Below are 99,567 nucleotides of genomic sequence, written 5' to 3'. Positions count from 1 at the left end.
GTTTGTTGTGGAGTACACCGAACCATCTACGGGGCAGAGCAAGGAGTTCAAGGCCCACTTTACCTTGAAGCGTTAGAATTTTCAAACGAAATAAATACTAAACAAAAAATCCAGAACTATTCAGTTCTGGATTTTTTGTGTTTAGAAATAGGAGTCTCAATTTTACTTTTGAAACATGCTATCCATAATAGTTTTAAGACCTTTAAAAGCAAAGTAAATTGCCAAACCACATACAAAAAGTGCAGCCAATAAAATGGGGATGTATAAAGGTTTTTCGGTATTGCTAAAGGCGATATATAACAAGGTAGGCCCCGCGAACATACAAACAAGGGATAGAGCCATTGTTTTAATGCCTTTTAAGAGAATCGTTTTATTGGTGCGTTTAGTTTCAGTTTCCATGGTTGTAATTTTCTATCGCGGTACGGACATTTTTATATTTGTTCAATAATTCCTGGGCTTTGTCTTCAGGAATTTGGAGTTCTTCCATTAGCATTCTGGTTCCTCTATTGACTAACTTATCGTTACTCAATTGCATGTCGACCATTTTATTTCCCTTTACACGACCTAATTGAATCATAGTACTCGTGGTAATCATATTAAGAATCAATTTTTGTGCAGTGCCTGCTTTCATTCTTGAACTACCCGTTACAAATTCGGGGCCTACAATAACTTCAATAGGAAATTGGGCAGTTTTGGATAGGGGACTTTGATGGTTACAAGTAATGCAGCCTGTAATGATATTATGTTGATTGCATTGCTCCAATCCCGAAATGACATAAGGTGTGGTTCCGGATGCAGCAATACCAACGACCACGTCTTTTGAAGAAATATCATATTGGGATAAATCTTCCCAAGCCTGGGTTGTAGAATCTTCGGCAAATTCAACAGCTTTTCTGATGGCGGAATCACCTCCGGCAATAAGTCCGATGACCAAATCATGTGGGACTCCAAAAGTAGGAGGGCATTCCGAAGCATCTAAAATTCCTAGTCTGCCACTAGTTCCAGCTCCAATATAGAAAAGGCGGCCTCCTTCTTTAAGTTTGGCAACAATTTGTGAGACCAAAGCCTCAATTTGTGGTAAGGCTTCTTCAACTGCTAAAGGAACGGTTTTGTCTTCGGCATTGATGTTAACCAATAGGTCCGAAAGACTCATGGCCTCTAGGTTGTTATAATTTGAATCTTGTTCTGTTGTCTTGATAAATTCCATGGTTCAAAAATACGTAATTTTAATTGCGTTAGTGATGGCAGCGGCATCCTTTTGCAAAGACTTTTGCAAAAGATATAGTGGACAGCACGCCCTTTTTGTTAAAAAAGGGAACGCCCAAATAGAAAAGAAAGGGCATAAAAAAAGGCCTCTATTAAGAAGCCTTTTTTGTGTGTATGATAACAATTACAATGAATTGATAATATTGTTGAAGGTTTCGCTAGGACGCATCACCTTGCTTGCCAATTCGAAACTTGGTTCGTAATAACCTCCAATTGATACTGCATGCCCTTGAACTTCGTTAAGCTCGGAAACAATATTCGTTTCGTTGTCTGTTAAGGCTTGCGCTATAGGTGCGAATACTGCTTGCAAATCGGCATCCGTAGTTTGAGCTGCCAAAGCTTGTGCCCAGTACATTGCCAAGTAAAAATGGCTTCCTCTATTGTCAAGTTCGTTAACTTTTCTAGAAGGTCCTTTTTTGTTCTCTAATAACTTTTCAGTAGCGTTATCCAAAGTGTCCGCCAAAACTTGCGCTTTAGGATGGTTTTGGGTTACGGCCATATGCTCAAAAGAAACTGCCAAGGCCAAGAATTCTCCAAGAGAATCCCAGCGCAAGTGGTTTTCTTCCAATAACTGCTCTACGTGCTTAGGTGCCGATCCACCAGCTCCAGTTTCGAACAATCCACCGCCATTCATCAATGGTACGATAGATAACATTTTGGCACTGGTCCCCAATTCCAAAATAGGGAAAAGGTCTGTTAGGTAATCACGCAAAACGTTTCCTGAAACCGAAATGGTGTCTTCACCATTTTTCATGCGCTCCAACGTAAATTTAGTTGCTTCGATAGGAGAAAGGATTCTTAAATCCAATCCTTCGGTATCGTGGTTTGGCAAGTAAGCATTTACCTTTTTGATCAATTCGGCATCGTGTGCTCTGTTTTCATCCAACCAGAATACGGCAGGTGTTTGGGATGCTCTAGCTCTCGTCACGGCCAATTTTACCCAGTCTTGGATAGGCGCGTCCTTAACTTGACACATTCTCCAGATATCTCCAGCTTCAACGTTGTGTTGAATTAAGGTATTTCCTTCGGCATCAATAACACTTACAGTTCCGTTTGCAGTGATTTCGAATGTTTTGTCGTGAGATCCATATTCTTCTGCTTTTTGAGCCATTAAACCTACGTTAGGAACAGTTCCCATAGTAGTTGGATCGAAAGCTCCGTGCTCTTTACAGAAATCGATAGTTGCTGTGTAGACACCTGCATAACTGCTGTCTGGAATTACTGCTTTGGTATCCTGTTGCTCACCTTTAGCATTCCACATTTGTCCAGAAGTACGGATCATGGCAGGCATAGAGGCATCGATGATGATGTCACTTGGTACGTGAAGGTTGGTAATACCTTTATCACTATTTACCATAGCCAAATCAGCACTGTTTGAAATTACAGCATTGATATCGGCTTCAATTTCCTTTTGCTTGTCTTCAGGAAGTTCTTCCAATTTAGCCAATAGGTTTCCAAGTCCGTTGTTGGCATCAACTCCAATAGATTTAAATGTTTCAGCATGTTTGCTGAATACTTCCTTGAAGTATACTTTTACAGCATGACCAAAGATGATAGGGTCTGACACCTTCATCATGGTTGCTTTCATATGTAAAGAGAAAAGAATGTTTTGATCTTTGGCATCTGCAATTTGAGCTTCCAAAAACTCCAAAAGGGCTTTTTTACTCATTACAGAAGCGTCGATGATTTCACCTTCCAAAATAGGGAAACTTTCTTTTAAAATGGTTTCATTCCCATTAGCATCTGTATGAACGATTTTTACAGAAGTAGCATGATCTAAGGTTACCGATTTTTCATTATGTGCAAAATCACCATGGTCCATAGTTGCTACATGCGACTTAGAGTCTGCCGACCAAGCACCCATAGAGTGCGGGTTCTTTTTAGCGTAGTTTTTAACTGCTTTTGGTGCGCGTCTATCAGAGTTTCCTTCACGCAATACCGGGTTTACAGCACTTCCTTTGATCTTATCATATTTAGATTTGATCATTTTTTCTTCATCAGATTTTGGTTCGTCTGGATAACTTGGAATGTTGAATCCTTGACTTTGCAATTCTGAAATGGCTCCTTTCAACTGTGGAATGGAAGCACTGATGTTTGGAAGTTTAATGATATTGGTTTCAGGTAACTTTACAAGCTCTCCTAATTTTGCCAAAGCATCTTCAACTTTTTGGTCTTCGGTCAAAGCTTCTGGAAAAGTAGCTAAAATTCTGCCGGCCAATGAGATGTCCTTGGTTTCTATAGTAATTCCTGACGATTTTGTAAACGCCTTAACTATTGGTAAAAATGACTGTGTAGCTAATGCAGGAGCTTCGTCAGTTTTTGTATAAAATATTGTAGGATTGTTTGACATTTAAGGTTTGTAATTTAATTAATAAAAACGCGCTTTTTTCAAAGCCTTGCAAATATACAAAAATCAACAAGTTATTTACGGTAGACTGACAATAGGTTGACAATTTGAAAATATTGTCGAATTTTCTTGGCTTAAAAGGAATTTTTATTGAGAAATTGTAGTAAAAATCTATTGGGTTTTGGAAGCCTTTTCTAGTCTATATTAATTCGTAAATGGGAAAGCAATCCTAACACCTGATCTTTTGAAAATTTCGCACCTTTTAGTTGATTGTGTTCTGGATTGAAAGTGTAATTGAAGGAGGTTCTAAAATCGGTGTCTTTTAAGTTGGTTTGGTCAAACTGAGTGTTTTTGAGATCGCAATTATGAAACACTGCTTTGGAAAGATCGGTTTGAGTGAAATCGCAATTTTGAAGGTTGCAATCGGTAAAGTGAATACCTCTTAAATTCAAATTATAAAAGGATGCAAAGTTTAATTGACAGTTGTTGAGTTTAAAACTTAGCAAAAATGGATCACACTTATGAAATTGGGCACCGGTGAGCTTGCATTCTCTAAAGGTAATTTCCTTTAAAGAGGCATGGGCCATATTGACATTGCTTAAATTACAGTTGATAAACTCACATTCCATGAAGGAACTATTGGAAATATCGCCTTCAGCAAAATTGCAATTGTCAAAAATACAACAATCGTATTCTCCCTTTTGAAGGGGAGTGTTCACGAAATCTTCGCTTTTGAATATTTGGTCAACTATGCTTAGGCTCATAAAAGTTCTTTATTGCGAAAGTAGGTAAAGTTAAGGGATAATCCTTTAATCTGTTTTATTTGACGTTTATCAGATATATTGAAAAGGGCTCTTTAAGATTTGATACATTTAATTTTCATTTTAAAATTGTTTTATATTGTTGATTTTCAATGTCTAAAATAGTTTCTTGTATGAAGCGCCTTTCAGTTTCCATTGTGTTGGTAATCCTTATGTTGTCGACGTTTTTATATGTCCACCAACCTAATAGACATATTATGAACGATAATGCGACAGTGAGAATTATTGAGACCGAAAATGGCTTTGAAATTCGTAGAAATAATAAGCCATTTTATATAAAAGGTGCGGGAGGGGAGCCTTATTTAAAAGAACTTTCGGATGCAGGGGGCAATACTTTACGATTGTATGATACCACAAATACCACAGCAATATTAAATGAGGCTTTAAAATACGACATTGCTATTATTTTGGATATCCCTTTACCAGATTATAATCGATATGGATGGGCGTATGAAGATGACTCTAATATTGAATTGATGAAGACTAGGATTAGGGACTATGTTTTGGAGCATAAGGACCATCCTGCGTTGTTGATGTGGAATTTGGGAAATGAGCTCATGTTCCCATTTAATTTTGGAAATAATGATTTTATAGATGCATTCAATGCCATGGTGGATCAAATCCATAAGATTGATCCCAATCACCCAGTAGGAACTACAGTAGCTGGAGCTTCAAGAAGACAAGTGTTGTCAATTCATTTTAACACTTCTCTTGACATTGTTAGCTATAACATGTTTGGGAATTTACAGGATTTACATCGAAATCAAACACAGCTCAATCTAGTGACTAATCCTTTGCCTTATTACATAAGTGAGTGGGGGATACATGGGCCTTGGGAGTACAAAAAAAATTCTCTTTGGAATAAAATATACGAACCAACTAGCGTGGAAAAGGCTAAACTTTATAAGGAACAATACCTTTCCTATATCGATGCAGATAGCAAAGGGATAGGAAGTATTGCCTTTTATTGGGGAGACAAACATGAGGGGACTCCAACATGGTTTAACATTTTTGATGAGGAAGGATGTAAATCTAATGTGTATTATGCTTTAAAAGAGGTTTGGAGCGGTGTAAAACCATTCGAAGATGCACCACATATTTCTCAAATCCTTTTAAACCAAAAAGTGGATTCTGATTTACAGCTCTATAGTCCTAATGATATATTAGAGGCTGTTTTATTGTTTGAAGACACCACCTCAAAATATACCTTTAAATGGGAAGTTCTAAAGGAAGGTATAGGTTTTGGAACTTCGTCTAAACAAGAGATCAATGTATTGGACAAGGACAATATTTCAATAAGCAAAATGTCTCGCGTTCAGTTTCAAGCCCCAAAGGAAGAAGGTGCATACAGGCTTATGGCTTATGTATACGATGATCATCAAAACTTTGCAACGGCCAATATTCCATTTTTTGTCTTAAAGAAGGATTGATATGCAAATTCAGGCTCCAAATAAAAAAGAAAAACGTAACCTCAGAATTTTGATTGTTCTAGGTTGCATTAGTATACTTAATTTTTTGTATTGGTTTTTCAAACCAGATTTGGTTGAAAGCAGATTATTATTTGTTTTGCTTACCTGTGTCATAATATTTGATGTTTTTAGGATCATTTACATCTGGTACCATTATTGGGATTTGTCTATCCCGGATAAACCAAAATTGAAGAAAGCTTTTAGTATTGATGTTTTTACCACCTATTGCCAAGGAGAGCCCATTGAAATGGTTGAGAAAACATTATTGGCCATTTCTGATATGGAGGTACCCCACAAAACCTATCTATGCGACGAGGAAGGCAATGCACGGTTAAAAGAGTTTTGCGAAATCCGTGGCATCATTCATGTAACAAGGGATAATAGAATAGATGCAAAAGCGGGAAATATCAATAATGCCTTAAAACAGGCTACTGGAGATATTTGCATCATTTTGGACCCAGACCATGTTCCTGAGCCCAATTTCATTTTAGAGGTAATCCCTTATTTTGAAAATGATGAGATTGGCTTTGTGCAAACTGTTCAAGGTTATTACAACCAAGATGAGTCCTTAGTAGCAAAGGGAGCCGCAGAACAAACCTATCTTTTTTATGGGCCGTTGATGATGACCATGAACTCTTACGGAACCGTGAATGCCATTGGAGCCAATTGTGCGTTTAGAAGAAAGGCATTGGATTCTATAGGAGGACATGCTTCTGGACTTTCTGAAGATATGCATACCAGTATGCAGCTTTATGCTAAAGGATGGAAGTCGGTTTACTTGCCTAAAATGTTAACCAAAGGATTAGTACCAAGTAGTCTTGGAGCTTATTATAAGCAACAGTTAAAATGGGCAAGAGGTACCTTCGAATTGTTGGTGAGTACATACCCTAGACTATTTTCAAAATTTACTTGGCGTCAAAAGCTACACTTTGGCATTTTGCCGCTTCATTATTTAACAGGGTTTATTTATCTGTTTTGTATGCTCATCCCGATTTTGTCACTGTTTCTTAGTACATCACCTTGGAAAGGAAACATTTATAATTTTGGTTTCATTACGTTTCCTGTTTTATCCTGCCTCGTGGGCATTAGAATGTATGTGCAGAAATGGCTTGTCAAACCTAAAGAAAGAGGTGTACACTTTACGGCAGGATTGTTGATGCATTCTGCCTGGTGGATCTATATTTTAGGAACAATTTATACCCTTATCAGAAAAAAGGTCCCTTACATCGCAACTCCTAAGACAAATACTGAAAACACAAAATTCACTCTTGTTTTACCAAATCTTATTTTGGGTGCAATGTCAATTATTGCGATTGTGTATGGACTCAAAAGAGATTTTACGCCTTTCTCAATTTTTATGTCCTTTTATGCTCTTTTCAATGCATTCGACATGTTTTATACCTTAGCCTTTGCCTATGGAGGGGAGGCAAAGAGTAAAGCTCAAAAGGAGGAAAGTTTTATTTCTAAATTTAATTCTTACGCTTTCAATATTTGGCAGAAAGTGGCTGTTCCGGCAGTATGTTTTTTGGTTTTGGCTAGCGGATTTTTGCTCTTTCAAAGTGAACGTATAAAAATAAGAGGTTTTGCTACCGAAATAAAAGCTGATAAAGAGCCTTATAAAATGTTGGGGGCTTTTGTGCCTGGTAAAGATGATGGTATGACTTCATTGAAGGAAGCTGACAAGTTTTCAAGAGAATTAGGAACTTCTCTGGACATTGCCTCTTTTTATCTAGCTTGGAACAAAGAAGAAAATGATATTCCACTTTCTTATTTAGATTCTATTTATGCCAATAATGCCATCCCAATGATTACTTGGGAACCTTGGATTCATACGTTTGAAAGTGATTCAATTCAGGAGAAAAATGTATTTCAATTAATTAATAAAGGAGTGTTCGATTCCTATATTTCTGAATTCGCGGTAAAATTACGAGAGCTTAAAAATCCTGTCTTTTTAAGGTTCGCCCATGAGTTTGACAATCCTTTTTATCCATGGTATAGTAATGAGGAGAATGCGAGCAAGGAGTTTAAGGAAGCTTGGAGATATGTGTACGTAAAGTTTATGGAGGTGTATGCCGATAATGTAATTTGGGTGTGGAATCCTTGGAAAGCAGAAAACATCGAGGACTTTTATCCTGGCGATCATTATGTGGATTGGGTAGGTGTGAATGTTCTAAGTTATGACATAGATTCCATTCCTGAAGAAATGAAAACGTTCAAATTAATGTATGATCCGTTTCACATCATGTTAGAATACGTTTGTGACAAACCAGTGATGATTTCGGAATTTGGTTCCTTGGGAAATGAACAGAACAAGCGAAAATGGATTAACGACGCTTTTAAGGTTTTATATGGAGAGTTTCCTGAAGTCCAATCTATAGTGTTTTTCAATTCAAACCGAGATAATAATCATCCTGATGGTTATGAGGCTAACGAAACCTTTGATTGGAGCATTCAAGGAAATAGGGTTGCCTATCATTATTTCAAGCCATGGGATACTAATAATAAGAATAAGGAGGTTGAGCAGAAAAATAAAAGGGCTTTAGAGACTTCACTTAAAATGAATGACAACCTAGATTTTTTGCTTCACAAATTTCAAGGAGTGAACATGAAAAAAGGGCAAAACTGGAAAACAGATTACCATGTTTTAACACGGGAAAGGTTAGGGCAAGATTTTGCTGAAATGAAGGACTTGGGTATTAATACCATCAAGTTTATGGAAAACGATACTTATGATTACAATTTGCTAAGTATTTCCAATGAATATGGACTGAAGGTAGTTTATAGTTTTTTTGTTCCCGAAACAATAGATTTCCTAAAAGATTCAATTTCACCAATTACTTTAAAAAATCATATCATTGAGAAAATTCAAGAGCGAAAGAATGAAAACCATATTGTTTCTTGGGCCATTGAAAATGATATTCTGAAGCACCAAAAAAGAGTTTATGGTGTGGAGGAACAATTTTTTCAAGGGAAGGCTTATTTAAAATGGTTGGATGATTTGATTTTGGAGATAAATACTATAGATCCAAACAGACCAGTTTCCTTGACTACTACTGTTAATCGCGACGGACTTGTAAGTCTTCAAAAAATACAGGAGAAACTTAAAAGAGACTTCGTAATTGGTTTACATGTTGTAAATAAAGACTATTATGCCCCGATGGCAAATTATTTGAATAGTAAATCTCTAGATTTTTTGATATCTGATATTGAGGTTAAAAATTTAATAAAACTAAAGCCTAAGGAAACGACATTTTGTTTGTCTGAATGGCAAGACCGTTTTGAAGTGAACAGACTTACTTTTGATGGTTTGGTAGATAGGGAAGGACGATTTAAGAAGGAATATTATGATTATGTTAGTTATACCAACTTGAATGCAAATGTTCAAAACTCTCCAACTGTTAAAGTTTTAAAGCCCTATAAACATTTAACTCCGGGCTACGCTTTCACCTATAGTGCTATGGAGTATGATGATAGCATAGGATGGCATATCCCAACAGAGAGTGAAAATATATCAGGTTACGAATGGTCTTTGGTGAAAACAAATTCTAAAGGCGATTTTTTAACCATTAACAGAGTAGGGAACTCTCAGAAAGTAGATATATACATACCTAAAGATTACAATGATTACAGGATTTTGCTTACTGTAAAGAGAGGAGAAATCATGTATAACTATTTAACTAGGTTGGATTACCAAAATGAATAAAAACAAAAGCCATATCATTGTAGATAAACTACCTTGACATGGCTTTCTGAAACAGTTACTTCGTGACCTAATTAACTTACCGTCAAATCAGCCGAGTAGAACTCATGCTCCATCGTCCTTTTCAATTCAAGTTTCACTGTTTCAATGAAACACTTACTAACTTTCAAAATGTATTGCCGTGTTAATAAATGTTTCAATTGTTTTTCTTGATGTATAATATATAAACAATTATACATTGTTTCCTACCTAAACAATCACTTTCGCTTATGCTTCCTTTGGGAACTTTCAATTTTACTAGTTATTGACTGTTTGCACATTCAATACTTTTTAAAATATCATGGTTTGTAAAAACCTCGAAAAACAATTTATAAAGAACGTTGTCTTTATACGTTTAATATAAATCCAAATTATAAACCATTTGAAACCAACATGATGTTGTTATTAGAACGTTATGCTAAATTACGACAAAAAAGCCTGATTTAAAAGAGATTATGTGCTTAATTATTAACTTTTTATGAACTTGACTTGTAAACATTAGTTCATAAAAAAAGCCTTGAAAAATTCAAGGCTTTGTATTGTAAGGAAATTAGAAGATTATTTTCTAACCTCTTTAATTCTAGCTTTTTTACCTGTAAGACCTCTAAAGTAGAAGATTCTTGCACGTCTAACTTTACCTCTTTTGTTAACTTCAATTTTTTGAAGTGCAGGCAAGTTGATTGGGAAAATACGCTCTACACCAACTGTTCCAGACATTTTTCTGATAGTGAAAGTCTCAGAGCTTCCAGAACCTTTGCGTTGCAATACAACACCTTTAAAGAACTGTGTTCTTACTTTTTCACCTTCTCTAATTTCGTAGTAAACAGTAATAGTGTCACCAGCTCCAAACTCTGGGAAATCTTTTTTTGCTACAAATTCGTCTTGTACAAATTTTACTAAAGAATTCATTTCTTTTAAATTTAAATGGTTAAATCCAAACTAACATTCACGGATATCGCCAGAGGTTAACCTGAAATTGGCTGCAAAAATAGTGAATAATTAATTATTTACAACGAAAAGAAACCTTTTTTTACATGAAAACTAGTCGTCTAGCAAATCTGGGCGACGTTCCTTGGTTCTAAGATACGCTTGCTCTTCACGCCATTTTTCGATTTCAGGGAAATTACCACTGAACAATATTTCGGGAACATCCATGCCTTGGTAACTTCTAGGCCTTGTATAGATAGGTGGGGCCAACAGATTATCCTGGAAAGAATCGGTTAGGGCAGAGGTCTCGTTTCCAAGCACGCCAGGAATCAACCGAATCACCGCATCGCAAAGCACGGCAGCTCCCAATTCGCCTCCAGAAAGCACATAATCCCCAATAGAAATTTCCTTGGTGATGAATTTATCACGAACCCGTTGGTCTACTCCTTTATAATGTCCACATAAAATGATGATGTTCTCCTTTAGGGACAATTGGTTGGCAATGCCTTGTTTTAGGCGTTCACCATCTGGCGTCATATAGATAATCTCGTCGTAGTCGCGTTCCGCTTGTAGTTTGGTAATGCACTTATCGATTGGTTCAATCAGCATTACCATGCCAGCGCCGCCACCAAATTGGTAATCATCTACTGTTTTGTAATTATCGGTGGTGTAATCTCTCAAATTATGAAAATGTACTTCAACCAAATTGGCTTCAATAGCACGTTTTAGGATGGAAGCTTCAAATGGACTTTTGAGCAATTCTGGTAATACAGTGATGATATCTATACGCATGATCAAAATTATGAACTGCAAAGATGTGAAAAAGTACGCATTTGGTCATAAGGCTTTGCACTTTTTTAGCATATACCCATTGTGTAGAAAAAGAAAAGCCTCAGCAAAAGAATGCAGAGGCTTTGAATATTGTAAGAGGCAGCAGTAATTAGCCGTTCTTTTGTTTGTTGATTTCGTCCTGTAATTGACGTCTTACTTTTTGCTCACGCTCTAAGGCATTACGTCGGTGTTCTTCAAATTCTTCTTCAGTTTCCGCCAATGCTTGTTTAGCCTGCTTGGTCACTGTATTACTATTGTTGAATTTATAAATGAAGAACAACAAGAAGGCCAAAAGACCTCCAATAATGCTCCATAAAAGCGTACTGTAATTTCCTTTACTCATTTGGATTCCAAACAGTGACATACTGTCTTTTTCAAGATTGGTAGCATCCAAAGTTTCTTGAGTGTTGTTTAAATTGCTTTTTAAGCTAGCTATTTCTACAGCTTGTGAATCTACTACAACTTGAGTGTCTGCCAATTCTTTATGTACAGCTTTCAAAGAATCCAAGGTGTGTGACTTTAATGTGTACAACCACGCTCTTTTAATAACCTTGTAATCTTGATAATTGTTTGATTTTTGAATAACATATTCAAATTGGTTGTCAATAGAACCAGAGTTTAATGAAAGTTGGTCGTCTTCGTCGGTAGATTCTTGGGCTTGGGTGGTAGAAAAACTTAAAAGGAAAATTGAGGAAAATAATACAGTTTTTAAAATATTCATTTCAGCTAGATTAAATTACTTATAGTTAATCGGGGGGCAATATAATAATTTCTATTGATGTAAAGGCCTATTTTATGCCAATAGCCCCAGTTTTGGTGGAGCTATTGGTATATACGAAGGAAATAAGGTTTTAGATGTTTAGAGAACTCAATTCTGTGATGTCCTGAATGTCATTAGGGTTTAAACTGAATTGATACAAGCCATTTTCTCCTATTAAAATTAAAAGGTCTTGGTGAATAATCACATCAAAACCATTTCGGTTGATGGAATTTACCAAGGTTGAACTCGCAGGGTCAGACATATCAAAAATCTTAACTTCATCATCACATACAAATAAATAATCACCATAAAGCCCCAAACCGATTGGTTGGGTTAAATTTCTAGAAGAAATGAGCACAGGATTCACAATATCTGTTACGTCATATGTTTCCAATACATTAATTGTATTACCACAGCCAATGTCGGCATGAAGTGTTACAAAAGCGTAGGTGTCATTGGCCACAACGGGATCGCATGACGTAAAATGCTGCACATCGGAAAGGTATTCTGGAAGTTCAGGATTTTGCACACTATAAATGTACATCCCATTTCTTGAACCTATATATAAATATTCCTTGTAGGCAAATAAGGTTTCAATATTGAACCCTATTGGCACCGAATTCACTTCAACGGGATTGGAAAGATCGGCAATATTAAAAACATGTAAACCGTAAAGGTCTACCGAGTAAAGGTAATCGCCCTTTACAATAAATCTGGCTAGGGAACCACCTTGTCCTGATTCTACATATCCAGAATCCTGAGAGGAAACAATGCTGTCGCTATTACAAGCAGTTAGTAATAGGCAAGCAACCAAAAGTGAGATATATGTTTTCATGTTAGTCTTCGTTTAAAACCCAGTTTATAATAATTTCATCTTCTTCTAAATTGTAATATTCAAAACCATCAGGGGAGAACAATTGGGGAAACGTGTTGGAAATACGTTTTGTAATTGTTACTGTTGAAGTTTCTAAATTGGGTTGTATGGCAATAAGGTCCGTTGCATTATTCACGTACAAAATGTCGCCTTTTATGGCGAGGTCTGAAGAGCCTAAAACTTTAATAAACCCAAGGTTAATTGGGTTTTCAGGGTTAGAATTGTCAAATACATGAAAGCCTTCGTTCTTTTCGTTAATAAATAGGAAGTTGTCCTTGAGGTAAATTTTGCCGGAATTGACAATGCTTTTGGGAGACTCAAAGATAGTCGAGGCTTCAAATTCACTTCGCTCCATGATTATGGGGGTGTAATAGGAGGAGGGCCAAGGTTCGGAAATAATTTCTTCTTCGGAATCTTTAGGAGGCCAGCATCCCAACATTGATACGGCTAATAAAGAAATTAAGAGTAAATTTTTTGTTTTCATATTTTTAATGGATTGGTTGTTTTGTAAATAGATGCGTTTTAAGTTAAAAGGTTGCTTTATCTTTACAGAAAAATATTAACTATTGTAAAATTTTCTCGTTTTTGCTTTCATTTCCAAAAAAAATCATTGATGACAAAGTATAACATAACATTATCATACTTATTAAGCGCTGTTGCACTTTTTTTGATTCTATATTTCTATCTGAATATAGAACTACTGACTTCAATTTACACTGCAGTGTTTGTGTTTGTGGTCCCTAGATTATTTCGTGTATTGGTCGACAAAAGAGAGACGAAGAAATCAATTTAATTTTCCTCTTTAAGCAAAAAGAGTAAATTCAAAATAAAAAGAGCGGATTCAATTTGAATCCGCTCTTTCAGTTTTTAGTTGAAAATCTACTAATAGTAAGTGTAGCGTCTTACTTTAGCTATGTATTTAGCCAATCTGATAACTTGGTGGCTATAGCCATATTCGTTATCATACCAAATGTATAAAACCACGTTCTTGCCATCTGGTCTTACAATGGTAGCTTTACTGTCATATATAGAAGGTGCAGAGCTTCCAATGATATCGCTTGAAACCAATTCGTCACTCATTTCATATTTTATTTGCTCTACTAATTCCCCTTCCAAAGCATATTTTTTCATAATGGTATTCATGCTTTCTACAGAGGTCTCTTTTTCTAAATTTAAATTTAAAATTGCCAAAGACCCGTTTGGAACAGGTACACGAATGGCATTAGAAGTCAATTTGCCTTCTAGAGCAGGTAATGCTTTTGCAACGGCACTTCCAGCACCAGTTTCGGTAATTACCATGTTCAATCCTGCAGCACGTCCACGACGGTATTTTTTGTGGAAGTTGTCCACTAGATTTTGGTCATTGGTATAGGCATGGATGGTTTCCAAATGTCCGCTTACAACGCCATAAGTATCTTCTACAGCCTTTAAAACAGGTGTGATGGCATTGGTTGTACAAGAAGCAGCTGAGAAAATTTTTATTTTGTCAGGGTTGTTATCCAAATGGTTTACTCCGTATACAATGTTTGGGATCCCCTTACCAGGCGCAGTCAACAATACCTTATCGGCTCCTTTCGATTTTAAAAGTCTGCTCAACGCTTCTTTGTCCCTAAAAGCACCTGTGTTGTCTATAACCAAAGCATTTTTTATACCATATGCAGTGTAATCAATCTCCTCTGGACTATTTGCCGAAATGATGCTTACGGTTGTTCCGTTGATAATTAGGGCATTGTTTTTTGGATCGGTTGAAACGGTGCCTGAGAAATCCCCATGTACAGAATCGTTGCGTAACAGAGAGGCTCTTTTTTCCAATACAGTTTCGTCAACGGCACCACGAGTTACAATAGCTCTTAAGCGCAATTGGCTTCCCTTTCCTGTTTTAGACATCAATTCTCTGGCAACCAAACGTCCAATTCTTCCAAATCCATAAAGCACGACGTCTTTCGGTTTGATGGATTCGTTGTTGTAGGCATCTTTCAATTTATTGGCTACAAAATCTGCAGCGCTATACTTTTGGTCTTCTATATGAAATTCATAGGTTAGCTTTCCAATGTCTAATTTGGCTGGTGGCAAGTCTAAGTTTTTAATGGCTTGGGCAATTTCTACCGAATCAAAAATTGAAATTGGCTTTTGAACAAACTCTCCGGCGTATTCGTGTAAGTTCAAGATTTCACTTACGTTTTTGTCGATAAGTTGGTTTCTGAATAAAACAAGTTCTATAGATTTATCGTACCAAAGGTCACTGACAATTTTAATAAATTCTACAGTGGCGCGACGTCTGTCTGCCTGAAAAGCTAATTCCTTTTCATAAGTACCGTTAAGACTCATTTTTTAATGTTTAGTGTGTTGTTAAAATTAAATTTTTGTCAAAAGTACATTATTTCAAACGTTTTCGTAACCATTTTTAACAAATAAAAATCCCCTTACACTACCCAAAATAGCGTAAGGGGATTGACATGTTTTTAAGGAATTTAACTTATCTCCAATAAAAATTTTCTTTTTGACCATTTTTGTTGATAATCTCGAACTTCAATGGTTCTCCGTTTGTGTTTTCGGTAATAATTTTTTTAGCTTCATCAACGTCACGAACTTTAACATCGTTTATAGCTGTGATGATATTACCTTCTTCAATGCCGTTCTTTTTCCAATATCTAGCATAAGTGTTGTCCAAAGCCGCTATTTTAATACCATTATTGGTACGGTATTTTTGCAAATCGGAAGCTTTAGCATTTTTCACTTGTCCAACAATAGGAAGCGTTAAAGTAGAATTCTTCATCAAGGTTACAGGAAGTACCTTTATATCTCCATTTCTTAGTAATGTCACATTGACTACGTCATCCGGACGTTTTGTAGTAAGATAACCTTTCAGGTCGGCAAACTTCGAAATTTTAATGTGATCCAATTTTGTAATGACATCTCCTTCTTTAATACCTGCCAAATCTGCTCCGGTGTCTTCTTCAATGCCGTTTACATAAAATCCTTCCGAAGTTTCCACACCAAAATGTTCAGCTGATTCACTGTTAAGGGAAATTCCTGTAACACCCAAAATACCAGTTTGCACATCGCCAAATTCCATAATGTCTTCTACTACTTTTCTGGCAATATTACTTGGCACTGCAAAGGAATATCCTATATATGAGCCTGTTTGGGAAGAAATAGCGGTGTTGATTCCTATAAGATCTCCATTGGCATTTACCAAGGCACCACCAGAGTTTCCTGGGTTCACGGCTGCATCTGTTTGAATAAAGGACTGTGTGTTGCTGCCAGACAAATCCCTGGCCTTGGCACTAATGATACCTGCAGTTACGGTTGAGGTTAGATTGAATGGATTCCCTACAGCCAATACCCATTCACCAATTTTTGCTTGGTCCGAATCACCAAAGGAAATGTATGGCAAATCTTCATCCGCATCAATTTTTAACAGGGCGATATCGGTTTTTTCATCCGTACCAATAAGTTGGGCATCGTAAATTTTGTTGTCATTCAGTGTAATTGAAATTTCTCTGGCACCATTAATCACATGGTTATTGGTAATGATATAGCCATCCGGAGATATAATGACGCCGCTTCCGGTTCCAACCTGGGCTCTTTGGGATTGCCTTCCAAAGAAGAAATCTTCAAAACTGTTTTGTCCTGTAATGATGGCCGTGTTCTTAACGTGCACTACAGAGTGGACCGTTTTTTCCGCAGCCGAAACAAAATTGGGTGCATTCACGGCATTGGCAATATTGGAAACGTTCTGGACGGTTGGAAAATATGTAGATTCGCTAACCGTCGTAGGGGATTGGAAAGCAGTATTTTGATCGAAATACATTTTATAGGCAGACAGTGTAATGACTCCACCTAATACGGAAACTAAAACTAAAGACAGTAATTTTTTCATAGTTTATTAGGATTTTATGGTTTATATATTGAATAATTTAACGTTTAAAATTACTTTTTTATTGAATGGGTAATTTCTATTTAACGCTTTTTAACGTTGGTTTTAACGCCTATTTAACAACGGGATTTACCGTCGATTATTCCTATATTTGTCCCCAATATGAAACTTACTTTTTACAAATATCAAGGAACAGGGAACGATTTTGTGATGATTGATAATCGTCAACAAACTTTCGACAAAAATGATACCAAACAAGTAGCTTTTTTGTGCGACAGACGTTTTGGCATTGGAGCCGATGGTTTAATCTTGTTGGAAAACCACCCAGAATATGACTTCAAAATGGTGTATTACAACGCCGATGGAAATGAAAGCTCTATGTGCGGTAATGGAGGTAGATGCTTGGTGGCATTTGCAAAACATTTGGGAGTAATTGAAGACAAGGCTACGTTTGAGGCTGTGGACGGACTTCACCATGCCACGGTAGACAACAATATTGTACACCTACAGATGCAAGATGTGGATTTGGTTGAACAACACGAATCGCATGTGTTTTTAAATACGGGATCTCCTCACCATGTGGAATTCAATAGTAATTTGGATAGCATGGATGTTAAAACCGAAGGCGCTAAAATCCGTTATAGTGAATTGTATGGAAAAGCAGGAAGTAATATCAATTTTGTAAGTAAAATTGAAGACGGCTTTTTCGCTGTGAGAACTTATGAAAGAGGTGTGGAAGATGAAACCTTATCTTGTGGAACAGGCGTTACTGCTGTAGCTATTGCTATGCACAAAACCGGGCAAACCGATAAGGAAACAATTGCTTTGCAAGTTCAAGGAGGACAATTAAAGGTGTCTTTTGAAGTTGCAAATGGCCATTACAAAAATGTTTGGCTTATTGGGCCTGTAACATTTGTATTTAAAGGTGAAATTGAATGCTAACACTCAAAGGGGAACATATCTATTTAAGGGCGTTGGAGCCAGAAGACTTGGAATTTGTCCATGCCATTGAAAATGATGAGTCCGTTTGGGAAATTAGCAACACCATAACCCCATATTCCAGATATGCCATCAAGCTGTATCTAGAAAATGCCCACAGAGACATTTTTGAAGTTAAACAGTTGCGGTTGGCCATTTGTAACAATAGTGATACAGTGATTGGCTTGATTGACCTTTTTGATTTCGATTTCAAAAACAGAAAAGCCGGTATCGGAATTTTGATAAAAGATAAGGTGAATCGTGGTATGGGGCATGGTAATGACGCTCTAAAGCTGCTCATAGGGTATTGCGATAAGTATTTAAATCTACATCAACTGTATTGCAATATTTCTGAAGAAAATGAAGCCAGTATCAAATTGTTTGAGGGCAACGGCTTTCAAAAAGTAGGGCTGAAGAAGGATTGGAACTTTGTAGATGGTTCCTTCAAAAACGAATATTTATTTCAACGTATATCTAGTTAAATGTACTTTAAAAAAATACTGTTGGCTATTGCCCTTTTAGGTTTGGCTATTGCTGCTTTTATTGCATATTATATTTATGGAGCCATGTTTAAGCCAAATACAAGCTTTAATAATGAGCAGGCTTATGTGTATATTCCGTCGGGAGCTACCTACCAGGATGTTAGGGACCAATTGGAACCTTTGTTGTTGGATATCGATAAATTTGATGCCCTTGCCAATAGAAAGCAATACTCAACCAATATCAAAGCAGGAAAGTATGTCATTAAAAAAGGCATGAGCAATAATGACATTATTAATTCCATAAGAAGCAATAATATTCCTATCAAACTGTCTTTTAACAATCAGGAAAGTTTAGCAAAATTAGCGGGAAGGATTGCCGTTCAGATAGAAGCCGATAGTTTGTCATTGTTGAACGAAATGACTTCCAAGGCATTTTTGGATGCCAATGGATTTTCTGAGAAAACAGCTCTGGGAATGTATATTCCTAACAGTTACCAATTCTTTTGGAATACCTCTTCTGAGCAATTCTGCGAGCGTATGGCAACCGAATACAGTAGGTTTTGGAATGACAGTAGAAAGGCTAAAGCCAAAGAAATTGGTTTGAGCCAAAATGAAGTTATGACTTTGGCTTCCATTGTGCATGAAGAATCCAAACAAGCAAGTGAGCAACCTAGGATTGCAGGGGTGTATATGAACAGAATCAAGATTGGTATGCCTTTACAGGCCGATCCAACCTTGAAATATGCGGCCTACCAATTACCAGAATATCAGGGTACGGTTATTAAACGTGTTTTGAATGTCCATAAGGAAATTGAATCGCCATACAACACCTATAAATATGCTGGCTTGCCTCCTGGGCTTATATCCATGCCGGATATTTCGGCCATAGATGCGGTTTTGAACTATGAGAAACATAATTACTTGTATTTTGCTGCCGATGCCAAGCGTTTGGGATTCCATAAATTTGCCAAAACTTTGACGCAGCATAACATTAATGCTAGGGAATACCAAAGTTATTTGTCTTCTCAAGGAATAAGACGATAGGGGTGAAGCGTGGCTTCAGTCAAATAATATTGTTTTGTTTTGCGGTTTCTGCTGGCTATGCCCAAACAGGAATAAATAAGTTTCTTAAGCCAAGTGACACTCTCAATATAAAAAGGAGAAATGCTGTGGTTATTTCCGAAGCATCACTGGCAACCATGGCCTTGATTGGTTTGGATCAACTTTGGTACGCCGATTATCCTCGTTCAAAATTCCATACCCTAAATGACAACCAAGAATGGTTGCAAATGGATAAGCTGGGACATGTTTACACCTCTTACCAAATGGGGAGATTGGGAGCAAACACATTGCAATGGAGTGGGGTAAGCGAAAGAGACCAATTGTTGTACGGCGGTACTTTAGGCTTTGCCTTTTTAACGGCAGTGGAGGTTTTTGATGGGTTTTCAGAGGAATGGGGTTTTTCTTGGGGAGATGTTATTGCCAATGCTTCGGGCACGGGATTGTATATTGGTCAAGAGTTGCTTTGGAAAGAACAGCGAATGACTTTAAAATATTCGTTTCATCAAACCCATTATGCACAGCTGCGGCCCGATACCCTTGGAGATGGATTTTTGGAAGAAATCCTAAAAGATTACAATGGGCAAACTTATTGGTTAAGTATTAACCTGCATTCCTTTTTTAAGGAAAGTAAAATTCCCAAGTGGTTGAACATGGCTTTTGGCTATGGAGCCGAGGGAATGCTTTTTGGAATGGAAAATGAAAATATTGAGGAAATTATTGAAAAAAATAGGCGCCGACAATATTTTTTTAGCCTCGATGTAGATTTAACCAAAATTAACACAAACTCCCATTTTTTAAGAACTGTTTTTGAAGTTTTTAACCTTATTAAGATACCTTTTCCTACAGTGGAGTTCACCGATAAAAATTGCATAAAGTTCCACGGAATCTATTTTTGAAGTACTTAAGCGATTAATTTTCAGGGTTTAAAAAAAAGTTATACCTTTGCCCGCTGAAATTTAAAGCCCGTTTTTGGGGAGATAACGGCTTTATAAATTAGCTATTATGATAAAAAAGAAAACTAATTTTTTCGTAATCCCTCTTACAATTTGTGCGCTGATTTATTTGGCGCTTTCTTCTAACCAAGAAGCCGTTGATATGGGTGACTATTCAACAGAAGGGTTAGAACTTGATTTTACAGTTTCAGAAGATATGGCTTTTTTGGCTAATGAAACTGAAGAGCCCACAACTCCTTTCTCCGAGGAGGTCTATTTCCCAAATATAGGAAAAACCTATATAGGATTCAAGGAAGCGATTGCTTTTAAGGAATCCAGAGGAAATTATTTTACGGTGAATACGTTAGGCTATCTTGGAAAGTACCAATTTGGTGCAGAAACCTTGAAATTAATAGGAATTTATAATCCTAACCAGTTTTTGTACAATCCGGAACTTCAAGAAAAAGCCTTTTTGGCCAATGCAGAACGCAATAAGTGGATTTTGCGTAAAGATATCAAGCGTTTTGTAGGAACTACCATTAACGGTATAAGCGTTACGGAATCCGGTATTTTGGCTGCAGCCCACTTGGCGGGACCCGGAAGCGTAAAGAAATTCCTAAGAAGTTCGGGCGTTGACAATTTCAAGGATGCCTATGGAACATCTGTAAAGTACTATATGAAACGATTTTCAGGGTACGATACTTCCCATATTGTTCCAAATAAGACAGCAAAAGCTATTTTATAGTTGTATTGATTATTCCTTATGTATGATGAAGATTGACGGACGTTTATGTAAGTCAATCTTTGTCATTTTCCATTGCTTGGCCGTTAAGGTTTTAATGTATTCGGTAGGCAATGTAATGTCGCAAGCCACACAAATTTTGGTTTGAGGCTGTAAAACTTGACATAAATCTTCTAAAAGCTTATTGTTCCTGTAAGGGGTTTCAATAAAAATCTGACTTTGATTTTCTTCTTGAGAACGTCTCTCCAATTTTTTTAATGTGTTTTTGCGTTCCTGTTTGTCGATAGGTAAATAACCGTTGAAAGCAAAACTCTGCCCATTCATTCCAGAGCTCATCATTGCTAGAATTATGGAAGATGGTCCTACTAGAGGTACAACCTGAATGTTGTTTTGATGAGCCAACTTCACAATTTCAGCACCAGGATCTGCAACTCCAGGACAGCCAGCTTCGGAAAGAAGTCCCATGTCGATGCCTTCTTTACATGGATCCAAAAAGGTTGTCATCTCCATACTCTCCGTGTATTTGTTAAGTACTTGTAGATGCAATTTTGGTTGTGATTTTTGAGGACAGACATGTTTTATAAAGTGCCTTGCCGATTTTTCGTTTTCTACAATAAAAGAATCTATATGTTCTATGACACTTTTTACCGAAATAGGAAGTACTTCCAATGAGGGATTGTCTCCTAAAAGAGTTGGGATGAGGTATAATTTACCGGTGGTCTTTTCCATTCTTAATCAACGATTAGTTTTTTTATAACCCTTGAGCCATTTATTTTTTTGAGTTCCATAAGGTAGACCCCTGCTGAAAAGTTTTCAGAAGAGATGGTAATTATGGAGCTCTCAAAATTAGTGATAGATTTTAAGAATTTCCCTTGAATATCGTAAAGATTTAATTGGTTTATGGAAGTGTTGTTGTTGAGGTCAACAGTTATAGTTTGATTTCGGGAACTTGTATATATTTTTATTTCTGCCATGTGTTCATCTTCGATTCCTAAACTGTTCCCGGTGATTTTGTAGATAGCTCCTGAGGTTAAACCTGCAATATATAATTCACCACTCACATCTTCTCCAAAACAGCTCCATTCATTGTTTAAATAAGGAGGGGTGAAAGTCATGGTCCAATCACTGCCATTGGCTTGAAGGGTGCCAATTTCATTGCTGCAAAAGTCAGCGAAAAAATAGAGACCATTGAAGCCGGCTTGTTCCGAACCTCGATATCTATAGCCCCCTGTAATAGAGCATTTCGTGGGGCCTCCATTGCCACTGTGACTATAAACATCAACGGGAAAAGTTAGAGTGCTGTCGTCTGGACAATTTGTTGAATTGTATGCTATATTTCCTTCATAGCATCGCCACCCGTAGTTTAATCCGTTTAGGGAAGTTGAAGGAGTAACCATATTGATTTCTTCATATAAATTTTGACCAACATCGGCAATCCATAAATCATTGGTGTCACGATCAAAGGAAAATTTCCAAGGGTTTCTCAGTCCGTAGGCCCATATTTCATCTAGAGCATTGGGATTGGATACAAAAGGATTATCACTAGGAATCCCATAGTTGTTTCCGGCAGAAGGATTATCCACATCAATTCTCAACAATTTTCCTAAAAGAGAGGTAAGGTCTTGAGCTCTATTTTGTGGATCACCGGAGCTTCCGCCATCACCTGTACCAATGTATAAATAGCCATCTGGACCAAAGGCAAGATCTCCGCCGTTATGGTTGTTGTAGGGTTGGGTGATGGTTAATAAAATCAATTCAGAGTTGGGATCGGCTGTGTTGGTATCGGTTCTTTCAAATCTGGAAATGACTGTATTTTGGCTATTGTTGATATAGTTTACATAAAAATAGCCATTGGTTTCATAGTTGGGGTGGAAGGCCAAGCCCAACAAACCTTGTTCGCTAGCACCGTCATATACAATGGAAGTAATGTCCAAAAAAGGAGCTGCGTTTAAAGTTCCTTCAGAACTTATAATTTGAATGGTGCCGGCTTGTTCTGCAACAAACAGTCTTTCATCACCAGCATGTTTAATGTTCACCGGATCTACCAACCCAGTAGAAAAAGATGTAATTTCAATGTCTTGGGAAAAGCTAATCTGAACAAAAAGGACTAATAGAAGGGTGAAGGGAAGTTTCATTTTGATGTATTAGAATGCTTAGATACAACAAAATACAAAAATGAGATTGAATAATTTGATAGTTAGGAATTAAGTTGGTCTGCAATTTCTTGACAAACGGTATCCAAAAGGGCAAAAACATGTTCAAAATCACTCATGTCGCCATAATAAGGATCGGGAACATTTTTGCTTGAAATATTGGTGTCTGCATCCAAAATCTTTCGGACTTTGGCAATATCATCCTCGGTACGCGCCAATCTAACAATATCATTATAATTGTCTTGGTCCATGGCATAAATGATATCAAAAGCATCAAAATCATTTTTGCTAAACTGCCGCCCGGCTTGATGGGAAATATCAATGCCGTGTAATCTAGCAACAGCTATAGACCTTATGTCTGGCTGTTGGCCAATATGATAATTGGAAGTGCCTGCAGAATCCACATAGAATAAATCGTCAGGAAGTTTGGATTCCAAAATTCCATGCGCCAATGGTGACCTGCAGATATTTCCGAGACACACCATTAAAATTCTAGTGATAGCCATTTGTTAAACGGAGAATTTTTTAGAAAGATCGTCTACGTATTTTCTAAATTGCTTGTCTGTAGCAGTCAAGTTATCAACTGTTTTGCATGCATGTAATACCGTAGCGTGATCGCGTTTTCCAATTTGAGATCCAATACTTGCCAAAGAGGCTTTGGTATACTTTTTAGCAAAGAACATAGCCAATTGTCTAGCTTGCACAATGTGTCTTTTTCTAGTTTTAGACTGCAAGGTGCTTACATCCATTTGGAAATAATCCGAAACGACTTTTTGGATATAATCGATAGAAACTTCGCGTTTGGTATTCTTTACAAATTTCTCAACAATATCTTTTGCAAGGTTAAGGGTGACTTCCTTTTTGTTGAAAGAAGACTGGGCGATCAAAGAGATGATAGCGCCTTCCAATTCCCTTACATTGGTTTTGATATGCTTGGCAATGTATTCAATAATATCGTCTGAGATTTCTACACCGTCACGGTACAATTTGTTTCTTAAGATAGAAACTCGGGTTTCAAAATCTGGGGTTTGCAATTCTGCAGAAAGTCCCCATTTAAAACGGGACAACAAGCGTTGCTCAATGTCTTGCATGTCTACAGGAGCCTTATCACTGGTAAGGATTACCTGTTTGCCGTTTTGGTGCAAGTGGTTGAAAATGTGGAAAAACACGTCCTGCGTTCCTGATTTTCCAGACAAAAACTGAACATCATCAATAATAAGAACGTCAATGATTTGGTAGAAATGAATGAAGTCATTTCTGTTGTTCTTTTTAACGGAATCAATGTACTGCTGAGTGAATTTTTCAGCGGAAATATATAGAACAGTTTTCTCTGGATACTTGTCTTTAATATCAATACCAATGGCGTGTGCCAAGTGGGTTTTTCCTAAACCAACACCACCAAAAATCAAAAGTGGATTAAAAGAAGTTCCTCCGGGTTTGCTAGCTACAGCCAAACCTGCATTTCTTGCCAATCGGTTAGAGTCTCCCTCCAAAAAGTTCTCAAAATTGTAATTAGGATTCAGTTGAGATTCAATCTTGATATTTCTGATACCAGGAATTACAAATGGATTTTTAAGTTCTGGATTTTTGTTGTTGAATGGAATGTCAACATCTTGGGATTTTACCGCAGTACGGTTGGAACTCGGTATTTTTTCAGTGAACGGCTGCTTGTTGCCATAGGTGTTTTCCATCTTGATAACATATACCAATTTGGCACTGTCACCAAGCTCTTTGGTAAGGGCAACTTTAAGGATTTTTACGTAGTGCTCCTCAAGCCATTCGTAGAAAAATTTACTGGGAACTTGAATGCTTAACGCTTTGTCTGAAAGTTTGACTGCTTGTATGGGTTCAAACCAAGTTTTATAAGCTTGGGGTTGTATGTTATCCTTAATAAAAGACAGGCAATTATTCCAAACTGATTGCGCAGTTACATCCATTCTCTAAGATTATTTGTTGTTTAGTTAGTTTAGTTTTAGTAAAAAAAAGAGAAAATAGAGTTTCTCTTGGATCAAATTTTTACATGACAAATATGTGAACAAAATTCTTAAAAAAAAAACTGAATAGGGGTTGAATTTTTAGAATTTTTTTACCATGTTTAAATTTCCTTGAAAGTACGAAAAAAAAATTAGAAAAGAATGGGTAACGCTTTAAAATCAGATGAAATACAATTTAGAATCCGATATGGAGAAACAGATCAAATGGGCGTTGTATACCACGGAAACTACGCGCAGTACTTCGAAATGGGACGAACCGAATGGTTACGAAAATTTGGGGTAAGTTATCGGCAAATGGAGGAGGAAGGAATCATGCTTCCGGTGGTGTCTTTGAGTGTAAATTTCAAGAAGTCAGCTCGTTATGATGATCAGGTTCGTGTGGTGACAACCTTGGCAAAAATTCCTTCGGCTTCAATTGAGTTTGATTATGAAATTTTTAATGCGGAAAATGAATTGTTAACAACTGGGAAAACTGTTTTGGCATTTATCGATATGGAACGTAATCGGCCAACCAGATGTCCAAAATATATTTTAGACCAACTGCAAAATTAATCGTTTAAATTTTTGATGTCGATTTCATATAAAGCATCGAAAATTTGGAAAATTTCATCGGCATTTTTTAGGCGAACAGAAATGGTGATGTCACAGTCCATTTCCAACTTCTGATTGACGATTTTTAGGTCCTTTTCTTTGATGATTCGCATGACTTTGTTCATGTTCACATAATCGAAATGGATCAGAAATTCCGCGTTGATGGTTTTGGTGACTATTTTGGAAACCTCAAGTGCCATTTGGGCGGCAGTTTTGTAGGCATTTATCAACCCGCCAACACCAAGTTTGATGCCTCCGAAATAGCGAACCACAACTACTAATATGTTGGTCACTTCAAAAGATTGGATCTGTCCGTAAATTGGCATCCCAGCAGTATTGCTTGGTTCTCCGTCATCATTGGCTCTAAAAATGATATTGGGTTCTTTTGTGCCTATTTGGTAGGCGTAGCACCAATGACGTGCCGAGTGGTGCTGTTTTTTGAGGGTTTCAATATGGGTTTTTGCCTCTTCTTCAGATTTAATGGGGATGGCATAGCCGAAAAACTTACTGTTTTTATCCTTAAACAAGACTTCTTCAGATGCTTTGGTAATGGTTTTGTAAGTGTCTTTAGTCATCAGTGTGTTGGATAGGGAATGTGTGTGTAGTTTTAGAATAAGTGTTTGTATGTGGAAAACAAAGTGCAAACATCTTCGGTTTTGGGATCGATATTCCATACGTGGATCCCTAATGATTTTGCGGCATCTGTGTTTTCTTTTAAATCATCGACAAAAAGACATTCCTCCGGTTTTAGATTGTTTTCCCTCAGCACAAATTCGTAGATTTCTGTGTCAGGTTTTCTTAGTTGAATTTCATGGGATAGGTAGAATTTGTCAAATTGCTTTTTGAAATCTTCAAACACAGAAATGTTTTCTTTTACCCAATCAATATGAAGTTCGTTGGTGTTGCTTAAAAGAATAAGTTGGTAATTGCCATCTTTTGCCAACTGTTTCAAAAAATCCAGTTTATGCTCTGGAAAGTCTTTTAAAATGTAATTCCAGGCATCTTTTAAAGTCTCCTCGGAGATGTTCTTGAAATTTTGGAAGTAAAAATCCTTGAATTCTTCTGTGGAAATAAGTCCCTGTTCGTAAAGACAGTTCACCGATAGCATTTCTTCTGGAAATTCCTGAAGGTTCAAAGTGGCTTTGGTAGTCTCTATGGCGCCTTCCTTATCTAGGTTGATAAAAACGTCTCCAAAGTCGAATATAATGGTTTTAATCATTGCGGTATATTTTTAAACTGTCTTGTAAAATGTGTTGTTGTGAAACTAACGTTCCATGAATTTTTGGAGCTTCAATGCCCTTTTCAAAAAGAACATTGCCGGTAAACACCCTTGCTTCATCCCAAAGGCCTTCATTTATAAAAGTATGTAGTGTTTGCGCACCTCCTTCAATAATTACAGATTGAATGTCTTGTTTATGGAGAAGCTCACAAATTTGTTTGGCAATATGTGTTTTGTCTTCCCAAGCTATAAATTCTGTCTGAGTAAATTCAGAATTTAAAACGTTTGTATTTTCTGAAGATGAAATTACAATGGTTTGGGATTCATTATTGAAAACTCCAAGGTTTTTTGGGAGTTTACCTGTTCTGTCGAGTACAATTCTTATTGGGTTTTGGCCTTTCCAATCTCTAACCGTCAATTTAGGGTTGTCCTTAATAACGGTGTTAGTGCCCACTAAAATCGCATGTTCTTCGGTTCGCCATTTATGAACGATTTGTCTCGAAAATGTATTGGTAATCCAAACAGGTTCCTGTTTGTTTTGTGTTTCAGGTGCCAAATAGCCATCTAGGGTCTGTGCCCATTTTAGGATGATGTATGGTCTTTGTTTGTTGTGAAACGTAAAGAAGCGTTTATGGTGTTCTTGACACTCATTTTCTAAAACTCCAACCGTCACATTGCATCCGGCAGCTTTTAATTTTTCAATGCCTTTTCCTGCAACTTTGCTATGGGTGTCAATGGCTCCAATAACCACATTTGGAATTTGGGATTTGATAATCAAATCACTGCAAGGAGGCGTTTTTCCGAAATGGCTGCAAGGTTCGAGCGTCACGTAAAGTGTGGCTTCTTCCAAAAGTTTTGGGTCCTGAACAGAATGTATGGCATTTACCTCTGCATGATTTCCGCCGTATGGATTTGTAAAACCTTCGCCAATGATATTGTTCTCATGAACAATAACGCAGCCTACCATGGGGTTGGGTCTTGTATGTCCCAAGCCATTTTTGGCAATATCTATACAGCGTTTTATGTATTTTTCGTGTATCTTCATCCCAAATTTGATGTGGCAAAAATACCAATTAAAAGTGAGCAAAAATAATATTGTCATTAGAGAAATTAAGGCTGAAGACGATGCTCAAGTAGCGGCTGTAATTCGAGATGTCCTGATTGAATTTGGCGTTCCAAAAGTTGGGACTGCCTATGAGGATGTAGCTTTGGATTGTATGACCAAAACGTATAGTACCCCTAAAATGGTATACTATGTTTTGGATGACAATGGTAAGGTTATTGGAGGCGCGGGAATTGCTCCTTTGGAGGGAGAGGCCGATGTTTGTGAATTGCAGAAAATGTATTTTCTTCCTGAAGCTAGAGGCACAGGGTTAGGAAATGCAATGATGACAAAATGCTTGGAAAAGGCCAAAGAACTGGGATTCAAAAAATGTTATTTGGAAACGTTGCCATATATGAAGGCAGCCACGAAGTTGTATGGAAAGGTGGGGTTTGAAACTTTGGAAGCGCCAATGGGAAATACAGGGCACTATTCGTGCAATGTTTGGATGATAAAAGAATTATGATTTTAAAGGATATAAAAACTCAGTTTCATCAATCGCTTGATGCAATCTATGGGGTTGAGGAAGTAGATAGTTTTTTCGGTCTTCTATTAGATCATTATTTCAAGATTAAACCAATTACCTTGGTTTTAGAGCCAAAATATGAAGTGACGCCTGAAGGTGCTTCCAAAATGAACGAGGTTTTAAGGAGGTTGAAAAACCAAGAGCCTATTCAATACATTTTAGGGGAGACGGAGTTTTTTGGATTACCATTTAAAGTATCTCCGGCAACTTTAATTCCAAGACCAGAAACGGAAGAATTGGTGAATTGGATAATAGAAACCAGTAAAAATAGGTCTGAGCCAATACGGATTTTGGATATAGGTACGGGGACAGGCTGTATTCCCATTAGTTTGGGACATTACTTGCCCAACGCTGAAATTTATACGCTAGATGTTAGTGCTCAAGCCATTGAAGTGGCTAAAGAGAATGCAGGAATAAATAAGGTGGATGTGAACTTTATGGAAGGGGATATTCTTCAGTTTGAGAATTTAGGGCCTGAGTTTTTACAGTTCAAGTTTGATGTAATCGTCTCCAATCCACCATATGTACGTGAATTAGAGAAAAGTGAGATGAAAAGCAATGTTTTGGACTTTGAGCCGGATTTGGCATTGTTTGTTCCTGACGATGATCCTTTACGTTTTTATAAAGTAATCACTAAATTTGCTAGTAAGAGTTTGAAAAACAACGGGATGTTGTTTTTTGAGATCAATCAATATCTTGGAGAGGAAATGCGGCAGTTGCTTATTGATAATAATTTTACAGATATAGAATTGCGTCAGGATATTTTTGGAAATAACAGGATGCTAAAAGGAATAAAGTTATGAAAACACTAAAATCGATAGCTGTATTTTGTGGAAGCAGCGAAGGAAATGATCTCAAGGTAATAAGTGATGCCCAGTATTTGGGAAAGGTGATGGCAAAGGAAGATATTGCCTTGGTGTACGGAGCTGCGAAGATTGGAATCATGGGTAAAGTGGCTGAAGCTGTTTTAGAGCATAATGGCAAGGCAATTGGGGTTATTCCAGAATTTTTAAAATTAAAGGAAGTGGTGCATTTAGGATTACATGAGTTGATTACAACAGAAACCATGCATGAACGAAAGTTGAAGATGCATGAGCTTTCCGATGGATTTATAGCTTTGCCAGGAGGATTTGGCACTTTCGAGGAACTTTTTGAAATTATCACTTGGGCGCAACTTGGTTTGCATCAAAAGCCAATTGGCTTATTGAATTCTAATGGATTCTACGATGACCTTATCAAAATGTTCGAGACCATGGTGGCTAAAGGACTTCTTAAAATTTCAAATTTAGATTTGCTGATTGTGGAAGATGACGTCAATAGACTGCTTGATAAAATGAGAGGGTTCAAGCCTCAAGATGTGCCGCAATGGTTAAAGGCAGATAGAACCTAAAGTAGACAAAGGACTTTCATTCAAAATTTTCTATTTTTTATAATAACTCTTTGGGTTTTAATAGGGACTTTTTCCAATTCTTCTGTTAATATAAAACTCAAAAAACAAACATGCCTTCAGGGGCATTTTAGTATCTTGGAACCCTGAAATTAAACAAAAATTCATACACCTTCATAAGTTTTTAAATGGATATTCAACAACACATTACTGCCTTGAGAGAAGAGCTTAGAAAGCATAATTATAATTACTACGTATTGGATAATCCAACCATAAGTGATTATGATTTTGATATGAAGTTGAAGGAATTGCAGGAGTTGGAAGCTAAACACCCCGAGTATTATGATCCTAGTTCGCCAAGCTTGAGGGTAGGAGGAGCCATAACCAAGAATTTTGAAACCGTTGCACATCAATACAGAATGTACTCTTTGGATAATTCCTATTCCAAAGAAGATTTGCTCGATTGGGAAGCGCGAATCAAAAAGTTGGTGGATGGCCATATTTCCTATACCTGTGAGCTCAAATATGATGGCGCGTCTATAAGTTTGACTTACGAAGATGGTAAATTGTTGAAAGCGGTTACTAGGGGCGATGGATTTCAAGGGGATGATGTAACCACAAATATTAAAACCATTAAATCGGTTCCTTTGCAATTGAATGGTGATTATCCTCCAAAATTTGATATTAGAGGAGAGATTGTATTGCCGTTTGAGGGTTTCAACAAAATGAATGAAGAACGTGTTGAAATTGGTGAAGAGCCTTACAGAAACCCTAGAAACACAGCCTCAGGGAGTTTGAAATTGCAGGACAGTGCGGAGGTTGCAAAGCGACCTTTGGAATGTCTTTTGTATACTGTGATAGGGGCTAACTTGGATATTGCAACTCAATATGAATGTTTAGACAAGGCCAGATCTTGGGGCTTTAAAGTGCCGAATACGGCTCATTTAGCCAATTCTATAGATGAGGTATTGGAGTTTATTGCCTATTGGGATACGAAAAGATTTGAGTTGCCTTATGAAACAGATGGAGTTGTAATTAAGGTCAATGATTTGTACCACCAAGAGGAACTGGGCTACACAGCTAAAGCACCTAGGTGGGCCATAGCATATAAGTTTAAGGCCGAACAAGTTTCAACTAGATTGAACAGTATAACCTATCAAGTTGGCCGTACGGGGGCTATTACGCCTGTTGCCAATTTGGATCCTGTGGAGTTGGCTGGAACTATTGTGAAAAGGGCTTCCTTGCATAATGCCGATCAAATTGAAAAATTGGATATTAGAGTAGGAGATGAAGTATTTGTAGAAAAGGGAGGGGAAATCATTCCAAAAATTATTGCGGTTGATTTAAGTAAACGACCAATCGATTCTCAACCCACCCAATATATTACCCATTGCCCAGAATGTGACACCGAATTGGTGAGACAAGAAGGCGAAGCGCAACATTACTGTCCTAATTACAACGGCTGTAAACCACAGATTATTGGACGTATTCAGCATTATATTTCCAGAAAGGCCATGGATATTGAAGGTATGGGAGGCGAAACGGTTGCCTTGTTAGTAAATGGTGGTTTGATAGATAATTATTCCGATTTGTATGAGCTTACAAAAGAGCAAATTCTTCCTTTGGAAAGAATGGCTGATAAAAGTGCTGATAATTTGTTGAGCGGTATTGAGGCTTCCAAACAGATTCCTTTTGAAAGAGTTTTGTATGCTTTGGGAATTAGATATGTTGGAGAAACCGTAGCTAAAAAATTGGCAAAACATTACAAGTCTATAGATAATTTAAAAGCTGCTTCACTGGAAGATTTGGTGAATGTGGATGAAATTGGGGTGAAAATAGCAGAAAGTGTTCTAGCCTTTTTTGAGGACGAGGCTAATATAAACATCGTTGACCGGTTAAAGCAATTTGGTGTCCAATTGGAGATTTCTGCTGAAAAATTGGCTGAGCAGACCGATAAATTGAAAAATCTCACTTTTGTGGTGTCTGGAGTTTTTGAAACCGTCTCCAGGGATGAACTTAAAAAACTTATAGAGGATAACGGTGGAAAGGTTTCATCTTCAATATCTTCCAAAACAAGTTATCTTGTTGCAGGCGATAAAATGGGGCCAAGTAAACGTACTAAAGCAGAGCAATTGAATTTAGCGATTATTTCGGAAACTGAATTTTTGCAAATGGTTATGTAAAATCCTACAAAATGTATTCTTTTATCGATTAAATACATTTTTTAACGTTGAATTGTGTTTATTGTATTACATTTGGCAAAGACCAATCGAGCAAGTTTATGCTGAAAAGGAATATTTTAATCGCAATATTAACGGTTTTTAGTTTAGGATTTATTGGCCTTCAATTGCTTCAGTATGAATATTATGCAATGGGAGTGAGGGCTCTAATGTTAATCTTGTTAAGCTTTTTGTATGTAGTTAGCGTTAAAACCAAGCGTAATTTCTTCTTTTTGTTTTTATTGGCTTATACGCTTTCTGATATCTTTAATTTTTTTACTTGGGATTATAACTTGAAAGAAGGGGATTTTGATGTTTACTACTATCTAGGAAACGGACTGTATATTCTGTCTTATTTATTTTTGGTGGCCAAATTGCTTCAATCTATTAAAATTCGTGAAGTTGCGGCAAAATTACCTTTCCACGTTCTTATATTGTTTATTTTAGATTGCTTTTGTGTGGTAATTGTAACTAACACTACTAAAAGCGAGTTAGGTGTCTATCCTTATGTTTTGGAGTTTATTTATAATGCCGTAATCATGTTGTTGTTGACTCTGGCGTTACTGAATTATATCCATAAGGATGATAAAAAATCCATGAATTTTTTAATAGGCTCTATTTGCATTGTTTTTTATGAGGTAATCCAATTGGCATACTTCTATATTTCCGAAACCAATATTTTAAATGTGATTTCTTCGGTGTTCTTGGTAATGGCCTTTGCGTTTCTTTATCTTCAGTCGAGATTGTTATATTCGGAAAGAATGCAGATAGCCAATTCTTAATCCTCACTAGATTTCTTTTTAAAATAGTTTTTTCTGATCTGGGAAACCTTGAAATTTACTTTTGCGTTCATTGGTTTGTAAGTGTCATGGGGTGGTGTGTTGTTGATTTTGCATACATCTTGATTTTTTATTGAAAATTTCTTAAAATCGATGAAGTGCAAATAAATACTGACAAAATACATATATTTGTAAGACCTACTTATAAAATCTAGTTATGGAATTTTGGCATAAAATGATGTCCAATAAGTCCTTGGTTATTGTATTTAGTACTTTGTTTGCCCTACAGGTGCTTGCGGTAATTCAGGATGATTTAATGTTGGATAGGATAGCAAAAATTGTAGTGATTCCGGTTTTGTTGACTTTGTATTTTACTAGAATGAAATATATGGCCAACATTTTCCTTACCGTATTTCTTTGTTCCTTTTTAGGAGACGTATTCACTGTATTTCACAAAAATGAACTCACGCATCAATTATCTGAAATGGCCTATGTGGGAAGTTATATCTTGTTGTTGGGTGTTCTGATAAGTCAATTTCGAAAAGTTCGGTTTGAGGGAGTTGTTTCGGTTTATTTAGGGCTTATTTTTATGTTCAATGCCTATTTGTTGTATATCCTCTATGGGGCTGTAAAAAATAGTTTTGTAGACGATATAAGCTTGTGGCTGTATGCGGGTAGAGGACTAGCTATTGTGCTTTTGGTCTTTTTGGCTTTTGCCCTTTATTTGAGTAGAGAAAGCAAGCAATCTATTATCTTATTAGTTACTGTGGCATGTTTTGCTTTTGGGGATGTATTAAAATACATATGCGAATTATACGTGTATTTTTGGGTGTTTGAAGTATTTGCAATGGCATTGCACCTGGCTGCCTTGGCATTTTTACTGGCCTATGTGAGTAATCATCATAGAAAAGCAGTTAGGTATTCTGTGAATAAAGAATCCCTATCTTCTACTTCTTCTGAACACGCTACTGTATAGGTTATACTATTATAGAAGTACCATCAGCAGATTTGTTGTTGAAACTGTCAAAATAGAAGTCTATTCGGCCTAAATTGATGCCGTAACAGCCTACTTGGTTCACCAACATATTTTTGCCTTCAATATTTTTGGTTACGGTTGGTTTCTTCAAGAAGGTGTGGGTGTGTCCTCCGATAATTAAATCGATGTTTTTTGTGGATTTTGCTAATTCAAGGTCACTAATTTTTGAACTTTTTCCGTAATGATAACCTAGGTGGGAGAGGCAAATGATAAGGTCGCATTTCTCCTTTTCTTTCAAAATTCTTGTCATATCTTGAGTGGTTTCCACAGGATCCAAATACACTGTTTCTTTATAAAGGTTTTTTTCAACAAGACCATGAAGTTCTATACCTAAACCAAATACTCCAATCTTAATACCATCTTTTACAAACACTTTATAAGGTTTGGTGTGTGTATCCATAATGGTGTTCTTGAAATCATAATTGGCAGACAAAAAATCGAATTTGGCATGAGGTAATTGAGCGTAAAGCCCTTCGATACCATTGTCGAAATCGTGATTTCCAAGCGTGGCAGCATCGTATTGTAACATGCTCATCAATTTGAATTCCAATTCACCACCGTAATAATTGAAGTAAGGGGTTCCTTGAAAAATATCACCGGCATCAAATAGTAGTGTGTTCGGATTTTCTTTTTTAATGGCTTCTATCAAACTAGCTCTTCTTGCAACGCCTCCTTTGTTGGGGTGCATGCCATCCTGAGGACTAAATGGATCAATATGGCTATGGACATCGTTGGTATGAAGAATGGTGATTTTTTTTGTAGGTTCTTTAAAGGACTGCAAACCCAAACCACCTAGGCCAACCAATGAAGTTGCTACCGCTGTTTGTTGTAAAAAATCTCTTCGTTTCATGATTCTCTATGTTAATTTTTAAACGGAAAAATGGAGTGTTTATTCTATTTGCATGTAACGATCGTCTCTAGTGGCTCTTATAGTGTCTGTTTTTATGAAATAATCCAATAGGGCATTTCTAACTTTGTAATCCAGAGAGTAAACAGTGTCGTTTGGTTGGAAGAATGTCATGTGGTCGCCACCATTGTATAGGTAGTTATTGGTGAGAACATAATACGTTTTGTGGTAGTCAATAGGTTGTCTCTGGACAGCGGCGGAAACAATATTGAAATCCTTATCCACCGTCACTTTCAATTTTGAAATGGGGTGGGCCTTACTACTTGCGGTTAGGTATTTTAAAAGTTCTTTGATTTGGTCTCCCTTGATAGCTGCTACAACAACGGTATTTTCGAAAGGCATCAGTTCATAGGCAGTTCTAATGGTAATATTTCCTTTGGATAAAATTGAGCGAATGCTCCCATGGTTCAACATTACAAAGTCAATGTCTTTTCCTGTACGTTTTTTAAAAATGGGGTTGGACTGTTCGTAAATAGCATCGGCCATAAAATTACCTATTGCCGTATTGAATTGAGAGTCTTCTTTTGTGTAAGTACCTGCCGAATATGATAACACACTGTCCAGACTTTGGTTGAGGTGGTCATGGTAAGGTTTGATAAAGCTATCTATTTCTGAATTAGAGGGTAAGCTATCTGTAATTGAAATTTGTTTCCCTTCAATTTTATAGAGGTGCTTTGTTTGATTGCAAGAGAAGAAAACGAGAACTGTTAAAACAAAAAAAAGATGTTTTGGATTCATTTAGATTCTTAAGAAAAGTTAACAAAACATGTAGTGACTTTTACTACATTTGCAAAAATTATAAAGATAAATGATTTTAAAGGCATTTAAGGAAAAATCATACCAAAATTACATCAATAAATTGTTAAATTCTAGGAGTATAGAGGCTGGCAATAAAAAGATTGAGTCGGTTGGGGTGATTTTGAATTTAAATGAATTTACTGATTTTGAGAACTTCCAAAGATTTTTTGATGATCTGGGAGTGAAACAGAACCGATTGAAAATCATTGCCTTTGTAGCCGATGAGAAGTTGGCGCCAGAGACCCTTTGGGGGGTTAACGTAACACCCAAGGACTTTGGATGGAAAGGAGCCATAAAAAATGGCGACCTGAAAGCGTTTCTTGATACAGATTTTGATGCCTTGATAAGTTATTACAAAGAGGACCGTATGGAACTCAATATTATCACAGCGCAATCCAAGGCACGTTTTAAAGTGGGACTCTCGGGAATAGATGATAGGTTGTACGACTTGATTCTTGATGTGCACCCAAAAGAGTTTTCACTGTTTAAAAGAGAATTACATAAATATCTAACAGTACTAAATAAAATATAATGACTAAATTTTATGGGACAGGAGTGGCATTGATTACGCCATTTAATGAAGATTTGTCCGTAGATCACGAAGCGTTGAAAAACATTGTAAACTACAATGTAGAGAATGGAACCGATTATTTGGTAATAAGCGGTACAACTGGTGAAAGCGTGACTATTACTAAAGAAGAGAAGAAGGCTATCATAGCTACCATCGTAGAGGCGAACAACGGAAGATTGCCTTTGGTTTTAGGAATTGGAGGAAACAACACTGCCAACGTTATTGAAGAAATCAAAGCAACTGATTTGTCTCAAATAGATGCCGTTCTTTCGGTGTCTCCATATTATAGCAAGCCTACCCAAGAGGGAATTTACCAACACTTTAAGGCTATTTCAGAGGCTTGTCCTGTAGACATTATTTTGTATAACGTACCAGGAAGAACTGCTTCAAACATGTTGCCGGAAACAACTTTACGTTTGGCAAATGATTTTAAAAATATTGTGGCCGTTAAAGAAGCTGGTAACAACATGGGACAATATTTAAAATTGTTAAAAGATAAGCCAGAAGATTTCTTGATTATTTCAGGAGATGATGATTTAGCTTTAGGGGTTGTATTGGCTGGTGGAGCAGGAGTTATCTCTGTGATTGGTCAAGGATTGCCAAAGCAATTTGCTAAAATGATCAAACTTGGTTTGGAAGGTAAAGCTAAAGAGGCTTATGATATTCACTTTAAACTTATGGATATTGTTGGTTACATCTTTGCTGAAAATAATCCGGCTGGAATCAAGGCTGTATTTGAAGCTTTAGGTCTTGCAAATGACGCCGTACGTTTGCCGTTGGTGCCTGCAACTGAAGAGTTGAAGCAAAAAATTAAGGATTTTATCGCAAATTTGGACTAAGCAGCCAAACGTTAAAGTTAACTTAAAGACTTAGTAAAAGAGTTTGCAACCGTTATTTTCGTGTGTAACTTTTGTTTTTATAATAAGTTATAAATAATTACTTTTGCATTCTGTTTACATTTTATGAAGAACATTTTTTATACATTTTTACTGGTACTTTCGCTAACCTCTTGTAGTGAATTTCAAAAAGCACTGAAGTCGGAAGATATTGCTGAAAAGTTTCGCGTAGGAACTGAGCTTTATGAGCAAGGAAAGTACGGTAAGGCAAACCGTTTATTTGCACAGATCATGCCTCAGTATCGAGGAAAGCCACAGGCAGAAAAACTTACCTACATGTATGCTAAAACATACTATGAAATGGGAGATTATCACCTTTCTGGCTATCAATTTGAACGGTTTGAAACAGCATATCCTAGAAGTGAAAAGGCAGAAGAGGCATCGTTTCTTTCTGCAAGAAGCTACTACATGTTGTCTCCTGTTTACAGTAAAGAACAAAAGGAAACTGTTCAGGCTTTGGACAAGCTTCAAATCTTTTTAAGTAAATATCCAGATTCAGAATATTTGCCAGAAGTAAACACAATGGTAAAAGAATTGGATTATAAATTAGAAAGAAAGGCCTTTGAAATTGCGAAACAATATAACCAAATAGCCTATTACGATGCTTCAGATTATGAGGCGGCCATCAAGTCGTTTGATAATTTCTTATTGGAATATCCAGGAAGTACGTTTAGGGAAGAGGCCATGTTCTATCGTTTGGACTCGGCTCACCGTTTGGCTGTAAACAGTATGCAGTATAAAAAAGAAGCCCGATTATTGACGGCGCAAGGTTATTACAATTCGTTTATCAAGTATTATTCGGATTCTAAATTTGCCGAACAAGCCAATAAAATGAACGACGAATTGACGGCTGAATTAAATAAATTTGAAACAAAAAGTTAATTTATAAATACGATGGATTTAAAGAAAACCAATGCTCCGGTAAGTACAGTTACTTACGACAGAAATGAAATAGATGAGCCAACAGGAAATATCTATGAGGCTATTTCTGTTATTGCAAAGAGAGCGGAACAAATTAACACTGATATCCGTAGAGAACTAGTTGACAAACTTGATGAGTTTGCTACCTATAATGATAGCTTGGAGGAAATCTTTGAAAACAAAGAGCAGATAGAGGTTTCTAAATTCTATGAGAAATTGCCTAAGCCTCACGCTTTGTCAGTTCAAGAATGGCTTGACGATAAAATCTACTTCAGAAACACTGAGGACGAAACTCAGGCATAAACAAAATAATGTCGGTATTAAGTGGCAAAAAGGTACTTCTAGGCATTACTGCTGGTATTGCCGCTTATAAAACGGCAAACCTTGTTAGGTTATTTATAAAAGCAGGCGCAGACGTAAAGGTCGTCATGACGCCTGCTTCTAAAGACTTCATTACACCTTTAACCCTTTCAACTTTATCCAAAAATCCTGTGTATTCATCATTTACCCATGATGAAGATGATGCTGTTTGGAATAATCACGTAGAATTAGGGCTGTGGGCAGATTTCTTGATTATTGCCCCAGCTACGGCCAATACCATGGCTAAAATGGCCAATGGTGTCTGCGACAATTTGCTTATGGCAACTTATCTGTCAGCCAAGTGTCCTGTGTATTTTGCGCCAGCAATGGATTTGGACATGTACAAACATCCTACTACACGACGCTCTTTCGATTTGTTGAATAGTTTTGGGAATATTATGATTCCTGCTACTAGCGGAGAGCTGGCCAGTGGTTTGGTAGGAGAGGGGCGTATGGCAGAACCAGAAGATATTGTAGATTTCATTGAAAGGGATATTTTGGAAGGTTTACCATTGAAAGGGAAAAAGATGCTTATTACAGCAGGACCTACTTATGAAGCTATTGATCCTGTAAGATTCATTGGGAACCATTCCAGTGGAAAAATGGGCTTTGAAATTGCAAAATCTGCGGCCAATTTGGGCGCTGAGGTGATTTTAATTTCAGGACCAACACACGAAACGGTCAACCATCAATTTATAAAACTTATCAAAATTTTCAGTGCGGCTGAGATGTACACTGAAGTCCACAACTATTTTAAAGATGTTGATATTGCAATTTTATCTGCTGCAGTGGCCGATTATCGTCCAAAATATGTAGCCGATAAAAAAATAAAAAAGAAAGCCGATACGTTTAGTATAGAGTTGGAACGTACTCAAGATATTTTGGCATCCTTGGGGAAAATCAAAAAGAATCAATTCTTGGTTGGTTTTGCTTTGGAAACCCATAACGAATTGGAACACGCCAAGGGCAAGTTGGAATCCAAGAATTTAGATGTCATAGTACTAAATTCCCTGAATGATGAAGGTGCAGGTTTTGGGGTTTCCACAAATAAAGTTACTTTTATTACCAATACAAACAAAGTCTTGAGTCAAGACTTGAAATCGAAGGCCGAAGTGGCAGGCGATTTAATGAACCTAATAATTAAACAACTCAATGCATAGAGTCTTTTTTGTAATTACTTTTGTTGCCTTTTTTGTGTCTGGCTATGCCCAGGAACTTAACTGTAATTTGGTGGTTAATGCACAAAAAACGGGAAACGAAAACGTTCAGGTGTTTAGAACTTTGGAGCGACAATTAACAGAGTTTGTCAACAATACTACTTGGACCAACAAGGACTTTAAACCTCAGGAACGCATTAACTGTAGCATGATCATCACCATTGCAGATTATGATACCGATGTGTTTCAGGCTTCCATACAAGTACAATCTTCAAGACCTGTATTCAATTCAACGTATAGTACGCCGGTTTATAATTTTAATGATAGAAACTTTACGTTTCAGTATTTGGAATTCCAAAATTTGGTATTCAATCCAAATCAATATGAATCCAACTTGGTTTCGGTTTTGACCTATCATATCTACATGATTTTGGGGATGGATGCCGATACGTTTGAACTTAATGGAGGTGATGAGTATTTTAAACAGGTACAAACCATTTTAAATTATTCACAACAGGAAAACTTTAAAGGATGGAAACTTGAAGATGGTACGCAATCCCGTTTTGTGTTGATCGATAACCTAATGTCTCCAACTTTTGAACAATTCAGGGAAGTAATGTACAATTACCACAGAAATGGCTTGGACGTGATGCATGAAAACCCTAAAAAAGGAAAGCAGGAGATTGCTACGGCTATTGGGACTTTGGAAAAGCTACATAACAAAAGACCCAATTCCTTTTTGATGCGTGTGTTTTTCGATGCCAAGTCTGATGAGATTGAAGAAATCTTTAGTGATGGACCAAATGTGAATATCACCAACGTGGTATCTTCTCTTAATAGAATTGCACCAACCTACGCCTCAAAATGGCGTAACATAAGTTATTGATCCTTTGTGGTCATACCCGATTTCAGTTGATAGTTTAATTTTAAACATTTCCGTTTGCTTACAAATCTTTCAATAAAGAACTATGCCCTGATTGATGAACTGAATGTGACATTCAATAACGGCTTATCTATAATTACCGGTGAAACCGGTGCGGGAAAGTCCATCCTTTTAGGGGGGCTTTCGTTGATTTTGGGAAAAAGAGCCGATTTGGGCAGCATTAAAGATGAATCCAAAAAATGTGTCATCGAGGCTACTTTCGATATCACCAATTATAATTTGAAGGCCCTTTTTAAATCGGAGGATTTAGATTACGAACCTCAAACTATAATTAGAAGGGAAATTTTGCCTTCTGGGAAATCTAGGGCATTTATCAATGATACCCCAGTAACTCTTGGGAACCTTCAGACTTTGGGAGTGTATCTATTGGATATCCATTCGCAGCACCAAACGCTTCAGTTAACGGATGATTCATTTCAATTTCAGGTCATAGATGCTTTGGCCAAAAATCAAGAGGTGATTCTTGAGTATTGCAAGAAGCTGAAAGCCTATAAAGGTGTTCAACGTGAGTTGAATGATTTTAACCAACAAAAAATTGAGGCTGCCAAAGAGTTGGACTACAATTTATTTTTGTTGGAAGAATTGGAAAAGGCCAATTTGATTGATGGTGAAATGGAGGCTTTGGAAGAAGAATACGAAACCCTTAACAATATTGAGGAAATCAGTGAGCGTTTAGGAAGTTCGCATGGTTTGTTGATTGATGAAACTGTTGGGGTAATTCCAAGTTTGACAGAAATTAAAAATCAATTGTCTAGGTTGTCTTCTTACTCTAAAAGCTATGAATCGTTGTTTGAAAGAGTCAATAGCACGGTAATTGAACTTGATGATGTTTTTGTTGAAATAGAGCGCTTACAAGATCAGTTGGAGGCAGATCCAGAAAGATTGGGCGTGGTGAATACCAAGTTGCAGTTGATCCATAATTTGATGCAAAAGCATGTTGCTGAAAATGTAGGGGAGTTGATTGCTATAAGGGATGATTTAAAGGAAAAGGTTAATATCACCCAAAATTTGGACGATGTCATTTCTAAAAAGGAGCAAGAACAGAAAGCTATCGAAAAGGATTTAAATGAACTTGCTCTTAAAATGCACAATAGCAGAAATACTGCTATTCCCGAACTTCAGAAACAGTTGGAAAAGCTATTGTCTGTTTTAGGAATGCCAAATGCTAGATTCCAAATAGGACTTGAATTGTCCAAACAGTTTTATAGTAATGGTAAGGATGATTTGGAGTTTTTGTTCTCGGCAAACAAGGGAGGACAATTTAACGAACTAAAAAAGGCGGCTTCGGGAGGAGAGCTTTCTCGAATTATGTTGGCGATTAAGTCTATATTGAGTAAATATCAGCAATTGCCAACCATTATGTTTGATGAGATCGATACAGGGGTTTCTGGAGAAATATCAGATAAAATGGGAGTACTTATGCAAGAAATGAGTAAAACCATGCAGGTGTTTACCATTACACATTTACCTCAAGTAGCTGCAAAGGGAGATGCACATTATAAAGTGTTTAAAACCGATATTGATGAGGTCACCCAAACACAATTAAAACGATTGACCCATGATGAACGTATTGTGGAGATCGCACAAATGTTAGGAGGCATAGATGTATCCAATTCGGCATTGGAACATGCAAAACAATTATTGAATTAGAGGAAATTCTCATTTTAATAGTATCTTTGCCCCACAAAACCAAAAACAACAATTGACTAAATAATAAATACCATGTCATATAATTTATTAAAAGGAAAACGAGGGATTATTTTTGGAGCATTGGATGAGAATTCAATTGCTTGGAAAACCGCAGAGCGTGTTCACGAAGAAGGAGGAACCTTTGTGTTGACCAATGCACCTATTGCAATGCGCATGGGACAAATTAAAGAGTTGGCTGAAAAAACAGGTTCTGAAATTATTCCTGCCGATGCCACCAATTTAGAGGATTTAGAAAATCTGGTAGCCAAGTCAATGGAAATCTTGGGAGGTAAAATTGATTTCGTATTGCACTCGATTGGTATGTCGGTAAACGTACGTAAAGGCAACCACTATACAAACCAAAACTACGATTTCACACATAAAGGATGGGATGTATCTGCAGTATCTTTTCATAAAGTGATGCAAGTACTTTATAAAAACGATGCCATGAGTGAGTGGGGAAGTATTGTAGCCCTTTCTTATATGGCAGCACAGCGTGTGTTCCCAGATTATAATGATATGGCCGACAACAAAGCGTATTTGGAAAGTATTGCTAGAAGTTTTGGGTATTTCTTCGGAAAAGACAAAAAGGTTAGAGTAAACACTATTTCACAATCTCCAACACCTACTACTGCAGGACAAGGAGTAAAAGGATTTGACGGATTTATTGCCTATGCCGATAAAATGTCGCCACTAGGAAATGCAACGGCTCTAGATTGTGCCAACTATACTGTGGCTATGTTTAGTGATTTAACACGTCGTGTGACCTTACAAAACTTATACAACGATGGAGGCTTTAGTAACATGGGTGTGAGTGCTGAAGTGATGGAAGCTTTTGTAAAGGAGCAATAGAGAAAGAAAAATATATATTAATGAAAGGGCGCTATTTAGCGCCTTTTTTTGTTTCAGAAAAGTTTAGTAATTCGTTGATTATAAGGATTTTGTTGTGTGAGTTTTTTATGTGTACCATTGGTTTTTACTTATTAAAAATTGTTAAATATGTAATAAAAATGTTAATTTATTGCGCTTTATCGTAACTAGTTGATTGTATGTCGATTATGTTTTTGTGAGGTTAGTTTAGGAGGAAATATATTGATACATTTATCTGTATTTCAATTTTTTAACCTAAAAAACTAATCGATTTATGAAAAAAATTACATTAATGTTATTCTGTGGATTTGCCTTTTCTTGGATAGGTGTAGCACAACAAGTAACAGTTGATCAAACCTTTTCTGGTTCAGGGGTAGATTTAGATGAACCTCAACTTACAATTTTACCAGAAGATATTACAGTAAACGGAAGTGCTGAGATTGAAGCTATATCTATTACCGATGCTGTAACAGGTGGCAATTGCCCTGGGTGGTATGCCTTTAACCTAGAGGTTGTAGGTGGTACTGCTGATGGAACTTCCCTCGTAGAAGTATGCTCAGATAGTTTTTTAAATTTAGATGTTACGAGCTTTACATCCATAACTTTAACTTTTGTGGATACAGATGGATGGTTTCAAGGGGATTTCTTAGAGTTTAGTCTTACACTAGGCGTTTCGTTTACATTGACATCGCCGCCCAATTGTGATTCCGTTTTGACCAGTCCTATAAGCGGGGAGACGGATGCTAATATTTTGAATGGTATTAGTTGGAGTGCTGCTACAGGTTTGCCTGAAGGGTATTTAATTAGCATGGGAACGAGTTCAGGAGGTACAGATGTTTTGGATAGTGTAGATGTTGGAGAAGTATTGACTTATGATGTTACTATGGAAGCAGGAACTACTTATTATGTTACCATTACTCCTTATAATGCCATAGGAAATGCTATTGATTGCGCCGAGGAGAGCTTTTCGACTACAATTTTACCAGAATGTCCTGTAGACACAACCGTTATGGATGATTGTGGAAACTATAATTTTGATATCACTTGGTCTGAAATTGGTAATGCAGACGGGTACTATGTCACAGTGGGGACTTCTTCAGGAAGCGCAGATATTGCAGATTCTGTTGATAACGGTACAAACACATCCTATGTTATTTCAGAGCCTACAATAAGTACTGCTTATTATGTAACAGTTACTGCATATAACTCCGTAGGAGAGTCGGTAGGCTGCTTAGAAACTATGTTAACAACCAGTGAAACGCAATGTTACTGTGAGCCTATTTTTCCTAATGGTTGTGGCGATGGGGATCAAATAAACAATTTTGAAATTCCGGCAGTGGAGTTCAGCCATTTAGGAACTGGATGTTCTGAAGGTTCGTATGGTGATTTTACAGATATGACCATTACCCTTTATAACAACTCAACCTATGATTATGTTGTTGGACATGCTTATGATAGTCAAAATGTAAGGATATGGATTGATTTTAATGAGGATTTAGAGTTTGACGATTCCGACGGGTCTTTAGAGTTGGTTGCTGTTGGTTCAAGTATGGGGTATGATGTTGATTCAGCAACCAATGGAACACTTACCATTCCAGAGTCAGTGACACCGGGTGTTTATAGAATGAGAGTTGCCGATAGGTTTTCTTCTCAACCCCTGCCTTGTAATACATCCGGCTGGGGAGAAGTTCATGACTACACAGTTGAAATTATGGAACTAACATGTATTGCTGCCGAGGTTTTAGGAACAGCTGTGCCAGATTGTAATAGTGACCAGTTTTATGTAGATGTTTTGGTTACTAATTTTGGAGATTTGGCAACGTTAACAGATGGTATTCAGTCTCAATCGGTTTCTGAATCACAACCATTGTATAATTTTGGACCATATACTAGCGGTGAAGAAGTTACTATTTCAGCAGTACATTCAGATGAAGCTTGCGACTTTGAAGTTGGAACTTATATTTTTAACTGTCCTCCAGAAAATGATGCTTGCTCCTCAGCCTTTCTGGTATCTAGCTTACCTTATAGTTTTAGCCAAGATGCGGTTGGTGCAACCAATAATGATGGTTTTGTTGGAAGTTGTGGTAGCGGAATGAATGACGGTGTTTGGTACACTTTTATGGTTGATGAGAGTGGAACTATTGAAGTTGATATTTCAGAAGTAACCGGTTGGGATTTAGAATTGGCTGTGTACTCTGGTACTTGTGGAGAGTTTACATGTGTTACTAGTAGTGATTCAGGATATTCTGGAGATGGGGAGTCCGTTTCTTTTACGGGAGACGCAGGCGTTCAGTATTATGTGAATATAGGACATTACTCTGGGACTGGTGATAATTCTGAAGGACCATTTACCATCGATGTAAGCAGTCCTGATACAGCAACCCTTAGCCCAACATTATCTATTGTTGATCATTTGGAAGAATCTAGTTTTAAGTATTTTCCAAACCCAGTAAATGATAAGTTATCAATTCGTTCACAAAGTAACATTGAAACGATTGCAGTAGTTAACATATTAGGTCAAGAAGTAATGACTGTAGTTCCAAACTCAGTATTTACTGAAATTGAGATGTCTCAACTGCAATCTGGTGCTTATTTTGTGAAAGTAAGTATTGATGGCAAAACGGAAATTATAAGAATTATAAAGGAGTAATTTTATAAATGTACTTCAAAAGAAAGGAGCCCAAACGGGCTCTTTTTTGTGGTTTAATCCTCTTAAGAGAAGTTTCAAAGACTGTTAATATTGTTAAATATATAACGCTTGGTTTTATTGTGTAATTTATTTTACACTTTATCCAAGTAATCGGTGTTTAAGCGATTAAGTGTTTTAGTGGTTGTAGGTAAATTATTAAAGCAATAATTTGCAAAAAATTAACATAGCAATAACCTAAAAAACAAATTTTTATGAAGAAAACTACATTCCTTTTTTTAACAGTATTTTTAACTTTTTTTTCTTTTGCTAATGCCCAAAGTATTATCAATATTACAACATCAGGAGGTGATTATTCCTCGGAGAAATGGGTAAATGTTACCACTGAAATAAATGGAGGTGGCACCCAGGTTTGGGGCCAAGGAGATGGAACTTATTCCAACGGAGCGGGATTGATAAATGAGGATATTGAGCTTTCCCCTGGAGTATACTATGTAAACTGCTATGATAAGTTTGCAGATAGTTGGGACGGTACTTTAATATCAATTACAGCGTATGGTGAAGTACTTAATGATAATGGTGGAAATAGTCCAGATGATGGTTCCAATAACGATGTGAGTTCCGGCTGGGAACCAGATACTCCCGAACTTGAATTGGAAGTTTCTTTAATGATTACGGTACCAGATGCTCCTAGCTGTTTAGTGCCTTCAGGCTTAGCAACTTCAAATATTACTACGTCTAGTGCTGTGTTATCTTGGATCGAAAATGGAACAGCTTCTTTGTATAATGTAGAAGTGGTTTTGGAAGGAGAAACAGCAACAGGAACACCAACTGATATAGGTGTTACCAGCGGATTTGCCAAAAGCGATTTAACACCGTTTACCGAATATGATTTCTATGTACAGGCCGATTGTGAGTCTGATGGTACTAGTAGTTGGGCGGGTCCTTATACTTTTTCCACGCTTCCTACAGCTCCTGAAAATGATGATTGTTCCGGTGCGATTGCCTTGACTGTCAATGAAGATTTGGAATGTACCATAGTAACAAGCGGGACTACATTAGGAGCTACTGAATCTGCACAGGAAGATGATGTTACAGGAACTCCTAATACCGATGTTTGGTTTTCATTTGTAGCGACCTATCCGGCTCATGAAATTGAAATTAGTAATGTAGAGAATCAAGGAGGCGGGACTAGTACCAGCGTTGATATGGGAATGGCCGTGTATGATGCTACAGCAGGATGCGAGGCTCTAGTATTTGTTGATGATAGCGACCCTAATAATTTAATTTTGGAAGGTCTAGACGTAGGAACAACCTATTACGTGAGAGTTTATGGATGGTATGGCACTATTCAATATAATAACTTTGACATTTGTGTAGGAACGTTGCCTTGTTTGGAAGGAAATGCTTCTGGGACAATTGTAGCAGATTGCGATAATGGAGAGTTTTCAATTGAGGTTGAAGTAACTAATCAAGGGGATATTTTGCAGTTGTCAGATGGTACAACTACGATTGATGTTACTGCTATTGGAACTTACACTTTTGGTCCTTATATAAGTGGTGCCGAGATTGACATCGATGCCATTCATACCGATGAATATTGTGATTTTGAAGTGGGAAGTTATGACTTTACATGTCCTCCAGATAATGATTTGCCATCAACAGCAATAGCTTTAACATTAGACATTGGAACTGCTTGTGGGGACAATACTATTACCGGGATATCTAATGTGTCAGCTACAGATTCAGGTGAGGGTACTCCAAGTTGTGGGGACTACGACGGAGGAGATTTATGGTATACCATTGAGGCGCCTGCAGCATTGATTACATTAAATGTTTCTAATGTTTCTGGTCTAACGTCCGTTGCTGGTGCAATTTATTCGGGAACACCAGGTAATTTTACCGAGTTGGATTGTACTGAGTTTTCTAGTGGTTGGCCATGGGAAATTTCGGGTTTAACAGTAGGGGAAATCTATTATCTTAAAGTATATGATTATGGTAATGATGAAGAAGGAACTTTTAATCTTTGCGGTTATTATATTACCTGTACTCCGGCCAATCTTGTAGCGGCAATTGTTCCTGATTGTGATAATAATCAATTTTATATAGATGTTGCAGTGACGGAATTTGGAGATTTGACCTCATTATCTGACGGGAGTCAGGAACAAACAATATCTGAGTCTCAGCCATTTTACAACTTTGGACCTTATCCAAATGGCACCGAGGTTACTATTTCAGCTGTTCATTCTAACACAGACTGTAATTTTGAATTAGATAACTTTAATTATTCATGCCCTCCTGTTAATGATGAATGTGAAGGAGCAGTTGTAATAAATGTAGATGCCGGGTATTGCGACGGAATTAATAATAACGGAGATAATACGGGCGCGACGGACTCAGGTCTTGGTGAAGCAGAATGTTTTGATTATGGGGAAAATGATGTCTGGTTTTCTTTTACTGTACCGGAAGGAACTAGTTCAGTTAATATTTCAACAGATTTTACAGGAGGAACAAATGTGGACACTGAAATAGCGGTGTATTCTGGTAATTGTGGTGCTTTGGTAGAGGAGGACTGTGATAATGATAGTGGGACTGAAATTTTAAGTAATGGTTCCAGTTGGAATTCTTTTATAGAGGATTTTGAAGTCAATGTGGGAGAAACTTATTTTGTTCGGGTATCTGGATATAATTCATCTAGAGTAGGAACATTTTGTTTAGAGGTATCAACCAATCAGGTGTTAGGAATTAATGAACACAACTCTGAGTCCGTTTTAAGTTATTTCCCTAACCCTGTAAATGATAAATTATCAATTCATTCTCAATACAATATTGAAATGATCACAGTAGTGAACATGTTAGGACAAGAAGTAATGAAGGTTGCTCCAAATTCAGTATCAAGTGATGTTGAGATGTCTCAGCTGCAATCTGGAGCTTATTTTGTAAAAGTTACTGTTGATAACAAAACTGAAATTATCAGAATTGTTAAAAGGTAACCGATTGTATATTAGGTTTTTGAAAAAGAGAGGTGTTGATGCCTCTCTTTTTTATGCTTAAGGACGAAATTTTGGTACTGCGAATTATGTAGGAAGCTATAGGAAAATATAGGAAAAAACGTATTTTATCGGTATATTTGGGTTTTAAACGATGGAGCTGTATTTGATAACTCTTGAGGTGTCTGAATGCAAGACTATCGTTGAATAAACCCTTTTAACTAAACTAATATTCTAACGCTACATGAAAAAAATTACATTTCTGTGGACCGTGTATTGTTTCCTTTTAACATTTTTTGCAACTGCACAAATTTCAATAGGAGATGGTGTTGGAACCACTTCACAATTACCCGTTTCAAGTTGTTACAACTATAGCTATAGTCAACAAATAATCTATCAAACAGAAATTAATTCTGTTGGGGAAATTACTTCTTTGTCTTTTTACTTTAATACGTCGGGTGGAGAGAATAGTAATAGTTCAGACTGGACTATTTATTTGGGGCATACAGCTAAATCGGCGTTTTCGTCTACTACAGATTGGGAGCTCATTGACAATTTAACCCAAGTATTTTCAGGAACCGTTTCTTACCCAAGCAATGGCAATTGGATGGAAATTGTATTGGATACGCCTTTTAATTATAACAATGCAGATAATTTGTTAATTGCCGTGGATGAAAACGAATTGGATTACGATTGTGGTAATTCTTGTAGAATGACTAACGCAACTTCATTTAGAAGTTTGTATTATGAGACGGATGGTACAAATCCAGATCCATCAACTTTTAACGGATCAGGTACTTTAGTTGCGGGCTATACCAATGTAATTTTAGGAGGGCTTGAGATGAGTTTGCCTCCAATCTGTGATGCTGCGTTAACTTCTCCTGTAGATGGAGATTCAGGGGTATCACTTCTTTCAAATCTTGCTTGGACTGAAGCCTCAGGGGACCCAGAAGGTTATTTGTTATCTGTTGGTGCAACCTCGGGTGGTACCGAAATCTTAGATAATTATGATGTGGGTAATGTATTGTCCTATGATTTGGATTTACAGGAAGGAACGACCTATTACGTAAGCATTACACCGTATAATGCCAATGGAAATGCTACAGGATGTTCAGAGGCTTCATTTACAACGGCTTCCTTGCCGGCCTGTCCTGAGCTTACGGCCGATTTGGATGATTGCGGTAATTATGACTTTGAGGTTACTTGGGAGAATGTTGCCGGTGCTGAAGGGTATTATGTAACCTTAGGGACCACTTCTGGAGGAAACGATTTGGCAAATACTGAAGACATTGGTTTGTCAACTTCTTATACCGTATCGTCGGTAGAAACAAACACATCTTATTATGTATCGGTTATAGCTTATAACTCTGTTGGACAGTCTACAGGTTGTACGGAAAGTGTATTTACAACCAATACATCATTATGTTATTGTGAATCCAATCCCGTAAGTGTTGACAATGATGGTATCGGGAGTTTGAGTGTAGGGGAGATGTTGTATGAAAGTACAGGTGCCAATAGTTACGAAGACTTTACCAATATAGCTGCGGAGTTAAGTCAAGATACAATGGCAGACATTGAAATTGAATTTTTTACAACATGGGCATACAATGTGAATTTATGGATAGACCTTAACGATGATTTAGAGTTTGATGCTTCTGAGTTGTTTTTTACGGGATCTTCTAATTTTGAACCAGTAAGTATTGTGGACGCTTCTTTTATGATGCCTGAAGATGCTTCATTGGGAGAACATAGAATGCGTATTGTTTCTGCCTATAGCGAAGAGAATGCTGCCAATCCTTGTAATAATAACTCAAAAAGTGTCACAGTAGATGTTACGGTTAACATTGTAGAGGGCAGTTGTGTGCCTCCTCAAGGTTCTGCTACAGTAGTGCCAGATTGTAGTAATAATCAGTTTTTCATAGCTATTGATATAACTGATTTAGGGAATGGCAATCCAAATATCACGGATGGGACCTTAACTTGGATTATTTCAGGAGTAGGAACTACTCAAATAGGGCCTTTTGCCAATGGAGATAGCAAAACCTTGATATTAAGACATGGAGAAGACGCTTCATGTAACACCAATTTAGGAACACTTAATTTTTACTGTCCACCAAGTAATGATGACTGTGAGTCGGCTATTATGGTAGCTCATCAACTAAACATTGCAAGTGCTTCTAGTGCTTCGGCGACCAGTGGTACGGTACAAGGCGCGACAGATTCAGGAGTTGAAGCTCCTGAGTGTGATAGCTTGCAAGGAACAGCCAATGATGATGTTTGGTATTCGTTTGTGGCTGAAACTTCAGAAGTTAACATTACTTTGGAAGACAATTTCAACGGTATTGTAGAGTTGCTAGGAGGCACTTGTGGAGCATTGGAACATATTAGTTGCAAGGATATAGGTCAAAATCCGGAAATAATGGAATTTGATTTAATTCCGGGGAATACTTATTATGTGAGAGTTTATAGCTATTCTGATGTGGTTGAAACTGTGCCAACGTTTAATTTGAAAGTTTGGTCTTCATCTACCTTGGCTTTAAATGAAAAAGAGAACGAGCCATTGTTTAAATATTACCCTAACCCTGTAAAAAATGTGTTAATTCTTCAGGCGGGTTCGAATATTCAAAACGTTACTATTTTCAATGTAGTAGGCCAAGAAGTACTTAAAGTAAATCCAGCTTCAATGGAAAGTACTATTGATATGGCTACGATGCCATCCGGTGCCTATTTTGTTCAGGTGGAAGTCGATAATGTTATTCAGACCGTTAGGCTTGTTAAGCAGTAGTTATAAATAATTAATAGTTGTAAAAAAGAGGCTTGTTAAGCCTCTTTTTTCTTTTCAAAAGGTGACTCGTGTAATTTTTATGTTTGGATTCTGTAGGTCGAAAGATCTTGTTTTTGAGATTTTTAGGTTGATCTTGGGGTAAGTGTTTGGTCGGGAAAATTAGTCTTTTATCGAATTGAAAATCTAACTAATTGATATTAAGTATTTTATGTATAACTTTAAAAGGCTTTAATCGATTAAATTTAATGATATGAAAAAAACTACTTTTTTATGGATTGCAATTCTTTCCCTCTCATTTACTTTTCATTCTAATGCTCAAACTTTTGAGGGTTTTTTTGAAGGATTTGAAGATGGTTTTCCTCCTGCTGATTGGGCTGTATTTGATATTGGTGGATCGGGAGTTCAAGATTGGGTTGTGAACCAAAGCAATCCCTATGAGGGAAGCAATTCGGCTCACATAATGTTCGAAGCTGCAGAATTTGACACAGAAGATTGGATGGTTACTAGTCAAATAGATTTAACCAACGCTACAAATGCGGAGTTGAGATTTTTTACACGTCAAGAATTTGATGAAGATTGGGGGACAGTATATCAAATTAGAGTTTCTACGGGGTCTCAAACAGCACCAGCAGATTTCACTACTTTGGAGACATGGGATGAAGATGAATTAAATGATGTGGGAACGGTGTATGAAGAAAAGATTATTGATTTGAGTGATTTTGATGGGCAGTCTATTTATATTGCTTTTGTAAGAATTCAGAATAATGGAGATTCATGGTATGTGGACAACGTTTCCGTAGGGCAGTTTACATTGGATGTAGAAGATGTAAAAGATCCAATTGAAGAATTAACTTATTTCCCTAATCCAGTGAAGGATGTTCTTAACTTAAAATCTCCATCAAAAATAAATACTATTGAAGTATTTAATTCGTTAGGGCAACAAGTAATGAAGTTGTCTCCAAATGAAATGAGTAGCCAAGTTGATTTATCAACATTACAGTCTGGAGCTTATTTAGTTCAAGCGTCTATTTTGGACAGAACTAAAACCTTCAGAATTCTAAAACAGTAAGTTTAGTTAGTTATTAGTAATAGTTTGTTAAAATCCTTAGTCAATTGTTGACTAAGGATTTTTATTTAAATAGGGTGTTTCGTTTACAAATAAGTCAAGTAATCTTTTGTTATGAATTGAGGATTTTAGACTGGAATAGGATAAGAAAGGCAGGGGCTAAATTGTTTTAAAATCTCCCTTGAGGGATGTATTATATTTTCTTTGGTTACATTTGTATCGTATGAATACACTGTCTTTTTCATTTGTTGTACCTGTATACAACAGGCCTGATGAGGTTGCTGAATTATTGGAGAGTTTTTCCGAGTTAGAATACCATGATCCTTTTGAGATTGTGATTGTAGAAGATGGCTCCTCTATCGATTGTAAAGCGGAGGTTGAGCGTTATGCCAATTCTTTAGATATAACATATTTTTTGAAGCCTAATTCGGGACCAGGCGATTCCCGTAATTATGGAATGAAACGGGCTAAGGGCAATTATTTTATCATTTTAGATTCCGATTGTGTCTTACCTTCCCAATATTTAAAAGAGGTATTTTCTTATTTGCAAAAGAATTACGTGGATTGTTTTGGCGGGCCAGATACGGCACATTTGTCCTTTACGCCACTCCAAAAGGCAATCAATTTTGCGATGACATCTTTTATATCCACTGGAGGTATTAGAGGAGGGAAGAAACAGGTTGGAAAGTTCCAGCCTAGAAGTTTCAATATGGGAATTTCCAAAGAAGCATTTGAGGCTTCTGGTGGATTTGGAGTTATTCATCCTGGTGAAGATCCAGATCTTTCAATTAGATTGACAAATTTAGGGTTTCAAACCGCATTAATAGAGGATGCTTTTGTATATCATAAACGACGAATCTCTTGGTCTAAGTTTTATACTCAAGTTCATAAGTTTGGTTTAGTAAGACCGATTTTAAATTCATGGCATCCAAAAACATCAAAGCTTACTTATTGGTTCCCTACTTTGTTTATGTTAGGATTTGTTGGAGCTGTTATTTTGTGGCTTTTTGGCTATAGTTTTGGAATTTTGGCTTATCTGGCGTATTTTTTCATAGCATTTCTTTTAGCCCTTTTCGAAACGAAGAGTTTGGAAGTAGCTCTAAAATCCATGTATGCTGTAGCGGTTCAGTTTTTTGGATATGGTTATGGATTTCTAAAATCTACCATTGCATTGAGGGTACTTGGAAAAACGCCAGAAGTGGCTTTTCCTCATTTATTTTTTAAACATGCTGAATAAATTAAGATCAAAACTGTTAGAATCAATAAGAAACAAAAAGCTCAATGTCTTTGGCTTTTTTCTTCTGTTGTCGTTTTTGTTTTTGATTGTTGGCAAGCTTTCAGGAAAGTATACTGAAACAGTTGCTTTTAATGTGTCTTTTGAAAAGGTGCCTGAAAATAAAGTATTGCTTGAGAAGAAAAAGCAAAAAATTAATGCTGTGATATCTTCCAACGGGTTCAATCTTTTACCTTTAATCTTCTTCAATCGTCCTGTTAAAATAGATTTTGAATCAGATTTGTATTATAACGAAGACCATTATTCATGGATTGCAAGCAAATCTTCGCATAAGATTAAATCTATGTTAGGACAAAAGGTGGAGATGCTTTCTGTGAAGCCTGATACCTTGAATTTTTATTTTGAGACTTTGGATACCAAAAAAGTCCCAATTAAGTTGGATGCCAATATTTCCTATACAGTGGGCTATGATGTGTTGGAGAAGTTGGTGGTTGAGCCAGATTCAGTAACCGTTATAGGGCCAGAAAACATTGTGAATGGAATTATGGAACTATCAACAGAACCTCTGGCTTTAAAGGATGTGAATGCAAGTTTTACAATGCCAATTTCAATCAAAATTCCGAAAATAGATGGGGAGTTGAAACTATCAACACCTAAGGTGACTGTTTCTTCTGAAGTTGTGAAATTTACGGAAGGTGCTATAGAAGTGCCCGTTACAATGATCAATGTTCCCAAAAGTTTAACGCTAAACTATTTCCCCAAAGCCGTAACGGTACTGTATTATGTGCCTTTGAACAGGTTCAATGAAATAAAAGCTTCTGATTTTAAAGTGGTTTGCGATTACAAGGAAATGGCGGAAACAGAGAAAAATACTTTGACTCCAAAACTAACTTTGGTACCTGAAGCGGCAAAAAGTACAAGAATCAAGCAAAATAAAGTTGAGTTTATCGTTGTAAAATGATAAATTTATATTCTGAATATCAATTAATTAGCTAATCAACGGTTGTATGAAGGTTATAGGAGTTACGGGTGGCATAGGAAGCGGTAAAAGTACTGTGGCAAATATGTTTAGAAGTTTGGGGATTCCGGTATATACGGCAGACATGGAGGCCAAAAGGATTATGGCAACTTCGCCTGAGCTTCAGCGTAAATTAAAAGTACTTTTTGGAGAACAGGCCTATGTGAACGGAGAACTTAACAGACCCTTTATAGCAGATGCGATTTTCAACAACAAAGCCTTACTGGAAGCTATGAATGCCATTGTGCATCCAGAAGTGGCCAAACATTTTAAAGAATGGTTGGCAGAGCAATCTTCTCCTTATGTAATTAAGGAAGCGGCGATTATTTTTGAGCAGCATATGGAAAAGGAGTACGATGCGGTTATTTTGGTGATTGCAGGTACCAATCAGCGAATAGAGCGCCTTTTAAAGCGAGAAGACACTTCCCGAGAAAAAATACAAGCCATCATGGACAACCAATTTAGTGATGACGAAAAACTCAAATTGGCAGACTACATTATTGTTAATGATAAGTTAGAAGCTACTCATAATCAGGTGATAAAACTTCATGAAACCCTGCTTTCTGTAGGAAAAGAACCCTGATTTTAACATTTTTGTTAATGTAAGGTTAAAGCGGATATCTAATAAATGTTAAAATGTTAAATTTGAACGATGGGCAGAAAGCTATTCGTCTTATTGGTGATTTTAATGAGTGTGTCACTCATTGGTATAATTTTAGTGCAGGCATATTTTATCAAAAATTCCTTGCAGAACGAAGAAAATCGATTTGAACTCAATGTAAAACATTCGTTGAGTATGGTCTCAAAGGCTCTCGAAGACAAAGAGCTTGATGATTACGCGAGAAAAACACTAAGCCAATTGGCAAAGAGTGGAGCGAAGGCCGATAGTGGTGTTGTAAGAGAAATTTTGGTAAAAACTCTGGATAACCAAAGAGATGAAACCATAATTTACAGAAACACCGTGTTGGAGGAAAGTTTTAAGGTGCCCTCAGTGTTCTTTGATTTAGGAGTAGATAGTGTCAGCATCAGTCGTTTGTTTAGTGAACGTGAAACTAAGATATATAGTAACACGGCATTGAACAACGAGGGAGATTTAAAAGTTAGCCCAGAGCGAACGTATCGTGAATTTTCAGAATTGCCAGAAATTCAAAAGAAAATGTTTACAGATGCCTATAAGGAGATTTATAAAAATTTCCCAATCTATAAAAGGGTGTCTTCGGAAGAAGTAGCAAAGCTTTTGAATTATCAATTAAAGGAAGATGGTATTGGCATCGATTTTGAGTTTGCCATTTACGATAAGGATCTGGCCACAAAGGTGCAATCAGAAAATTTTGAGCTGGACAAGGCTTCCACTTATGGGATTTCGGTGTATTCGGGAAATGACAATCAAAATGATTATAGGTTGTATGTTAACTTTCCAGATCGTAGAAAGTTTTTGTTTTCTACCATTATTAAGGCCATTGTGCTGTCGGTAGTGTTTACATTGATTATCATTATTGCGTACTCAAATGCCATTTACCAATTGATAAAACAGCGCAAGATTTCGCAAATCAAGACAGATTTTATCAATAACATGACGCATGAGTTCAAAACGCCCATTGCAACTATTAATCTGGCTTTGGATGCCATTAAAAATCCAAAGGTTATTGAGGACAAAGAGAAGGTAAAGCGTTACTTAAAAATGATCAAGGATGAAAACAAGCGGATGCATGCACAGGTAGAAAATGTACTGCGGATTTCTAAGCTTGAAAAGAACGAATTGAACATTAGTAAGGACCGAGTGAAACTACACGACTTAATTGAAGATGCTATTACCCATGTAGAGCTAATTGTAGAAGATAGAAAAGGCTACGTGAAAACACATTTGGACGCCACGAAATCTTCAATATTAGCCAATGAAAGTCATTTTACAAATGTTATCGTTAACATTTTGGACAATGCCATAAAATATTCAGACGACGAACCAAAAATTGATGTATATACAGAGAATGTAGGGAACAATATTTTATTGAAAATTGCCGATCAAGGTAACGGAATGTCCAAACAGGTTCAGCGAAAAATATTTGAAAAATTCTATAGAGAACACACAGGAAACGTACATAATGTTAAAGGCCATGGTTTAGGTTTGGCCTATGTAAAACGAATAGTAGAAGACCATCACGGTCATATATCAGTAGAAAGCGAAAAAGGAAAAGGTAGTGTATTTACAATTAAACTACCGTTAATATCATAAATTATGGAAGAACAAAATAAAAAAATTCTCCTTGTTGAGGATGACCCAAATTTTGGAACGGTATTAAAGGACTATTTAACCATGAACGATTACGATGTTGTTCATGCTAAAAATGGGATGGAAGGTTTTGAAAAATTCAAGAAGGACGATTTTGATTTGTGTATCCTAGATGTCATGATGCCTTACAAGGATGGGTTTACCTTGGCCAAAGAAATTAGAGAGAAAAACACAGAAGTTCCAATCATTTTCCTAACCGCGAAAGCTATGAAGGAAGATGTTTTGAAAGGGTATAAAGTAGGAGCCGATGATTATTTGAACAAACCTTTCGACAGTGAGGTATTGCTCATGAAAATTAAGGCCATCATGCAACGTAAGGCTACCGAAACAGTTACGGATAGCAAACAGTTTGAGTTCAAAATTGGTAGATTCGATTTAAACTCCAAATTGAGATTCTTGCGATTTGACGGCGGGGAACCTATCAAATTGTCACCAAAAGAAAATGAATTGTTACGTATGTTGGCGCTTCATGAAAACGATTTGATGCCTAGGGAATTGGCTTTGACAAAAATTTGGAGAGACGATAACTATTTTACCTCTCGTAGTATGGATGTTTATATTGCCAAGCTTCGTAAATATTTAAAACCAGATGAAAACGTTGAGATTTTAAATATACATGGAGAAGGGTTTAGATTGGTAGTGAACCAAAGCGCTTAATTCTTCCTCTCAATAATAAAAAAGCCTATCAATATTTTGATAGGCTTCTTTACTTAAAATAGGGGTGAATATTAGATAACTCTTACGTTTACTGCGTTCAATCCTTTTTTTCCTTCGGTTAGATCAAATTCCACTTCATCTCCTTCGCGAATCTCATCTTCTAAACCAGAAATGTGTACAAAATGTTCTTTGTTGTTTCCTTCTTCAACGATAAATCCAAATCCTTTAGAGTCATTGAAGAATTTTACTGTACCTTTACTCATAATATAAATTAAATTAATAAAGGGCCAAAGGTAGGGCTAATAAACTGATTACAGCTATAATCTTAAGTTTATTTTAATTTATTGTTTTTCAATTAGTTTTGTAATGTCATTTACTATGGTTTCCAAAGGTGTTGTGTAGTCAAACCAAAAGATGTTTTCATTCTTTTTGAACCATGTAAATTGACGTTTGGCAAAGCGTCTAGAGTTCTTTTTGATTTCCGACACCGCAAAATCCAAGGTCCAGTTGTCATTGAAATATTCAAACAATTCTTTGTATCCTACGGTGTTGAGAGCATTTAAATGCTGTTTTGGCAAAAGAGCTTTGGCTTCTTCAAGAAGACCACTTTCCATCATGATATCTACTCGTTTGTTGATTCTTTCATAAACGATTTCACGATCGGCAGTCAAACCAACAGTAATAGTTTTGAATGGACGCTTGCTTTCCTTTTGGTTTAAAAAAGAAGCATACGGTTTTCCTGTTCCAATAGAAACTTCCAAAGCGCGTATCACTCTATGCGGGTTATCAATCGCGATACGATTGTAGGATTCTGGATCGAGTTCCTTTAATTGGTTTTGCAAAACGCCAAGTCCCTCGGTTTCTAAAGTTTTATTTAGTCCTTCTCTAATTTTAGGGTCAAGGTTTGGGAAATCATCCAGTCCTTTGGTCACGGCATCTACATATAGTCCAGAACCACCTACCATAATCACCACATCATGGGTTTTAAACAATGCATCTAGACACTCTATGGCATCTCTTTCAAAGGCTCCAACATTATAATCGGTTTCAATTGATTTATGGTGAATGAAATGATGGGGAGCAGCAGCCAATTCTTCTGGAGAAGGGGCAGCGGTGCCTATTTGCATTTCCTTGAAAAATTGTCTGGAATCTGCAGAAATTATTTCGGTGTTAAAATGTTGGGCCAGTTGTATGCTTAAGGCTGTTTTTCCTATGGCTGTTGGTCCAACTATAGAAATAAGATATTTAGTCATGGTGTAATTCGCTTCCGCAGTTATAACAATACTTTGCTTCATCTTGATGTTTATCCGCTAAACAATTGGAGCAACTTTGCGTATTCACATGTACGGTATCGTCTTTTGTTATTTTATTTGAAGACTTGCTTTGGTTGGTGTATTCTGCAGAGACAATTCCTGTAGGCACCGCGATGATTCCGTAACCCAAAATCATAACTAAAGACGCTATAAATTGCCCTAATGGTGTTTGTGGAGCAATGTCTCCAAACCCTACAGTGGTTAAGGTTACGATACACCAATACACACTTTTGGGAATATTTGAAAACCCATTTTCTTCACCTTCTACTAGATACATTATGGTTCCCAAAATAATGGAAATAATAAGCACCGCGAATAAAAACACAGCAATTTTTGCTCTACTGGCTTTAAGGGCGTTGACTAGATTATTGGAGGCGCCTAAAAATCTGGCCAACTTCAATACTCTAAATACCCGCAAAAGTCTCAAGGCTCGTAAAGCAATCAAGGCATGGGTTCCTGCAAAAATAAGTGACAAGTATTTTGGTATGGTAGAAAGTAAATCTATTATTCCATAAAAGCTGGTAATATACCTAATGGGTTTTTTTACTGAAATAATTCTGGCAATGTATTCAATGGTGAATAGAATGGTAATGATCCATTCTGAGATGTTTAAAAAGTCATGATAGCGATTGTCAATTCTCTTTACGCTTTCCAACATCACCAAAATAATACTGGCAAGTATGGCAAAGAACAAAATAATATCAAATAACTTTCCAGCAGGAGTATCAGCTTCATAAATGATTTCATGAAGCTGAGTTTTCCAGTTTTTATTTGATTTTTGGTTGCTCATTTATCCAAAAGTACTAAAAGATTTAGGATTTTTTCTCCAATACAATCAGAGGGCGTATTGAATATCCATAATATTGAATAGAAACTAATTTATTGTTGGGTTAAAGTAATTAGTTTTAATTTTTTATGTTTCCTCAAATAACTTTGAATTATGTGTTGGCAATCTCTGTTATTTTCCATGGGTGTGATGATGGCATCCAAAATTTCAGGTTTGGTAATTTGATGGTTCAAATTGTAATATCCTAAACCAACAAAAGCACCATTTTTAATGCTTACAACAGAACGTTCATCCAATTCCCGTCCTTTGTCAATAATGAGCATGTCCTTGTCTCGATAGCTGTTTTTGTCAATAAATTCCATTACCCTTGAGTTATAGTTCTCGTGGGGCTCTTCGTTTACGCAAGCTCCAAGGCACTCCTTGATGGTATAATTGAAACAATTACGGGAAGTAGGGTAGAGTCCTGCCAATTTTTGACACAATTGAAATTCTTCTACAGTTTTAAAAAGAAATTGTTTGGCGCTTTGTTTGGTTGTAAATGTGGTAATGGGGTGTTTACGTCCGTCGGTTTTGTCAATTTTTAGGTTGATATAACCTGCTTCATCTTTATATGAGTAAAGAGCAAAGGTAAAGTTGTTACGTCGTAATGCTCTATTGAAAAGAGGTTTGTTACGTTTAATCTCTGCACTTTCCTTTAAAAGTGCAACAAGTTCGCTACCCGTTTCTTCATAGGTAACTGCAGCAGTTTGTAGTTGTAATTTTTTCGATTTGGTTGTAGTGGCCGAAAAATGTTGACTCACCCTATTTTTGATGTTGTTGCTTTTTCCAATGTAAATGATTTCGCCATCTTCATTATGTAAATAATAGACGCCGGTAACATTGGGCAATTCGTCAATAATACGTTTTAAATTGGGGTTGATTTGCTTCTGGTCAGACTTTAAAGCATCCTGAATGATGTATTTTTCCAAATCCTTGTTCAGTATCATTTTGAAAAGCTTCACCGTAGCCATGGCATCCCCAGCAGCACGATGTCTATCGCTTACAGGAATTCCTAAAGATCTGGCTAATTTTCCTAAACTATAGGAGTCCTGTCCTGGAATCAGCTTTTTCGACAATTCAACGGTACAAAGGGTTTTTCGTTTGTAGCCAAACCCCAAGCGTTTGAATTCGGTTTTCAGAATTCGGTAGTCAAATTGGGCATTGTGGGCTACGATAATGCAGTCTTCCGTAATTTCTACTATACGTTTGGCCACTTCGTAAAACTTAGGAGCATTTCGAAGCATGTTACTGTTAATGCCCGTAAGGTTGACCACAAAAGGCTGAATTTCGCGTTCGGGATTCACTAGGCTTACAAATTGGTCTACGACTTTGTGGCCATCAAATTTGTAAATGGCTATTTCGGTAATGCCTTCCTCGTTGTACTTTCCTCCGGTAGTTTCTATGTCAAGTATTGCGTAAATAACGTTGCCTCTTTCAGTGAAAATTATAAATAGTTGCGCTCGCCAAAAATACTGCTTCCAACCCTAATCATAGTGCTGCCACATTCAATGGCAAGGGGGTAGTCGCCACTCATTCCCATAGAGATGATTTTCATTGGGTGAAAAGTATTAAGCTGCTCAAATGTAGTCTTTAAATTGGAAAACTCTGTTTTTATTTGGGCCTCATCATCGGTAAATGTCGCCATACCCATAACGCCATCAATGGCAATATGTTTTAAATTGGAAATAGAGCCATCTTGCAATAAGTTTACAGCTTCCTCTGGACTCATGCCAAATTTTGAATCTTCCTGGGCAATTTTAATTTGAAGTAAACACTTGATAATTCTATTGTGTTTTTCCGCCTGCTTGTCAATTTCCTGTAATAATTTAAGGTTGTCAACGCCATGAATAAGGCTAACAAAATGTGCCATGTACTTTACCTTATTGCGCTGTACATGACCAATCATATGCCACTCAATGTCTTTTGGGAGCTCTTCATATTTTTCAGCCATTTCCTGTATTTTGTTTTCACCAAAAATACGCTGGCCACTATTGTAGGCTTCCAAGATGTCACTAACGGGTTTGGTTTTGGAAACCGCAACCAAGGTGACATGTTCAGGTAATTGAGATTTTATATGCTGAAGATTATGTTGAATATCCATTTCTTACAAGTGTTTAATGAAACTTGGCTTCAAATCCTTCTTTAGTAAGTTTGAAGGAATCTTGATAACTGTAAGTTTAGCTTTTCTCTAATAGGAGGAATAGCTAAAAAGCAAATACCGATGTAGCGTTTCCATTACATCGGTATGGTATTGTTATTTTAAAAATTGAGAAGCGACCACTTCAGCTTTTTTGCTGTTTGAGTAATCGTAAAAACCTTCCCCAGATTTTACTCCCAATTTTCCTGCTCGTACCATATTTACCAATAATGGACATGGTGCATATTTTGGGTTTTTAAACCCTTCGTACATTACATTTAGAATAGACAGGCAAACGTCCAAGCCTATAAAGTCAGCCAATTGTAATGGTCCCATTGGATGGGCCATTCCTAATTTCATCACGGTGTCAATTTCGGCTACTCCTGCAACACCGTTGTAAAGTGTTTCAATGGATTCGTTAAGCATTGGCATTAATATGCGATTTGCTACAAAACCTGGGTAATCGTTCACTTCAACAGGAACCTTATCTAAAGCTTTAGACAATTCCATAATGGTATTGGTCACTTCGTCGCTAGTGTTGTACCCACGAATGATCTCTACCAATTTCATGATTGGTACAGGGTTCATAAAGTGCATTCCAATAACTTTTGAAGGACGTGAGGTAGCCGCGGCAATTTGAGTAATGGAGATAGAAGACGTGTTAGTGGCCAGAATGGTGTTTTCATCACAAGCTTCGTCTAATTGCTCAAATATTTTTAGCTTAAGATCAACGTTTTCTGTTGCAGCTTCAACCACCAAATCCGAAGCTTTTACGCCTTCAGCAATAGAGGTAAAGGTGCTGATGTTATTTAGTGTTTCCAGTTTGTCTGCTTCAGTGATTTTTTCCTTGGCAACCATTCTGTCTAAATTCTGGGCAATGGTATTCAAGCCTCTTTCAAGAGACGCTTCACTAATATCGATAAGGTGAACATTGAAGCCTTTTTGGGCAAAGGTGTGTGCAATTCCATTTCCCATGGTGCCAGCTCCAATAACTGCTATATTTTTCATATATATTAAAATTTGTGTCCCTTTGTTCTTGGAAAGGGGGTATTATTAAACTCTTGCTAATTTTGGTATTGCAATAGTGGGTACTAGCAATAAATGGTTGGTTGAAATGTGATGTCAGTCTAAAACTGATCAATAATCATATGTGCCACACGAAGCGCTTCTGTTCCATCAAGTAAAGTCACAACAGGAGCCGTGTCTGTGTTGATAGCATGTGCAAATGATTCCAACTCATCCAAAATGGCATTGTTGGCCGTGATTTCAGGATTGTCAAAATAAATCTGTTTCTTCACGCCTTCGGCATTTTGTAGAATCATATCAAAGTCTCCAGGATGTTCTGGGGCATCTTTCATTTTTACCACTTCGCATTTTTTCTCCAAAAAGTCTACAGAGATATAGGCATCACGTTGGAAGAAACGTGTTTTACGCATATTTTTCAAAGAAATTCTGCTAGCCGTTAGGTTGGCTACACAGCCATTTTCAAACTCTATTCTAGCATTGGCAATGTCTGGAGTGTCGCTAATAACAGAAACACCACTGGCCGAAACGTTTTTAATTTTTGAATTCACCACGCTTAGAATAACGTCAATGTCATGGATCATCAAATCCAAAACCACAGGAACATCAGTTCCTCTAGGGTTGAATTCCGCTAATCGGTGGGTTTCTATAAACATTGGGTTGTGTACACTTTCCTTAACAGCAATAAAGGCAGGATTGAAACGCTCTACATGTCCCACTTGTCCTCGAAGTCCATTTTCAGCCAAAAGTTCCCTGATGTGCTCGGCTTCTTCGATGGTATTTGTAATAGGTTTTTCTATAAAGATATGTTTGCCCTTGGCAATGGCCTTTTTGGCACACTCATAATGCGATAGAGTAGGCGTTACAATGTCCACCATATCCACAGCATCTATAAGTTCGTCGATGTCTTTAAAGTAGGTATACCCAAATTCTTCTACAACTTTTTGGGCATTGGCTTCGTTAGGATCATAGAACCCAACAAGCTCATATTTATCTGATTGATTGAGTAATCTTAAGTGAATTTTTCCAAGATGACCAGCACCAAGAACTCCTGCTTTCAACATGTTTTTGAGTTTTTAACAAAACTAAGTATTTTTCATTATTTGGGGACTTAAAAATGGAATAAAATGACCTTGTAAAGAGAGTTGATAAAACAGGGAATTTTAATTTTTGCCTTTAAAATGTTTGAAGTAATTTTGCCTTGAAAAGCTTACCAACATTGAAAGACACGTTTAAACATCAAGGAATGAGACAGCAACTTGTAGAAGTTGTTAGAGCTAAAGGAATTACCAATGAAAAGGTTTTAAAAGCCATCGGTACCATCCCAAGGCATTTGTTTATGGATTCTAGTTTTTTGGATCACGCCTATCAAGATAAGGCGTTTCCAATTGCGGCAGACCAAACCATTTCCCAACCTTACACCGTGGCATTTCAAACCGAACTTTTAAATATCAAGCCGGGAGACCAAATATTGGAAATTGGTACAGGAAGTGGCTATCAAACAGCTGTTTTGTGCTTGATGGGTGCTAAAGTATTCAGTATTGAACGTCAACAGGAATTGTTCAGAATCACCAGTAAGTTTTTGCCAAAATTGGGCTTTCGCCCTAAAAAGCTAATTTTTGGAGATGGCTATAAAGGGATGCCTGAAGAAGCGCCTTTTGATGGTATCATTGTAACTGCAGGTGCTCCGTTTGTGCCTAAACCCTTGTTGAGCCAATTAAAAATTGGTGGTCGTTTGGTAATCCCTGTGGGAGTGGATGTACAAACTATGACCCTCTTCATTAGAAAGGGGCCAAAAGAGTTTGAACAACACGAGTTTGGTGAATTCCGATTTGTGCCGCTGTTGGAAGATAAAAATTAAGGCTTTGGTAAATAATCTTCAGGAATAGGAGTTCCTTCCGTTTCCAAAGTCCAATAAAGATTTACAACCCACCAACGTTGCCCGTCAAAAAGCAATTCAATGCTGTCTATTCCTCTAAGGAATGGGGTTTCGTCTTGCTCACTTCTGAAAGCTTCAAATGTGATAAAAGCGTGGGTTATATTTCCATAAGATTGGGTGACTCTGTGAATTTCCTTTTTGATGTAACCGTTTGCAAGAATCCAATCATTGGTAGTATTGATGTAATCTTCCACCGAAAGGTAATTGGTGTCGTAAATTCCTTTTACACCATCTTTATAGGCTGGGATCAACTTTGCCTCGTTTTTAAAAAGGTATTTGAATAGTTTCCAATCGCGTTCAACTCCTTTTTCTCCTGAAATGGCTCCGTAAAGTGAGGTAATAGTAGAGTCTAAAGTAATTGTTTTTCCTAAGTAGCTCACAGGAGCTTCTTCGGCTTCCTGAGCATTAATGTTACAAATAGTGGCTAAAAAAAGTAAGGATGTAAGGGCGAAAGTTTTCATGCGGTTCACTAAAAAAATTTGCTAAAATTAATCAATTAAAGAGTTTCAACCCAAAAATAAAGGCGTCACTTTGAAATCCATTTTGGTAAGAGCGCACATAATCAAGTCTTAAGAACCTAAATTTACCCCAACCTATGTTGTCAATCCCAACCGAATATTCTTGGTAAGGTTTATAGGTTTCAGAGGAAAGAGCATGGGCACCGACAATCAAGTTGTAATTTAATTTATTCAGCAATGGAATTTTACCCAAAATGTATCCATTAAAGTTGTGTTCGGCGTGTAATTCCAAATAATTGTCGTTCGTGCTTAAGGAATAGTAAGGCAAATTGTTAAACACATTGGTATAGCTTCCAGAGGAACTAACATGGGTTTGGTTGCCATTGAAATGTTGGTAATCCATAAATGCAATATCCTTGGCATTGAAAAAAGTTCCGGCTCTAAGGTTGTATGCAAAATCCCCTTTGTTACCAAGCTCCACATTTTGGAAAATGCGCAGTTTAAGTTGGTCAAAATTGTAAGCGTCAATAGAGGCTCCAAATCCTTTTTCATATCCTATGGCCAAGGTTGGGTATTTGGTTTCTATCACCGTGTATTTGCTGTCTGGATAACTAAAGTATTCCTGACCAAAATTGAAGGTGGCACTTAGGCTAAATTTGAAAATGTTGTGCGTTTTGAACGGTGCAATGCCATAGGCTGTTTCATCCAGCGGGTTATTACTAGTGTAGGTATCGTCACTTTCGTTGATAAAGGTAGAATCTGTGGTGTTGAAAAGTGGTTTCCTGTGTTCGTAGCTTATGTTGCTGTACAATTTGAAGCCATTAAAAAGTTCCTTTGAAAAGCTTATTTCTGCAAAACTTTTATCGTAAAGTTTCATGTAATTGTCTTCAAAGAACAGAGAACTAATACTGTTTATTAATTTTGAAATTGGCTCTGTTCCATTAAATTGTTGCGTGGTTACACCTCCGGACACCATTAGATATGGTCTGCTTATATTATTGAATTTGTAATGAGCTGAAAAGACGCCTCGCAATCTTTGGTCTCCTAAGCCGTAATTCATAGTAGCTCGTGTGAAGAAATAGCGTTTGAATTCATCGATGTTTTTTGTGTAGTGAATACCAACAGAACTATTAAAACCCTGAACCGTATTAAAATTAAGCGCTGAAAAGGGAGAGGAAACACCTAAACTCCATTTTTCATAGGAATTGGAAAATGTATAACCAGAAAAGATATCGGAAAATTTGAACTTGTTGGATACCCTGTCTGTGGAATCCAAATAGGTTTTAGACTTTTTGATTGTTTGAATACTGTCTTTTTTCAAATAATCCAGAATTTCTTCCTCGGTTAGGGGAACAGGTCTATTGATTTCCCAATACAAAGAGTCCTTTTTGTTGGCTTCTTCTTTAAAAGAAAGTATTTCTTTTCCAAAATTACGTTTTGAAAATTCTGGATTGAAATTGTAATCACTATAGACAGAAGTGTAATGGCCTTCTCCATTAATGCCAAACATTCCAAAGGAAAAATCGATGTTTTGCGACATCAAGGCCCAAACCTTATCCTGTTGGGAGTAGGAGAAATTCTGCTTAAGAGTGATGGTGTCGGCTCCGGGAATTTGCGCCTGTTGACCGGTAGTCGTCAATTCAAGAGCGTAAATGGTCCATTGGTCTTCCACAATATATAAGTGTCCTTCAAACACGCGATCGTTTTTACGTTTTGGGGTGACCTTTATTTTATTGATAAGGTTTCCAAAATCGTCATAGAAAATCCCTTCCAAAGAGTAGCGGTAATAATTAAAGGCGTATTCTGCAATTGGGGAAATGAGAGGATTTTCTAAATCAATGGTGTTGTTGTAAAAGTTGAAATTGGCATCCAAGGCCGTATTAAAACTAAAGCCATTGTCATCGCCACTAACCTTTGAGGCAATAATAGTTTCCTTGAGTTTGTTGGGGTAGAGGTAGTCAATTTTTGAAACAGTTTCTGAAAGGTAAATGATTCCACTTCTGGTAGAATCCAGACCGCCTCCCAAATCTCCCAACTCCTGACCTAAAATGGCTTTTGGAGCATTTTTGATTTTCAGTAATCCTCTGGAATAATAATGAGCATTGAAGGCTTTGATGAGCTCAAGGTTCTCTTTTCGTTTGTCTATTGTAGCCCTCATGATTTTGTTGGCTGGATTTTCGTTGGTTTTTACAACGACTTCCTGAAGGGATATTTCTTCTTCCTGCAAAATCACGTCCAATTGATATGGGAAGTTTTCAATGGCTACTGTTTTTTTGAGGGTTTTATAACCAAGATATTTAAAGGTAATTGTATAAGTTTTGGGAGCGGAGACGTTCAGCTCATAAACGCCATTATCGTTACTGGTAGTGCCTGTGTAGGTGTTTTCAATATAAATATTAACAAAGGCTAAAGGGGTATTATTACTGTCTTTTACAGTGCCTTGAATTTGAGCCAAGGCGTAAAACGTCTGCAAAAAACTAAAAAGTAAGACTAGTTTTTGTTTCATATAGGTGTTGGTTGATGGAGCAAGAAATTTTCTTTAAAATGTCCGTGCATGAACTTTTGGTTATAAACATATGGAAAAGTACAGTTATAACCATTTAAAAAATTACTTGTAAATTTTCTTGATACGATCCAAATTACGCTTGTTGTCGCGGTCTTTGATAGTGTCCCTTTTATCGTAAAGTTTTTTACCTTTTGCCAAAGCAATGTCCATTTTGGCGTATCCTTTTTCGTTAATAAAAACACGAAGCGGTACAATGGTAAGTCCTTTTACAGTTACGTCCTTTTGAAGTTTTTTAAGCTCCCTTTTGTTAAGTAGCAGCTTGCGTTCGGCTTTTGGTTTATGGTTGTAGTAGTTGCCGTAAACATACTCCTGAATGGTCATGTTGATGACAAACAGTTCGCCACGGTCGTTAAATTCGCAAAAACTCTCGGCAATAGAGGCCTTACTATCCCGGATGGATTTTATTTCGGTACCTGTTAAAACAATTCCAGCAGTATAAGTGTCAAGAATTTCGAATTCAAACTTGGCTCTTTTATTTTTTATGTTGACCGTTTTTTGCATAGCACAAAACTACGTTTTTTATAATTTATGCTAAATACCTTTTGAGAATTTTATTGCGGTTTCAGAGAAGTCCTCAGTCTATGGTAAGTATGTAGTCGGTGACAGTTTCTTTAGATAATACAACAATATATAGAAAGCTGTTGTTGTTGTCTTCCATCATGAGATATTTGTCTTGGGAAATGAGGGCGTTTGTCGTGGCAGGCGTTGTGTTGCTGTGGCCAACAATAAGTACAGTTTGCCCTTTTGTGTCGTTTAGGAAGGTGTTTATATCTAGGTTGTTTGGGTCATATAGTTCAATTTCGATGTTGAATCTTTTGGCAATTGGCCCTACGGTTTCCAAAGTTCTATAGTAGTCTGTAGAAAAAATACGATCTAAAGGAACTTGGCTAAATATGCTGTCCCATTGGGTGGCACGTTTTAACCCAATTTCTGAAAGGTGGGGGTTGGGGTTAGAATGATCCGTTCTGTCTTTTTCTGCATGCCGAATTAAAAAGTAAGTGGAAGTTTTATTGCTCGATTCTTGTGAAAAACCTTGAAAAGACAATAGTAAAAGAAACAAAAGACAGAAGGGTTTCATGTTGGATACTAATGGATTATATCCAAATATAAAACAAATTAGGGCCGAAGCCCTAATCTAATGTTTTGAAATTCAATAAGTTTTGCTGCTTGTTAGTCTTCGACCTTTAAAGCTTTATCTGTAACAATGGCAACTCCGGCCGATGTTCCAATTCTGTCTACACCTATATCGATATATTTTTGAGCGGTTTCATAATCTTTTATACCACCAGAGGCTTTAATCTTAGCATTATTACGAACCGTTTTCTTAATGATTTTTACTGCTGTTAAAGTTGCTCCGCTATTTGAGAAACCTGTTGAGGTTTTGATGAAATCGGCTTTAGCATCCATACAAATTTCGCAGGCTTTGATGATTTCGTTTTTAGACAATTCGCTAATTTCAAGAATTACTTTAAGCGGAATGCGTCCTATAGCTTGTTTTACATCACTAATGTCTTTATAAACTGCAACGTAATTTTTACTTTTTAAAAAGCCAATGTTTATTACCATATCTATTTCGTTGGCTCCTTGGTTTACGGCAGCTTTAGCTTCACAAACTTTAGCTTCGGTGGACATGGCGCCTAAAGGAAAGCCAACAACCGTGCATACTTTTACGTCTGTTTTTTCCAAAAGTTGATGGGCAAGAGGAACATAACAACCATTCACGCAAACAGAATAAAAATGATGTTTTTTTGCGTCGTTACATAAGTCTATAATGTCCCTTTCGGAAGTGGTGGGTTTTAATACCGTGTGGTCTATGTATTTACTAATCTTCATGTTTCAGTAGGTTTAATATTGATTTGATGTAAGCTTTCTTAAATGAATCATTTAAAGGAAGTTACAGGTCAATAGTGTCTATGTAATTGGGGAATTAATAGCGGGTCAAAATTAAGAAATTAATCTTAATTAGATAAAGTGAAAACTTAAACTTTATTGCCTTTGAACGAAAAATTCCACAAAAATTAACAAGTTTTGGGACTTGATAAATGAGTATCTAGTTGAATGCGATTATGGTAGGACGGCTTCCACGGTATATCCCGCTTTTCGCAATAATGAAATGACTCCATTGTCTCCGGATAAATGTCCGGCGCCAACTCCAAAAAAGGTAGGTTGTTCTTTGGAAAAGCTGCCAATTTTTGCAATCCATGTTTTATTGCGTTCGTCCAGCATTTTGTTTTGGTATTTAGCGGTCAATGTGGAGTCGTCTACCAATAAAAGATTGTAAAGGCCGTCCAAGTCCTTGTTTTCATAAAGACTCATCATTTCAGTAATGTTTGCTCTGTCGCTTGCCATATTGTCTTTAGCAGATTTTAGCAGTTCCTGAATTTGGTCTTCATAGGGAATTTCGTCAAACAATTGCATTTGCTGTTCAATGCTTTCCAATCCTTCAACGTCCTCTTTTTGATCTTTGGTAACGGCCATTAATTCATTTTCAAAAGATTGAATAGGGCATCCCAGAAGTTTTGGATACAACATGGCACTTAAAAAGAAAGGTTTAATGTTTCCCAATAGATCTAGAGGCATTCCGGTTTGGGTTTTTATAAAATCTGAAAGGACTTGGTAATCTACTTCCGAAACATAATCCTTAATGGTTTTTCCGTCTTTCATATACATCTCCTGCATCATTTTCGATTGTATTTCTGGATGGTCCATATCGATCTCTAGGACCAAAAGAGAAGTGTTGTCCAGGGCGGTTTTCACTGTTTGGTCCAATGAAGCATTACAGGTAATGTGGATGGTACCGAAAATATATGATGGCGCTTCAAGCCCGTTTCCGGATATTTTCCAAAGTAAGGAGTTGTTGGTTTCTTGTGCAATTGTGATTGTTGAAATAAGAACTATTGCAGTGTTTAGAATGGTTCGGGAAAAAGATGTTAATGACATTTTCATTTAATATTAGAGTAGATTGGGGTTATTGTTTTTGGTGGAAATCTGTCAGGATTTTGTGAGTCCATTGGATTGCCTCAGACAAGGTATTAAAAATCTTGTACGGTTTGTCGAAAAAATTCTTTTCATATTCCGCGTTTTGGCGCATTATTCTGGTATCTGTCACTATAGCAATACCTGCAAGATTGGGGATTTTTTCTGTTTCCACATAAGTTAATGGATCTACGGAGTAGGAGTTGACGCGATTAGATATATACACAAATTGTTTTCCCGAATAATGGGTTTCTACAATCTCGTTCAATCTTTCGTTATGTTTGGGGTGAATGTCGGCGCCTTCCCTGATTTGCATGATCAAGAAATCATCAAATACCAAAATTTCGGCACTTGGAAAATCGTAATAATAGAACCTTCCCATAAAGCTCAATTTTAAAAGTTAAAGGGCTTTGGTTTTTGATAAAAAAAGCAACGCTAACCTAATTAAAGGGTCGCGTTGCCTAACACCAATCAACCAAATTATTATGAAACGTCCTAGCGGACATTTAAACTCCAATGGCGGTTAACCACTGAAGTTTTCGTTAAAGTTCTTCAGTGACCATATTGGCCTGGTTTCTGAAGACTAATCTGTCATCAAATGCATCTAGAAGGATCACACTGTCTGTGGTAACTTTTCCGGAAAGAATCTCTTTACTCAATTCATTGAGTACTTCTTTTTGAATGACTCTTTTTACTGGTCTGGCACCGTACTCTGGATTGTATCCCTTATCTGCAAGGTATTCAATGGCTTCTCTTGTGGCATCAAACGTAATGCCTTGTTGGCCTATTATTTTTGTGAGTCCTTTTAATTGTAACTCTACAATTTCCAAAATATTTTCCTTGGATAAAGGCGTAAACATGATGGTTTCGTCTATTCTGTTTAAAAATTCGGGTCTTACTGTTTGTTTTAGTAAGGCCAACACGTCAATTTTGGCAGCTTCCATAGCGGAATCAATATCCTTGGTAGCTTCAAAACGCTCTTGTATGATCTGACTTCCCATATTGGAGGTCATAATGATGATTGTGTTTTTGAAATCTGCTAAACGCCCTTTGTTGTCCGTAAGGTGTCCTTCATCCAATACTTGTAACAAGATATTGAAAGTATCTGGGTGCGCCTTTTCAATTTCATCCAAAAGCACTACGGAATAAGGTTTGCGTCTTACAGCTTCTGTCAATTGTCCTCCTTCATCATAGCCCACATATCCTGGAGGTGCTCCTACCAATCGGCTCACGGCATGACGCTCTTGATATTCGCTCATGTCTATTCTAGTCATGGCGTTTTCATCATCAAACAAGTATTCGGCCAAGGCCTTTGCCAATTCGGTTTTACCTACACCTGTGGTTCCAAGGAATAGGAAGGTCCCAATTGGTTTTTTAGGGTTCTGTAAGCCTGCACGGCTTCTTCGCACGGCATCACTTACCGCCGTAATGGCTTCTTCTTGTCCAACTACACGTTTGTGAAGTTGGTCTTCCAATTTTAACAATTTTTCACGTTCACTTTGAAGCATTTTGGTAACCGGAATTCCTGTCCATTTGGCCACGACTTCTGCGATGTCGTCATAAGTCACCTCTTCTTTAATTAGGGAGTTTTCATTTTGATTCTCATGAAGCTCCTTTTGAAGTTTTTCAAGGCGTTCCTGACTTTCCTTTATTTTTCCATATCGAATTTCAGCAACTTTACCATAATCGCCATCACGCTCTGCCCGTTCTGCATCCAGTTTGTAATTTTCAATTTCAAGTTTAGTGGCTTGAATATTGTCTACAACATCTTTTTCGCTTTTCCACTTAGCGTTGATTTCGTTTCGCTCCTCCTTCAAATTGGCTAACTCTGAGCGCAATGAATTTAATTTTGCCTCATCTTTTTCACGTTTAATGGCTTCAATCTCAATTTCCAATTGCATGATTTTTCTATCCAAAACATCCAATTCTTCAGGTTTTGAATTGATTTCCATGCGCAATTTGGAAGCAGCTTCGTCCATTAAGTCGATAGCCTTGTCTGGAAGGAATCTGTTGGTGATGTAACGTTCGGATAATTCTACGGCACCAATAATTGCTTCATCTTTAATGCGAACCTTATGATGGGTTTCGTATTTTTCCTTGATTCCTCTTAAAATGGAAATGGCACTTTCGGTATCGGGCTCATCTACCATTACTTTTTGGAAACGTCTTTCAAGGGCCTTGTCCTTTTCAAAATACTTTTGGTATTCGTCTAGGGTAGTGGCTCCAATGGCGCGCAATTCACCTCTAGCTAAAGCAGGTTTCAAAATATTGGCGGCGTCCATGGCACCTTGACCTCCTCCGGCGCCAACAAGGGTGTGTATTTCGTCTATAAATAGTACGATATCACCATCACTTTCGGTAACTTCTTTAATAACCGCTTTTAAGCGTTCTTCAAATTCACCTTTGTATTTGGCACCTGCAATAAGCGCACCCATGTCTAAGGCAAAAATCTGTTTGTCAACCAAATTTTCAGGAACGTCACCATCTACAATACGATGTGCGAGTCCTTCGGCAATGGCTGTTTTACCAGTACCAGGTTCCCCAACCAAAATTGGATTGTTTTTGGTGCGTCTGGATAAAATTTGAAGAATTCTACGTATTTCTTCATCACGACCAATTACAGGATCCAGTTTTCCATCTTTGGCCAATTGATTTAGGTTTTTAGAATATTTGTTTAGCGCGTTATAGGTGTCCTCTTGACTTTGAGAAGTTACACGGTCGCCTTTTCGCAATTCGTTGATGCCTGCTGTTAGCGCTTTTTCAGTTACACCTTGGTCTTTGAGCATTTGGGCTATTTTGCTGTTGGATTTAAAAACAGCCAAGATTAAATGTTCAATGGATACAAAGTCGTCCTTCATTTTTTTTGCAATGATGGACGCTTCATTAAGTGTTTTTCCAGCTTCTCTGGATAACATAATGTCGCCTCCGGAAACTTTTGGAAAGCTCTCCAGTTGCTTGTCCAATGCCTGTTGTAGGACAAGGGTGTTTACATTCAATTTTTTAAGAATGAATGGTAATACGTTTTCATCAACTTCAGAAATAGCTTTAAAAATGTGCTCGTTTTCAATTTGTTGATGGCCAAAACCCTGGGCGAGCTGCTGAGCTTGCTGTATGGCTTCTTGTGACTTTATTGTATAATTATTTAAGTTCATAGTTTGATTTTCCTTTAATTTAGGAAGACAAAGTCAAAAAGCTTACCACTTAAATAGATGAGACAAAATGTCGTTATTTCGTGAAAACATCATGACTTTTTGTCTGGGTTAGGGAGTTGTAAGGTAGGTTTTGGATTATTCTGTAAGTTACAAAAAAGTATTGTTTTTGTAACGGATTTTTTAATATTAAATATTTGAAAATCAGTTGTATTTATTCGTTTGTTGGTTGATTAACGTTAATTTATAATTCTTGATTAAAAAATAAATTAGTTTTACACCTTAAAATCAAAGTGCATGGGATTTATAAAGAAATTATTTGGAGGCAGTGAAATATCTGAAGAAAGTAAAGAAGTCAACACAATGCCTTGGTTAGGTTTGACTTCGGTTGAGCAACTCAATAAATTGAAGGTTGCTTCCGAAACAAAACCACAATTAATCTTTAAGCATTCCACGAGATGTGGCGTGAGTAGAATGGTAATGCGTCAATTTGAAGCGGCCTATGGTTTTTCCAATGAAGACTTTGATGTGTACTATTTAGATTTGCTAAATTATCGGGATGTGTCCAATGCTATTGCAAGTATGTTTCAGGTGATGCATCAATCTCCACAATTACTTGTTATAAAAAATGGAGTAGTGGTAGCGCATGCCAGTCATGGGGCTATTTTGGATGTGGATTTGAAGAATTTCCTGTAGTATACTTTTTTCAAAAATAAAACAGCCCCTAATAACGAGGGGCTGCAGTTTGATTATCTATTTTAAAGGAGGCCAAAATATCTTTTAGCCTCAATTTTAAATCTTCTCCAGTGTCAAATACCATTTGTTCATTGCTAGGGAATGGAACGGCTTGATTGCGGGTCAATTTTAAATCATCTTTGTTCAAGGCACGTTTGTCTCCGCGATAGGTAGCATAGAAATGCTCAAAGATAAATCCACTATCTACAGGAAGTGTGCTTATGGTTTGTTGCGTTTTCAGATCGGAGAACACAGCGTTTCCAAGAATTTGTGATGATTTGAATTGTTGAAATTCAAAAAGATCAGCTTTTACCTTGATAATTTTGTCCACTTTAATATCGTTGCCAAGACTGTCTTTCATCACATTGCCGTTTTGATCTAATTGGTATTGCCACCCATCTACTATTTCTTGCTCTCTAGGAATTTGACGTTCCTTAATTTGTTCAGGAGAAATATTTATGCGTTGCAATTGTAATTCCATGGCATAGTCGTATTGCAGACCTGAGATTCTGTTGGAGTGATAAGCAAGCCAAAACTGATTTAGACCATAGGTGTCAAAATTCAACAGATCTTGTTCCAATTGACGAGGGATAACTTGATTGGTGTTATTTTTAATATTTACAATGACGTGTTCAATCCCTCTTTCATGGGCTTCCAAAAGTAATTCTCTAGTGTCTTCATAATTTGGATGGATTCGCTCCACGTATGATAATACATTGTGGGCTTCCCTGATATCTGCTTTATAGTTGGATTCTAAAAGGGCTAGACCTTTTTCGTATAAATAATCGGCGGTTTTGTTTTTCCATTCAGAAATGGCATTGCTGTAATCCTGAAACTTAAAAGTGATGGTTTTGCCTTCAACAACCAAAGGTAAAATTGGTTTAATGGCTTCCTGTCTTTTGTTGAGGTAGTTGTAAAGTTCATAGACTTCTGTATACAATTCTGGATTGTTATCTTTCTTAAGATGTTTAATTGTATTCAGGTCGCGTTCCTGTGCCTTGTGAAATGCCTCTTGCAGCATCATGGCATAATCCTGTTTGCGTTTAGAAGTCTTATTGGTTTCCAATTTTCGTAACGCTTCAGTAATAGCTTGATTGTAATTGCCCGTGTTGATGGCGCGTTCAACCTGTTTTTTGCTACTACAGCTCATTGCTAGGGAAAGGATGATTGATAAGAGTAAAATTCGTTTCATAAGCATTCGTTTTAGGGGTGTATGTGTTGTAGATTCAAATTTAATGCCAAAAAAAACACCCCCAATATCACTATTGAGGGCTGTAAGATGAATATTTTTGATTGGATTACTTCTTCTTTTTTGGTTCAAATACTGGAAGTAGCTGCGTGGATACTTCACCAAATCCAATACGGGTGCCGTCTTTCTCGCAATATCCTCTCATGATTACGGTGTCATAGTCATTGATGAATTTACGCTCGGAACCGTCTTTCATTGTTAATGGGCGTTCTCCTCTCCAGGTCAATTCCAACATAGATCCAAAGGAGTCTTGGGTTGGTCCCGAAATGGTGCCGCTTCCCATTAGGTCTCCAGAATTCACTGGACAACCGTTAATGGTGTGGTGGGCCAATTGCTGGGCCATGTTCCAATACATGTATTTAAAATTGGATTTACTCACAATGGTTTCTTTTGCCGATTTTGGTTTAAGAGATACTTCCAAGTTGATATCGTAACTCTTTTTGCCTTTATATTGTAAGTATGGCAATTGTGGTTTTTCTGGTTTTGGTCCTTGAACTCGGTATGGTTCCAAGGCATCCAAAGTCACAATCCAAGGAGAAATAGAAGAAGCAAAGTTCTTTGCCAAGAAAGGCCCTAGTGGTACATATTCCCATTTTTGAATATCTCGAGCGGACCAGTCGTTCAACAATACCAATCCAAAGATGTACTCTTCGGCTTCTTCAATTGGAATAGGTTCTCCAAGGTCGTTGGCATCGGTAGTGATGAAAGCCATTTCTAATTCAAAGTCCACCAATTTTGAAGGTCCAAATACAGGAGTGTCGCTTCCTGCTGGAAGGGTTTGTCCTTGTGGTCTGTGTACTGGGATTCCCGACGGGATGATGGAAGAACTTCTTCCATGGTAACCAACAGGAATGTGAAGCCAGTTAGGCATCAAGGCATTGTCTGCTCCTCTAAACATAGTTCCCACATTGGTAGCGTGTTCCAAGCTTGAGTAAAAATCGGTGTAGTCTCCAATTTCAACAGGCAATTGCATTTCAATTTCGTCCAAACGAAACAGTACAATTTCTTTATGATGTTTGTTATTTTTTAAAGTGGTGTTATTACTGTCAAAGATTTGAGCGATACGGTTACGTACGGCACGCCAAGTTTTTCTTCCGTCGGCAATAAAGTCGTTTAGGGTATCTTGAAGGAATATATCGTCGGTTAACGGAATGCCATCAAAATAGCCTAACTGATGCAGTGCTCCCAAGTCTATGGCAGTATCTCCAATTCGGGTTCCTATAGTAATGATGTCGTCACGTGTAAGAAACACCCCAAAAGGTATGTTTTGGATGGGGAAATCTGAGTTCTTTCCTACGTGCAGCCATGATGTTCTATCTGGATTATTTGCTGATAAAGGCATAAAAGTCTTAGAGATTAATGGTTTAATAAATTCTAGTCAAACCTACATAATTTTTTCGTTCTAATTGAAAAAAATGCCGAAAAAGTAGCTTGATTTCTAAGGGTTAATAAAAATTAGAGGCTAAGGCGGTAAATATCTGTTTTTTGAACTTCTATACTCATGGGATTTATTATTTTTGATAAATTTTTAACTAAACTAATTTTTATGCTACGTGATCAACAAATTTTTGAGCTCATAGAAGACGAAAGAGAAAGACAATTGGAAGGTTTGGAGTTAATTGCTTCCGAGAATTTTGTAAGTGAACAAGTAATGGAAGCTGCAGGTTCTGTATTGACCAATAAATATGCCGAAGGATACCCAGGAAAACGTTATTACGGAGGGTGCGAAGTGGTTGATCAAATAGAGCAAATTGCCATAGACCGTGCCAAAACATTATTTGGAGCTGCCTACGCAAACGTACAGCCACATTCAGGAAGTCAAGCTAACACGGCGGTTTTTGCAGCTTGTTTGAAGCCTGGTGACAAAATATTAGGTTTCGATTTATCTCATGGAGGGCACTTAACACACGGGTCTCCTGTTAACTTTTCAGGAAAATTATACAATCCTGTGTTTTATGGGGTAGATCAAGAAACTGGCGTTTTGAACTATGATAAAATCCAAGAGATTGCCACTAAAGAGCAGCCTAAACTTATTATAGCGGGAGCTTCTGCTTATTCCCGTGATATGGACTTTAAAAAGTTCCGTGAAATTGCTGATAGCGTAGGTGCTATTTTAATGGCCGATATTTCTCACCCAGCAGGTTTGATTGCCAAAGGAATCATGAACGATCCAATTCCTCACTGTCATATCGTAACTACCACAACTCACAAAACTCTAAGAGGACCTAGAGGAGGGATGATTTTAATGGGAGAGGATTTTGACAATCCATTTGGATTGACCTTGAAAAACGGAAGCTTGCGTAAAATGTCATCGTTGTTGGATTCTGCTGTATTCCCAGGGAATCAAGGAGGACCATTAGAGCACATCATTGCGGCTAAAGCAATTGCTTTTGGAGAGGCGCTTACTGATGACTTTATGCATTATGTGTTACAAGTGAAAAAGAACGCTGCAGCCATGGCTGAGGCTTTTGTAGCAAAAGGATATAACATCATTTCCGGAGGAACAGATAACCACATGATGTTAATTGATCTTCGCAATAAAAATATTACAGGGAAAGAGGCTGAGGAAGCTTTGGTAAAAGCTGATATTACTGTAAATAAGAATATGGTGCCTTTTGACGACAAGTCTCCTTTTGTAACCTCTGGTATTAGAGTAGGTGCTGCTGCCGTGACCACGAGAGGTTTGAAAGAAGCTGATATGGAAGCCATCGTAACCTTGATTGATGAGGTTATTACAAATTATGAAAACGAAACTGTGCTGGAAGAAGTCGCTGTTAAAGTGAACAACATGATGAAGGATAGAGCTTTGTTTAACTAAACAAATACTCTATGGCCAAAAGATTAATAGCGTTTGTTTGTGCGGCAGGTTTGCTTTTTGTTTCTCCTAAGCTTAATGCCCAATTGCAATTTGAGAATGTAGCGTCGACCAAAGGTGTTGATGTTACAATAGATTTACTCTCTGAAGGGGGAGGTGTTTCGTTTTGTGATTTTAATGGGGATGGATGGGATGATTTAACCTTTACTTCGGCGACCGATAGTCCTGTTCTGTTCTTTCAGAATAATGAAGGAACTTTTACTCAGGTAACTTTTGATATGGTTGATCCTAATTATAACACCAAACATCCTATTTGGGTAGATTATGATAATGATGGTGACAAAGATTTTTTTGTAACCAGTAATTTAGGTTTCAACAAACTCTACCAAAACCAAGGTGACATGGCTTTTGTGGATGTTACTGGTGCTTCTGGTATAGACAGTAATAGTCCATTGTCAACTGGATGTGCCTGGGGAGATTATGATAAAGATGGCTTTTTGGATGTCATGATTTGCAAATATGATTTTACAAACGAGATTTATAATCAATTATACCATAATGAAGGTGATGGAACATTTACTAATGTAACTGAGACTTCAGGAATTGGAGATTTGGATCCGGTTTTGTGTTTAAATGCTATTTTTTGCGATTTCAATAATGATGGTTGGCAGGATATTTATATTAATAATGACAGAACCTTTTATGATAACTATTTCATGAAAAACAATGGGGATGGGACATTTTCAGATATCAGTGACGGTAGTGGAGGAGATGTGGGCATGGATGCCATGTCTGCAACGGTTGAAGACTTCGATAATGATGGTTGGATGGATATTTACATTACAAATACCAACAGTCCTGTTTCAGACCCAGTAGGTAACGCACTGTTGAGTAATAATGGGGATGAAACCTTTACTAATGTGGCAGGTGCAACAGGCACGACTTTCAATAGTTTTGGTTGGGGGGCTCTATTTTTGGATGCTGATTTGGATACCCACAACGATCTGTATGTAAGTGGATTCTATACGACTACACAACCTTCATATTTGCCTTCTGCTTTTTACCACAATAATGGGAATGATACATGTACCATTCCCCAGGGTATCGGGTTTGAAACGGATAGTCAAAATAGTTATGGTAATGCTTTGGGAGATTTCAACAATGATGGTAAACCGGATATGGTAGTGATAAATGATAATGCCTTACCTTTTTTATGGGAAAATCAGACAACCACTTCAAATGGATATCTTAAGGTTAAACTGGAAGGGGTTACTTCCAATAAGGATGGTATCGGTTCTAAAATAGAAATTTTAGCCGATGGTAAAGTCCAGTATCGTTACGTGGCTTTGGGTGAAAGTTATTTAAGCCAAAATTCCAACACTGAATTTTTTGGGGTTGGAAATGCTTCCAATATTGACTATGTCCAGATTACTTGGTCAAGCGGTACAATAGATATTTATAATGATGTAACACCTAACCAAACTTTAGAAGTTGTAGAAGGTAGTGCTTTAGGGCTTGATCATACCTCTGTTGGTTTGGTAAGTGTTTATCCTAATCCTACTCAGGGAACTGTAGTTATTTCTGGGTTGGAAACACAATCATATTTGTTAGTGTATAATAGTTTAGGACAGCAAGTGTACAAACAGGACCTAAACAATGCTATTAATACTATTGATTTGTCTAACGTAGGCAAAGGTCTTTATTTCTTCAAGATTTCGAATGGTTTTGGAGTTGTGACCAAAAAAATAGAATTGAAATGATCTGTTAGCAGAACGGATTCATATTAAATAAGCCTAAAACCCCTAGTATAAGTGCGGCATCACCGATGAGTACTTTATAGGGGTTTATTTTTTTCGATAGGTTGAAGAGAGAATCTCCTATCCCTGGGATTTTTGAAAGTTGTTGCGGGAGTAACAATATCCCACAAGCTATCCCTACAATTGCGAATATGATGCAATTGAATTTGAAAATAAACATGATTCCAATTGCTAAGGTTAGTACACCAATTAGTGGGCTTAGTGGTTGTAACTTGGCAGCAATATTGACGAAAAAATTACTTTCGCCGTCCAATCGGTCCAAAGTGGTGATGGCAAGCATGATACCGGCACAGATACAGGCAATTTCAAAAATAAGATAGATCATAACAGAACCCTAATTAATAGTTGTGTTATAAAATTAGGTAAATTTTGATTACCTAAATATGTGTTTGGTAACTAATCTTAATTTTATTCAAATGTAATGTGTTGATATGCACCTAAATCGGGAGCATTAGTCCTGTCGTTGTTCAATAGGTCTGTTGGCACCTGATTGGCATAAAATGCATTTCCGTGGTTGTTTGCTGCAGAATCTTCTCCTATTATTAAATCGTTTTCAAAAGGCGCTCTAAAATCAGGGGATTCATTGAAGATATTGTTCTCGTAGAGAAGCGTATTGTCAAAATCATAGTTGTCTCCAGAAAAGAAATTCGTGTTATCCTGAAATCTTAACAAACAGTTGGTAAATTTAAAATTGAAGACTTCGCCACTTTCTTCTTGATCCAAAAGAAATTCGGGGTTGTCATTGCCATAAATGATGCAATTGTTGAAGTTGGCTTCATCTAAGTCGTTGGTATAGATGTTCTGTTCTTCATCAACCACATAGTTATTGAGCAATACAGAAGGGAATTGCCTAAAGCTGTTGCCCCAATAATTGGCCAAGGTGCAGTGCGTAAAATTGTATTTTCCGCCATAGGTACCCGCAAAAGAGGATTGCCCCGAGTTATTGATAACCACATTTTGGGCTCCAATAGAAGTAGCACGACCTAAAACACCAAAGTTACTGGAGTTGTAAATTTGGGTATTTGCAAGGTTTAGTTTGTTGTTTGCTTCGTATTGGTTTCCTTCACTTAAAACACCAATGGTTGAATTTTTTATGGTGGCGTAATTAATAGAGTTATTGGTGCTTCCGTTGTATAGCCAAATCGTTCCCCATTGCCCAGGAACATCTTCATATAAAGGTTCTAGACGATCCCCTTGAAAAATAACTTCGTTTTCCAAAAGTTCCTGATCATTACTGAAGGCTCCATTTATTTGCAAAGAAGCATTGTTAGTTACCAATAAGCCCGAATTGGCATGAAAGTGCACGCGTGCGCCAGCTTCAACAGTAAGTGTTTTGCCGCTGTTGACTCCTGCGTAACCGTAAATAACATAAGGTTTTTCGTTGGTAAAGGTCAATTCTTCATCGGTTAAAAAGCGCCCTTGAAGGTTGGTTTCGTCATCAATACCATCGCCATCCACATCAAACGTTAGTGTTTCAACAATTCCGGTAGTTTCATCTTTGCTAGGGTAGATAAAAACCGCATCTTGTATAAGGGTTACCAATTCTACTTTTTGAAAATTGCTACCGCTGTCAAATTCTATGGCATCGGTGTATAAAAATTGGTTGTTGGCTGCCGCAAAGGTTTCTATGTCTACAGTAGTTTCTATAAAAATGTACATACTGTCCTTTGCCAATAATTCTACATCCTGAAACTCTTTTCCGGAAAGGCCGTCAACATTCAAGCGGTAATTGGAGCTTTCCCCTTGGCCTAAACGCAATGTAGGGATGACAATATCTTTAGAGCTTCGGTTGTATACTTTAAGGTTATAGGTGCTTGAACCAATATTTGTGAAAACGGTATCAAGATATACGGTGTCTTTGGAGAATTGTAATTGTCCTTTACTTGGCTCGAAATCAAAATCGTTTCTGCAGGAACTCCAGGTCATTAAAATTGATAGCGCAAAAATAAAGTAGCCTAGTTTCTTCATAGATAAAATACTGTGGTGCTTTTGAGCGATAAAAGTATGATTTTTTGCACGAATGCGTAGTATCAACGAAAGTATTTTAGAGTTGTTGCCTTTTAAGTTAAGGTTTGGTTTCCTGTAATAGTTGAGAAAAGCTTTCTCCATGTTTTAACAGGGCATCCAAAAGGAGAAAATTATTATTGCTTTTAAGTAGGGATTTAGAAATGTTTTGAGCAGACAGATATTCCAGAAACAGGTATTTCTGTTCTAAGGGAATATGTAATTCTTTCTTTAGAAAGTTGTCATTGAAATAGGTGCTCGTGGAAAATAGTCTGTTGAAATCCTCATACGAAGCATATCGAATAATAGGAATGTCCTTTTTTCTTTTAAAAAGCTTTCCAAATAGTTTGCCCAAAGCAATAAAATCCAAAGAAGGGTTATAAGAGTTACTATATTTAAAAGGATTATTTTTCCTGTCAGTTGCCAATTGTTTTAGGAAGTTAGATTGAAATTTTGTTGAGTCAAAGAGCTTTTCCCTTTCATCAATTATGATAATTTCGTCTAAGGTGTTGGTGACTTTTTTGAGCTCAATGACTATGGTTTCTTTAAAGTGATAGGGTTTTAAAACCAGTTGCTGACTTTCATGGAATAAGGAATGGAATGTTAAAGTGTCGCCTGGAGTAGCTTCTACATTGAAGTCGCCATTGTCATCGGTATAGGTAAAGTGATTTTTATTGATGTTAATGATTTTGGCTCCTTTTACGGTGGTTTCAGCATCGTATACCTTGCCTTTTAAGGTTTGGGTAGAAGCAAGATTGGAGGAAAGAATACATATAAGCACAAAGATTCTAAACATATTTTGATTGGTTGGTTTTTAATCAAAATAAGAGAATAGTTAAGTAGGAAAATGCCTTCTTAAGAAACTTTAACAGCGGTTTTAACCTTTGTTTAAGTAAAGAGGTTTTCAATTTCAGCAGTTATTCTGCAGGGGCGATTGGTACTTTTGGAAATCAAACACCAATTGGCTTCCGAAGTCACTAGTAGCTTGGACGTTGCATGGTTATAAATTTCTACAATTCTAGTGGAGATGACGCCTTCAGATTTCGCGATATAGGTTTTTAACCTAATGGATTCTCCCAGAAATGCAGGTAATTTATATTCTATGGTGTGTTTTACCAATACCCAAAAATACTGGTCTTTTATTTCTTGAGTAGCTCCCGCATCCCAATGTTGGGCGGCAACATCTTGAATCCATTGTACGTACCTCACATTGTTGACATGGTTTAGTTGGTCCAGATCATCTTCTGTTACGGTAATTATGGTTTCAAAGGTTTTCATTACTCAATTCGTTAGAGCGCAAAAGTAGCCTTTATTGCTTGCTTCTAAAAATTTATAAGGGTTTATCGATGAAATGTCAAAAGCGAAACTAGCTATTATTTTTCAATGATTTCAACCTCAAATAATTTGTTCCAACGTTTTCCTGTTACAAAAAGTGTTTTGGTCTCAGGATTGTAGGCTATCCCATTTAGGACATCAAGACCTGGGTGTTGCTTCACTTTATTATGAAGAGGGGAGAAGTCAATAACGCCTTCTACAGCGCCATTTTCAGGATTGATGATGGTAACGCCGTTATATTGGTAGTTGTTGGCGTAAATTTTTCCATCAATCCATTCCAGTTCGTTAAGGTTGATAATTTTTCCTTTATCTCTATACACTTGAATGTGGTCTTTCTCCTGAAGTGTATTCGGGTCCAATATCCAGATGTTTTCGGTACCGTCACTTTTATAAATTACCTCACTGTCATTACATAATCCCCAACCTTCTTTGCTCTGGCCATAGGTGAAAGTGCTTGTTTTTTCAAAAGAGTCTAATTGATATACAAAACCGGTATTTTCACGCCAGGTCAATTGATAGATTTTATCATTCATAATGGTCATGCCTTCACCGAAGTATTGTCTTTCCAAGTCGGTGTTCTGTAGGACCTCTCCAGTTTTATAATCTACTTTTCGCAATTTAGACTCGTTGTATTGCCCAGTACTTTCATAAAGGTAGCCATCATGAAATTCGAGACCTTGGGTGTAGGAGGTAATATCGTGAGGATATTCGTTGATAATATTAAAGGTATATAATTTGGGTTTTTGGTTGTTTAAAATGGTGATATGGGTAGAAACTTCATCCGTACCATCTTCCGTTACGATGGAAGCCGATATTTTGTGTACACCAAGTTTTACGTCTTCCACTTTAAATTCGTTTGGGATGGTTTGGTCTCCCAATTGGTAGCTAACAGAGGTTACTTCGACGTTTTTTGGATTTTTCAACGACAGTTTTAAGGTCTCTCCAAGTGTAATTATGTTCTTTTTGGCACTAGTTTCAATAGAAAAATTATTTTTTTTGGTTTCAGAATTGCTTCCGCAAGACCATAAAACAAAAGCTAAAAAGGTGATTGATAAAAGTTTATATGTGGCTGTCATTTCAATATGTTTTTAGGGCAATTTATCTAATAAAATTCAGTTTAAAAAATCATTGCAGAACAATTAAAAGATTGTATCTTTGCAGCGGCAAGTCCTACACAACCAGCTCCTGCTGAACCCTCCAGGGCGGGAACGCAGCAAAGGTACGCGGTCGTAGCGGTGTGATGTAGGTAGCTTGCCTTTTTTTATGGCATAAACTGAACTTTTTTTACGTAAAAAGGAGATAAGAATAGATGGATTTGTTACTGGTTTGTAACAAATCCTTTTTGTTTTGTGCACTTCCCAAATTCATTCTTATTTTTACGGCTTAAGTTTTTATACCATTATAATGTCTAAAGTTGTGCTCATTACCGGAGGGTCTTCCGGAATAGGGAAATCCATAGGAGAATTTTTAACGTCAAAGGGATACCAGGTGTATGGTACCAGTAGAAATCCAGATCGATACGCTAACAGTAAGTTTCCGCTTATTGCCTTGGATGTTTCCAATTTGGAAACCATTTCAAAGGCTGTTGCCCATGTTATAGAGAAAGAAGGGAAGTTGGACGTATTGGTAAATAATGCGGGAGCAGGTATTACAGGACCTATTGAGGAAATTCCAGATACAGAAATCAAACGAAATTTTGAAACCAATTTTTTTGGTCCAATCAACGTCATCAAGGCCGTGTTGCCACAGATGCGCAAACAAAATTCAGGGTTGATTGTAAATGTAACCTCTATTGCGGGTTATATGGGATTGCCTTACCGAGGCATTTACAGCGCTAGTAAAGGGGCGTTGGAATTGGTGACAGAGGCTTTTAGAATGGAGATTAAAGATTTCAATATTAAAATGACCAATGTGGCTCCAGGTGATTTTGCCACCAATATTGCCGCAGGAAGGTTTCATGCGCCTGTTTTGAAAGAATCTCCATACAAGGAACCTTACGGAAATACCTTAAAATTGATGGATGCCCATGTAGATGAAGGAAAAGACCCAATGTTTATGGCTAAAGCCATCCATAAAATCATAGAAAATCCCAATCCTAAAATCCATTATAAAGTGGGGGAGTTCATGCAGAAATTTTCCATTGTTTTAAAGCGAATTTTACCCGATAAAGTTTATGAAAAACTGCTCCTAAATCATTATAAATTGTAATTTTGCAGAAGATTTATAGATCAACTTAAATAAACAACAAACATGAAATTTTTTATAGACACAGCTAATTTAGATCAAATTAGAGAGGCACAGGAATTAGGTATTTTAGATGGTGTAACAACCAACCCTTCATTAATGGCCAAAGAAGGTATTACAGGTGTTGACAACATTATGAAGCACTATGTGGATATCTGCAATATTGTTGATGGAGATGTAAGTGCCGAAGTAATTTCTACAGATTTTGAAGGAATGGTAAGAGAAGGTGAGGCTTTAGCTGAGTTGCACGATCAAATCGTAATCAAATTGCCAATGATTAAAGACGGAATCAAGGCTTGTAAATATTTTAGCGATAAAGGAATTAAAACAAACGTAACTTTGGTGTTCTCTCCAGGGCAAGCGCTATTGGCTGCTAAAGCGGGAGCAACTTATGTGTCTCCGTTTATTGGTCGTTTGGACGATATTTCTACAGATGGTTTGAACCTTATTGCTGAAATCCGTCAGATTTTTGACAACTACGGTTTCGAAACTGAAATTTTAGCGGCTTCTGTGCGTCACACAATGCACGTGATTGACTGTGCTAAACTTGGTGCTGACGTAATGACAGGACCATTAAGTGCTATTACAGGTTTGTTGAGCCACCCATTGACTGATATAGGTCTTGAGAAGTTTTTAGCTGACTATAAAAAAGGAAACTAAGAATACTCCGTAGATAAATAAAAAAGCTCCTAAAGAAATTTAGGAGCTTTTTTTTATGCTATAATGGAATCTTTCTTCTTTTATTTTTGGGCAACTAACTTTTCAAAATTGCTTTGAAATTCTTCACTATATAAACTGTTTTTGGATGAGATGATTTGGCCGGACCCATCAACCAAGAAAATGGTGTATACAGAGTTTGTAATTAAAGTTTTGATTCCTTCATTTAAGTTCTCAAAACGATATTCATTTTGTGGAGTAAACTTAGTACGTTTCAAAGTGTTTTTCCAGTACATATTGTTTTCATCGTTAATATTGATAGCGATAATGTTTAGGTCTGGATATTTGTCCTGTAACTTCTTGGTTCTATAATAAAGGTTTTTGTGATTTAAATCGAAGTTGGAAGACCAAAAGTAAATGATGGTAGGCTTGTCTATTAAAGATTTCAAGCTATGCGGTTCGTCATTGAAATTGATCAAAGTAAGATCTGGAATTGGCTGCCCAGGTTTCAACCGGTTCAATTTGTCTACAACAGTCTTAATATCCTTCTTATCAATGTCACTTGTGGTTTTTTGCAAATAGGAGGCTAACAACTGATTGGTTTCAGAGGGCGTGTCCGTCATATAAAGCGACTCCCTAACATTCATTTTCAATAAATAGTTTTTGATGGGATCTACGTTTACCAAACTATCGATTAGTTCCAATTTTTTCAAATTGTAGTTTAAGGATTGTCTATCAAAATACTTATGCTGATCAGTGTTTTTGTAATAAGAGCTAAGGGCTAAATTGTTAAAATGTGCCAACAGAAAGCGGTTGTAAGTGGCACATTCCCTTAAGTCTTTAAAATTATAGTTAATATCCTTTCTAAAATCGTAGAAGTGTTCTGGTAAATCTTTGTAATGCACCAATTTGCTATCGCCAAAATAACCAAAAGGGTAGGCTTCTTTATAGAAGTAAGTATTGTAGTTAATGTTGGCTTCTGCTATATTTTTAAAGAAATCGGAAGAGGGGTACTTTTCCAAAAACTCATTGAGGTGAGCCAATTTTTCTTCCTTTTTGGTATTTAAATAGCTTTCAAATTCTTCTGGAGGCATTTGGAAGAACTCTTTTTTGTGCATATCCTCATTTTCATCTTCCAAAAATGATTTAATAAGGTAGTTGTTCTTTTTTGAGCCAATTCCTGTAAATACCAAGGACTCGTCAAAATCCAAGGTGTTTAGCCTTAGCATGATGCTGTCCTGAGGTTCTAAAAGTACTAATTGGTATTCACCCCCATGCAAAAAGGCATATAGACCAGATTCTACATGGTCTATTTTTTTGAAGAACCTGTTTTCTTCATCCAAATACATGGTATCTACTTGACCTTCTTCTAAGTGGAGGGTTACATAATTTTTCTTAGGATTGATAATTTCCCCTCCAAAATATGCATAGTCTTCGGGAGCCAATGTGGTATCCATACATCCCGTAAAAAACACTGATACTATAAGGGGTATTATGTAAAACTTCATAGCGGTAACTTAATGTAAGCTGGTTATGGTCATAAACAAAAATAGACTAACAATTCTATTTCTCTTGTTAAGGCGCTGTTAAAAGTTATGTAGTCCTAGGCTTTCAAAGGCTTTGTGCTGTCAAAAAAGGAATAGATGTTTCATCTTGTGGATTCATTTGTCTACTTTTGCAAAAAATTAAAACAAATTATTATGCTATCAGTTTCTAATCTTTCAGTTCAGTTTGGTAAACGAATTCTATTCGACGAGGTAAATACAACCTTCGCCCAAGGGAACTGTTACGGTATTATTGGAGCAAACGGAGCAGGAAAGTCTACGTTTTTAAGGATATTATCTGGGAAAATGGATCCAACTTCTGGACATGTGCATTTGGAACCAGGAAAACGTATGAGTGTGTTGGAACAAAACCACAACTTGTATGATGAGCATACCGTGTTGGAAACCATTATTATGGGAAACAAACCTTTATATAATTTAAAGACCCAAATTGATGCTTTGTATGCCGATTATACCGATGAGAATGCTGAGAAAATTGGAGAGCTTCAGGTGCAGTTTGAAGAAATGAATGGTTGGAATGCCGATAGTGATGCCGCTGCCATGCTTTCAAACTTAGGGATCAAGGAAGATTTGCATTATATGTTGATGAAGGATTTGGATGGAAAGCAAAAGGTACGTGTGCTTTTGGCACAGGCCCTTTTTGGAAATCCAGATGTATTGATCATGGATGAGCCTACTAACGACCTGGATTATGAAACTATTTCTTGGTTGGAAAACTTCTTGGCAGATTATAACAACTGTGTCATTGTGGTATCTCACGACCGTCACTTCTTGGATGCGGTTTGTACTCATATTTCTGATATCGATTTTGGAAAAATTACTCACTATTCAGGAAACTATACGTTCTGGTATGAGTCTTCTCAGTTGGCAGCTAGACAAAGAGCGCAACAAAACAAAAAGGCTGAGGAAAAGAAAAAGGAATTGGAAGAGTTTATCCGTCGTTTTTCCGCCAACGTTGCCAAATCCAAACAGGCAACCAGTAGAAAGAAAATGATTGACAAGTTGAATATTTCTGAAATTAAGCCTTCAAGCCGACGTTATCCTGCCATTATTTTTGAACGCGATAGAGAAGCTGGAGATCAAATTTTGAATATTGAAAACCTATCGGCTTCCCAGGATGGCGATTTGTTGTTCCAAAATGTGGACGTTAATTTGGCAAAAGGTGATAAAGTCGTGGTGTATTCTAAAGATTCTAGAGCAACCACTGCGTTCTACCAAATCCTCAATGGGAAAATGGAAGCGGATTCCGGAAGCTATGCTTGGGGGGTAACCACTTCTCAGTCTTATTTGCCATTGGATAACAGCGAGTATTTTGAGAATAAATTGAGTCTTGTGGATTGGTTACGTCAATGGGCAACAACCGAAGAGGAGAGAGAAGAGGTATACATTAGAGGTTTCCTTGGAAAGATGATCTTCAGTGGAGAAGAGGCTTTGAAAACTGCAGACGTATTGTCTGGAGGTGAAAAAGTACGTTGTATGCTAAGTAGAATGATGATGATGAGAGCTAACGTATTAATGCTTGATGAGCCAACAAACCACTTGGATTTGGAAAGTATTACTGCTTTCAACAATTCACTTAAAAACTTTAAAGGAACTGTATTGTTCACAACTCATGACCACGAATTTGCCCAAACAGTTGCAAACCGAGTGATTGAGTTGACTCCAAATGGAATTATCGATAGATACTTAACATTTGATGAGTACATGAGCGATAAGAAAATAAAGGAGCAAAGAGAAAAAATGTATGCTATTGAAGCCTAGTTTTTCAATTTGAACACATAAAAAAAGCCTGAGATTTTCTCAGGCTTTTTTTATGCTTCCATTTCAGACCTTACCAATTCCACTACAGGAACTGCCTTGTCCAATTCGTCCTTGTGGACGTAAAGTTCCTGGAACCCCTGTATGGAAGAACCAAAGCCCGCCAGTCTGCCAGATTCCGATTCATCCTTGATAATGGGTTCAATGCCTATTTCTTCCAATCTGGTCATCATGAGCTGTACCATAATGAAATTGCCGGAGAAAATTTTTATGTAGTTGTCTTCGCTCATTGTAAGTGAATTTTATGTACTTAAGATACGAAAAATTGAGTTATTGAGGGGAGAATTTTTTAAGATTTGCAGGATGTATAAATGCTGGTGAAAAATGAAAAAGCCTTTGAAATACTTGATTTCAAAGGCTTTTACTATGCTGTTTATCGACAGGGTTACTTGTCAATAGATCCTAGTACACGTTTCATAAAGCCATTTAGGGCTTCTTTTTTAGGAGTACCTTCCTTAATCAATTTGTGGACTTCAACGGCTCCATACATGTTGGAGATCAACTCGCCAATAACGTCCAATTCTTCATCCTTAAGAGAAGGAACCTCAGTGAGGGCTTCAAGGGTTTCGATGGCTTCAATTACGAAGTCCTCGTCGTTTTCCTCTATAAATTCTGTTAAATGCTTAATTACAGGTAATTTCATTGCTTATAGATTTTTTGCAAATAATGCTTTAAACGACTTCCGATACTAGGCCTTGTAAAACCTCAAACTTGTTAGTTTGCACTTGGTTTACAAACGCTCCATTTTTAAACGTTGCAAAAGTAGGTAAGTTGTCTACGTTTGCCAACTTTCTAGATTCTGGGAATTTTTCGGCATCTGCCACTACAAATGCAGTGTTTTCGTTTTCTGAAGCCAATTTCTTGAATTTTGGTTTCATGATTCGGCAGTTACCACACCACGTTGCTGAAAATTGTACTACAACAGTGTCGTTTGAGTTGATGATGTCCTGTAAGTTATCTTGATTTAATTCTTGTACCATAATGAAAAGTTTATGATTGTGAGTAGGATATCAAAGCAGGTCAATAGGCTTGACCCACTTTGATTTAAATTTTGTTGTTGCTCTTATTAGTGAGAAGCCAAGTAGCTAGCAACACCATCTCTGTTGGCGTTCATAGCATCTTTACCTTCTTCCCAGTTTGCTGGACAAACTTCACCTTTTTCTTGAACGTGAGTTAAGGCATCGATTAAACGTAAGTATTCACCAACGTTTCTTCCTAATGGCATGTTGTTGATGCTCTCGTGTTGTACAGTTCCTTCTTCGTCGATAATGTATGTAGCTCTGTAGGTTACGTTGTCACCTTCAACAGTTACAACACCAGTTTCTTCGTTGTAAGTTTCGTTAGTGATGTCTAAGATTCCAAGAGTAGAAGCAAGGTTTCTGTTAGAATCAGCCAAGATTGGGTACGTTACACCTTCAATACCTCCGTTGTCTTTTGCAGTGTTCAACCATGCAAAGTGAACTTCTGGAGTGTCGCAAGAAGCTCCAATTACAATAGTGTTGCGCTTTTCAAATTCAGCCATAGCAGCTTGGAATGCGTGCAACTCAGTAGGGCATACAAAAGTAAAGTCCTTTGGGTACCAAAATAAAACTACTTTTTTCTTATTGTTTACCGCTTCTTCAAGAACGTTGATTTTATAGGTGTCACCCATTTCGTTCATTGCGTCTACGTTTAAATTTGGAAATTTTTTTCCTACAAATGCCATAATAATATATTTAATTGTTAGTAATTTTCTGGTTGCAAATATACTACTTCAAGTAGGTTTACAGGGGTTGCATGATTTTAAAAATTTATTAAATAATAGCTTTATTCAATGGGAATAATTTAGAAGTATAGTTTTTGATTATTTGTTAAAAATTGTCCTTCGAAATTTGCTTAATCTTAATTTTAAAGGCTGCGTAGAACAAGGTCATAAACGGACTTAAATAATTGAAGAAGGCATAGCCCGCATAGGATAATGTGTCCACACCCAACACGCCACTTTGGTAAGCGCCACAGGTATTCCAAGGAACTAATACCGAAGTTACTGTTCCTGAGTCCTCAAGGGTGCGGCTAAGGTTTTCTGGGGCCAATCCTTTGTCTTCAAACGCCTTTTTATACATTCTTCCTGGAATTACCAAAGCCAAATATTGATCGCTGGCAAGGGCGTTCAATCCAATACAGCTGATAACGGTACTTGCAAAAAGCCCGAATACAGAGTCGAACAAATTTAATACCGCTTTACTGATTCTGGACAAGGCGCCAATGGCATCCATCACACCTCCAAAAACCATGGCACATAAAATCAGCCAAATGGTGCCCAACATACCGTACATTCCTCCGGAGGAGAACAAATCATTTAGTTCGGCACTGTTAGTGGTTACAGAAGTATCTACGGTAATGGCGGTCATGATACCTTTATAGGCAGAAAGAAAGTTTAATTCGGAAGCGCCTGTTATTTGTAGTACAATTTCAGGTTGAAAAATAAGGGCAAACACACCGCCCAGTAAGGTTCCAGCCAAAAGTGCAGGTAAGGGAGGCGTCTTTTTTACAATCATAAAGATGACCAATGCAGGCACCAAAAATAGCCAAGGCGAAATATGAAAGGCACTGTCTATAGCACTTAACATTTCTGTGGTATCGGTATCTCCTTTTACATCTAGAGAAAGACTAATAATTACAAACAATACCAAAGTAATGATAAGGGTTGGAATGGTGGTGTACATCATATATTTGATGTGTGAGAATAATTCGCCTCCAGCCATAGCTGGAGCTAAATTGGTGGTGTCGCTCAAAGGTGACATTTTATCTCCAAAATAGGCCCCTGAAATGACGGCTCCTGCTGTCATTCCCGGATTGATGCCCAAAGCATTGCCAATCCCTATAAGTGCAATCCCTACGGTTGCAGAGGTAGTCCAGCTGCTTCCCGTTGCTACCGATATAATGGCACAAATGATGACGCAGGCAGGAAGAAAAATAGTGGGGCTTAAAATTTGCAGCCCGTAGTAAACCATGGATGGAATAATACCACTGATAAGCCATGTTCCCGCTAAAGAGCCCACCAGAAGCAAAATTAAAATGGCACCAGAAGTAGACTTGATGTTTTCGGCAACTTCCTCCATCATTTGATTAAAGGATACCTTATTGAAATAACCTACGATAGCCGCAACCGCTGCCCCCATAAGGAGAATGAATTGGTTACTTCCGCTAAGGGCATCATCACCAAAAGCTTCTGCCACATTGTACCCTAGCATTAACACCAATGCCAATACCGGGATTAGGGCTTCCCAAATGCTTAATTCTTTGTTTTCTACAATGTGTTCGTCTTGGGGTTGTGTGGGTTTTATTTCCTGGCTTTGCATGCAATGGTTGCTTTTAATATTGGAGATGTAATGTTACGATTTTGAAAGGTATTCTGCAAATAGAAACAGTTGTGTACATTTGTCTTCAGTTGAAAAAAATATATGGATTCTGTAACCCAAATTGTATTAGGTGCTGCCTGCGGAGAATTGGCGCTCGGTAAAAAAATAGGAAACAAGGCTTTGTTGTTCGGAGCCATTGGAGGTACCATTCCAGATTTGGATGTGTATGTTGGACGGCTTTTCTATTCCAATGAAATTGATATCATGATGTTCCATCGTGGATTCATGCATTCATTTTTGTTTTGCCTTATTGGAACTTTTGCTTTTGGATGGCTGGTCTACAAACTTTATGACAAAGGAAAACGGAAGGATAATACTTCCCTAAAAGATTGGTTTTGGTTGTTTGGACTGTCGCTTTTTACACATCCCATGTTGGATTGTTTTACGCCTTACGGAACCCAATTATTTACGCCATTTTCAAACTACAGAGTGGCTTTTAACAATATTTCGGTAGTAGATTTAGGCTATACACTCCCGTTTTTAATATGTATGATTGTGGTAATGTTTTACAAAAGATCTAACGTAAAACGCTTATTTTGGACCAAGTTGGGCTTGGGGCTCAGTTCTTTTTATATGGTACTGACTTTAATTAATAAGGTGTATATGAATTCCATTTTTGAAAAATCCTTCAAGGAAGGCAATATTACGTTTTCAAGATTTAGAACCCAACCTACATTTTTTAATAATATCCTTTGGTATGGCATAGCCGAAGGAGAAAACAACTATTATGTTGGCTATTATTCCCTTTTGGATTCCGAGGCAAAAGTTGACAAAATTATGGAATTGCCCATGCATCATGATTTGATAGATATGCAGCATTCGGACATCAAGCAATTGTCCTTGTTCAGTGACGGCTATTTTAATTTGAAGAAGATGGACAATAATGAAATAAGGTATAATGACCTGCGTTATCCTTTTTTCAATCCTAATGATAGAAATTCTTCTATTTTTAAATTTATGTTGATGAAGGAAGGAGAGCGATGGAACATCAAATCGGTGGAGCATGAAAGTCCCAAAAGAGAAGATTTTGAAGCCTTTTTGAAGCGACTAAAAGGTGTTTAAAAAAAAGGCCTCTCAGAGAATTACTGAGAGGCTTTTTTATTGAAAGACGTTTTTATGCGTGTACTTCTGCTAGCTTGTTTAAAATGCCAAGTTCTTCCATACAGGCTCTCATCATTTCGTAGGTGCGCTCAATATCGGCATCCAAACCAATTGAAAAACGAATCAGGCCATCGGTAAGTCCCATTTCAGCTTGTTCATCTTCTGGAATTTCAGATGACGTAGAGCTTCCCGGCGCACTAAAAAGTGTTTTGTAGAATCCTAAGCTCACTGCCAAATATCCTAAGTTGCGCTCTTGCATAAGTTCCATTAATTCGTTGGCTTTGTCTAATGAGCCAACATCAATAGTCAACATACCTCCAAAACCGTATTTTTCGTTCATCATGCTTTTGAACAATTCGTGGGATGGGTGCGATGCCAATCCAGGATATACAGTTTTTAAGCCATCAGCTTCAAATTTTTCAGCTAAATAAGTGGCGTTATGGCTATGTTGCATCATACGGATGTGAAGCGTTCTCAAGTTTTTCAACACTGAAGAAGCTCTAAGACTATCCATAGTAGGTCCTAATAACATAGAAGCACCATCGTTTACATTACGAAGCGCGTCAATGAATTCTTGGCTACCACATACTACACCTCCAACAGTATCACTGGAACCATTGATGAATTTTGTAAGACTGTGGATTACCACATCAGCTCCCAATTTTACAGGGCTAATGGACAATGGAGAAAATGTATTGTCTACCACTAACGTCAAATTATGACGTTTTGCAATTTCGGATAGCCCTTTAATATCGGCTACTTCCAAAAGCGGGTTGCTCACAGTTTCGCAGTAAAGTACTTTGGTGTTTTCGGTAATGGCCGCTTCAACGACATCCAATTTAGTAATGTCTACAAAAGACGTGGATACATTAAAACGTGGCATAAAATTCTTCAAGAAGGCATAGGTTCCTCCGTAGATGGTTCTACTGGAAACGATATGTTCTCCTGCGCCACACAATTGCATCAATACTGGGGTAATGGCACCCATTCCAGAGGCGGATACGTTTGCTGTTTCCGTACCTTCCATAGCCGCTAAAGCTTCTCCTAAATATAGGTTGGAAGGAGAGGAGTGACGTGAATAAAGGTAGCATCCATCTGCATTCCCTTCGAAGGTGTCGAACATGGTCTTTGCAGATAAAAAGGTATAAGTTGAAGAATCTGAAATGGATGGGTTGACACCTCCAAATTCTCCAAAATATTGTAAGTCTTGTATGTTGTTTGCGGGTTTAAATTCCATGGCTAAAGTTTTTGTTTACTCTTCAAAATTGAATAATTATAGAATTATTATCAATAGTATTGTGATTATTCGGAAAATAAAACTGTAATACTTGGTTTTTATGGTTAAATTTACATTGAAATAGATGAATTCGCTTTTCCTTTAGAAATTTTTTCAACCATGACTTTGGACAACACAGATTTAAAACTCCTCAAATTACTACAGGCAGACAGCAAGCAGACCACTAAAGAACTTTCCAATAAATTGAACTTGTCCGTGACTGCAGTTTATGAACGTATCAAGAAATTGGAGCGGGAAGGGGTCATCCAAAAATATGTAGCGCTTTTGAATAAAGAATCGGTGGACAGAGGGTTTGTGGCCTTTTGCCATATCAAGCTCATTCAGCATTCACATGATTATGTGGTGAAGTTTGAAGAGGAAGTTGCCAATTTAAACGAAGTCGTAGAATGCTACCATATTAGTGGCGATTATGATTATTTATTGAAAGTTATGGTGCGAGATATGGAAGATTTTCGGAAATTTATGGTAAACAAACTCACTTCCATCAATCATATTGGAAGTACGCACAGTATGTTTGTAATCAATGAAGTAAAGCATACTACGGCTATTACAGTGTAACATGGAATCCAAGACTTACAGGTGGCTTGAATTTGTAATCATTTTTGTGATTTTGCCGGTAAGTTTTGCCTTGAAGTACCCTCCCGTAATTAAATTGTTTTTGGGAAGTGTGGGATTTTTGTATGTAATCTACCTTTTGCTGAAAGTAGAAGACGTCAGGTTTCAATTGTCCCCAACCATCAATTGGAAGACATTTTGGAAACTCACCTCGGCTAAATTTCTCATCATAGCAATTCTCACCACCTCCTTTGTGTATTTTACCGATAAGGGAAATTTGTTCTGCGTTTTACTTTCCAAACCCAAAATGTGGGTGTTGATTTTGTTTTTGTATGCCCTGTTTTCTGTCTATCCACAAGAACTTATTTATAGGACGCTGTACTTTAATAGGTATCAAAATTTAATGAAAAGTAAGTGGATATCTATAATCGTTAATGCACTTGTGTTTTCAATGGCGCATTTAATGTTTAAGAATACATTGGTACTCATCATGACCTTTTTGGGAGGCTTATTGTTTGCCCTTACTTTTTTAAAGACAAAATCTACCACTTTGGTATCAATAGAGCATGCCATTTATGGGAGTTGGTTGTTTACCGTGGGCATGGGCGATATGCTTGGATTTCCATCGTAAAAGCTTTAATGTTAAATAGAAACGGATAATTGAGAAATCTGCTAGATAAGAGATTGTTTTTTCATGGTTGTGACCTAAAACATTTGTACTTTTGTAATCGTTTTAACAAAATCGAATAAACAAAACCTTATGAATTCATACGATGTAGCCGTTATTGGCTCTGGTCCTGGAGGGTATGTGGCGGCCATTCGCTGCGCCCAATTGGGAATGAAAACAGCAATCATAGAAAAATATTCTACACTTGGAGGAACTTGTCTTAACGTAGGATGTATTCCAAGTAAAGCCCTTTTAGATTCTTCTCACCACTACGAAGATGCCGTAAAGCATTTTGAAGAGCACGGAATTGAAATTCCAGGTGACATTAAAGTGAACTTGGAAAAAATGATTGCCCGTAAACAAGCCGTGGTAGACCAAACTACTGGTGGTATCGATTTCTTGATGAAGAAAAACAACATCGATGTTTACGAAGGTTTAGGAGCGTTTAAAGATGCTACTCATATTACTATTACAGGTAAGGAAACTATTGAGATAGAAGCTAAGAATACGATTATTGCAACAGGTTCTAAGCCTTCAAGCTTACCTTTTATTGAAATAGATAAAGAGCGAATCATTACTTCTACTGAAGCCTTAAAATTGAAAGAAATTCCAAAGCACCTAATCGTTATTGGTGGTGGTGTAATTGGTTTGGAGCTTGGTCAAGTGTACAAGCGTTTAGGAGCTGAAGTAAGTGTTGTGGAATACATGGACCGTATCATCCCTACAATGGATGGTGGTTTGTCCAAAGAATTGAACAAGGTATTAAAGAAGCAAAAATTCAAAATCAATACCTCTCACAAAGTAAAATCTGTTGAGCGTGTTGGTGATGAAGTTGTTGTAAAAGCCGATAATAAAAAAGGAGAAGAAGTAGAGTTTAGAGGAGATTATTGTTTGGTGTCTGTTGGACGTCGTCCTTATACCGATGGTTTAAATGCTGAAGCTGCTGGTGTGAAGTTGAATGACAGAGGACAAGTTGAAGTCAATGACCATTTACAAACTTCGGCTTCCAACATTTACGCTATTGGAGATGTTGTAAAAGGAGCGATGTTGGCCCATAAAGCAGAGGAAGAAGGTGTGTTTGTAGCGGAAACTTTGGCCGGACAAAAGCCACATATCGATTATAATTTAATTCCAGGGGTTGTGTATACATGGCCAGAGGTTGCTGCTGTAGGGAAATCTGAAGAGCAATTGAAAGAAGCTGGTGTAGATTATAAAGTTGGACAATTCCCAATGCGTGCTTTGGGTAGAAGTAGAGCCAGTATGGATTTGGATGGATTTGTAAAAATCTTGGCAGATAAAAATACTGACGAAATTTTAGGAGTCCATATGGTTGGAGCACGTGCAGCCGATATGATTGCCGAAGCGGTAGTAGCTATGGAATATAGAGCATCTGCTGAGGATGTTTCACGTATGTCCCACGCTCACCCGACCTTTACAGAAGCTATTAAAGAAGCGGCTTTGGCTGCTACAGGAGATAGAGCTTTACATGTGTAATTACACATTAAGCATATTTTAAGTGTTTACCAATTTTAATGAGCGGTGTATTTTAATGATGCACCGCTTTTTTGTTTGTTAATTTTGCTCTGGTAAGTTGTCTGATGTTTTAAAATGAAAAACTTCAATAGTTATACTAATTAAACTATTGAAGTCTTTTATTGGTAGAATAAGAAGTATAATTAGAATCCTTCTCTAGAAAAGGTCATTCAACACTTTTGCCAATCTGATACCTCCCTTTTGTAACTGGGAGCGAACCGTACCAAAATGTTCGTAGGAGTATTTGTATCTTAAATTATCGCCTTCGTTCGCTGAAGCATACACTGATTTTGCCAATTGCTGCGATTCGTGAGCCCAATCAACAATCGTACCTTGTTGAATAGCTTTTACTTGGTCTTTGGTAAGGTAATCGGCGTTTTGAGCCAATTCTGAATAGCTCATATCGTAAGCATCAATCATTTTACTGTCCCAAACGGTATGTAAATTGGTGTCCCTAAACTGCCATTGTACC

At 37.2% G+C, this 99,567-nt stretch carries 92 protein-coding genes and 1 other RNA gene (1 of these 93 running past the window's edge); 43 read left to right on the top strand and 50 right to left on the bottom strand.

The annotated features are described in order from the left end of the window. Nucleotides 1-162: 162 nt before the first annotated feature. The 4 genes from AC6I5C_RS12285 to AC6I5C_RS12270 form a co-directional block, all read right to left on the bottom strand. On the bottom strand, nt 163-399 hold the full coding sequence (locus tag AC6I5C_RS12285; RefSeq protein ID WP_053977546.1) for a DUF6095 family protein: 237 nt from the start codon (nt 397-399) through the stop codon (nt 163-165). Then, the gene (gene murQ / locus AC6I5C_RS12280; RefSeq protein ID WP_497905397.1) at nt 389-1,207 is read right to left on the bottom strand and encodes an N-acetylmuramic acid 6-phosphate etherase; all 819 of its coding nucleotides are present in this window, start codon (nt 1,205-1,207) and stop codon (nt 389-391) included. The genes AC6I5C_RS12285 and murQ overlap by 11 nt, the downstream gene beginning before the upstream one ends. A gap of 183 nt (nt 1,208-1,390) precedes the next feature. Continuing rightward, entirely contained in the window at nt 1,391-3,616 is a 2,226-nt protein-coding gene (locus tag AC6I5C_RS12275; protein ID WP_497905396.1) for an NADP-dependent isocitrate dehydrogenase, read from the bottom strand. A 191-nt stretch (nt 3,617-3,807) separates the two neighbouring features. Continuing rightward, entirely contained in the window at nt 3,808-4,377 is a 570-nt protein-coding gene (locus AC6I5C_RS12270; RefSeq protein WP_497905395.1) for a pentapeptide repeat-containing protein, read from the bottom strand. Nucleotides 4,378-4,547: 170 nt separating this feature from the next. On the opposite strand from AC6I5C_RS12270, the gene AC6I5C_RS12265 reads away from it, so the two are divergent. Both AC6I5C_RS12265 and AC6I5C_RS12260 read left to right on the top strand, forming a co-directional pair. Beyond that, nucleotides 4,548-5,864 (top strand): glycoside hydrolase family 2 TIM barrel-domain containing protein, encoded by a 1,317-nt coding sequence (locus AC6I5C_RS12265; RefSeq protein ID WP_497905394.1) that lies wholly within the window; start codon nt 4,548-4,550, stop codon nt 5,862-5,864. Nucleotides 5,865-6,090: 226 nt separating this feature from the next. Continuing rightward, the gene (locus AC6I5C_RS12260) at nt 6,091-9,606 is read left to right on the top strand and encodes a glycosyltransferase family 2 protein (protein ID WP_497905393.1); all 3,516 of its coding nucleotides are present in this window, start codon (nt 6,091-6,093) and stop codon (nt 9,604-9,606) included. Nucleotides 9,607-10,200: 594 nt separating this feature from the next. On the opposite strand, the gene rplS is transcribed toward AC6I5C_RS12260, so the two are convergent. The 7 genes from rplS to AC6I5C_RS12225 form a co-directional block, all read right to left on the bottom strand. Continuing rightward, nucleotides 10,201-10,551, bottom strand: a complete 351-nt coding sequence (rplS, locus tag AC6I5C_RS12255; RefSeq protein WP_053977553.1) for a 50S ribosomal protein L19 — start codon at nt 10,549-10,551, stop codon at nt 10,201-10,203. Between the two features lie 132 nt (nt 10,552-10,683). After that, nucleotides 10,684-11,361, bottom strand: coding sequence for a tRNA (guanosine(37)-N1)-methyltransferase TrmD (gene trmD, locus AC6I5C_RS12250; protein WP_497905392.1), 678 nt, complete (start codon nt 11,359-11,361; stop codon nt 10,684-10,686). 148 nt (nt 11,362-11,509) lie between these two features. After that, nucleotides 11,510-12,121 (bottom strand): tRNA (guanine-N1)-methyltransferase, encoded by a 612-nt coding sequence (locus AC6I5C_RS12245; RefSeq protein ID WP_076665280.1) that lies wholly within the window; start codon nt 12,119-12,121, stop codon nt 11,510-11,512. Between the two features lie 130 nt (nt 12,122-12,251). Further along, on the bottom strand, nt 12,252-12,995 hold the full coding sequence (locus AC6I5C_RS12240; RefSeq protein WP_497905391.1) for an LVIVD repeat-containing protein: 744 nt from the start codon (nt 12,993-12,995) through the stop codon (nt 12,252-12,254). A gap of 1 nt (nt 12,996) precedes the next feature. Then, complete coding sequence (locus AC6I5C_RS12235; protein WP_497905390.1) at nt 12,997-13,518, bottom strand: hypothetical protein; 522 nt, start codon at nt 13,516-13,518, stop codon at nt 12,997-12,999. 398 nt (nt 13,519-13,916) lie between these two features. Beyond that, nucleotides 13,917-15,362 carry a glyceraldehyde-3-phosphate dehydrogenase gene (locus AC6I5C_RS12230; protein ID WP_497905389.1) on the bottom strand — a complete coding sequence of 482 codons (1,446 nt, stop codon included), beginning with the start codon at nt 15,360-15,362 and terminating at the stop codon, nt 13,917-13,919. Between the two features lie 148 nt (nt 15,363-15,510). Next, a complete protein-coding gene (locus AC6I5C_RS12225; RefSeq protein WP_497905388.1) occupies nt 15,511-16,917 on the bottom strand; it encodes a trypsin-like peptidase domain-containing protein in 1,407 nt (468 codons plus the stop codon). A gap of 159 nt (nt 16,918-17,076) precedes the next feature. Here AC6I5C_RS12225 and dapF point away from each other — a divergent pair, with 159 nt between their 5' ends. The 5 genes from dapF to AC6I5C_RS12200 all read left to right on the top strand — a co-directional run bounded on the left by dapF (nt 17,077) and on the right by AC6I5C_RS12200 (nt 21,113). Continuing rightward, on the top strand, nt 17,077-17,856 hold the full coding sequence (gene dapF / locus AC6I5C_RS12220; RefSeq protein WP_497905387.1) for a diaminopimelate epimerase: 780 nt from the start codon (nt 17,077-17,079) through the stop codon (nt 17,854-17,856). Further along, entirely contained in the window at nt 17,850-18,374 is a 525-nt protein-coding gene (locus tag AC6I5C_RS12215) for a GNAT family N-acetyltransferase (RefSeq protein WP_497905386.1), read from the top strand. The genes dapF and AC6I5C_RS12215 overlap by 7 nt, the downstream gene beginning before the upstream one ends. Next, entirely contained in the window at nt 18,375-19,418 is a 1,044-nt protein-coding gene (gene mltG / locus AC6I5C_RS12210; protein ID WP_497905385.1) for an endolytic transglycosylase MltG, read from the top strand. It begins immediately after the preceding gene. Next, nucleotides 19,415-20,332, top strand: coding sequence for a DUF2279 domain-containing protein (locus AC6I5C_RS12205; protein WP_497905405.1), 918 nt, complete (start codon nt 19,415-19,417; stop codon nt 20,330-20,332). Before mltG ends, AC6I5C_RS12205 begins: the two co-directional genes overlap by 4 nt. 106 nt (nt 20,333-20,438) lie before the next feature. After that, nucleotides 20,439-21,113 (top strand): peptidoglycan-binding protein LysM, encoded by a 675-nt coding sequence (locus AC6I5C_RS12200; protein ID WP_497905384.1) that lies wholly within the window; start codon nt 20,439-20,441, stop codon nt 21,111-21,113. Between the two features lie 9 nt (nt 21,114-21,122). On the opposite strand, the gene AC6I5C_RS12195 is transcribed toward AC6I5C_RS12200, so the two are convergent. From AC6I5C_RS12195 to dnaA, 4 genes are all read right to left on the bottom strand, one after another. After that, nucleotides 21,123-21,839, bottom strand: a complete 717-nt coding sequence (locus AC6I5C_RS12195) for an SAM-dependent methyltransferase (RefSeq protein ID WP_497905383.1) — start codon at nt 21,837-21,839, stop codon at nt 21,123-21,125. A 2-nt stretch (nt 21,840-21,841) separates the two neighbouring features. Beyond that, nucleotides 21,842-23,245, bottom strand: coding sequence for a PQQ-dependent sugar dehydrogenase (locus AC6I5C_RS12190; protein WP_497905382.1), 1,404 nt, complete (start codon nt 23,243-23,245; stop codon nt 21,842-21,844). A 62-nt stretch (nt 23,246-23,307) separates the two neighbouring features. Further along, nucleotides 23,308-23,769 carry a low molecular weight protein-tyrosine-phosphatase gene (locus AC6I5C_RS12185; protein WP_497905381.1) on the bottom strand — a complete coding sequence of 154 codons (462 nt, stop codon included), beginning with the start codon at nt 23,767-23,769 and terminating at the stop codon, nt 23,308-23,310. Nucleotides 23,770-23,772: 3 nt separating this feature from the next. Continuing rightward, nucleotides 23,773-25,200 carry a chromosomal replication initiator protein DnaA gene (dnaA, locus tag AC6I5C_RS12180; RefSeq protein ID WP_053977568.1) on the bottom strand — a complete coding sequence of 476 codons (1,428 nt, stop codon included), beginning with the start codon at nt 25,198-25,200 and terminating at the stop codon, nt 23,773-23,775. A gap of 198 nt (nt 25,201-25,398) precedes the next feature. On the opposite strand from dnaA, the gene AC6I5C_RS12175 reads away from it, so the two are divergent. Then, nucleotides 25,399-25,809, top strand: coding sequence for an acyl-CoA thioesterase (locus tag AC6I5C_RS12175; protein WP_076665249.1), 411 nt, complete (start codon nt 25,399-25,401; stop codon nt 25,807-25,809). Here the strand turns inward: AC6I5C_RS12175 and AC6I5C_RS12170 are convergent. The 3 genes from AC6I5C_RS12170 to ribD are packed head-to-tail and all read right to left on the bottom strand — an operon-like array spanning nt 25,806 to nt 28,112. After that, nucleotides 25,806-26,426, bottom strand: a complete 621-nt coding sequence (locus AC6I5C_RS12170; RefSeq protein ID WP_497905404.1) for an IMPACT family protein — start codon at nt 26,424-26,426, stop codon at nt 25,806-25,808. The genes AC6I5C_RS12175 and AC6I5C_RS12170 overlap by 4 nt on opposite strands. A gap of 29 nt (nt 26,427-26,455) precedes the next feature. Then, nucleotides 26,456-27,067, bottom strand: coding sequence for an HAD family hydrolase (locus AC6I5C_RS12165; protein WP_497905380.1), 612 nt, complete (start codon nt 27,065-27,067; stop codon nt 26,456-26,458). Next, nucleotides 27,060-28,112, bottom strand: coding sequence for a bifunctional diaminohydroxyphosphoribosylaminopyrimidine deaminase/5-amino-6-(5-phosphoribosylamino)uracil reductase RibD (gene ribD / locus AC6I5C_RS12160; RefSeq protein WP_497905379.1), 1,053 nt, complete (start codon nt 28,110-28,112; stop codon nt 27,060-27,062). The genes AC6I5C_RS12165 and ribD overlap by 8 nt, the downstream gene beginning before the upstream one ends. 34 nt (nt 28,113-28,146) lie before the next feature. Between ribD and AC6I5C_RS12155 the strand changes: the two genes are divergently transcribed. The 6 genes from AC6I5C_RS12155 (at nt 28,147) to AC6I5C_RS12130 (ending at nt 34,056) form a co-directional block, all read left to right on the top strand. Continuing rightward, nucleotides 28,147-28,635 (top strand): GNAT family N-acetyltransferase, encoded by a 489-nt coding sequence (locus AC6I5C_RS12155; RefSeq protein ID WP_497905378.1) that lies wholly within the window; start codon nt 28,147-28,149, stop codon nt 28,633-28,635. Further along, nucleotides 28,632-29,498, top strand: a complete 867-nt coding sequence (gene prmC / locus AC6I5C_RS12150) for a peptide chain release factor N(5)-glutamine methyltransferase (protein ID WP_497905377.1) — start codon at nt 28,632-28,634, stop codon at nt 29,496-29,498. Before AC6I5C_RS12155 ends, prmC begins: the two co-directional genes overlap by 4 nt. Next, entirely contained in the window at nt 29,495-30,085 is a 591-nt protein-coding gene (locus AC6I5C_RS12145; protein ID WP_497905376.1) for an LOG family protein, read from the top strand. Before prmC ends, AC6I5C_RS12145 begins: the two co-directional genes overlap by 4 nt. A gap of 185 nt (nt 30,086-30,270) precedes the next feature. Beyond that, on the top strand, nt 30,271-32,265 hold the full coding sequence (gene ligA, locus AC6I5C_RS12140; protein WP_497905375.1) for an NAD-dependent DNA ligase LigA: 1,995 nt from the start codon (nt 30,271-30,273) through the stop codon (nt 32,263-32,265). Between the two features lie 98 nt (nt 32,266-32,363). After that, nucleotides 32,364-33,083 (top strand): hypothetical protein, encoded by a 720-nt coding sequence (locus AC6I5C_RS12135; protein ID WP_497905374.1) that lies wholly within the window; start codon nt 32,364-32,366, stop codon nt 33,081-33,083. A 214-nt stretch (nt 33,084-33,297) separates the two neighbouring features. Further along, on the top strand, nt 33,298-34,056 hold the full coding sequence (locus AC6I5C_RS12130; protein WP_497905373.1) for a hypothetical protein: 759 nt from the start codon (nt 33,298-33,300) through the stop codon (nt 34,054-34,056). A gap of 1 nt (nt 34,057) precedes the next feature. Here the strand turns inward: AC6I5C_RS12130 and AC6I5C_RS12125 are convergent, their stop codons facing one another. Further along, nucleotides 34,058-34,966: a bifunctional metallophosphatase/5'-nucleotidase gene (locus tag AC6I5C_RS12125; protein WP_497905372.1), complete on the bottom strand. Its 909-nt coding sequence runs from the start codon at nt 34,964-34,966 to the stop codon at nt 34,058-34,060. Nucleotides 34,967-35,005: 39 nt separating this feature from the next. Next, the gene (locus AC6I5C_RS12120; RefSeq protein ID WP_497905371.1) at nt 35,006-35,761 is read right to left on the bottom strand and encodes a 5'-nucleotidase C-terminal domain-containing protein; all 756 of its coding nucleotides are present in this window, start codon (nt 35,759-35,761) and stop codon (nt 35,006-35,008) included. 70 nt (nt 35,762-35,831) lie between these two features. Here AC6I5C_RS12120 and AC6I5C_RS12115 point away from each other — a divergent pair, with 70 nt between their 5' ends. The 17 genes from AC6I5C_RS12115 to AC6I5C_RS12035 all read left to right on the top strand — a co-directional run bounded on the left by AC6I5C_RS12115 (nt 35,832) and on the right by AC6I5C_RS12035 (nt 57,915). After that, nucleotides 35,832-36,353, top strand: a complete 522-nt coding sequence (locus AC6I5C_RS12115) for a DUF6913 domain-containing protein (protein ID WP_497905370.1) — start codon at nt 35,832-35,834, stop codon at nt 36,351-36,353. Further along, nucleotides 36,353-37,231 carry a 4-hydroxy-tetrahydrodipicolinate synthase gene (dapA, locus tag AC6I5C_RS12110; protein ID WP_497905369.1) on the top strand — a complete coding sequence of 293 codons (879 nt, stop codon included), beginning with the start codon at nt 36,353-36,355 and terminating at the stop codon, nt 37,229-37,231. Before AC6I5C_RS12115 ends, dapA begins: the two co-directional genes overlap by 1 nt. A gap of 123 nt (nt 37,232-37,354) precedes the next feature. Continuing rightward, the gene (locus tag AC6I5C_RS12105; RefSeq protein WP_053977583.1) at nt 37,355-38,170 is read left to right on the top strand and encodes an outer membrane protein assembly factor BamD; all 816 of its coding nucleotides are present in this window, start codon (nt 37,355-37,357) and stop codon (nt 38,168-38,170) included. Between the two features lie 12 nt (nt 38,171-38,182). Continuing rightward, on the top strand, nt 38,183-38,512 hold the full coding sequence (locus AC6I5C_RS12100) for a DNA-directed RNA polymerase subunit omega (RefSeq protein WP_053977584.1): 330 nt from the start codon (nt 38,183-38,185) through the stop codon (nt 38,510-38,512). A gap of 8 nt (nt 38,513-38,520) precedes the next feature. Then, on the top strand, nt 38,521-39,729 hold the full coding sequence (gene coaBC, locus AC6I5C_RS12095; protein ID WP_497905368.1) for a bifunctional phosphopantothenoylcysteine decarboxylase/phosphopantothenate--cysteine ligase CoaBC: 1,209 nt from the start codon (nt 38,521-38,523) through the stop codon (nt 39,727-39,729). Next, nucleotides 39,722-40,612 carry a type IX secretion system protein PorD gene (gene porD, locus AC6I5C_RS12090; protein WP_497905367.1) on the top strand — a complete coding sequence of 297 codons (891 nt, stop codon included), beginning with the start codon at nt 39,722-39,724 and terminating at the stop codon, nt 40,610-40,612. Before coaBC ends, porD begins: the two co-directional genes overlap by 8 nt. Nucleotides 40,613-40,666: 54 nt before the next feature. Then, nucleotides 40,667-42,319 carry a DNA repair protein RecN gene (gene recN / locus AC6I5C_RS12085; protein WP_497905366.1) on the top strand — a complete coding sequence of 551 codons (1,653 nt, stop codon included), beginning with the start codon at nt 40,667-40,669 and terminating at the stop codon, nt 42,317-42,319. Between the two features lie 72 nt (nt 42,320-42,391). Continuing rightward, nucleotides 42,392-43,210, top strand: coding sequence for an enoyl-ACP reductase FabI (locus AC6I5C_RS12080; RefSeq protein ID WP_053977588.1), 819 nt, complete (start codon nt 42,392-42,394; stop codon nt 43,208-43,210). A gap of 292 nt (nt 43,211-43,502) precedes the next feature. Continuing rightward, nucleotides 43,503-45,878, top strand: a complete 2,376-nt coding sequence (locus tag AC6I5C_RS12075; RefSeq protein ID WP_497905365.1) for a GEVED domain-containing protein — start codon at nt 43,503-43,505, stop codon at nt 45,876-45,878. Between the two features lie 251 nt (nt 45,879-46,129). After that, nucleotides 46,130-48,868, top strand: coding sequence for a T9SS type A sorting domain-containing protein (locus tag AC6I5C_RS12070; RefSeq protein WP_497905364.1), 2,739 nt, complete (start codon nt 46,130-46,132; stop codon nt 48,866-48,868). A gap of 241 nt (nt 48,869-49,109) precedes the next feature. Beyond that, entirely contained in the window at nt 49,110-51,650 is a 2,541-nt protein-coding gene (locus AC6I5C_RS12065) for a T9SS type A sorting domain-containing protein (protein WP_497905363.1), read from the top strand. A gap of 250 nt (nt 51,651-51,900) precedes the next feature. Further along, nucleotides 51,901-52,719: a choice-of-anchor J domain-containing protein gene (locus tag AC6I5C_RS12060; protein WP_497905362.1), complete on the top strand. Its 819-nt coding sequence runs from the start codon at nt 51,901-51,903 to the stop codon at nt 52,717-52,719. A gap of 220 nt (nt 52,720-52,939) precedes the next feature. Continuing rightward, nucleotides 52,940-53,953 carry a glycosyltransferase family 2 protein gene (locus tag AC6I5C_RS12055; RefSeq protein ID WP_497905361.1) on the top strand — a complete coding sequence of 338 codons (1,014 nt, stop codon included), beginning with the start codon at nt 52,940-52,942 and terminating at the stop codon, nt 53,951-53,953. After that, the gene (locus AC6I5C_RS12050; RefSeq protein WP_497905360.1) at nt 53,943-54,911 is read left to right on the top strand and encodes a CdaR family protein; all 969 of its coding nucleotides are present in this window, start codon (nt 53,943-53,945) and stop codon (nt 54,909-54,911) included. Before AC6I5C_RS12055 ends, AC6I5C_RS12050 begins: the two co-directional genes overlap by 11 nt. A gap of 46 nt (nt 54,912-54,957) precedes the next feature. Further along, a complete protein-coding gene (gene coaE, locus AC6I5C_RS12045) occupies nt 54,958-55,551 on the top strand; it encodes a dephospho-CoA kinase (protein ID WP_053977591.1) in 594 nt (197 codons plus the stop codon). A 69-nt stretch (nt 55,552-55,620) separates the two neighbouring features. Next, entirely contained in the window at nt 55,621-57,201 is a 1,581-nt protein-coding gene (locus tag AC6I5C_RS12040; RefSeq protein WP_497905359.1) for a sensor histidine kinase, read from the top strand. A gap of 3 nt (nt 57,202-57,204) precedes the next feature. After that, entirely contained in the window at nt 57,205-57,915 is a 711-nt protein-coding gene (locus AC6I5C_RS12035) for a response regulator transcription factor (protein ID WP_053977593.1), read from the top strand. Between the two features lie 71 nt (nt 57,916-57,986). Here the strand turns inward: AC6I5C_RS12035 and AC6I5C_RS12030 are convergent, their stop codons facing one another. The 7 genes from AC6I5C_RS12030 to AC6I5C_RS12000 form a co-directional block, all read right to left on the bottom strand. After that, nucleotides 57,987-58,178 (bottom strand): cold-shock protein, encoded by a 192-nt coding sequence (locus AC6I5C_RS12030; RefSeq protein WP_497905358.1) that lies wholly within the window; start codon nt 58,176-58,178, stop codon nt 57,987-57,989. Between the two features lie 78 nt (nt 58,179-58,256). Continuing rightward, nucleotides 58,257-59,210, bottom strand: coding sequence for a tRNA (adenosine(37)-N6)-dimethylallyltransferase MiaA (miaA, locus tag AC6I5C_RS12025; protein ID WP_497905357.1), 954 nt, complete (start codon nt 59,208-59,210; stop codon nt 58,257-58,259). Continuing rightward, nucleotides 59,161-60,018, bottom strand: a complete 858-nt coding sequence (locus AC6I5C_RS12020) for an ion transporter (protein WP_497905356.1) — start codon at nt 60,016-60,018, stop codon at nt 59,161-59,163. The genes miaA and AC6I5C_RS12020 overlap by 50 nt, the downstream gene beginning before the upstream one ends. An 89-nt stretch (nt 60,019-60,107) precedes the next feature. Then, nucleotides 60,108-61,475, bottom strand: a complete 1,368-nt coding sequence (locus tag AC6I5C_RS12015; RefSeq protein ID WP_497905403.1) for a 3'-5' exonuclease family protein — start codon at nt 61,473-61,475, stop codon at nt 60,108-60,110. Between the two features lie 23 nt (nt 61,476-61,498). Next, nucleotides 61,499-62,155, bottom strand: coding sequence for a YggS family pyridoxal phosphate-dependent enzyme (locus AC6I5C_RS12010; RefSeq protein WP_497905355.1), 657 nt, complete (start codon nt 62,153-62,155; stop codon nt 61,499-61,501). A 153-nt stretch (nt 62,156-62,308) separates the two neighbouring features. Beyond that, the gene (locus AC6I5C_RS12005) at nt 62,309-63,199 is read right to left on the bottom strand and encodes a 3-hydroxyacyl-CoA dehydrogenase family protein (protein ID WP_497905354.1); all 891 of its coding nucleotides are present in this window, start codon (nt 63,197-63,199) and stop codon (nt 62,309-62,311) included. Between the two features lie 119 nt (nt 63,200-63,318). Further along, entirely contained in the window at nt 63,319-64,278 is a 960-nt protein-coding gene (locus AC6I5C_RS12000; protein WP_497905353.1) for a Gfo/Idh/MocA family protein, read from the bottom strand. Nucleotides 64,279-64,433: 155 nt separating this feature from the next. Between AC6I5C_RS12000 and AC6I5C_RS11995 the strand changes: the two genes are divergently transcribed. Beyond that, entirely contained in the window at nt 64,434-65,075 is a 642-nt protein-coding gene (locus tag AC6I5C_RS11995; protein WP_497905352.1) for a protein-L-isoaspartate(D-aspartate) O-methyltransferase, read from the top strand. Here the strand turns inward: AC6I5C_RS11995 and AC6I5C_RS11990 are convergent. The 8 genes from AC6I5C_RS11990 to clpB all read right to left on the bottom strand — a co-directional run bounded on the left by AC6I5C_RS11990 (nt 65,072) and on the right by clpB (nt 74,305). Beyond that, entirely contained in the window at nt 65,072-65,614 is a 543-nt protein-coding gene (locus AC6I5C_RS11990; RefSeq protein WP_497905351.1) for a hypothetical protein, read from the bottom strand. The genes AC6I5C_RS11995 and AC6I5C_RS11990 overlap by 4 nt on opposite strands. Nucleotides 65,615-65,645: 31 nt before the next feature. Then, on the bottom strand, nt 65,646-68,117 hold the full coding sequence (locus AC6I5C_RS11985; protein WP_497905350.1) for a DUF5686 and carboxypeptidase regulatory-like domain-containing protein: 2,472 nt from the start codon (nt 68,115-68,117) through the stop codon (nt 65,646-65,648). 102 nt (nt 68,118-68,219) lie between these two features. Next, entirely contained in the window at nt 68,220-68,678 is a 459-nt protein-coding gene (smpB, locus tag AC6I5C_RS11980; protein WP_076665181.1) for an SsrA-binding protein SmpB, read from the bottom strand. Between the two features lie 73 nt (nt 68,679-68,751). Beyond that, nucleotides 68,752-69,255 carry a SixA phosphatase family protein gene (locus AC6I5C_RS11975; RefSeq protein WP_497905349.1) on the bottom strand — a complete coding sequence of 168 codons (504 nt, stop codon included), beginning with the start codon at nt 69,253-69,255 and terminating at the stop codon, nt 68,752-68,754. Between the two features lie 92 nt (nt 69,256-69,347). Further along, complete coding sequence (deoC, locus tag AC6I5C_RS11970; RefSeq protein WP_497905348.1) at nt 69,348-70,010, bottom strand: deoxyribose-phosphate aldolase; 663 nt, start codon at nt 70,008-70,010, stop codon at nt 69,348-69,350. A 231-nt stretch (nt 70,011-70,241) separates the two neighbouring features. Continuing rightward, a complete protein-coding gene (locus AC6I5C_RS11965; protein WP_497905347.1) occupies nt 70,242-71,123 on the bottom strand; it encodes a TraB/GumN family protein in 882 nt (293 codons plus the stop codon). A 22-nt stretch (nt 71,124-71,145) separates the two neighbouring features. Then, a complete protein-coding gene (locus AC6I5C_RS11960; RefSeq protein ID WP_497905346.1) occupies nt 71,146-71,535 on the bottom strand; it encodes a hypothetical protein in 390 nt (129 codons plus the stop codon). A gap of 160 nt (nt 71,536-71,695) precedes the next feature. Continuing rightward, nucleotides 71,696-74,305, bottom strand: coding sequence for an ATP-dependent chaperone ClpB (gene clpB, locus AC6I5C_RS11955; protein WP_497905345.1), 2,610 nt, complete (start codon nt 74,303-74,305; stop codon nt 71,696-71,698). A 294-nt stretch (nt 74,306-74,599) separates the two neighbouring features. Between clpB and ytxJ the strand changes: the two genes are divergently transcribed. Next, a complete protein-coding gene (gene ytxJ, locus AC6I5C_RS11950) occupies nt 74,600-74,998 on the top strand; it encodes a bacillithiol system redox-active protein YtxJ (protein WP_497905344.1) in 399 nt (132 codons plus the stop codon). Between the two features lie 28 nt (nt 74,999-75,026). Here the strand turns inward: ytxJ and AC6I5C_RS11945 are convergent, their stop codons facing one another. Further along, nucleotides 75,027-76,229 carry a hypothetical protein gene (locus tag AC6I5C_RS11945; protein WP_497905343.1) on the bottom strand — a complete coding sequence of 401 codons (1,203 nt, stop codon included), beginning with the start codon at nt 76,227-76,229 and terminating at the stop codon, nt 75,027-75,029. Between the two features lie 106 nt (nt 76,230-76,335). Next, nucleotides 76,336-77,628, bottom strand: a complete 1,293-nt coding sequence (fahA, locus tag AC6I5C_RS11940) for a fumarylacetoacetase (protein ID WP_497905342.1) — start codon at nt 77,626-77,628, stop codon at nt 76,336-76,338. A 204-nt stretch (nt 77,629-77,832) separates the two neighbouring features. Between fahA and glyA the strand changes: the two genes are divergently transcribed. Both glyA and AC6I5C_RS11930 read left to right on the top strand, forming a co-directional pair. Beyond that, nucleotides 77,833-79,104, top strand: coding sequence for a serine hydroxymethyltransferase (gene glyA, locus AC6I5C_RS11935; protein ID WP_497905341.1), 1,272 nt, complete (start codon nt 77,833-77,835; stop codon nt 79,102-79,104). An 11-nt stretch (nt 79,105-79,115) separates the two neighbouring features. Further along, entirely contained in the window at nt 79,116-80,861 is a 1,746-nt protein-coding gene (locus AC6I5C_RS11930) for an FG-GAP-like repeat-containing protein (RefSeq protein ID WP_497905340.1), read from the top strand. Between the two features lie 4 nt (nt 80,862-80,865). Here the strand turns inward: AC6I5C_RS11930 and AC6I5C_RS11925 are convergent, their stop codons facing one another. The 5 genes from AC6I5C_RS11925 to AC6I5C_RS11905 all read right to left on the bottom strand — a co-directional run bounded on the left by AC6I5C_RS11925 (nt 80,866) and on the right by AC6I5C_RS11905 (nt 85,333). Further along, nucleotides 80,866-81,243, bottom strand: coding sequence for a hypothetical protein (locus tag AC6I5C_RS11925; protein WP_497905339.1), 378 nt, complete (start codon nt 81,241-81,243; stop codon nt 80,866-80,868). Between the two features lie 83 nt (nt 81,244-81,326). Continuing rightward, nucleotides 81,327-82,886, bottom strand: coding sequence for a hypothetical protein (locus tag AC6I5C_RS11920; protein WP_497905402.1), 1,560 nt, complete (start codon nt 82,884-82,886; stop codon nt 81,327-81,329). Between the two features lie 97 nt (nt 82,887-82,983). Next, nucleotides 82,984-83,718 carry a BamP family beta-assembly machinery protein gene (locus AC6I5C_RS11915; protein ID WP_497905338.1) on the bottom strand — a complete coding sequence of 245 codons (735 nt, stop codon included), beginning with the start codon at nt 83,716-83,718 and terminating at the stop codon, nt 82,984-82,986. 92 nt (nt 83,719-83,810) lie between these two features. Then, complete coding sequence (locus AC6I5C_RS11910; protein ID WP_497905337.1) at nt 83,811-84,200, bottom strand: acyl-CoA thioesterase; 390 nt, start codon at nt 84,198-84,200, stop codon at nt 83,811-83,813. 95 nt (nt 84,201-84,295) lie between these two features. Further along, entirely contained in the window at nt 84,296-85,333 is a 1,038-nt protein-coding gene (locus AC6I5C_RS11905) for a glutaminyl-peptide cyclotransferase (protein WP_497905336.1), read from the bottom strand. 85 nt (nt 85,334-85,418) lie between these two features. On the opposite strand from AC6I5C_RS11905, the gene ffs reads away from it, so the two are divergent. From ffs to fsa, 3 genes are all read left to right on the top strand, one after another. Further along, nucleotides 85,419-85,517: signal recognition particle sRNA small type (gene ffs / locus AC6I5C_RS11900), an RNA gene on the top strand. Between the two features lie 144 nt (nt 85,518-85,661). Then, on the top strand, nt 85,662-86,465 hold the full coding sequence (locus AC6I5C_RS11895; RefSeq protein WP_497905335.1) for an SDR family oxidoreductase: 804 nt from the start codon (nt 85,662-85,664) through the stop codon (nt 86,463-86,465). A gap of 42 nt (nt 86,466-86,507) precedes the next feature. Continuing rightward, nucleotides 86,508-87,161, top strand: coding sequence for a fructose-6-phosphate aldolase (fsa, locus tag AC6I5C_RS11890; RefSeq protein WP_053977618.1), 654 nt, complete (start codon nt 86,508-86,510; stop codon nt 87,159-87,161). An 80-nt stretch (nt 87,162-87,241) separates the two neighbouring features. Here fsa and AC6I5C_RS11885 read toward each other — a convergent pair whose 3' ends face one another. Beyond that, nucleotides 87,242-88,666 (bottom strand): TlpA family protein disulfide reductase, encoded by a 1,425-nt coding sequence (locus AC6I5C_RS11885; protein ID WP_497905334.1) that lies wholly within the window; start codon nt 88,664-88,666, stop codon nt 87,242-87,244. Nucleotides 88,667-88,858: 192 nt separating this feature from the next. On the opposite strand from AC6I5C_RS11885, the gene AC6I5C_RS11880 reads away from it, so the two are divergent. After that, a complete protein-coding gene (locus AC6I5C_RS11880) occupies nt 88,859-90,484 on the top strand; it encodes an ABC-F family ATP-binding cassette domain-containing protein (protein WP_497905333.1) in 1,626 nt (541 codons plus the stop codon). Nucleotides 90,485-90,534: 50 nt separating this feature from the next. Here the strand turns inward: AC6I5C_RS11880 and AC6I5C_RS11875 are convergent, their stop codons facing one another. The 5 genes from AC6I5C_RS11875 to nhaC all read right to left on the bottom strand — a co-directional run bounded on the left by AC6I5C_RS11875 (nt 90,535) and on the right by nhaC (nt 93,882). Continuing rightward, a complete protein-coding gene (locus tag AC6I5C_RS11875; protein WP_053977620.1) occupies nt 90,535-90,771 on the bottom strand; it encodes a putative signal transducing protein in 237 nt (78 codons plus the stop codon). 155 nt (nt 90,772-90,926) lie between these two features. Beyond that, the gene (locus AC6I5C_RS11870; protein WP_053977621.1) at nt 90,927-91,184 is read right to left on the bottom strand and encodes a DUF6952 family protein; all 258 of its coding nucleotides are present in this window, start codon (nt 91,182-91,184) and stop codon (nt 90,927-90,929) included. Nucleotides 91,185-91,212: 28 nt separating this feature from the next. Next, on the bottom strand, nt 91,213-91,521 hold the full coding sequence (locus AC6I5C_RS11865) for a thioredoxin family protein (RefSeq protein ID WP_497905332.1): 309 nt from the start codon (nt 91,519-91,521) through the stop codon (nt 91,213-91,215). A gap of 86 nt (nt 91,522-91,607) precedes the next feature. Next, nucleotides 91,608-92,246, bottom strand: coding sequence for a peroxiredoxin (locus AC6I5C_RS11860; protein ID WP_053977623.1), 639 nt, complete (start codon nt 92,244-92,246; stop codon nt 91,608-91,610). Nucleotides 92,247-92,391: 145 nt separating this feature from the next. Next, complete coding sequence (gene nhaC / locus AC6I5C_RS11855; RefSeq protein ID WP_497905331.1) at nt 92,392-93,882, bottom strand: Na+/H+ antiporter NhaC; 1,491 nt, start codon at nt 93,880-93,882, stop codon at nt 92,392-92,394. Between the two features lie 102 nt (nt 93,883-93,984). On the opposite strand from nhaC, the gene AC6I5C_RS11850 reads away from it, so the two are divergent. Further along, nucleotides 93,985-95,004, top strand: coding sequence for a metal-dependent hydrolase (locus tag AC6I5C_RS11850; protein ID WP_497905330.1), 1,020 nt, complete (start codon nt 93,985-93,987; stop codon nt 95,002-95,004). Nucleotides 95,005-95,056: 52 nt separating this feature from the next. Here AC6I5C_RS11850 and AC6I5C_RS11845 read toward each other — a convergent pair whose 3' ends face one another. Then, nucleotides 95,057-96,280, bottom strand: a complete 1,224-nt coding sequence (locus AC6I5C_RS11845) for an aminotransferase class I/II-fold pyridoxal phosphate-dependent enzyme (RefSeq protein WP_497905329.1) — start codon at nt 96,278-96,280, stop codon at nt 95,057-95,059. 159 nt (nt 96,281-96,439) lie between these two features. Between AC6I5C_RS11845 and AC6I5C_RS11840 the strand changes: the two genes are divergently transcribed. From AC6I5C_RS11840 to lpdA, 3 genes are all read left to right on the top strand, one after another. Further along, entirely contained in the window at nt 96,440-96,898 is a 459-nt protein-coding gene (locus tag AC6I5C_RS11840; protein WP_497905328.1) for an Lrp/AsnC family transcriptional regulator, read from the top strand. 1 nt (nt 96,899) lies between these two features. After that, on the top strand, nt 96,900-97,526 hold the full coding sequence (locus AC6I5C_RS11835; RefSeq protein WP_497905327.1) for a CPBP family intramembrane glutamic endopeptidase: 627 nt from the start codon (nt 96,900-96,902) through the stop codon (nt 97,524-97,526). Between the two features lie 129 nt (nt 97,527-97,655). After that, the gene (lpdA, locus tag AC6I5C_RS11830; RefSeq protein ID WP_497905326.1) at nt 97,656-99,056 is read left to right on the top strand and encodes a dihydrolipoyl dehydrogenase; all 1,401 of its coding nucleotides are present in this window, start codon (nt 97,656-97,658) and stop codon (nt 99,054-99,056) included. 195 nt (nt 99,057-99,251) lie between these two features. Here the strand turns inward: lpdA and AC6I5C_RS11825 are convergent, their stop codons facing one another. Continuing rightward, nucleotides 99,252-99,567 carry the 3' portion of a S1/P1 nuclease gene (locus tag AC6I5C_RS11825; protein ID WP_497905325.1) on the bottom strand. The gene runs 464 nt beyond the window's last position, so 316 of the gene's 780 nt are visible here — the last part of the coding sequence; its start codon lies off the right edge, out of view; the stop codon is at nt 99,252-99,254.

The sequence above is a fragment of the Mangrovimonas sp. sgz306409 genome, from assembly GCF_059735265.1.
Note: the sequence above shows the minus strand (reverse complement) of the source record. Positions and strands in the feature narration are given on the sequence as shown.

Coding starts and splice junctions, on each gene's coding strand:
- AC6I5C_RS12215 (WP_497905386.1), top strand. CDS start 17,850: ATGCTAACACTCAAAGGGGAACATATCTATTTAAGGGCGTTGGAGCCA.
- AC6I5C_RS12035 (WP_053977593.1), top strand. CDS start 57,205: ATGGAAGAACAAAATAAAAAAATTCTCCTTGTTGAGGATGACCCAAAT.
- AC6I5C_RS12245 (WP_076665280.1), bottom strand. CDS start 12,121: ATGAATATTTTAAAAACTGTATTATTTTCCTCAATTTTCCTTTTAAGT.
- porD (WP_497905367.1), top strand. CDS start 39,722: ATGCATAGAGTCTTTTTTGTAATTACTTTTGTTGCCTTTTTTGTGTCT.
- nhaC (WP_497905331.1), bottom strand. CDS start 93,882: ATGCAAAGCCAGGAAATAAAACCCACACAACCCCAAGACGAACACATT.
- AC6I5C_RS11905 (WP_497905336.1), bottom strand. CDS start 85,333: ATGACAGCCACATATAAACTTTTATCAATCACCTTTTTAGCTTTTGTT.
- AC6I5C_RS11835 (WP_497905327.1), top strand. CDS start 96,900: ATGGAATCCAAGACTTACAGGTGGCTTGAATTTGTAATCATTTTTGTG.
- AC6I5C_RS11865 (WP_497905332.1), bottom strand. CDS start 91,521: ATGGTACAAGAATTAAATCAAGATAACTTACAGGACATCATCAACTCA.
- AC6I5C_RS12240 (WP_497905391.1), bottom strand. CDS start 12,995: ATGAAAACATATATCTCACTTTTGGTTGCTTGCCTATTACTAACTGCT.
- AC6I5C_RS12165 (WP_497905380.1), bottom strand. CDS start 27,067: ATGATTAAAACCATTATATTCGACTTTGGAGACGTTTTTATCAACCTA.
- AC6I5C_RS12105 (WP_053977583.1), top strand. CDS start 37,355: ATGAAGAACATTTTTTATACATTTTTACTGGTACTTTCGCTAACCTCT.
- AC6I5C_RS12040 (WP_497905359.1), top strand. CDS start 55,621: ATGGGCAGAAAGCTATTCGTCTTATTGGTGATTTTAATGAGTGTGTCA.
- AC6I5C_RS12130 (WP_497905373.1), top strand. CDS start 33,298: ATGGAATTTTGGCATAAAATGATGTCCAATAAGTCCTTGGTTATTGTA.
- AC6I5C_RS11880 (WP_497905333.1), top strand. CDS start 88,859: ATGCTATCAGTTTCTAATCTTTCAGTTCAGTTTGGTAAACGAATTCTA.
- AC6I5C_RS12000 (WP_497905353.1), bottom strand. CDS start 64,278: ATGTTGAAAGCAGGAGTTCTTGGTGCTGGTCATCTTGGAAAAATTCAC.
- AC6I5C_RS11990 (WP_497905351.1), bottom strand. CDS start 65,614: ATGAAAACTTTCGCCCTTACATCCTTACTTTTTTTAGCCACTATTTGT.
- AC6I5C_RS11860 (WP_053977623.1), bottom strand. CDS start 92,246: ATGGCATTTGTAGGAAAAAAATTTCCAAATTTAAACGTAGACGCAATG.
- AC6I5C_RS11875 (WP_053977620.1), bottom strand. CDS start 90,771: ATGAGCGAAGACAACTACATAAAAATTTTCTCCGGCAATTTCATTATG.
- smpB (WP_076665181.1), bottom strand. CDS start 68,678: ATGCAAAAAACGGTCAACATAAAAAATAAAAGAGCCAAGTTTGAATTC.
- AC6I5C_RS12265 (WP_497905394.1), top strand. CDS start 4,548: ATGAAGCGCCTTTCAGTTTCCATTGTGTTGGTAATCCTTATGTTGTCG.
- fsa (WP_053977618.1), top strand. CDS start 86,508: ATGAAATTTTTTATAGACACAGCTAATTTAGATCAAATTAGAGAGGCA.
- AC6I5C_RS12060 (WP_497905362.1), top strand. CDS start 51,901: ATGAAAAAAACTACTTTTTTATGGATTGCAATTCTTTCCCTCTCATTT.
- AC6I5C_RS12185 (WP_497905381.1), bottom strand. CDS start 23,769: ATGGCTATCACTAGAATTTTAATGGTGTGTCTCGGAAATATCTGCAGG.
- AC6I5C_RS12005 (WP_497905354.1), bottom strand. CDS start 63,199: ATGAAAAATATAGCAGTTATTGGAGCTGGCACCATGGGAAATGGAATT.
- deoC (WP_497905348.1), bottom strand. CDS start 70,010: ATGAAGATTAGTAAATACATAGACCACACGGTATTAAAACCCACCACT.
- AC6I5C_RS12065 (WP_497905363.1), top strand. CDS start 49,110: ATGAAAAAAATTACATTTCTGTGGACCGTGTATTGTTTCCTTTTAACA.
- AC6I5C_RS11925 (WP_497905339.1), bottom strand. CDS start 81,243: ATGATCTATCTTATTTTTGAAATTGCCTGTATCTGTGCCGGTATCATG.
- AC6I5C_RS11915 (WP_497905338.1), bottom strand. CDS start 83,718: ATGTTTAGAATCTTTGTGCTTATATGTATTCTTTCCTCCAATCTTGCT.
- murQ (WP_497905397.1), bottom strand. CDS start 1,207: ATGGAATTTATCAAGACAACAGAACAAGATTCAAATTATAACAACCTA.
- AC6I5C_RS12020 (WP_497905356.1), bottom strand. CDS start 60,018: ATGAGCAACCAAAAATCAAATAAAAACTGGAAAACTCAGCTTCATGAA.
- AC6I5C_RS12080 (WP_053977588.1), top strand. CDS start 42,392: ATGTCATATAATTTATTAAAAGGAAAACGAGGGATTATTTTTGGAGCA.
- AC6I5C_RS11920 (WP_497905402.1), bottom strand. CDS start 82,886: ATGAAGAAACTAGGCTACTTTATTTTTGCGCTATCAATTTTAATGACC.
- AC6I5C_RS12050 (WP_497905360.1), top strand. CDS start 53,943: ATGCTGAATAAATTAAGATCAAAACTGTTAGAATCAATAAGAAACAAA.
- mltG (WP_497905385.1), top strand. CDS start 18,375: ATGTACTTTAAAAAAATACTGTTGGCTATTGCCCTTTTAGGTTTGGCT.
- AC6I5C_RS12225 (WP_497905388.1), bottom strand. CDS start 16,917: ATGAAAAAATTACTGTCTTTAGTTTTAGTTTCCGTATTAGGTGGAGTC.
- AC6I5C_RS11945 (WP_497905343.1), bottom strand. CDS start 76,229: ATGAAACGAATTTTACTCTTATCAATCATCCTTTCCCTAGCAATGAGC.
- AC6I5C_RS12200 (WP_497905384.1), top strand. CDS start 20,439: ATGATAAAAAAGAAAACTAATTTTTTCGTAATCCCTCTTACAATTTGT.
- AC6I5C_RS12075 (WP_497905365.1), top strand. CDS start 43,503: ATGAAAAAAATTACATTAATGTTATTCTGTGGATTTGCCTTTTCTTGG.
- AC6I5C_RS12230 (WP_497905389.1), bottom strand. CDS start 15,362: ATGAGTCTTAACGGTACTTATGAAAAGGAATTAGCTTTTCAGGCAGAC.
- dnaA (WP_053977568.1), bottom strand. CDS start 25,200: ATGGATGTAACTGCGCAATCAGTTTGGAATAATTGCCTGTCTTTTATT.
- AC6I5C_RS11840 (WP_497905328.1), top strand. CDS start 96,440: ATGACTTTGGACAACACAGATTTAAAACTCCTCAAATTACTACAGGCA.
- AC6I5C_RS11850 (WP_497905330.1), top strand. CDS start 93,985: ATGGATTCTGTAACCCAAATTGTATTAGGTGCTGCCTGCGGAGAATTG.
- AC6I5C_RS12115 (WP_497905370.1), top strand. CDS start 35,832: ATGATTTTAAAGGCATTTAAGGAAAAATCATACCAAAATTACATCAAT.
- AC6I5C_RS11895 (WP_497905335.1), top strand. CDS start 85,662: ATGTCTAAAGTTGTGCTCATTACCGGAGGGTCTTCCGGAATAGGGAAA.
- AC6I5C_RS11845 (WP_497905329.1), bottom strand. CDS start 96,280: ATGGAATTTAAACCCGCAAACAACATACAAGACTTACAATATTTTGGA.
- AC6I5C_RS12175 (WP_076665249.1), top strand. CDS start 25,399: ATGGGTAACGCTTTAAAATCAGATGAAATACAATTTAGAATCCGATAT.
- AC6I5C_RS12270 (WP_497905395.1), bottom strand. CDS start 4,377: ATGAGCCTAAGCATAGTTGACCAAATATTCAAAAGCGAAGATTTCGTG.
- coaE (WP_053977591.1), top strand. CDS start 54,958: ATGAAGGTTATAGGAGTTACGGGTGGCATAGGAAGCGGTAAAAGTACT.
- coaBC (WP_497905368.1), top strand. CDS start 38,521: ATGTCGGTATTAAGTGGCAAAAAGGTACTTCTAGGCATTACTGCTGGT.
- AC6I5C_RS11965 (WP_497905347.1), bottom strand. CDS start 71,123: ATGAAAATGTCATTAACATCTTTTTCCCGAACCATTCTAAACACTGCA.
- glyA (WP_497905341.1), top strand. CDS start 77,833: ATGCTACGTGATCAACAAATTTTTGAGCTCATAGAAGACGAAAGAGAA.
- AC6I5C_RS11960 (WP_497905346.1), bottom strand. CDS start 71,535: ATGGGAAGGTTCTATTATTACGATTTTCCAAGTGCCGAAATTTTGGTA.
- fahA (WP_497905342.1), bottom strand. CDS start 77,628: ATGCCTTTATCAGCAAATAATCCAGATAGAACATCATGGCTGCACGTA.
- AC6I5C_RS12135 (WP_497905374.1), top strand. CDS start 32,364: ATGCTGAAAAGGAATATTTTAATCGCAATATTAACGGTTTTTAGTTTA.
- AC6I5C_RS12070 (WP_497905364.1), top strand. CDS start 46,130: ATGAAGAAAACTACATTCCTTTTTTTAACAGTATTTTTAACTTTTTTT.
- AC6I5C_RS11975 (WP_497905349.1), bottom strand. CDS start 69,255: ATGAAACCCTTCTGTCTTTTGTTTCTTTTACTATTGTCTTTTCAAGGT.
- AC6I5C_RS11870 (WP_053977621.1), bottom strand. CDS start 91,184: ATGAAATTACCTGTAATTAAGCATTTAACAGAATTTATAGAGGAAAAC.
- rplS (WP_053977553.1), bottom strand. CDS start 10,551: ATGAATTCTTTAGTAAAATTTGTACAAGACGAATTTGTAGCAAAAAAA.
- lpdA (WP_497905326.1), top strand. CDS start 97,656: ATGAATTCATACGATGTAGCCGTTATTGGCTCTGGTCCTGGAGGGTAT.
- AC6I5C_RS12190 (WP_497905382.1), bottom strand. CDS start 23,245: ATGAAACTTCCCTTCACCCTTCTATTAGTCCTTTTTGTTCAGATTAGC.
- AC6I5C_RS12195 (WP_497905383.1), bottom strand. CDS start 21,839: ATGGAAAAGACCACCGGTAAATTATACCTCATCCCAACTCTTTTAGGA.
- AC6I5C_RS11985 (WP_497905350.1), bottom strand. CDS start 68,117: ATGAAACAAAAACTAGTCTTACTTTTTAGTTTTTTGCAGACGTTTTAC.
- ribD (WP_497905379.1), bottom strand. CDS start 28,112: ATGAAGATACACGAAAAATACATAAAACGCTGTATAGATATTGCCAAA.
- dapF (WP_497905387.1), top strand. CDS start 17,077: ATGAAACTTACTTTTTACAAATATCAAGGAACAGGGAACGATTTTGTG.
- miaA (WP_497905357.1), bottom strand. CDS start 59,210: ATGAAGCAAAGTATTGTTATAACTGCGGAAGCGAATTACACCATGACT.
- AC6I5C_RS12055 (WP_497905361.1), top strand. CDS start 52,940: ATGAATACACTGTCTTTTTCATTTGTTGTACCTGTATACAACAGGCCT.
- AC6I5C_RS11885 (WP_497905334.1), bottom strand. CDS start 88,666: ATGAAGTTTTACATAATACCCCTTATAGTATCAGTGTTTTTTACGGGA.
- AC6I5C_RS12145 (WP_497905376.1), top strand. CDS start 29,495: ATGAAAACACTAAAATCGATAGCTGTATTTTGTGGAAGCAGCGAAGGA.
- trmD (WP_497905392.1), bottom strand. CDS start 11,361: ATGCGTATAGATATCATCACTGTATTACCAGAATTGCTCAAAAGTCCA.
- AC6I5C_RS12030 (WP_497905358.1), bottom strand. CDS start 58,178: ATGAGTAAAGGTACAGTAAAATTCTTCAATGACTCTAAAGGATTTGGA.
- AC6I5C_RS11930 (WP_497905340.1), top strand. CDS start 79,116: ATGGCCAAAAGATTAATAGCGTTTGTTTGTGCGGCAGGTTTGCTTTTT.
- ligA (WP_497905375.1), top strand. CDS start 30,271: ATGGATATTCAACAACACATTACTGCCTTGAGAGAAGAGCTTAGAAAG.
- AC6I5C_RS12285 (WP_053977546.1), bottom strand. CDS start 399: ATGGAAACTGAAACTAAACGCACCAATAAAACGATTCTCTTAAAAGGC.
- AC6I5C_RS12010 (WP_497905355.1), bottom strand. CDS start 62,155: ATGGATATTCAACATAATCTTCAGCATATAAAATCTCAATTACCTGAA.
- AC6I5C_RS12100 (WP_053977584.1), top strand. CDS start 38,183: ATGGATTTAAAGAAAACCAATGCTCCGGTAAGTACAGTTACTTACGAC.
- prmC (WP_497905377.1), top strand. CDS start 28,632: ATGATTTTAAAGGATATAAAAACTCAGTTTCATCAATCGCTTGATGCA.
- AC6I5C_RS12275 (WP_497905396.1), bottom strand. CDS start 3,616: ATGTCAAACAATCCTACAATATTTTATACAAAAACTGACGAAGCTCCT.
- AC6I5C_RS11910 (WP_497905337.1), bottom strand. CDS start 84,200: ATGAAAACCTTTGAAACCATAATTACCGTAACAGAAGATGATCTGGAC.
- AC6I5C_RS12235 (WP_497905390.1), bottom strand. CDS start 13,518: ATGAAAACAAAAAATTTACTCTTAATTTCTTTATTAGCCGTATCAATG.
- dapA (WP_497905369.1), top strand. CDS start 36,353: ATGACTAAATTTTATGGGACAGGAGTGGCATTGATTACGCCATTTAAT.
- AC6I5C_RS12120 (WP_497905371.1), bottom strand. CDS start 35,761: ATGAATCCAAAACATCTTTTTTTTGTTTTAACAGTTCTCGTTTTCTTC.
- AC6I5C_RS12125 (WP_497905372.1), bottom strand. CDS start 34,966: ATGAAACGAAGAGATTTTTTACAACAAACAGCGGTAGCAACTTCATTG.
- ytxJ (WP_497905344.1), top strand. CDS start 74,600: ATGGGATTTATAAAGAAATTATTTGGAGGCAGTGAAATATCTGAAGAA.
- clpB (WP_497905345.1), bottom strand. CDS start 74,305: ATGAACTTAAATAATTATACAATAAAGTCACAAGAAGCCATACAGCAA.